The organism is Dorea sp. Marseille-P4042 (genome assembly GCF_900290215.1).
GTDB classification, from domain to species: Bacteria; Bacillota; Clostridia; order Lachnospirales; family Lachnospiraceae; genus Dorea; species Dorea formicigenerans.
Genome location: NZ_OLMI01000003.1, coordinates 805596 through 918143, shown reverse-complemented (window position 1 = coordinate 918143; position 112548 = coordinate 805596). Strand labels below are relative to the sequence as shown.

Below are 112548 nucleotides of genomic sequence, written 5' to 3'. Positions count from 1 at the left end.
GAAGGGAGCGGTCATGGAGGAAAAAATCACGGAGATTTTCATCAATGGTAAAAACACAGTGGCGATGAGCAACATTGACCAGTTTAAAAGACATATTGGCAGTGCGTTCCATGGCATATTTGTTACCGCAAGTGGGACAAAAGCGGCTGTGACAACGGAAAGGGACAAATTTGAGGGGAAGGGGAGCTGAATAGGCGAAGCCTATTTTTTACCGGTTTGTGTTAATTCGTTTGAATCAACTATTATATAGTTTCTATTGACAAAGAAGATTATGACTGCTATACTGATAACATCGTTATTAATAACAATGTTATCAGACGGATAGAAAGGAGGAACATTATGTCTTTGCCAGATCGTAGCATTGATCCGAAAATACTGGACTGCGCCAAAGCGGAATTTCTGGAAAAGGGATTTGCAGACGCTTCTTTACGTTCAATCTGTAGTAAAGCAGGTGTGACAACGGGAGCGTTATATAAGCGCTTTTCAGGAAAAGAGGCTTTATTTGAAGCACTAATATCCCCTACTTTACAAGCGGTTGAAACTTTAGTGTCGCAAACAGAGCAATATGATTATGAACAATTAGATAAAAATCAAATGTGTTCTGTATGGGATAGTTCCGAAAAAACATTAAAAGGTATTATGGGATTTCTATACGAGCATTATGATGGATTTCGATTGCTGTTATGCTATGCGGAAGGTTCTGTTTATTCTGACTTTCTAAATGATTTTGTAGCAGACCATGCTAAACGGACAATGGTGTTTGCAGAAACCGCATATCAAAAAAAGATTTCATCTATTCACCTTGAAGAAGATGAAATACATATGATCTTAACAGCTTACTGGTCCGTTATTTTTGAACCCATTAAACATGAATTACCAAAAGAGAAAGCGTTACAGTATTGTAATACAATCGCAAAACTTTTTAATTGGCAAGCAGTTTTTGGCTTTTAGTCTTGGTTTTAATACAGATCAAGTCTTTATATGACGCAAAAGGTTAGCTCTAACTAATTTAGGGAGGATAAAAAATGGAAGTAAAGAAAAGAAGAACAAAAAATAATGAGAAAATGAATGTGCGCGATTACATAACAGCAGCCATTATGTATGTGCTTATGTTTCTTGTTTATGCCGGCGTCGGAGCGCCCATAGGTATGACAGTGGCAGGTAGCTTATTTGTTTTTGCTGCTTGTGCTGTTGTGTGGGGAACAATATTCATTCTTTTATTTACAAAAGTAAATAAAAAAGGGGTTGTATTATTGTTCGGGCTTATTTGGGCAGCTATGCAGCTTATGAGTTTTTGGGGTGTTGCAATAGTAATTGCTATTGGTGCTGTAATTGCGGAACTATTGTGGGATAAACTGGATCGTCGTAAATTTTCTACTATGCTTTTATGCTTTACTGTTCAGGTGATTTTTCTTTATTTAGGTATGACATTACCACTCATTTTTATGAAAGATATGTATTTAGCTGCAGTATCAGCTTATGCAGACCTCTACTCTACCGTATTTGATATGCTCATTGGCCCTATGTTTTTTGTGGGGTTAGCTGCTACAGTCGTAGGGTGTATAGTTGGAGCATTCCTTGGGAAATTACTTTTAAAAAAGCATTTTGAAAAGGCAGGAATTGTATAAAAATGAATACTAAAATACATCATTTACCTGAATTAGATCCCCGCATGAAATTACTGTTAGTGGTAGTTTTTGCTTCTGTAACATTTAGCGCTCCTAACATATTAGCTTTAATTTGGATATATTTCCTTGTGATTACCCTTTACCTTGCTCGCGGCCTTTGGCAAGGGGCAAAAAAAGCAGGAATACTTTTTACGGTATTCTTGCTTTTAAATCTGCTTCTTTCTTTTGCACCTGAAAGCGGTGTTGCGGCTGGAATTGGAATGATACTTTTTATGCTTGAACGGATCGTTGTATTTTTTGTAATGGGAGCATGGATGGGAAGTCATTTGCGGGTTAGTGATTTTGTAACTGCAATGCAGAGCATGCACGTTCCAAAAGGTGGAACGATTGCGTTAGCTGTGGCATTCCGATATATTCCAACAGTACAAGATGAGTTTCGTTCTATTAAAAATACTATGAAACTGCGTGGAATCGGATTGAATGTAAAAAACGTGGTACTTCACCCAATAAAAACCTGTGAGTATGCGATTGTACCTTTGGTCATTCGTAGCATGACCATATCTGACGAATTGGCTGCTTCTGCTATGACAAGGGGATTAGACTTAGAATCAGAAAGGACTTCTTATAGAGAAGTTCGTTTACGCCTCACAGACTATTTAATTGCTGCTGGCGTTATATTAGCAATAGTTAGTGGTATTGTTATCAGTAAAATGGTATGTGGGAGGTAAATAAAATGATAGAAATTAGTCATGTTTCATTTAAATATGCAAACGCAAAAGAACCTGCTCTCCATGATATAAGCCTTTCTATTCAAAAAGGTGAATTTGTGGTACTCTTGGGAACTTCTGGCTGTGGCAAGACTACAATTACCCGCTTAATCAACCGCCTTGTTCCAGAATTTTTTGAGGGAGAAATGGAAGGGAATATTACTATTGATGGACAAAATACTGACGAATTACGAATTCAAGATTTAGCCGGGATTGTTGGTTCTGTATTTCAAGACCCACGATCTCAATTTTTTGCTACAGATACAACAGCAGAAATTGCTTTTTCTTGTGAAAATGTTGGCTTACCAAGAGAAGAATTGTGCTACCGCATAGAAAGGGCAGCAAATGATTTACAAATTACAAGGTTATTAGAAAGAAGCATTTTTGAACTTTCCAGCGGTGAAAAGCAATCTATCGCTATTGCTTCGGTTTATGCGTTATCTCCTAAAATCCTTGTTTTAGATGAACCGTCTGCGAATTTAGATTCAGCAGCAACTCAACATCTTATGAAAATATTAGATTCTTTAAAAAAGCAAGGATATACGATTGTGATTTCAGAACATCGTGTGCATTATCTTAAAGATATTGCTGATCGAGCGATACTGATCGAAAATGGGAAGATAAAAAAAGAAATTCGTGGAGAGGATTTTCGCAATCTTTCTAACAAAGAAGCAAATGCAATGGGATTACGCAGTATCAATTTGCTATCTGTTTCTCCACGAAGTGTTGACTATCACACGGGAGAAAACCAAATTGAACTGAAAAATATTTCGTATTATTACAGTAAAAGTGACAAGCCACTAAGAAATATAACTTTTTCAGCCGATAAAGGTGCTGTTATAGGTATTATTGGAAATAACGGAGTTGGAAAAAGTACCTTGCTGGAAATTATTTGTGGCTTAAAAAAAGAAATGTTGGGTAATTTTCTTATCAATGGAAAACCAGTTAATCCTAAAATAAGAAACCGCGATACTTTTCTTGTTATGCAAAACAGTGATTATCAGTTATTCACGGAAAGCGTTGAAAAAGAATTATATCTTGGAAACACCGAAAATGAGCTTCTTCGTAAAAAAGGAATATCCCTATTGAAGCGAATGGGACTTTCTGATTATTTACAACAACACCCCGCTTCTCTTTCGGGAGGTCAAAAGCAACGATTGTGTATTGCCGTTGCTTGTATGAAAAATACAGGTGTTATTTGTTTTGACGAACCTACCAGCGGTCTTGATTACATAAGCATGAAGAATGTATCTTCTCTGCTTCACGAACTATCACAGGAGGGAAAAACTCTTTTAGTAACTTCTCACGACTATGAATTTTTGATGTCAACCTGTACGCACATATGCTACCTGAATGCAGGGAAAGTAGAAGATTATTTTGCGGTAAGCCAAAAGACCGCACCCAAAATATATCAAATTTTGTTTCAGAAGGAGGAAAAGAGATGAAAGACAAAGGTATGCTTGGAAGTATCTTTTCTTATGCCAAACCGTGTAAAGGAAAATTAACCTTGTCCGTCATTTGTGCCTTAATCTCTGTGGCAGGCGGCATTATTCCCTTTGTGGCAGCTTATCGTATTATCATTATGTTTTTTGATAATTCCGTTACCGTAGAAGATATTTTCTTCTGGGGAAGTATTTGTATTACCGGATTTATAGTAAAAGCATTGTTTCATGCGATTTCAACGACTTTATCTCATATTTCAGCATATACCATTTTGGAACTTATGAGAAAACGTGTTGCTGAAAAGCTATTAAAAGCTCCTTTGGGAGTAACACAAAATATCAATGCTGGAAAAGTTAAAAACATTGTTGTAGATCAAATCGAGAATATTGAAATCCCGTTAGCCCATGTTATACCGGAAGGCTCTGCTGCTCTTGTGTTGCCTTTAGCAGTATTTGTCTATTTGTGTATGATAGATTTTCGTCTTGCTCTTGCTTCGCTGATTACCATTCCTCTCGCAATGATTCCTTATGGAATGATGTTGGGCGGTTACAATAAGACCTATCAAAAATACATGGAATCCAACGAACACATGAACAATGTGGTCATCGAATATGTAGAAGGAATTGAAGTTGTCAAGGCTTTTAATCAATCTACTTCATCATATGAAAAGTATCGTAAAGCCGTTGAATCCTTTAAAGAAACAACGCTTAACTGGTATAAATCTACATGGAAATTTACAACGTTGGGAGCAGTGATTCTTCCTACCACACTCTTGGGAGTGTTACCTATCGGAACTTTAATGTATCTTTCTGGAACAACTACACTGCCTAAGATTACAATGGCTATGCTTCTTTCTATGGGGCTTGTCAGCAGTTTAGGAAGATTTATTTTGTTTTTTAATCAGCTAAAATCTATTCAGTATTCAATCAATACGGTTAATAAAACCTTCGATATTGGTGAATTGCCTTTAGCGTCCAAAGAGAAAACTATATCCCAACACGATATATGCATGGAACATGTGTCATTCTCTTATACAGGGAAAGAAAATGTAATCCATGATGTTAGTATTAAAATTCCTGAAAATTCCTTTTATGCTCTCGTCGGACCTTCAGGGGGAGGAAAATCTACACTCGCTCGTTTAGTGGCGCGTTTTTGGGACACAACAGAAGGAAACATTTCAATCGGTGGCGTAAATATAAAAGATATTCCATTAACGCAGCTTGCAGATGAAGTGAGCTTTGTTACCCAGGATAACTTTTTATTCAATAGTTCGATTATGGAAAATATACGTTTAGGAAATCCAAAAGCTACTGATACAGAGGTATTAGAGACAGCACGAAAAGCTCAGTGTGACGAGTTTATCAATAAGCTGGAACATGGGTATCAATCTACCGCTGGTGAAGCTGGCGATAAACTGTCTGGTGGTGAACGCCAAAGAATTGCGATTGCAAGAGCAATTTTGAAAAATGCTCCTATCATTATTCTTGATGAAGCGACATCTTTTACAGACCCAGAGAACGAAGCTAAAATTCAGGAGGCTATTGCTGAATTAACAAAAGGAAAAACTTTGCTGGTAATCGCACATAGACTTTCCACAATAAAAAACGCAGACAAAATTGTACTTGTGAAAAACGGGGAAATCATACAAAGCGGAACACATGAAGAATTATTGAAAAACAGTAATCTTTATAAGGATATGTGGCAGGCCCATATCGGCGCTAAAAAATGGTCCGTAAATGTAAACGAGGAGGTGTTGGCATGATTCGCATTTTAAAACGACTTTTTCGTATGATGGCACAATATAAAAAGCGTTTATATCTTGGAATCGTATTATCCATGATAAATAACATTCTTGGAATTGTTCCTATCGTATGTGGGGTTTGGGTAATAAAAACAATTTTAGATGATATAAATGGCAGCACTGTTTTAAATCAAAATTTTGTTTTTATGCTTATAGGAATTATCGTTGGCACAATTCTTCTCCGTTGGTTACTTGCTTATATAAGAGCAACGAAGCAAGATAGTATCGCCCACGAAGTTACAAGTACCGAACGCCTAAAAATTGGAGATATTCTAAAACGTGTTTCTCTTGGCTTTTTACAGCGTAAAAATATGGGGGAACTGACAACTGCGATTACAACAGATTTAGCTTTTTTTGAAATGCAAGCTATGAATGTTATTAACAATATTGTAGATAGTTACATATTCTTGCTGATAACGATTGTTTTTCTGCTGTTCTTTTCGCCCGCACTTGGGATTTCAGCTTTAATCGCTGTAATTATATCTTCTATCGGCTTACAGCTTATTGAACATCAAAGCCGTAAAAATTCTCCTATTCGTCAGGAGAGTATTAACGAAATGGCCGATGAAATTGTCCAATATGTCAGAGGTATGGCAGTGGTAAAGTCTTTCAAACAGGAAGGCGTCGCTTCGGAAGGGCTTTATAAGGCTTACAAAAAATCAAAAGACATCAATATCCGTATGGAGAAAAATTTTGCTCCTTGTGACGCGCTTCATCGCTTTGGTCTTTATATGGGAACAAGTGCAATTACCATTTTAACCGCGTTAATGGCACTGCACGGAACGATGGAGCTTCCTATGGCGCTTATGTTGATTGTTTACAGCTACGTTATGTTTAACACAATCGAAGCAGCAAATAATTCTCTGCATATTTTAGAAATGTTGGACACTGTTGCCGAAAAGCTGCAAAGTATTGATAATGCTGAATTTATCGACAAAGATGGAAAAAATATTTTAATCAATCACTTTGACATTGAATTTAAGGACGTTTCTTTCGGTTATGACAGCCGTGAAGTATTAAGTCATGTTTCATTTACTATTCCGGAAAATACAACGACTGCAATCGTTGGACCGTCTGGCAGCGGTAAAACCACTATTTGTAACCTTTTAGCAAGATTTTATGATGTTAAAAAAGGTTATATAACCGTCGGTGGGCAAAATGTAAAAGATTTTACCTGTGATTCACTTTTAAAAAATATAAGCATGGTATTTCAGAATGTTTATCTTTTCCACGATACCATACGCAATAATATTCTTTTTGGCGCACCCAATGCAACAGAAGAAGAAATGATTGCAGCGGCAAAAGCTGCGAGATGTCACGATTTCATTATGGCACTTCCTGATGGATATGATACTTTGATTGGAGAAGGGGGCTCTACTCTTTCTGGCGGTGAAAAGCAAAGAATATCTATCGCCCGTGCGATCTTAAAAAATGCGCCTATTGTTATTTTAGACGAAGCCACGGCCAGTGTTGATCCTGAAAATGAACATCTTATTCAGCAAGCGATCAGTAATCTCACTCATGGGAAAACAATTATTGTCATTGCTCACCGTCTTGCCACTATCGAAAATGCCGATCAAATATTAGTTGTAGATGAAGGTAAGATTACTCAACGCGGCACGCATAAACAATTATCTGCACAGGAAGGCATTTATAGGCGATTTATCAATATCAGAGAAAAAGCCGAAGGGTGGTCTATTGGATAATTCGTAAAGAAAGGAGTTGTCGTTTTATGGAAACAAAATGGACAGGAAAAGGACTTGGAATCACAGTTGGATTTTCATTGATTTACTTTGTAATTACTATGCTTGTAATGATGTCCGGTTCTTTTACCCCACTTACATGGATTTTTATGACTGCATTGATCGGACTACTGGCCGGAGTTCCTTATATGTATATTACTGCAAGGGAACAAATTTTTGGTGTTTCCATTATAATGAACCTAATCGTTGGGCTTATTTACTTCATTGCAGGAGAATTATCAAATTTGGTTATTGTTACTTTGATTGCAAGTGCAATATTAGCTGAAATTATCAGAAAGTTAAGTGGATATAAAAGTTTAAAGGGCAATCTATGCAGCTATATTCTATTTGCATTTGGTATGTCTGGCTCACCTATCTATATTTGGGCTTTCCGTGATTATACCATTCAAAAGGCTGCGGAAGAAATGTCGGCTGAATATGCTGCGTCTATGGACGCTATGGCAACGCCTTTTATGTTGGCTGTTATGATTGTTGCTACAATCATCTTAGCTATAATAGGTGGGTTAATTGGTGAAGCTATATTAAAAAAGGAACTTTCTATTGTTGGAGTAAAGTAGTATATCATGTGACAATATCATTCTTTAAAAGGGGTATGCTATTTGTCCTTAACTTCATCAATGGAGGATTATTTGAAAGCAATCTTAGTCCTCCATCAACAACATGGTTATGTTCGCTGTGTAGATGTTGCGGACTATTTAGGGGTTAGCAAGCCCTCTGTAAGCAGAGCAGTAAAGGAACTCACAAAATCCGGCCATATTATCAAAAAGGACGGTACCCTTTATTTGACGCAGCAAGGCCGACAATATGCCGAACAAATATGTGAACGGTACCTGTTCTTTACCGCAAGACTTGTAGACGCTGGCGTAGATCGTAAAACTGCAGAGCATGACGCTTGTAATATTGAACACGCCATAAGTGCAGAGGCTTTTCAAAAATTAAAAAACTCTTTAACGAACAAATAGCGAAGGTGGTGATAGCATGGGAAATTAGCTGTACTTGATTTAGCGGAGAATGGCAGACAAATTGGTGAAAAGCTGTTCGTCTTTCTTACCGTAGATCAGAAAAAGGAATTGATGCAGTTTGTTCTTGAAGGTAAAACGGACGGTGCAATGGTCATCACACAGAATCCTACCCTTGCTCCGGCAGTGCAGAAATCAAAGTATGAACCGAAAGTACAGGAAGCCGATGTCAGTGTCAGTTCCGACACAGTTAAGGACGCTACCGCTTTCTTGGAAACATTCTTTAAGCTGTACCCGACAGCTACGGAAAAGGAACTTGCCTATTATGTCAAAGATGGCGTGCTTGCTCCTGTATCCGGCGATTATGTATTTTCGGAACTGCTAAACCCTGTCTTTACCAAAGACGGCGACAACCTCAAGGTCAGCGTGTCCGTAAAGTATCTGGATAACAAGTCGAAAATGACACAAATCTCACAATATGAGCTTGTACTTCATAAGGACGATAACTGGAAGATTGTAGAATAAATATTACAGCAGAATAGTATGGTAATTTATTGTTTTATCTATACTATTCTGCATTTTGTTGTGATATAGTATGAATTAAAATATAAAAATCGGGAGTTGTAAAGGAGGACTATGTATGCGTATTTGGAAAGCAATATTTACCGTTTTAACGATTATTTCTGCTTCTTTAGGACTGATGAATATAATCTCCTATGATGTTACAATGCCAATCATGTTTGTTTTTATGGGATTATCACTTTTGACAAATGCAAAGGATTGTTATGATAAAGGGGCAAAGAAAGATGCTATGATATTTGTAGGTGTAGCAATTTTTGTCTATGCAGTTACAGCGTATAATTTGATAAGCAGATTTATGTAAATTCCTGTTTTATTGCCTAAGAAATTGAGGAGAATTCATTGCAAAGGTGATGAAGTGGTACTTGAAGATATGCTTTTGTGTTTGAACAGCAACTGTTACGGTAAGTAACAGCATCGTCACAATGCGTATATGGTCGAGCAATGTGTGCGGTAATATACTATATTCAGAAAAAAGAATGGAGAGTGAATTGTATGACAATGGGAGAAAGAATAAAACAACTACGAAGTGCAAAAGGGTTTACACAAGAAATGCTTGCAGAAAAAATGAATGTGTCCCGTTCTGCGATTGCAAAATGGGAAGCAGACGGCGGTATTCCTGATGTTGATAACCTGATACAACTGTCATTTGTTTTTAACATTAGTGTAGATGAACTGGTCGGAAATTCTGCAACCACCGAACATAGTAAAAGAGCCGAAACGACAAATTATGAAGTACATGACTTTGGGAGTCAACTTCATGATATAGAACTTAGCGGCTGGAATGACGGCGTGTCTGGTGTCTATATCATTGCAGAAGATCAGAATTTCTTATACTATTATCAATCATCAGATAAATCATGCGGCGTATATGGAGTGATTGGGAAAAAACATATTATGTCTGTTTCACCAGTCAAAGGAAAGAAACCTACGATACTCTGTATTAAAAAAGTCAGTCGAGAGTATTTTTGCGACAAACCCGTGAAGATAGAACTGGCAAAAAGAGATGGATTGATAAAAGGTTTTTTTGATTTTCGAGACGATGCTTACCGTAATGTCGTGATCTGCTCATTTGGGGATGATACATTGCATTTGAAATTTGGTGGGACTCTGAATCTTGCTGATATAACCAAAATTGAAGAACTTATTGATTTGTGACAAATTGGAGCAACTGAATATCATATAAGCAGAAGAACGAAAAGACCAAGGGACAATTATAATGGAAAACAAGATAATATTGATTGAAGATGATGAAGAAATCAGAGAAATGATAAACGATTATTTATCAGGAGAATTTGAAGTGACATCTTTTAATGATGGTATGACGGCTATCCGGGGAATTACAAGTTATGATGAATATGCGCTTCGGTTCGTAGAATTAAGAAAATTGAAGATTCTGGAAGAACTACAAAGAATGCTTAAAAATCGAGTGCTCGGGAATTTATTTTCTATGTGTGTGTATTTTATGCTTCATTGCACCAAAACTTAGAAAAATAACAGGGCATGATAAAATTCCAGTATGTAGAACAGTTTAATAAATCAGTAATTATAATGGAGGGATTTGCATGAAAGGAATTAAGATCGAGTTATTGGGTATTGCAACAATACTTTTAGGAGTTGCTTTGACAACAAACAATTTCTTTGGATATGTTCTTGGTGTTCTTGGATTTGGAATAGCTGTGGCTGGCTGTTTTCTGAAAGATAAGGACAAATAACTTCCGGTTTGTAAAAAACTAATGAGTTATATACGAAAGTATTCATTATTTTTTATATTTTGTGGTATTATCGAATGGAAATAAATTTATTCAGAAAGGTTGTGGTTATATGTTGGGTATCAAAAAACGTGATACAAAACAAGTGTTTAAAGCGATTGCACATCAACAGGGTGTTTCCGTATCAGAAGTAAAAGAACGTATTCAGTCAACCATTGATGAAATGTATTACAGCGATGACCCAGATGTGCAAGCTGAATTTTCAAGTTATTTCGGAAAGAAACGACCTACACCAGAAGAATACGTTTATACGATAGCAACAAAAATTAAATACTGATTTATGAAAAATCATCACTTCTTTAACCTGTACATTAAATGTGCAGGTCTTTTTTGTCGTTTTTTATCGAATTGAACAATTTTTGCCTTTCTCGTCGGCTATATAGTGAGGGCAAATATAAATTTTATCTAAAATAGCGATTATTTTTTCAAATCACTTAGCAACTGCCCTGTTTTTTTCTTATATGGAGTGGAAAGAGGGATAGATACAAAACAGCACAGGGGGGAGGTGAGAACGTGAAACCATCTGACTTCCAGAAAACTGTAATGTGTCGTTTTGATAGTTGTTTAAAAAAACTGTTTTCGGAGTTGTAAAAGATTACTACAAAGAGTTGAAAAAGAATCAAGCAGAAGCTATCCCCTTTTGTGAGCTTCCCGACATTATCATAGATAAAGTTGCTATATGGGATACATATAAAACGGATTACACGACTTTCAATATATGTGGACATGACATTTATGTATATGACGATGAGCTGGCAAAAGTCATTAGAGGAGGAACATTAGTATTTGAAACAAAAACGTTCGTATAAGAAGCCATCATTTTATGTGATTTCATCGGCTATGGACGGCGACAAAATTTCCATTGATAAAATCTTAGATTTCTATGACCCGTATATATCAAAAAGCTGTATTCGCCCATTATATGATGAATACGGAAATGTATATATCGCTGTGGATATGGAGTTAAAAGGTCGTATCAGAGAAGCCATTATGAAAATGATATTGGAATTTGACATAAAAATCGAATAGGTAATATCTGCGGAACGCTTCATATAAGCACTTCCCTCTTTCCTGTTCCGCTTACTTCTTAGCTTGCCATTTTGTATCAGTCTATTTAACAAAACAGATTGATACAGGCTGACAAGAGCCTAATAGTTCTTTGACAACTGAATAATGCAGACAGATACGTTTGTGTTTGCAGTGAGCCATCAGAGATTGTACGCCGTGACTTTTCCAATCGGGAGATAGCGATTCATGCAATGATCTGGGAGCGACCGTTGGAAAAGTTGTTCTGCCATGACCTGCAACACAGGATAATGATACACCCGTATGACACGGTTCAGCCCACAGGAATGGGAATGGTTGAGATACCAGTGGAGCTTGCCAAAGTCATTTGTCTGCATATAAAAAGTATTAGCAAAAGTGTTAGCAACGGCAAAAAACATATCCGCAAGAGTTATTGATATGCTATAATGACCTTGTTAAACGTATGTATTTTGCTGTTATCACACGGAAAGGAGTTATTATTACTCGTGATAAGCAATGCTTTTGAAACAATCAGCTTCAAAGTAATTTTTCAAAAGTGTTAGCAAATCTTCAAAAATCTGCTGATATTTTTTCAAAATAAAAAAAGTGTTAGCAAACTCTTCTACTCAAACAGTCATAAAAATATCGAATTACAAATTCTGAAAATCAAAAGAAATTGCAAAATATAAATTGAATATGTTCTTATCCGACAGGTTATAAGCCAAAAACAAAAGAAGCTGAAAACCTCGATAAATCGAGGCTTTCAGCGTTGTTTGCTGGCGTCCCAGACAGGAATCGAACCTGCGACGTTTCGCTTAGGAGTATGGCTTACCACCTCATACACGGTAGCCTAACATAACTTCTGATACCGTATAACCCTTGTAAAATCAAGGTTTTTCAACGATTAGCTTGTTATATCGTGATACTCCATAACACCTTAAATTTGCTAAGATTAAACCGTCCAATTAGCAAACTCTTAGCAAGGCAAGGTCTATCGCTTTGGTTCCCCACCAACGATTATCAACTACTTATAGGTCTATATTACTGCATAGTATGCCTTATGTCAAACCTTGAAATATAACAGAATACAGTCCCTCAACGCCATAGGCTCTCAACTTCCTATGGCGTTTTTTTATACCCATTTTTCAGAAAGGAGCCTATCCCATGAATTTAACTGAAAATGAAAAGAGAATGGTTTACCAAGTAGAAAGCACCTGCCAGGCAGCCATTCTGAACGAGATCGCCATGAATAAGCGATATGCCCCAAACCCGGAAATCCGGCAGACCGCAGAAAGCCTTTTGTCAAAACTGCGTCTGCTCTCTGACAAGGAGTGTATGGCTCTGGTAAATGATGTTCAGAAGAATTACCGCCTGCCGGGGAAAGCCCGAACCATCGGGGAAATGCTTGCAGAGGCAAGGCAGAAGTCCGGGGCGGAGAAACTGGCCGGCCATGACATTATGGCTCTGGAGCGTTTTGACCCTGACACCCGCCACATGATCGTCTTCGATGTTCTCTCCCATGAGTCCCCTATGGGATACAAAGGTGAGCGTATGCGGCTGTTCCTCACCGAGCAGGGATACCAGAAAGCCAGGGAGAACCAGGACAGGGGATTTATCAAGATCAGAAACCACGCCAAAGTGACTGCGGGAAACCTCCGCTATGACACAAAAGACCGTGACCTCTGAAAAGTACCCTCTTTTGGGGCGAAAATCATCCCTTTTCCTCTCTGTATGCCTCCCGACCATAACGGACAGAGGAATTTATCCCCTTGCCCTAACGGAAACGGCACAGAGGAAAAATCATAAGAAAAACGACCTTTTTAGAAAACGGAAAGGAGGTGTCCGATTATGGCAGTTTTCCGCATAGAGAAAACCCGTGACTATACCGTGATGGCAAACCACCATCTGCGGAACACGAAACTCTCCCTCAAAGCAAAGGGGCTTCTCTCCCTCATGCTCTCCCTCCCGGAGGACTGGGACTACACCACCAAAGGGCTTGCGAAGATATGCAAGGACGGTGTGGACAGCATTTGCTCAACCGTCAATGAGCTGGAGGAACACGGCTATGTGATACGAGAGCGTATCCGAAACGCCAAAGGGCAGCTTACGGATATTCAGTACACCATTTTAGAGCAGCCTAAGCCGCCCCAGCCGGGACAGGGAAAACCTAAACAGGAAAATCCAGTTTTGGATAGTCCAGTCCTGGGAACTCCAAAGCAGGAAGAACCTGAACAGGGAAACCCCGCACAATTAAATACTAAGAAATCAAGTAACCAGGGATTAAATACTGATTTATCAAATACGGAGGTATCAAATCCTATCCAATCAAATCCGTATGAGGATGAGCTGCAGGCGGCGGATGGGATGGGAACGGATACGAGGTCTTCCAGAGAGATTTATCGGGAGATCATCCTGGAAAATATCGAGTACCGCCATCTGGTCCAAAATAACCAGATCGACAGAGAGCGGCTTGACGAACTGGTGGAGCTGATCGTGGACACGGTCTGTTCCGCAAGAAAGACCATCCGTATTGCCGGAGACGATTATCCGGCGGAGGTGGTAAAATCCCGCTTTATGAAACTGGACAGTTCCCATATCGAATATGTGCTTTCCAGTATGCAGGAGAATACCACCTATGTCCGCAACATCAAGAAATATCTGCTGGCAGCCCTGTATAATGCACCATCCACCATCAGCAGCTACTACACTTCCCTGGTGAACCATGACCTGTACGGCGGAGGGGAAAGGAGGTAACCCATGCAGGAAGAAGTAACCCAGAAAACAATGGCACTTGCCATCACCACTTCCAGAATGACCGCCTCCGTCCTTGCTAAGGCCATGCGGAAGTTTTTGGAGGCGCAGAAAAACAAAAGCCACCAGCTCCCCAAAGGGAAACAGACCCTAAAGGAGCTGATGAAACACAACACAGGAGTTTCTAACCTGGAGATCACCAACGACAACATCCGGGCATTTTCTGCCACCGCTAAGAAGTACGGCATTGATTTTGCCCTGAAAAAAGACAGCAGCACGCAGCCGCCCCGGTACCTGGTATTCTTCAAAGGCCGGGACGCCGATGTTATGACGGCGGCTTTTAAGGAGTTTTCCGCAAAGCAGCTCTCCCAGGAGAAAAAGCCCTCCATCCGAAAACTCTTATCCAGCATGAAAGAGCTGGCACAGAAAAAGGATAAGGTTTTGGACCGCACCAAACACAAGGACAGGGGGATGGAGCTATGAAACAGGTAAATGTGAAAAAGCTGCTGATCTTAAATCTCCCCTATCTGCTCTTTGTGTGGCTGTTCGATAAGGCAGCCCAGACGGTACGGCTCTCTCCCGGAGCTGACCTCTCCGGCAAACTGCTGAACCTGGGCAGCGGATTTTCTCAGGCTATGGAGAGCATTGCTCCCAGTTTCCATCCGGCAGACCTGCTTGTGGGGCTGATCGGTGCGGTGGTAATCCGGCTGATTATCTACACCAAAGGGAAAAACGCAAAGAAATACCGCAAAGGTATGGAGTACGGTTCTGCAAGATGGGGAACTGCCGAAGATATAAAGCCCTACATAGACCCCGTATTTGAGAATAACGTACTACTGACCCAGACGGAGCGGCTGATGATGTCGAACCGCCCAAAGAACCCAAAGTATGCCAGGAATAAAAATATCCTGGTAATCGGCGGCTCCGGCAGCGGCAAGACCAGGTTCTTTGTAAAGCCCAACCTCATGCAGCTCCATTCCTCGTATGTTGTTACGGACCCGAAAGGAACCCTCATTCTGGAAACAGGCTCTCTCCTGGTGCGGGCAGGCTACAAGGTCAAGGTGCTGAACACGATCAACTTTAAGAAGTCCATGCACTATAACCCATTCGCCTATCTGCGGAGTGAAAAGGATATTTTGAAACTTACCAACACCATCATAGCCAACACCAAAGGCGACGGTGAAAAATCTTCCGAGGATTTCTGGGTCAAGGCGGAACGCCTCCTGTACTGCGCCCTGATCGGCTACATCTGGTATGAGGCCCCGGAGGAAGAAAAGAACTTCATCACCCTATTGGAGATGATAAACGCAAGCGAGGCCAGGGAGGACGACGAGGAATTTCAAAGTCCTGTTGATCTGATGTTCTCCCGGCTGGAGGAAAAGGAGCCGGACCATTTCGCTGTCAAACAGTATAAGAAATACAAGCTGGCTGCAGGCAAAACGGCAAAGTCCATCCTGATTAGCTGCGGAGCCCGGCTTGCCCCATTCGATATTAAGGAACTGCGGGATTTGATGGAGTATGATGATTTGGAACTTGATACCCTGGGCGACCGAAAAACTGCTCTGTTCCTCATTATGAGCGACACGGACACCACCTTTAATTTCGTGATCGCCATGCTCCAGAGCCAGCTTTTCAATCTGCTCTGCGACAAGGCAGATGATGAATACGGCGGCAGGCTGCCGGTTCATGTACGGTGTATCCTGGATGAGTTCGCCAACATTGGACAGATACCAAACTTTGATAAACTGATCGCCACCATCCGAAGCCGGGAAATCTCGGCTTCTATTATTTTACAGTCACAGTCACAGCTAAAGACCATCTACAAGGACGCCGCAGATACCATTGTCGGCAACTGCGACACTACCTTGTTTTTGGGAGGCAAGGAGAAATCCACGCTCAAAGAGCTCTCGGAAATCCTGGGGAAAGAGACCATTGACAGTTTCAACACCTCAGAGAACCGGGGGACGCAGGTTTCCCACGGCCTCAATTATCAGAAATTAGGAAAGGAGTTGATGAGCCAGGACGAGATCGCGGTCATGGACGGAGGCAAGTGTATCCTGCAGGTGCGGGGTACTCGGCCGTTTTTATCGGACAAGTTCGATATTACAGCCCATAAGAATTACAAATACCTTGCCGACGCCGACAAGAAAAATGAGTTTGATGTGGAACGGTACATGAAACGGCGCCCTGCGGTGGTAAAGCCGGAGGAACCTTTTGAAATGTACGAACTGGAAATAGAACCTGACAGCGATAACGAAAAAAATTAGGAGGATTGAATTTATGGAATTTTTCAACAGCGCAGTAGACGTATTGCAGACCCTTGTTGTGGCTCTGGGAGCCGGTCTTGGTATCTGGGGAGGTATCAACCTCATGGAGGGATACGGAAATGATAACCCTGGGGCAAATGCTCATGTGCCATAAAGTAACACACTGATAAATGCAGACAGCCAACCTCTATTCCGTATAAAATGGCATATATGGCATTTCAAATATGTGGTTCAGAAGTAGAAGAAAACTGAAAACAGTATTCCACAATTTGAAAGGATAGAGGTAATTGAGCATGGAAAAAACAGTATATATCACAGAGGAAGAACGGGAAAAGTGTCGCAAAGTGATTGATGTGTTTGAGGAACTGTACGAAATAGAGGACGAAGATATTTTGTTGGTTGATGTTGGTAGGTATGGCTTTGTTAAACTGCAATGCTATACAGCGTCACATGGCTTTGAGGAGCTTGACACCTATACAGACAGTAACAGCTTATTTGAGGGGCTTTGGGAGGAATGGCTTAGTCTAAATGTATTTTTGCTTGCGAGAGAAATGCAGTTAGCTGATGTTCTTTATGATGATTTATTCAACAATCTTCCAAAGGAAAAACAGTCAGAGCTTACCGGGAGAAAAGACTACTTTGCAAAAAAGGCGGGTATCACTCTGTAAAATGAATTTTGCAGAAAGGAAACGCTCTATGTAGTGGATAAAAAAAGATTAGAATGGCTCTGTATATAATAACATACAGGGCTTTTCTTTTCCGAACCAACGACCAAAAGACAAACATTGTGGAAATGTGCATAACAGGCTATGGAATCATGGATAACTCTATTCACAGCACATGGAAAAGCTAAAGTGCAGCTTTCCCACGTCCTGCAAACAGAGTTACCCACAATTCCATGATACAGTCAGTTATACACATTACGCACAATGCCGACTACTACGGAATCCAACTCATTTTTTCACAGAACAAGATTTGCTTTTACAGAAAGAGATTATAGGTTGGAATGGAGATACGGGAGCCTGCATAGAGCACAGTGGAAAAGTTGAAGAAACTGATTGAGGAAGAATTTGTCGGGCTTGTGTTTCTGTCTGCTGAAGATATGGAGTAATAGCAAATTGGGACATAGTGGTATAACTGCTTTGTCCCAATTTTTTTATTGTTTTAATTACACGTCCGTATTAGAATTGATATGCTTGCAGAAATCAAATATCTAACATACTTCTTCCCACTGTAATAATACCATACAAATTTTATAAATACAAGACTGTTTATATAAGCTGACACATGCTAAACTAGCCTAGCAATGTTTCAGTAAAATTTTCTTTCATTTTTCAAGGAGGTCATAATCATTATGGGGAATAATCAGACAGAAAAAGCGTTTGAAGAAAAAAGATTAGCACAAACAATCTCTTTAGCCGAGGAACAATTAAAGCAGGCAAAAGAAGCGGCAGACAAAAAGAAATCAGAAATTATCGAAGCCAAAAAAGATGTGCGTGAAAATACAGAACACGGTATTACATCACTGTATACATCGGACGGTTTCGAGGCACTTGTTGAATTAAGCCAATATATCAATCCTGTAACAGACAAAATTATAGATTACGAAGAAGAAGAACATAAAATACTTCTGTTAGAAAAGATGATTAAATCGCCCTATTTTGCCCGAATTGATTTTAAATTTGATGATGAGGACGAATTTGAAAAAATATACATTGGACGTTCTTCTCTACGAAAAAACAGCTATCAAGAGATGTATGTTTATGATTGGAGATCGCCGATTGCCAGTATTTTCTATCGTTTTATGACCGGCGAAGCGTTTTATGACGCTCCATGTGGACGAGTAACAGGCGAACTCAATTTGAAACGCCAATATGAAATAAAAAACGGAAAACTGGAATATTTCTTTGATTCAGATGTTCAGATTGTTGATGAATTTTTAAGGCAATTACTGTCACAAAACACTACTGCTAAAATGAAAGCGATTGTTGAAACAATTCAGCATGAACAGGACGTGGTTATTAGAGATATGGAAAATGACCTGCTAATGGTACAGGGTGTAGCGGGAAGTGGAAAAACCTCTATTGCTCTCCACCGGGCTGCTTATCTTATGTATCAAGGTTTACAAACAAAGCTGTCCGCAAATAACATTATGATTATTTCCCCAAATTCTATATTCGAGCAATATATTTCAAATGTATTGCCCGAATTGGGAGAAGATAATGTTATTTCTTCCGTGTTTGAAGATATACTTAGTGCGTTATTAATTGGCAGGAAAATTCAGTCAAGAAATGATTTTTTAGAAAACCTGATTGTCAATTCAAAATACAAGGAAATTTCAAGAAATAGTATAGAATTTAAAACGTCAAGTTTTTTTAGGGAAATTTTAGACCAATTTCTCATTGATATACCCCGCCAGTGGATAGAATTTGAAGATGTTTATTATGAGGGAAAATGCGTTGTAAGCAGGCAAATTCTAAAAGATAAAATATTAGGAAGAACAGAAACACCATTAGGCATAAAATTAGAACAATTAGAAGATTATATTTTAGAACAAATATTTGGAACAGGAAAAGGGCGGGGGCATAAAGAAGAAAAAAATCTAATCAAGCAGGAAATACAGAAATTTATAAAAATTGACATTGTTGAATTATATAAAATATTATTTAGCAATGAAGCCTATTTTTATAGCCTGCTGCAAAATAGCAATCTGTCACAAGGCATAAAAAGTATATGGGAATATACTAGGGAAAATTTGGAAGCAGACAGATTGTATTATGATGACGCAATAGCAATCGCTTATTTGTATTTAAAAATATACGGAACAAATAAATATAAAAATATTAAGCAGGTAGTCATTGATGAAGCACAGGACTACTACCCTCTCCAATATGAAATATTTAATTTGCTATTTTCTAATGCCAAATTTACTATTTTAGGAGATATGAAACAGACTCTTGCCAAAAAAGAAGATATTTCTTTCTACGAACAAATTCAAAAAATATTGAACAAGAAAAAATCTTCTCTTATTATGTTGGATAAAAGTTTCCGTTGTACGAATGAAATTTTAAATTTTAGTTTAAAGTTCATTGAAAAAAGTTCACAGATAAAAAGTTTTAATCGGAATGGCGATAGCCCAAAAGTATATATTGCTGATAATTCCGAAATCTTCATTGATGAAATTGTTAAGGAAATAAATCTATGCCAGGAGAAAGGGTTTCAGTCGATATGCTTAATTTGTAAAACCGAAAAAAATTCAATCTATCTATTTAATAAAATTAAACACAAACTTGATATTCAGTTAATCAAAAATGGGAGCGTATCAGATTTACAAGGCGTGTTTATCTTACCAGTATATATGTCAAAGGGATTAGAATTTGATGCTGTCTTAATTTGTGATGCAGACAGCCAAAACTACCATGATGAAGATGATAAAAACCTCTTATATGTTGCCTGCACAAGAGCACTTCACAAACTTAGCTTATTTTGTGAAAATGAGGTTAGCCCGCTGATATAGATAAATTTACAATATATTGAATTGCCAAAATGCCAAACGCAGCGTAGGCGCAAATGAACAAAATGATAATAATTAGACAGACCACCTATTCTCTTAATGACATTAAATTGACATTACGCTCTCTATGATATATATTTGTTGCTTACTGTCAAAAAACACGACAGAAAAATATAGTTTAAATTCAACGGATAAAAGGGGTAATGAACATGGGAAAATTACTACTACTGACACTTAACGAACAAGAGGAAACAGCGATTGACAAAATCATATCGGCAATATCTAATTATATGCGACTTGAACCCATGCAGCTTACACCCGTTTCCGTGTTATCTTTTCCGGGATTGGAAATAAGGCAGAGCCAACGCCGGGTATTTCAAGACGGGGAGGAAGTCAATCTAACACGTCTTGAATATAATGCCCTTGTATTCCTTGCTTCCAATCCCGGCATTGTCCTCACAAGGACACAGATATTTGAAGCCGTTTGGAACATGGAAAGCGATACTTGCCATTCAAGTGTTGCCAACGTGATTTACAACCTGCGGAAAAAGATAGAGCCGGACAGCCGCAAGCCCACCTACATAAAGACCGTTTTAGGCATAGGCTACAAGTTTGCTTCCGGGGAATAACAACAGAACAACCGCCGCCCACCACAGCGACATACCATGACAGGAAATCAAGAAAAGGTTTCCTGTTTTTTTGCGCCAAAAAACGTGCTGATTTTCCAGCTTTGTCGAAAAGTTTTCTCAAAAAGTTTCCCAAAACTTTGCCATATCTTCATTTCTCTGCGTAGTAAGGAGTAGAAGGGGAAGTTTACGCCGTTTTCTTAGAGCAAGATTCTACCACAGTACCAAATTTCGCCTATCGGCTCATTTTGTCCTGCGGGAATCTTGTTGGGGTTGCCACCCCAAGCCCGCCTTTTGCGGCTTGTGCCGCTTGAAAAATCCCCCAAAAAATTTTTTCGGATTTTTCAAAAAACACTTCCGCTTATGCCCCTGTTTTTCTCCTATTAGTGAAAGGGCAAAGCATAAAAGAAAGGAGGTCTACGACCATGAAAAGATACAACACGCCCCACCGCCGCCGGGTAATCAAAACACGCTTGACCGAGGAAGAATACGCCGAGTTTTCCGAGCGTGTCACCCTCTGCCAAATGAGCCAGTCCGAATATATCCGGCAGGCACTAATTAAGTCACGCATACGCCCGGTCATTACCGTTTCCCCGGTCAATGATGAACTGCTCTCTGCCGTTGGGAAACTTACAGCAGAGTACGGGAAAATCGGCGGCAACTTGAATCAGATTGCCCGCTGTCTGAACGAGTACGGCGCACCCTATAACACACTCTCCAATGAGGTACGCGCCGCCATAGCGGAGCTTGCCGCCTTGAAGTTTGAAGTCTTGCAGAAAGTAGGTGAAACCGTTGGCAACGTTCAAACATATCAGCTCTAAAAATGCCGACTATGGGGCTGCCGAACAGTACCTAACCTTTGAGCATGACGAGTTTACCATGAAGCCCGCCCTTGATGAAAACGGGCGGCTTATCCCCCGTGATGATTACCGCATTTCTTCCCTTAATTGCGGCGGGGAGGATTTCGCCATAGCGTGTATGCGCTCCAATCTGAAATACGGCAAGAACCAAAGACGGGAGGACGTAAAGAGCCACCACTATATCATCAGCTTTGACCCCCGTGACGCACAGGACAATGGCTTGACCGTAGACCGGGCGCAGGAGTTGGGAGAAAAGTTTTGTAAAGAGCATTTCCCCGGACACCAAGCCCTTGTATGCACCCACCCGGACGGGCATAACCACAGCGGCAACATTCATGTGCATATCGTCATAAACAGCCTGCGGATTGCGGAAGTGCCGCTACTGCCCTACATGGAAAGACCAGCGGACACAAGGGAGGGCTGCAAGCACCGCTGCACGGACGCAGCTATGGAATATTTCAAAGCGGAAGTCATGGAGATGTGCCACCGGGAAAACCTCTATCAGATTGATTTGCTGAACGGGAGCAAGAACCGTGTTACCGAGCGTGAGTATTGGGCGAAACGGAAAGGACAAGCCGCACTGGATAAAGAGAACGCTTCCCTTGCCGCCACAGGAGAGCCGCCGAAACTTACGAAATTTGAAACCGACAAGGAGAAGTTACGGCGCACGATCCGCGCCGCCCTGTCCTCTGCCCTCTCTTTTGAGGACTTCTCCGGGAAGCTGCTACAACAGGGCGTGACCGTCAAGGAGAGCCGGGGAAGATTGTCGTACCTCACGCCGGACAGGACGAAGCCAATCACCGCCCGGAAGTTGGGTGATGATTTTGACCGTGCCGCCGTACTGGAAGCACTCACCATAAACGCACAGAACGCCGCAAGAGCAGCCGAAAAGCCCATACCCAAACAGGAATACCCCCACAGCATAAGGGAGCGTTTACAACGCAATAAAGCCGTCATAAACGCACCGAAGCAGGACAGCGTACAGCGCATGGTAGACCGGGAAGCGAAACGAGCCGAGGGCAAAGGCATAGGATATGACCGCTGGGCGGCTGTCCACAACCTAAAGCAGATGGCAGCGACCATGAGCATTTATGAGGAATCCGGCTTTTCTTCCCCGGAGGAACTGGAAGCCACCCTTGCCGCCGCCAGCGCGGAGCTAAACAACGTCCACGCCGGACTGAAAGCCGTAGAAAGCACTTTACGGGAGAAAAAAGACTTGCAGAAACAGTTATTAGCCTACATCAAGACCAAGCCCGCCCGTGACGGGCTGAAAGCACAGAAAACAGAGAAAGCCCGCAAAAACTACCGGGAGCAGCACGAAAGCGATTTTATGATAGCCGAAGCTGCCACCCGGTATTTTAAGGCAAACGGCATTGCCAAACTTCCAGCTTCCAAGACCTTACAAGCGGAGATTGAGCAGCTTATGAGGGAGAAAAACACGCTTTACAACGAGTACCGGGAAAAGCGGGAGAAAACAAAAGAATTGCAGACCGTTAAGGGCAACATTGAGCAGATTTTAAGGCGTGAGCCGGAGCGCGGAAAGGGGCGGGATAATGAACGGTAAACACCCATACATGGATTATTTGCAGCACCGGGCGGCTTGTCGGCTTGTACATGAGTGCTGCAACTACGATAACGGCAACTGTATTTTACTGGATAACGGCGAGCCTTGCGTATGTGTGCAGAGTATCAGCTATTCCCTCTTGTGCCGCTGGTTCATTGCCGCCGTGCTGCCGCTGGACGGGAAGCTGGAAGCCGCCCTACTCCACCGGGCAGACAGGAAACGCTGTACCAAGTGCGGCGGGTATTTTCTCCCCAAGTCCAACCGGGGGAAATACTGCCCGGACTGCGCCGTAAAAGTGCGCCGCCGGAAAGAATCGGAGCGTCAGCGGAAAAGATACCACCTTTCTACGCATTTAGGCTATGAAAGAAGCCCGTAAATCAAGGCTTTTTTGACCGCCCTCAACGGTCAGGCGATATTTATATCCTTTACCCCTCAAAACGGCGTTCTAAAGCGTAACAGAAGCCCAAAACAGACCATAAGGAGGAACGAATGGCAGACAACCGCAAATATTACTACCTAAAGCTGAAAGAGAGCTATTTTGACGAGGACGCTATCGTATTGCTGGAAAGTATGCAGGACGGCGTACTCTACTCAAACATTCTCTTGAAGCTGTACCTAAAATCGCTGAAGAACGGGGGAAAGCTCCAGCTTGACGAGAATATCCCCTACACCGCACAGATGATAGCCACAATCACCCGCCAGCAAGTCGGCACAGTGGAAAGAGCCTTGCAGATTTTTATGAAACTGGGGCTTGTAGAGCCGTTGCAGAACGGGGCTTTGTACATGAGCAACATAGAACTCTTAATCGGTCAGTCCTCTACCGAGGGGGAGCGCAAACGCCGCGCAAGGCGGGCTTTGCAGGGACAGGCGGCACTCCCGGAAGCCGTGGCGGACAAATGTCCACCATATGCCGCGGACATTTGTCCACCAGAGAGAGAGTTAGAGATAGAGAAAGAGATAGATATAGAGTTAGAGATAAAGAGAGAGGGAGGGATAAAACCCGGACAGACCGCCCGCGCCCCTTTTGGCAGATATAAAAACGTATTCCTGTCAGAAAAGGAGCTTGCAGAACTGCAAACGGAGCTTCCCGGCAAGTGGGAATATTACATTGACCGCTTATCCGGCTATATCGCTTCCAGTGGGAAGAAATACAAGAACCATGCCGCCACTATCCGGCGTTGGGCGGCTGATGATGAAGCAAAGAAAGCACCAAAGCAAAAGATACCCGATTATTCCTACCGTGAGGGCGAAAGCCTTTGACGGAAGAACGCCCCGTAAACAGGGCGTGCCAAAAGACCATTAACAGGAGGATTTTATTTTATGAGCGATTATGATTATGACAACGCCGTTTTCCGGCTTGCCACGGCACAGGAAGCCGAGCCGGAGGACTACACCGGGGAGGACGGGCTTTTATACTGCGGGAAATGCCGACAGCCCAAAGAAGCCTATTTTGCGGAGGGAAAGACGCTTTTCGGACGTGACCGACACCCCAAAGAATGTGACTGCAAACGGGCAGACCGGGAAAAGCGGGAAGCCGCCGACCGGGAACAGAAGCACCGAGAGGAAGTGGAACGGCTGAAAAGAATGGGCTTCACTAATCCGGCTATGCAGGAATGGACGTTTGAAAACGACAACGGCAAATGCCCCCAAATGGATAAAGCACACTTCTATGTGGCGCATTGGGAGGATATGGAAGCGGAGAATATCGGCTACCTTTTATGGGGGAAAGTCGGCGCGGGAAAAAGCTATTTTGCCGGGTGTATCGCCAATGCCCTTATGGAGCGTGAGATTTCCGTGTGCATGACAAACTTTGCCCTTATCCTCAACGACCTTGCCGCCAGCTATAAGGACAGGAACGAATACATAGACCGCCTTTGCCGCTTCCCCCTGCTTATCCTTGACGATTTCGGCATGGAGCGCGGCACGGAATACGGGCTTGAACAGGTTTATAACGTGGTTGACAGCCGATACCGCAGCAATAAGCCGCTGATCGTGACGACAAACCTCACGCTGGAAGAATTGCAGAACCCGGAGGACACGCCCCACGCCCGGATTTATGACCGCCTGCTTGAAATGTGTTCCCCCGTCTGCTTTACCGGGGAGAATTTCAGAAAAGCCACGGCGCAGGAGAAAATGGAACGGCTGAAAACGCTGATGAATGGAAAGGAGAGCCTATGACCGACACCCCAAACAGGAACACCGCCGCTACTGCCCGCCGCCCGGACTGCGTGACCGAGATACGCCGGGGGAACACCGTGCTTATCGTTTCCGGCTACTTCAAACAGGACGCTACCGCCACCGCCGCCGACAAAATGATGAAAGTGCTGGAAGCGGAAGCCGCCGCCGTGGGAACAGCCGCCCATGCCATATAATGCGATAAGCCTTAATAAAAAAATGTGACATTTTTCGACATAAAGTAGCAAAAAGGACTGTACAGATAGCCGCCCCATGTGGTATGATAGACCTACGGAATAGTGGGGCTGGCTGTCGGAAACGGAGGAATTTATGTCAAGACAGACTGCAACAACACTTATTACCGCCCTATATCCGAGATTATCCCATGAGGACGAGCTGCAAGGTGAGAGCAATTCCATAAGCAACCAAAAGCGGATTCTTGAAGCCTATGCCAAACAGAACGGCTTTACCAACCTCAAATGGTACACGGACGACGGATTTTCCGGGGCAAATTTCCAAAGACCCGGCTTCCAGTCCATGCTTGCCGACATTGAAGCGGGGCTTGTGGGGACGGTCATTGTAAAGGATATGTCAAGATTAGGGCGAAACTACTTACAAGTGGGAATGTACACGGAAATGATTTTCCCACAGAAAAACGTCCGTTTCATTGCAATCAATGACGGCGTTGACAGCGCACAGGGCGAGAATGACTTTGCCCCTCTGCGTAACATTTTTAACGAATGGCTGGTGAGGGATACGAGCAAGAAAATCAGAGCGGTCAAGAGGTCAAAAGGCATGAGCGGGAAGCCTGTCACAAGCAAGCCTGTTTACGGCTACCTCATGGACGAGGACGAAAATTTCATCATTGACGAGGAAGCCGCACCCGTGGTAAAGCAGATTTACAGCTTATGCCTTGCCGGGAACGGACCGACCAAGATAGCCCGTATGCTTACGGAGCAGGAAACCCCCACGCCGGGACCGCTGGAATACCGCCGGACAGGGAGAACCCGCCGCTACCACCCCGGCTATGAGTGCAAGTGGGCGGCAAATACCGTGGTGCATATCCTTGAAAACCGGGAATACACGGGCTGCCTTGTGAACTTCAAGACCACCACCCAATCCTACAAAAACAGCAAGATTATCTACAACAGCGAGGACAAGCAGGCAGTATTTGAGAACCACCACGAAATCATCATAGACCGTGACACATGGGAGCGTGTGCAGGAGCTACGCAAGCAGCGCAAACGCCCCAACCGCTATGATGAAGTGGGCTTGTTCTCCGGCATACTCTTTTGTGCCGATTGCGGCAGCGTCATGTACCAGCAGAGGTATCAGACGGACAAACGGCGGCAGGACTGCTATATCTGCGGCAGCTACAAGAAACGTACCGCCGACTGTACGGCGCACTTTATCCGCACCGACCTTTTGACCGAGGGAGTGACCGAGAATTTGCGGAAAGTCACACAGTACGCCGCCAAGCATGAAGCCCGGTTTATGAAGCTCTTGACCGAGCAGAACGAGGACGGGAGCAAACGCCGGAACGCAGCCAAGAAGAAAGAACTGGAAGCGGCAGAAAAAAGGATTGCGGAACTCTCCGCTATCTTCAAGCGGCTGTATGAGGACAGCGTGACCGGGCGCATATCGGACGAGCGTTTCACGGAGCTTTCGGCAGACTACGAAGCCGAGCAAAAGGAACTGAAAGAGCGTGCCGCCGTTCTGCAGAGCGAGCTTTCAAGGACGCTGGAAGCCACGGCAAACGCTGAAAAGTTTATGAAAGTAGTACGCAAGTACACCAGCTTTGAGGAACTTACCCCTACCCTGTTGCGGGAGTTTGTGGAGAAAATCGTAATCCACGAATCGGAAGCACTGGACGGGAAACGCCGGGGGAAGCTCCGCAGACAGGAAATCGAAATCTATTACTCTTTTGTCGGCAAGGTAGAGCTGCCCGACTAAAGCCCGACCCGTCCGGCAGTCAGCCGGACAGGGAACGGCAAAATTTTTTACACTTCTTTTACTTCTTTATCTCACATGAGCAAAAAGCCAGGGCATGAAACAGCTTATGGCGGGCGGCGGCGTTGCCCTGATCGGCATGACCCCTGTACCACTGCTTTTCGGCCTGTTCGGATAATGACGGAGGGATAACCTATGCAAAGCATACTCGACAAGCTGGCGGAGTGGCTCAAAGAGCTGCTCATCAGCGGGATACTCGGTAACCTGTCGGGGATGTTTGACACGGTAAATACCAAAGTGGGCGAGATCGCCGGGGAGGTTGGCATGACGCCGTCGGCATGGAACGGCGGCGTTTTCAACCTCATCCGGTCTCTGTCTGAAACAGTCATTATCCCCATAGCCGGTATCATTTTAACCTTTGTGATGTGCTACGAGCTCATTCAGCTTGTGATCGAGAAGAACAACCTGCATGATGTAGACACATGGATTTTCTTCAAGTGGATATTCAAAACCTTTGTGGCCGTGTTCTTAGTCACCAACACCTGGAATATCGTTATGGCGATCTTTGATGTGGCCCAGAACGTGGTAAGCCAGAGCGGCGGTATCATTAGCGGCTCTACCAGCATTGACCTCTCCACCGCCATCCCTGATATGGAGGCTCAGCTTGAGGCTATGGACTTAGGGCCTCTTTTAGGGCTGTGGTTCCAGAGCATGGTGGTGGGGCTCACCATGAATATCCTCTCCATCTGTATCTTCCTGGTGGTCTATGGCCGTATGATCGAGATTTATCTTGTAACCTCCGTGGGGCCTATCCCCTTTGCTACCATGAGCAACCGGGAATGGTCCAGCGTGGGGCAGAACTACTTAAAGTCTCTGATTGCTTTAGGTTTCCAGGCGTTTCTCATTATGATATGCGTTGGCATTTATGCGGTCCTCATCCAGGAGATTTCCACCGCCGACAACATATCCGCTGCCATCTGGGGCTGCATGGGATACACGGTCCTCTTATGCTTTACCCTCTTTAAGACCGGCAGCATGGCAAAGGGCATTTTCAGCGCCCATTAAAGGAGGTGTATGCTGATTGGCTTATGTGACCGTACCGAAAGACCTTTCCAAAATCAAAACAAAGGTATTTTTCGGCCTGACAAAAAGGCAGCTTATCTGCTTTACCCCGGCGGTGCTTTTAGGAGTGCCGCTTTTCTTTTTACTCAAAGAGTCTGCCGGGAACTCCACGGCGACCCTTTGCATGATGATGGTTATGCTGCCGTTCTTTCTGCTTGCCATGTATGAGAAAAACGGACAGCCTTTAGAGGTGATCTTAAAGCAGATGATCGAAACAAAATTCATCCGCCCAAAGAACCGCCCCTATCAGACCAACAACTTCTACGAGGCCCTGGCAAGGCAGCGTGATCTGGAAATGGAGGTGAAACGGATTGTCCAGAACAGAAAAAACGGCGGGAAAGGTAAAACTCACCGCCAGAGAGAAAAAGGCCGTGGATAAGGCCATCCGGCAGGCTAAGGGGGACGGAAAGCCCCATACTGCCCAGGACAGTATCCCTTTTGAGGTGATATACCCGGACGGTATCTGCAAGCTGCCGGGCAAATCCTATTCCAAAAGCCTTGCTTTTGACGATATAAATTACCAGCTCGCCCAGGCGGATGATAAGACAGCCACCTTTGAAAACCTGTGCGATCTGTATAACTACTTTGACGCTTCCGTGGGAGTGCAGCTCTCCCTTATCAGCCAGTATGTAGGCCGGGAGGAATTTGAACGCTCCATCGAGATCAGCGACCAGGGGGACAGCTTTGACAGTATCCGAAAGGAATATGCCCTCATGTTAAAGAACCAGCTCTCCCGTGGGAACAACGGTCTGGTGAAACGCAAATATCTGACACTCACCATCGAGGCGGAGGACTTAAAGGTAGCCAGGGCAAGGCTCTCCCGGATTGAGACGGATGTACTCAATCTCTTTAAGGTGATCGGTGCAGCCGCAAAACCTTTGAACGGCAAAGAACGCCTGCAGGTCCTCCACGGCCTCATGCACCCGGACGGGGAGCCGTTCTCTTTTGAATGGGACTGGCTTCCTAAGACCGGTCTCTCTGTCAAGGATTATATCGCCCCGTCCTCATTCCAGTTTGGAAACACAAGGATGTTCCGCATGGGGAAGAAACTGGGTGCGGTCTCTTTCCTGCAAATCCTGGCACCGGAACTCAATGACCGTATGCTGGCAGATTTCATGGAGGCACAGGACGGCCTCATGGTGACGCTGCATATTCGCAGTATCGACCACAACGAGGCCATCAAGACCATCAAGAGGAAGATCACCGATCTGGACGCCATGAAGATCGCAGAACAGAAAAAAGCGGTCCGGGCAGGTTATGACATGGATATAATCCCCTCCGACCTTGCCACTTATGGAGGTGAGGCAAAAAATCTCCTCCGTGATTTGCAGAGCAGAAATGAAAGGATGTTCCTGCTCACATTCCTGGTGGTGAACCTTGCGGATACCAGACAGAAACTTGAAAACAATGTGTTCCAGTCGGCAGGCGTGGCTCAGAAATATAACTGTGCCCTGACCCGCCTTGATTTCTGCCAGGAGCAGGGGCTTATGTCCTCTCTCCCTTTGGGACTGAACCAGGTAAATATCAAGCGGAGCCTCACCACTTCCAGCACCGCCATCTTCGTACCGTTCACCACCCAGGAACTTTTCCAGGGCGGCGAGGCGTTGTACTATGGGCTCAACGCTCTTTCCGGCAACATGATTATGGCGGACCGAAAGCAGCTTAAAAATCCCAACGGCCTTATCTTAGGTACACCGGGCAGCGGCAAGTCCTTCTCCGCTAAGAGGGAGATTACCAATGTATTCCTGGTGGCAAGTAAGAAAGATACTATCATCATCTGTGACCCGGAGGCAGAATACGCTCCCCTGGTGAACCGCCTGGGCGGGCAGGTGGTGAAGATTTCCCCTACCAGCAAAGACTATGTGAACCCTATGGATTTGAACCTGAACTACTCCGAGGATGAAAGCCCCCTGGCCTTAAAGAGTGACTTCATCCTTTCCCTCTGCGAACTGATCGTGGGAGGCAAGGATGGATTGCAGCCCATTGAAAAGACCATCATTGACCGGGCTGTTACCACCGTGTACCGTGGGTATCTGGCTGACCCCAGACCGGAAAATATGCCTGTCCTCGGCAATCTCTATGAGGAAATCCAGAGACAGCCGGAGCTGGAGGCTGCCCGTATCGCCGCCGCCCTGGAGCTCTATGTGACAGGCAGCCTTAACATTTTCAACCACCGCACCAATGTGGATATTCAGAACCGCCTTGTGTGCTTTGACATTAAGGAACTGGGGAAACAGCTTAAAAAGCTGGGTATGCTCATCATCCAGGACCAGGTCTGGGGCAGAGTCACCGAAAACCGGGAACTGCACGCCAACACCTGGTTCTACTGCGACGAGTTCCATCTGCTCTTAAAGGAGGAACAGACCGCCGCCTACTCCGTGGAGATCTGGAAACGCTTTCGTAAATGGGGCGGTATCCCCACGGGTATCACCCAGAACATTAAGGATTTGCTAGCAAGCCGTGAGATCGAGAACATTTTTGAGAACTCGGACTTTGTGTATATGTTAAACCAGGCAGCCGGCGACCGGGAAATCCTTGCAAAGAAACTGGGTATCTCCCCGCAGCAGCTCTCCTATGTGACCCATTCGGGACCCGGCGAGGGGCTGATCTTCTATGGAAACGTGATCTTACCTTTCGTGGACCGGTTCCCGCAGGATACGGAGCTGTACCGCATTATGACGACAAAGCCGGAGGAAGTAATTGACCCATAACTCATGCTATGATTTATAAATGAAAGGTGGTATAATATTTTATAAATTGGAGGTGGCAGAATGACTGTTGAAAATTGGATTGAATTATTAGTCCCTATAATAGGAATAGTGGTTGCGGCGGTATCCGCAGGATTGACATACTATTTTGCTAAGAAACAACAAATTGCAGCAGACGAAAGCCGCCTCAAAGAGAAATACTATTTGAATTACATTGAAGCTGTCAGCAATATTGTAGTTTCCGATAACTCGGAAAGTGCACGAGATCAGTTGGCAGACGCCCAAAACCAACTTCTTTTGATTGGAAGTGCCGAAGTAGTAAGTGATCTGATGATTTTTCATGACTATGTTAAGCCATCAAATTCTAAAAATTTTGTATCCGAAAAGCATGATAAGCTTTTGACAAATTTGTTAAAGAGCATGAGAAAAGATTTGTATAAGAGCAAAAAAGTCAATGAAGATTATCCCTTAATCCATTTAACAGGGAAATCACCTAAAAGATAATAATCTTTTGAGTAAGCGTTGCTGAAAATTCAGTAGCGCTTTTCTTATGCCCAAAATTAGGAGGTGAAACTATATCTACAAACAAATTAACCCATTTAAGCCTGTTCTCCGGTATCGGCGGCCTGGACCTAGCGGCGGAGGCTGCCGGCTTTGAAACCGTCTGCCAGTGTGAATGGGCGGATTATCCCTACGCCGTTTTAGAAAAGCACTGGCCGGACGTTCCAAAATTCAGGGATATAACGACTTTGACAAAGGAGGCATTTTTTGAAAAAACAGGACTTGAAACCGTCACGGTCATCTCCGGGGGCTTTCCCTGCCAGCCTTTCTCCACCGCAGGAAAACAGAAAGGCTTTGAGGATGAACGCTACTTATGGCCGGAGATGTGCCGGGTTATTACAGAACTTAAGCCCCGTTTCGTGCTTGGGGAAAATGTTGCTGGCTTCATCAATATGGGGCTCGACAAAACGATCTTTGACCTGGCAAAAGCGGGATACGCTGTTCTCCCATTCGTATTTCCGGCTTGCGGTGTCGGCGCATGGCATGAGCGCCAGCGAACTTTTATCATCGCGGCTGATGTTTCCTACGCCCCTTGCCTCCGACAAGGGAACCGTAAAGGACGCCCAAAGCCTGGATGTGTACCTGTCGGACAATGGGATTTTCCGCAAGAAGAACAAAAGCGGGGCAATCTGGAGCCTGCCCCTGTCGGCTGCGGTGTTCTACCTGACGCCGGTAGCCTCGGACGGGTTCCGCTCTACCCTGAAACCATCTGCCTACGACCCGAAAAAGAAGAACGGGAACCTGGCAGCCCAGGTGATCTTCCAGGAAAATCCCCTCTCGGACAAGGCGGCCTTAAACCCGGACTGGGTGGAATGGCTTATGGGCTTCCCGAAAGGATGGACGGAGCTGTCCTCTGGGACAGGGAGCCGGAGGGAGTGCCCCGCATAACGGAGCAGACCAAAGACCGGGCACTCCGCTTAAAGACCCTGGGGAATGCGGTCTGCCCTCCCCAGGCGTATCCGATCTTTCACTTTATGGCGGAGATACTGACCGGCAGGTGTAAAGAACATTGTATCTGGGAGGTGATGGAACATGAAACAGTATAAGCCCCGTGACAAGGTGACCCAGAAGATCACCCGTGAGGGTGCAGTCGAAGAAAACCAGACCACGGGCAAAAGCGAAAATATCAGCGGCAAAGAAAAGGAGGCGGATTTTTCCGGGAGGCTTCATTTTACCGAGGAAGATCGTGCCATGCCGGAACTGGACCGCTATATCCGCAAAGCGGAACAGGCGGCAGATAAAGCAGAGGCAGCCAGGGAGCGTATCCCAAAGAAGAAAAAGCTGACTCGTGAACGACTCTATGATGAGGCAAAAAGCAAAGGCAAAACGAAACTCCGGTTTAAGGAAGTGGAAAAGCCCATGTCGGAAGTCGAAAAGACAAACCCTGTTTCCCGTCCGGCTTCCCTGGCAGGCCGCATGATAACCGGCAAAGCCCACGGCAAAATCCATGAAGTGGAAAAAGAAAATTCCGGTGTGGAGGCTGGGCATAGTATCGAGCGGACCGGTGAGCGTGCTCTTTCCAAAAGTTCCGGCATGGCAAAGACCGCTCTCCGCAACCACCGTCTGAAACCCTACCGGGAGGCTGCCAAAGCGGAACGGGCACTCCATAAAGCCAATGTGAATTTCCAGTATCACAAGGCCCTGTCGGAGAACCCAAGCCTTTCCTCCAACCCGCTCTCCCGGTTCCTGCAGAAACAGAAGATCAAACATAATTACACTAAGGATGTGAAAAACGCTGGCAAAGCAGCCGGAAAAACCGGGCAGGCGGCAGACGCCGCTACAAAGAAAACCGCCCAGGCCGGAGAAAAAGGAGCCCGTTTTATTGCAAGGCATTGGAAAGGGGCGCTCCTGGTTCTGGCGATCGGGCTTCTTATCCTGGTCCTGGCCGGCGGCATTTCCTCCTGCACCAATATGGTGATCGGCGGCCTGGGTGCTGTCACCGCCACCTCTTACCCATCAGAAGAACAGGATATGAAAGAGGTGGAGGCGGCTTACACCGCTATGGAACAGGATTTACAGTATGAGCTTGATAACTATGAAAGCCTGAACCCAGGATATGACGAGTACCGTTTTGATCTGGACGGTATCCACCATGACCCTCACGAACTGGCGGCTTATCTTTCCGCTTACTTTGGCGGGGCCTACACCCCGGCGTCTGCACAAGGGCAACTCCAAACAGTTTTTGAACTGCAGTATGAGCTTACCGAAACGGAAACGGAGGAAATCCGCTACCGCACCGAAACAAGGATGGACACCTGGACGGATGAGGATGGAAATACCCATACCGATACTTACGAGGTGGAAGTCCCCTATACCTACTACATTATGACCGTGACCTTAAAAAACCACGGCCTTTTTCATGTAGCAGAGGAAACCCTCACCGCAGAGCAGCTTGAACTCTACCAGGCTTACCGGGACACCAGCGGAAATATGCCCCTGCTTTTTGGCGGCGGTTCTTTCGACACCAGCCCCTCCACCGATCTAAGCGGCGTGGAGTTTGTAAACGGCACCCGTCCGGGCAATCAGGAAATCATTGATCTGGCAAAAGCCCAGGTGGGAAATGTAGGCGGACAGCCTTACTGGTCCTGGTATGGATTTGACAGCCGTGTGGAATGGTGTGCCTGTTTTGTTTCCTGGTGTATCAACCAGGCAGGATACAGCGAGCCGAGGTTCGCTGCCTGTGCCTCCCAGGGCGTTCCCTGGTTCAAGGAACACGGGCAATGGGCGGCTGGAAACTACACGGATGTAGCCCCCGGTGATGTGATCTTCTTCGACTGGGATGGCGGCGGTTCCGACCATGTAGGTCTTGTGATCGGAACAGACGGGACCAATGTTTATACCGTGGAGGGCAACAGCGGCGACGCCTGCAAGATCAAGAGTTACCCTCTTAACAGCCAGTATATCCACGGCTACGGTCTGATGAACTGGTAACAAATTTCAGAAAGGATGATATTTTATGGCGACGATTGAGAAATACAGAAGTGAGATTGAAAAGGCGAAAGCCAAGATCGGCGAACTGCAGAAAAAGGTTCGTGACCTGGAGCAGAAGATCGCCGAGGAAGAAAACCTGGAGATTGTCCGCATGGTTAAGGCAGTCAAGATGGACCGTGGAGAGCTGTCTGCTTTCCTGAAAGCCTATGCAAGCGGTGAGATCACCCTGCCGGAGGGGGATTACTCCGGGGATACGGAGGAAACCGAAGATGAAGAATAAGAGATTTTTCAGGAAGTTCCTGGTACTGGCAGCCGTTATGTTCTCCATGACGGCTTTTTCTGTGACCGCCTACGCCGGAGGTGGAGAGGCGGTAGAACCCCCGCCTGCAGAAACCCCCCCGCCGCAAACGGAAACCACACCGGAGCCCGTCCCTCTCACCCCGGAGGGCAATCTGTCCCTGGTAGATGATATAGAGTCGGCTGGCAGTGAGGATAAACAGTTTATCACCGTTACCAGCAAAAGCGGCAATACCTTTTACATTATCATTGACCGGGCGGCGGATGGAAAAAATACGGTCCACTTTTTGAACCAGGTGGATGAGGCGGACCTGCTGGCTCTCACCGAGGGCAAAGAACCGCAGACACAACCGGCAGTCTGCACCTGTGCAGAAAAATGCGAGGCCAGCAGCGTGAAGATGGACTGTGAAGTCTGCAAGAATGACCGTTCCGGCTGTGTAGGCAAGGAACCGGCAGCCGAAGAACCTAAGGAGGAACCCAAAGAAAAAGGAGGGCTTAATCCTGCCCTCATCCTCCTGCCCCTGCTTCTGATCGGCGGAGGCGGTGCGTTCTATTACTTCAAGTTCATAAAGGATAAGTCCTCCACCAAAGGGAACGATGATCTGGGGGAATATGACTTTGAGGATGAATATGAGGATACCGAGGTTGAGTATCTGGACGACACACCAAAGGAGGATGAAAGCGTATGAAACTGATTATCGCTGAAAAACCCAGTGTAGCGGCGGCTTATGCCGCTGCCCTGGGTGCAAAGAATAAGAAAGACGGATACCTGGAGGGGAACGGTTGTCTGGTGACCTGGTGTATCGGGCACCTGGTATCCCTTGCAGAGGCCGGAGCCTATGAGGAACGCTATAAGAAATGGAACTATGAGGACCTGCCTATCCTGCCGGAAGTCTGGCAGCATGTGGTATCCCCCGGAAAGGAAAAGCAGTTTTCCATCGTAAAGTCCCTGATGGAGCGCCCGGACGTGACGGAGCTGGTGAACGGCTGTGACGCCGGGCGTGAGGGAGAACTGATCTTCCGTCTGGCGGTGGAAATGGCCGGCTGCACAAAACCTGTCTGGCGGCTCTGGATTTCCTCTATGGAGGATACGGCTATCCGGGAGGGCTTTTCCCACCTGGAGCCGGGCAGCCGCTATGAACCGCTGTACCATTCGGCCCTGTGCCGTTCTAAGGCGGACTGGCTGATCGGTATTAACGCCACCCGTCTTTTTTCGGTCCTCTACCATAAAACCCTGAATGTGGGACGGGTACAGACACCTACCCTGGCAATGCTGGCAGAGCGTGACGGAAAGATTATGCTCTTTCAGAAAAAGAAATACTACCATGTACGCCTTTCCCTTAATGGCCTGGAGGCAGTAAGCGACAGGGTGGACGAAAAAGAAAAAGCGGTATCCATGCAGACGGCTTGCCAGAACGGGCAGGCCGTTTGTGTTTCCCTGGAACGGGAGAAAAAGACGGTAAAACCGCCAAAACTTTATGACCTCACCACCTTACAGAGAGAGGCCAACCGCCTCTTTGGGTTTACCGCCAAAGAGACCCTGGACTACGCCCAGGCGCTCTATGAGAAAAAGCTGCTGACCTATCCGAGGACGGACAGCCGGTATCTCACCGGGGATATGGCGGAGACTGTTTCTGCGGTTGCCAGACTGGCTGCAGGGCTGCCCCTGTTTTCCGCCGTTGGTGGATTTACTCCTGATGTGGCGGCGGTGATCTCCGATAAGGATGTATCCGACCACCACGCCATCATCCCTACTTTGGAGCTGGCAAAGCAGGAGGTATCCTTACTCCCTGCCGGGGAGCGGAACCTGTTTATCCTGGTCTGCTGCAAACTTCTTTGTGCATTGGCAGCACCCCATGTATATGAGACCGTTTCGGCGGTGTTCACCTGTGGGGAGCATACCTTTACTGCCAAAGGCAAAGAAGTTGTTTCTCAGGGATGGAAAGAGATCGAACGGCTATTCCGTTCCTCTCTGAAAGAGAAACCAGAGGATGATCTGGAAGATGTGGCAACTCTCCCGGCACTCTCCCAGGGGCAGATATTCGACCATGTGGCCGCCACGATAACGGAGCATTTCACCACGCCGCCCAAACCTTATACGGAGGATACCCTGCTGTCTGCTATGGAGCACGCAGGAACAGAGGATATGCCGGATGATGTGGAGCGGAAAGGGCTTGGCACACCTGCCACCAGGGCCTCCATCATTGAAAAGCTGGTGTCCTCCGGTTTTGTGGAGCGTAAGGGCAAGAACCTTATCCCTACCAGGAACGGTATCAATCTGGTAACGGTCCTCCCGGAAGTCCTGACCTCGCCCCAACTCACCGCTGACTGGGAGAATAAGCTGTCCTTAGTGGCAAAGGGAGAACTTTCCCCGGAAACATTCATGGAGGGGATTGAAAGCATGGCAAAAGAACTGATCGCCCGCTACTCCCATATCTCCGAGGACAAGCAAAAGCTGTTTGCCCCGCAGAAAGAGTCTGTGGGTGTCTGTCTCCGCTGCGGCCAGCCAGTCTTTGAGGGAAAGAAGAATTTTTACTGCGGAGACCGGGGCTGCGGCTTTGTTCTGTGGAAGAATGACCGTTTCTGGACTTCCCGCAGAAAAGAGCTGACAAAGAAGATGGCCGCCGATCTGCTCTCTAAAGGGAAAACCAAAGTCAAGGGGCTCTATTCCGAAAAGAAAGATACCACCTATGACGCGGTTATCGTGATGGAGGATACAGGCGGGAAGTATATCAACTTTAAGACCGAGTTCACCAAAGGGAAAGGAGGCCGCTAATGCAGGATAATTCCTCTGATTATATTTTCAAGGCGTATATCACCAACACGGCTGCCTATGACAGCGGAGAACGTGACAATGCCGGAACCTGGCTCTATTTCCCGGCAAATGCAGAGGAAATCACCGCTGCCTTTACAGAGATTGGACTGCCGATCTCTGCCACGCCGGATATGTATTTCTTTGATGATTATGTCTCGAATGTACCAGGGCTTAGGCTGGCTCTCCCCATGTACGCCCATGTGGATGATCTGGCAATGCTGGCACAGGAACTTTCCGATCTGCCCGACCATGAATTTAACAAGCTGATGGCCGTCCAGGAAACACCCCTGCGGCTGACGGACTTTGAGCAGTTCAAAGAGTATCCCCACAACTTTGATTATTTCATCCTCATTCCGGGGATGAACAGTGATGAGGCTCTGGGACGCTACCAGCTCTATGAGAGCGGCATGGTAGAAATGCCGGAGGTGTGGAAAGCCGGCATTGACCCGGAGGCTTTCGGTCGCAAAGTCCGGGAACAGGACAACGGATATTTCACGGATAAGGGGTATGTCCTCTTATCCGGGGATGAATGGGAGCGGGAAAAACCTACGGTGAAACAGGACAAGGAGGTCAAACCCTCCGTCAAGGATTTTTTGAAACAGGCAAAGAAAGAATGTGCCGCCCGTGAGGTGCTGCCGCCAAAAGCAGACAAACACGGGCCGGAACTGTAAGGAGGTGCAATTATATGGGATACAGCCATGACAGCGAATTTCCGTTTGCAGCATTTATCACCAACTTGGGAAAATACAATGAGGGCGAGCTTGTGGGGGAATGGGTAAAGTTCCCTACTACCCCGGAAAAGCTGCAGGAAGTATTTGAGCGTATCGGTATTGGCTCTGCGGATGATTTCGGCAATCCCTATGAGGAATGGTTCATCACGGACTATGACTGTTATGTAGATGGACTCTATAACCTCTTAGGGGAATACGAGAACCTAGACGAACTCAACTACCTGGCTTCCAAACTGGAGGAACTGGGCGAGTCGGAATATGAACACTTCCAGGCAGCTATGGAGATCAGCGACTACACCGGCAGCTTAAAAGACCTTATCAACCTGACTGACAATCTGGATAAATATGATGTGTACCCCGGCATTGACGACTACGACGATCTGGGCCGGTATTACATTGACGAGCTGGGAACCATGCAGGTGCCGGAGTACCTGCAGAACTATATCGACTATGAGGCATACGGGCGTGATATTGCCCTGGGAGACACGGGAGCTTTCACCGATTACGGTTATGTGTATGACAATCAGAGCCGCTTTGAGGAATATTATGACGGAGACCGTGAGAATATCCCGGAGGAATACCGCGTGATGGTCTCCCCGGAGGAAGTGGAAGAACTGGAACCTGACCTTGACCGCCTGGATGTATCAACGGAACTTGCCCTCGATCTGGATTTACATTTCCGGGGATACAGTGCCGATTATGAACAGGCATTTCCAAAAGAGCAGGTACAGAGGGAGGCGATCGCTGACGCCCTCCTTGACGGGAACACTTCCCTTATCAAAACCGGACTTCTCAATATGAGCCGGGAAATGGACCTTAGAGAAGAAACCTCTCCGCTGATCGGACGGCTCACCGATTATGAAAAGGAATATGGTATCAACACCTACACCGTATATCAGCTAAAAGAGGTAGAGGAACTTCACCCATACCACTTTGAGGGCAGCGAGTATCTGGAGGCTGCCGGGCTTTCTATTGACCGGGCGAACTATGAGGCGGTCTACGCTGCCCCGTTCACCCCTAGAGAGAACCTGGAAAGCATTTATACCGATCTCAATATCCACCGCCCGGATAACTTCCGGGGACATAGTCTTTCTGTGTCGGACGTGGTAGTCTTGCAGGAATATGGGAAAGAGACCGCCCATTTCTGTGACCGTTTTGGATACAAGGAAGTTCCGGAGTTTTTGGAACAGCAGCCAGAAAAGGCAGAGCCGGATATGGGGCAGATCACCTTTTATACAGCGGAGTGTATGGAGTTTCCCTCTTTAGGAGAATACCATAACAACCTGACCCTGCAGGAGGCGGTCGCCGCATACCAGGCAATCCCGGCAAATCGGCTTCACGGCATAAAAGGTATCGGCTTCACCCTGGAGGATGGCAGCATATACAGCGGTATGGAGTATCCTCTGGTACGGGGAAACCGGATTGACTTGGACAACTTGTGCCTGGTGGAACACTTCAAAGAAAGTCCACTTGTGCAGGAGGCAGTAATTGATCTGGTGAGAGCCCTCCCTGATCTAACCGTGGATGATCGGGAGAATTTTCTGCTTATGCTGACAGACCCAAAGAACCATCTGAAAAATGCAGAGGTTCAGGTGGAGGACGATTACGGTATGATTGACGGTATCATTAACAACGGAGAACGGTCAAAGGATAAGGAGCCGGGAATGGATAAGCCCTCTGTCCTGGGGCAGCTCTCTCAGGCCAAAAAGGAATGTGCCGAGCGAAAGCCCCCGGAGCTCGGCAAGCCCGGAAAGGATGAGCCGGAACTATGAGCCGAAGTAAAAAGTGGAAACAGGAATGGAGCTTCTTTCTTGGGGAGAACGGCAGGCGGCAGTACAACAAGATCTGCAGAAAATGTATCCATAGCTGCAAGCAGAGTTTCCGGGCTGGAATTGTTGCCTGTCCTCTCTACCAGACAGATAGGGCAAAAAAGAGGCGGGAAAAAGGTTGAAAACAGAGGATTTTATCAGCTCTGCAAGGCTCAAAATACATAGGCAATAGGATTTGTCCTCTGCCTCCCTACGGGGCAAAATGATAGGAAAAAGTGTCGATTTTCGCCACTTTTCCAGACACAAAAATGGAGTACAGTTACCGCTTGTGTGGTGGTAGCTGTACTCCCCATTTTTTATGCTCTTATTCTCTTTTATCCAGGTAGGAAAGAATGGATGGATGTTCGCAGTCGTAGGCGCTGTGGGAATGTGTATAACTGGCTGTATCATGGAACTGTGGGAAACGGCGTTTGCAGGATGTGGGAAAGCCCCGGCTTTTCCATGTACTGTGAATGCGTTTTCCATCGGTGTAATGGTCTGTTATGCACATTTCCACGGTGCAGAATTATTCGTTATTATCGGTATCCTCACCATCTTCTTCCTCAATCAGAGCAGGGGCAGCCTCTATGATAGAAGTAAGGAGGTTATGGAAATCTGCGGCCTTCATGCTGGTAACAACCAGGGCACCTGTCTGTTCTTCCAGGGCCTTTCTCGCAATTCCGGCTACTTCACCGCCTCTGCGGGCAACTCTGCGGCTTTCTTCAAATCCCGCAGGATGAACAGCGGCAGAAATATCTTTTGTGGAAGTTTCCGCAAGCATATTTAAGACAAGCTCTGTGGTGCTCATGTTATCACGGAGATTTTCTTTTTTCAAACCTTTCAAGGCTTTATATTGACGGGTAGACATACCCGCCCAGGCTTTGGTAATCTCATCCGTCAGGATGGCAAATTCTTTTCCCTCCTGTACGCCACGCTTCTGCCATTCGTCTGTAAGCTCTTTGCGGACACGGATAGTCAGGAGTCTTTGATTGATCCAGTCTTCATCATATCCCTTTTTCAGATATGTAGCAAAAGCGCGGTCAATGGCCTTCTCCGGGTCAATGGTTTCCTCGATACGCTCGCTGCCGACTTTCGCAAGCCATGCTTTCAGCGGTTCAACCTTGGGAGAAGTAACAGACTGGATGATACGGAAAATCCCCTCCATTGTTGCGGCATTTGTCCGATATTTCTTTCCATCACTTGCTACCATTGAAGTTAGGGTACAAATTGTACCCCACCTTGCGTCAAGCTCAGAGTCACGGGAACGCATTTTTTTGATGTATTGTTTTGGGTCTGCACTATCGGTCAAGACAGCGATAACATCGGTAACAGAGAAATACCATTCCTCCTGCTCGGCATTCCAGGCAGTGCGGATTTGTCTATCTTCAAACATTTGGATTGAATTATTTTTTTCGCTCATTATTTTGCCCTCCCGTTTTAATGTCTATTCCATTTCAGGTAGGGTACAATTTGTACCCCACCTGAAAAAATTACTTTTGTAAATTATATCATGTATGCTTTTGTGTTTCAATGAACGCTTACCCTCGTTCCTTGTTCTTCTCCCGTTCTTCCTTTTGTGGTGCAGATAAGAACTGGTCCACATTCCGCTTGATGGTATCCAGTTCCTTTACCTGAACTTTGATTTTCTGATAAGTTCCATACTCCTGCTGTTTCTCTGCGGTGAGGGAGTCCATCTCTTTTTTCAAGGCAGTAATATCTGGCAACTTTTGAACGCCCATCTGTTTGAGGGCTTTGGCAGCACTCTCAAAGAGGATGATCTGGCTTTCCTGTCCTCTCAGAAATTTTTCCTTGTCGGAAGATTTCCTGTACTGCTCATAGACTGGCCTGTGTTCCCGGTAGGCGGAAACGTGCTTTATCAGCAGGCCGATCTCGCCTATCCGTTGTTCCTTTGCCTTGATGGAGGACAGGAGCCGGTCCTGTTCCGTCATCACTTCATCAACCTTACCCTGTAACTGCTCATAGTGGGTAATGCCGTGTTCCGTGAGGAAATTGAATGTACGGGCTGCCTCCTTTAGATTGTTGATCTTCGCCCAATGTGCAAAGCCACCACTTTCCTGGGCTTTGAGATTGTTCTGTATATCAATGAGCAGGCTGATCTTCTGACTGCCTAACTTCGGCTGCTTGGATGGGCGGAGGCCTCCGGCAATCCTGGAGGAAACGGCTTCCTCCGTGTAATCTACGCCCAGGGTTTTCAGACGGGTAAACCGTTCCTGTCCCGTGGCTTTGCAGGAAATGTACTTACCCCGCTTGATCTCGTATCCCTCTGCCTCCAGCCTTTTCAGCAGTTCCTCAAAATCAGATACCTGGGGAATGAGCCGGTCAATGACTGTTTTCAATTTCGCCTTATAGCTGGTTCCCGCTTTCTCTGTGGTATGTTCAATGTAGCGCTTCCCTTTGTCCTGTCCCGGCACGATCACGGACAGACCATATTCCTTGCATAGCCGGTCGCTGGTGCGGCGGATGAAATGATAGCTCTGCTTGTTGGAGTGGTACTTCCGATAATCCACAAAACTGACAGAGTTAAAAATGATGTGATTATGAATATGCCCCTTGTCTATGTGGGTCGTGAGGACAAATTCATACTTGCCGCCCAACACTTCATTTGCCAGCTTCATGCCGATTTCATGGGCCTGTTTCGGCGTGACCTCCCCAGGAGAAAATGCCTGTATCAGGTGGCGACCCAGGTTGGTGCCCTTGTCTATGGCATGGCGGCGTGTCCAGGAAAATTCTATGTCGGCGGTTTCTGCGGAACACCCAAAGGAGGACACCAGGAGGGTTTCATCCGTTTTCCCAGGATTGCAGATATAGGCTATGGCCTTATTCAGCGTTGTTTTGATAGGATGTGTCTTTGTAACTGCCATATCTCATCCTGCCTTTCCCTGATCTCCTGAATGTCCGCCGCATAGGCGGAACCTCCCGCATTGAGCCGCTTTGCGATCTGGTTGATGTTCCTGCTGATGGCTGACAGGATTTTATTCATCTCCTTTATGTCCGTGGTGTCAGTGTAGATGATATATCCGTCAATCGCCATCTTCCGCAGATAAGCCCCATACCGTTGTGTGGGGAGCAGTTTCATCTTTTCATCTATCAGCCCTTTTTCCTCGGCTGTCACCCAAAACTTCATCTGAATATTTCTCTTTCGGTTCGCCATCGGTTTCCTCCGTTCTTCTAAGGGTTTGGGATTATCCCAACAAGCATTTTTCATTTTCGGGCAAAGGACCTGAAAATTAGAAAAATCGCAAACGGGTACTCGTTTGCTGTGCTTGCTGTTCTTTAGTTCTTCGTACTTAGATAATCCCGAAAACCTCCGTTTGGCTACCGAAAATGCAAAGAAAAAGCGCTACAAACTTCATTCGTTCATAGCGTTTCTCATTCTCTGTCCAGTTGTGTCAGGAGCATGGTTACTCCCCTTTTTCTCTGGCATCCAACACGGCTTGTACGGTGGCAATGATAATTCCGATTTCCCGATCGGTCAATTCATCTGCCAGAGCGTCAAGCTGTCGGCGCAACGTAGTTTTCCCATATGTCGTATCCCCAAAAAGAAATTGATCCACGGAGATATGATAGCGGGACATGAGCTCAAAAAAGATTTGGAGGCTCGGATGTTGTCCCTTATTCTCAATATTGGCGAGATAGCGGGGAGAAAGATACATCTCATCACCTACTTTGTTACGAGACTCCTTCTGTCCTGTCCTCGCCGCCTTAATTGCTGACCCATAGGGGCCAAAGTCGATTTTTTCTACAGGTCTTTTTGCCATATTCATTCACCCGATTACATTTTACAGTTCCTTTTTCTCATTGAATATGTCTACACAATTCCCAACATAAGCCAAAATAATTCATGATTTCGGCTTGATATTCTTGACATGACAAGGTATAATCATATGAATGGCAAGAAAAAACCATTTGCTTATCAAATACAATAGCACAAACAAGAAAAATTATGAAATTACAAGGAGAGGATTACTACCATGTTAAGACCGAAAGAAGTTGTTCAGTTATGGGTAGATGCATTCAATAACCATGATGTGGAAGCAATTACAGCTCTTTATCATGAAAATGCGACAAATCACCAAGTAGCGAATGAGCCAGTAGTAGGCATTGAAGCAATCCGTACCATGTTTACAGCCGAATTTTCAACAGCGGATATGACAGCTATCGTAGAAAATATTTTTGAGGATGGGCAATGGGCAATCCTTGAATGGCGTGATCCATTGGGGTTACGGGGATGTGGCTTTTTTCAGGTGGTGAACGGAAAGATTTTATTCCAACGAGGCTATTGGGATAAACTCTCATTTTTGAAACAGCACAATCTTCCAATAGAGTAAATATGACATTTTAGTAGGAGAAAATATGGAATACCGGACATTGGAAAACATAGATTCCATTTGTATATACGAAGCGTTTACACAGGCATTTTCTGATTATCAGGTTTCAGTTGATATGTCTTTTAAATCCTTTGAGACAATGTTGAAAAGAAATGGATTTATGCCTGCGGTTTCAGTTGGAGCCTTTGTAGATAAAACGCTTGTCGCTTTTATCTTGAATGGAGTGAGAGAGTGGGATAATGAAAAAACAGTCTATGACCTCGGAACAGGAGTTATCCCTGATTTTCGCAGAACAGGAATCATGGGGGAATTATTGAATCTGGTCAGTGCTATATGTATAAAAAATAAAATCAGAGTGTATCAGCTGGAAGTGATTCAGGATAATGAGAAGGCGCTTACTTTATATAAAAAGCAGGGATTTCAAGTTGACAGAGTATTGAATTGTTACCAACTGACAGGTGGGATAAAAGAACCAGGCATATATAAAGCGTGGAAACTGGAACATCCAGAAAAAATACAAGAAGCTCAATGGACAATAGTCAAGGATTTTTGGACGTATCCACCTTCATGGCAAAACGCAAAAGATGCTGTATGCGCAATCGCCAGATCCTTTTCTTATACGATTGTTAAATTTGACGGAAACCTGATCGGCTATGGTATTGTGGACAAAATAAAAGGAGATATTGTGCAGTTAGCGGTACATCCTCAATATCGCAGAATGGGAGTTGCCACAGAGATTTTGTTGGATTTATCGAAACAAACAAAGAGTTTAGAGATGAAAGTAATAAACGTGGATGAGCGAGATCAGGCATTAAACATATTTTTGAAGAAAATGAAGTTTCGTGTATTTGTTAAACAATATGAAATGAGAAAATATTTTTCTGTTTAGGATATTGCATAGATGAAGAAGCTGACTTTAAGGGCGGTTGTCAGTGAAGGGGCAGGCATGAGATATAATAAAACAATAATGTTAAGTAATGGTGTGGAATGTTGTTTGAGGAATGGAACAGAAAGTGATGGTCAGCTTGTATTGGATAATTTCAATCTGACACATAGCGAAACCGATTATTTGCTTACATATCCAGATGAAAACAGTTTTAATGCCGAACAGGAAAGCCAGTTCCTGAAAGAAAAGGCTGAGAGTGAAAGGGAGATTGAACTGATTGCCATAGTTGACGGTGTCATTACAGGAACAGCAGGAATCGAGGCAATCGGTACAAAGTATAAGGTACGGCATCGGGCAGAATTTGGCATCAGCGTTGCGAAAAAATATTGGGGGCTTGGAATTGGTAAGGCTTTGCTGGCTTCATGTATCGAATGTGCTAAAGCAGCGGGCTATAGCCAGCTTGAACTTAATGTGGTTGCTGAAAACGAAAGAGCCGTTTCTATGTATGAACAGGCTGGATTTGTCGAGTTTGGAAGAAATCCCAAAGGATTTTGCTCCCGCATAGCCGGATTTCAGGAGGTCATTTCTATGAGATTAGAATTGTGATGATTGAAAGATTTATTTCATGCTTGCTTTTCGGGTGCGGATGTGTTATAATCATGATATTTCCAAAAAGGAGTTAAAAAATATGCGGCAGGGTATTCTTAAATAAAACTATAACCAAATAGTGGGAACAAAAAACTTTGGGATGTCCTTTGGAACAAGGGCTTGGTTTTTTGTGCCTATTTAAAAATACTTTTGCCTTATATATTGACATAGCAAGACAAGTGACAAGCGTCTGTTGGCGTATGTCTTTTATGTGTATGTCCAAAGATTAAATCCCCAGCGGTAAGAGTATTTTGCTGCTGGGGATTTTTATGCCTTTTTTTGGCTGTGAATGGAGGATGACACATGAAAATAATCAATATTGGCATTCTTGCACACGTTGATGCAGGAAAAACAACACTGACAGAAAGCCTGCTGTATACAAGCGGGGCAATCATAGAACCGGGCAGTGTAGATAAAGGCACAACAAGAACGGATTCTATGGCTTTGGAACGTCAAAGGGGAATTACCATTCAGGCTGCCGTTACGTCTTTTCACTGGAAAGAGTACAAAGTGAATCTTGTAGATACACCGGGACACATGGATTTTTTGACAGAAGTGTACCGTTCTTTATCAGTTCTGGACGGAGCGATTTTAGTAGTGTCTGCAAAAGATGGCGTACAGGCACAGACCAGAGTGCTGTTCCATGCGCTGAGGAAGATGAAGATACCAACCATTATTTTTATCAATAAAATCGATCAGGAAGGCTTTGTTCCTGCACAGACTTATCAAAATATCAGAGAAAAATTGACAGAAGATATGATGGTTATGCAGGAAGTTCATTTATTTTCAGAACTAACACTTTCCGACGTTGCGGATTTTGAAAAGTGGGATGCTGTGATTGCCGGGAATGATGATCTTTTAGAAAAATATCTTTCAGGAGCGCCTTTGACATTGCGGGAACTTCAGGAAGAAATAAAGCGAAGGGTACAGCAGGGAACTTTTTTTCCGGTATATCATGGAAGCGCAAAAGAGAATATCGGGACAAAAGAATTGCTTGATGTAATCACAGATATTTTTTCATCGAAAACGGATAACTGTCAATCGGAACTGTGCGGGTACGTTTTTAAAATTGAATATACCGAGCAGAAAAAACGACGGTGCTATGTAAGGCTGTATAGTGGTACGCTTTGCTTACGGGAAACGATTTTTTTGCAAAAAAAGGAAAAGATTAAGATTACAGAGATGTCAATTCCATTTAAGGGAGAAATTGTCCAGACAGATACTGCTGATTCCGGGGAGATTGTTATTTTGTCTGACAACACATTAAAGTTAAATGATATTCTGGGAGACGAAAAACTGTTGCCACGCAAGGCATGGACGGATAATCCCCTGCCGCTTCTTAGGACAACGATAGAGCCAGCCAAAGCAGAGCAAAGGGAAGTGTTGCTGGATGCCCTTACAGAGATTGCGGATACTGATCCGCTTCTGCGCTTTGTGATTGATCCTGTCACTCATGAAATCATTCTTTCCTTTTTGGGGAAAGTACAGTTAGAAGTTGTTTGTTCTTTATTGAATGAAAAATATTGCATCGAGGCAGAGGTAAAAGAGCCTACGGTCATTTATATGGAAAGACCACGAAAAGAGGAGCATTATACAATTCATATTGAAGTGCCGCCAAATCCCTTTTGGGCGTCGATTGGTCTGGCAGTCACTCCCCTTCCTGCTGGGAGCGGAACAGAATATGAAAGCAAGGTGTCACTTGGTTATTTAAACCAAAGTTTTCAAAACGCAGTTATGGAAGGGATTCAGTATGGATTGGAGCAGGGAGTGTATGGATGGGAGGTGACAGATTGCAGGATCTGTTTTGAATACGGAATTTATTACAGCCCAGTCAGTACTCCGTCAGATTTCCGCTTTCTTGCGCCCATTGTGCTGGAACTGGCATTAAAAAAAGCAGGAACACAGGTTTTAGAACCCTATCTTTCTTTTACCCTGTTTGCACCGCAGGAATATCTTTCACGGGCTTATCATGATGCTGTGAAATACGATGCGGTAATTGAAACAACTTCAATAAAAAATAATGAAGCGATCTTAACTGGAGAAATACCGGCAAGACGGATTGGGGAATACAAAAGCGATCTGAATTTCTACACAAATGGAAGAAGTGTTTGCCTGACGGAATTGAAAGGGTATCAGGAAACTTCAGGGGAACCTGCAGTACAGCCCCGCCGCCCCAATAGCCGGCTGGATAAGGTTCGTCATATGTTTCAGAAGATCATGTAAGGTCTTGCGCAATGCTAGCGTTCATTGCTGGCTATTGCGGAATATCATTGATAGAATCAGTAGCAGAGAGGAGGAACTATTTTGAACAAGGAACAGACAGATATTACAACAGGAAAGCAAATACGTCATCTGCGGACACAATCGGGAATGACACAAGAGGAATTAGCCGGGGAATTAAATGTTACCCGGCAGGCGCTATCGAATTGGGAGAGGGATGTCAATGAACCCGATATAAATACGTTGAAAAAAATCTGCTTTCTTTTTGGAGTCCACATGGATGATCTTGCGAAGGAGGTAATCATAAAAATGGAAACAAATATGGAAAAAACAAAACGACCGTTTAATAAGTATGATATAGCAATCGGATTATTTTACGCAGTTGGTATCTTTATCGGCATTGGTATTTTCTTTGTGGGTGGTCTGATGACAATGTCCGGTACAGGCTGGGGAGCGTCACTATTTGGAGGTTTTTGCTTTGCCCTTGTATTCGGTTTAATATGCCATGCTATTATTACATTAAAACGACATGATTAAAATGAAAAAAGCTGCTTGCGGTTAATAAAAAAACCGTTGTGTGGGCAGCAAAATTTTAATGCAATAAAGAAAAAGCCAAACGGCGGTTTTGACAAAATCAAAGCCGCTGTTTCTTTTTATCTTCTCAAGAAATGACGCGGTACCACTGGTAAAAGCGGCGGCTATAGGAGGAAGCCGCCATGAGCTATAAACCATATCAACAAATTCTTACATTCTTTGACTTATCAAAAAAAGCCCGACTACCACCGGGGATGTTTCTACCCCTGAATATGAACTTTTAAATCATCTAAATACTGCTGTTAATTCCTTTGCGTCTGTCTGCGTCTTGCAGTCAGGCGCTTTTTTCTGTTTATTCGGGACTTCGCAAAATAGCAGGGCCTTTTATAAAATTTTTCTCCGATCTTGGTTGCCAAATTGCGGTTTCCATGATTACCCCTGCGAAAGGGAGGAGAACTATCACCCGCCTTTGCGGCTGCGAAGGGAGGTGAGAAAATGAAAAACTCCTATGAGCAGCGTGTTCAAAATCAGTTTGGCGGTTTTTGTACCAGGGTTTTGAAGAACGAGGCCAACCGTATTCTGAATGAATACGCAAGGCAGCGTGACCGCGAGAAATCTCTGGATGAACTATCGCCGGACGAGCTGGCACAGGCCGCCTCCTATGACAAGTATTTTCAGGACGAATATGTCTTTGAAGTGCTTGGGCAGAAAGTGTTTGTGGTCGGTGATCTGCTGGCAGAGGCTCTGTCACAGTTGCCGGAGGACAAGCGGGATGTAATCCTGCTGTCCTACTTCCTGGGAATGACGGACCGTGAAATAAGCGAACAGCTTAATGTGGTTCGTCAGGCTATCAGTAAACGGCGCAGCGGTATCCTCAAAGAACTGCGTGAGTATTTGGAAAAGGAGGGATTTGAATGGCCCGAAACATAAGAGAGCCCATACCGCTGCCAGTGATCCTGGCAGCCTCAGAGGGTGACGAGAGAGCCTTAAATGCTGTACTCAATCATTACAAGTGCTATATTCGTTTCCTCGCCATGAGACCTATGAAAGATGAATATGGCAACGAACACCTCTATGTGGACGAAGATATGAGGCTTCGCCTGGAGGCTAAACTGCTGTATAGCATTGTAACAGGTTTCAAGGTTCTGCCGGTCTAAGGTACATATTACAGGCGTGTTTTGTCCTCTCTTTCCTCGCCTGGTATTTGAACCGGATCGGAGCCATAAATGCACCTTGACAAAGAAAGTCCGGACGATAACTCCGTGACAGCATAGGACAGGCAGATACATTCTCTTTCGGTGGAGCCATCTGGCAGGTGCGCCATGACCTTTTTAAGCGAGCGATCAATACCATGCCACAAAACAGCTTTGGCAGGCTGTGGGCCATGATACCCAAAGAGGACAATGATACTCCCTTACAGCCATCAGTTCGAGCGTTGATAGCGTCGCAAGCAATGGGTAGGGCCGGATGAGAACCATGCGGGGGTGAAATTCCCGTGGAGCCATGCTAATGGCCGTCTGTTTTGTCCTTTTTAATATGGATAAATCGAAAACTTTTTATTAGCAGCTGACAATTCATATAAAGCGCGGCATAATGATGATAGAAGTTATGTTTTGTATGATTGATCGGCTGCTGAAAGGAGGACATTATGAACCAGGCCGAAAATCGTACACCTGGCAATGTCCCCGAACAGAGAACTTACAAGGTTGAAGATATAGCCGTGATGTTAAATATCGGCCGTACTTCTGCATATAACCTTGTGAAAGAGGGACATTTCAAAACCGTTCGAGTTGGTAATGCCATACGAATTTCCAAAAAATCATTTGACGAATGGTTAGACGCTCAGGCGTTCTAACGGACAAAGAAAGGAAGATCGATCATGGCATCCATCATCAAACGAAAAAAAGCATATTCTGTTGTTTACAACTACATAGACGAAAATGGAGAAACGAAACAAAAGTGGGAAACCTGGCATACCCATAAAGAGGCTCTAAAACGGAAAGCGGAGGTTGAGAACCAGATCAACACCGGTACTTTTCTTCCTCCCAACAATCAGAAAGTATCTGATTTTCTGTATGATTTTGTTTCCACCTATGGGGCAAAACAATGGGGCGTGTCCATGTATGACAGTCAAACCGCCCTGATCGCCAACTACATCAATCCGATTATCGGTGATATGGAGGTTCAGGCAATTACTCCCCGTGTGGTAGATAAATACATTCAGACTCTCCAAAAGACCCCTCCTGTTTGTAAGAGGAACCGAAAACCGAAAACAGAGTTTATTTCCAATCAGAACATTGAGAAGATCATCAAACTTCTCCGCTGTGCCTTTAAGCAGGCTGTCCGCTGGGAGCTGATTGCAAAAAATCCCTTTGAGAATACCGTATTACCGAAAACAGAGTACAAGAAACGTGACATCTGGGACGCCGATACCATCCGTATCGCTCTGGACCAGTGTACTGACAGCAAATTGTATGTTGCTATGAACCTTGCATTTGCGTGTTCTTTGCGGATGGGAGAAATTCTTGGTCTGACCTGGAAGAATGTCCACATTGAGGATGAAAACATAGCGGCGGATAATGCCTATGTTTACATTGAGGCAGAGCTGATAAGGGCTTCCAAACAGGCGATTGAAATGATAGGAGAAAAAGATATTTTCCATATCTTCACTCCGCTTATGCCTAACACCAGCACACGGCTGATCTTGAAAAAACCGAAAACAAAATCAAGTGAGAGAAAAGTCTGGCTGCCGAAAACCGTTGCTTATATCCTCCGTGAATGGAAAAAAGCACAGGATGAGCTAAAGAGCTTCCTCGGTGAGGAATACCAAGATTATGATTTAGTGGTTGCCCTGCCTAATGGCAGGCCATGTGAGAACCGGATTATTGAGAAAGAATTTTCTCTGCTGAAAGAAAAAGCCGGATTGCCTAATGTGGTGTTCCACTCTCTCAGACATTCCAGCACTACTTATAAGCTGAAACTCAACCACGGCGATCTGAAAGCCACCCAGGGGGACACGGGCCACGCTGAAATTGATATGATTACAAAAGTGTACGCCCACATCCTCGACGAGGACCGTAAGATCAATGCCCAGAAGTTTGAGAGTGCCTTTTATGCTAATCCTGATCTGCGGAATGTAAAGCCTCCCCAGGAGCCGGAACAGCCTCAAGCACAAACCTTAGACCTGGCGGCATTGGTGGAACAGCTCCAAAAATCCCCGGAGCTTGCAAGCACCCTGGCAGCATTGCTTACCGCTCAAAAGGCTGGCTAAAATCTCAAATTAGCAAGAAGTCCATTTTTCTTAGCAAGCTCTCCATTTTAGTTCGTTTCCAATTAGCAAAAAATTCATTGTAACGCATAAACAAAAAAGTAACCCTCCAACCCTGGTAGATGGTTTTAACAAAAGGCTGCGGCTGAACAAAAAAAGCTGCAAACCCTTATGAATAAAGGCTTGCAGCGTTGTTCGCTGGCGTCCATGAGAGGATTTGAACCTCCGACCCCACGCTTAGGAGTTCTCTGTGAACTGTGGTAACTGGTAGTTCGATTATCCTTTTAGGAGCGTTTAATACCGTAAATCAAAGCAAAAGTCTTTGTTCATTTTAGAAGCTAATACTCGTAAGTGTACCGCCATACACCGCAGAGTGTTAGCAGGCTGTTAGCAAAATGAACCTGTCTACTGCTATGATTCACAAATAACTACATATAAATATAAATCATTTATCACTAGAAATCAAGATACTCGTATGACTTGGACGTTCAGAAATGAGCGTCCTTTTTATATTTCAAAATGAAAGGAGCATTTAATAATTATGAAAAAGATTATAAAACGATTGCTTACAGGTGTACTTACCCTTGCAACCGTATTTACCGCATTACCTGTCACACAGGTTCATGCTGCGGATTCCGTCTATACCACTACGGACGGTAAAGCAGGAACAATCGTCAAGGTTGACAATAGCGGTACAGAGATTAAGAGCTTTGAAGAAAGCATAATGACCGCTGACGGTCAGACTGCCTATTGTGTAGATATTAACACCAACTTTGAATCGGGATATAAAAACCGTGTTGACGCTAAAGACAGAATGAGTGACGACCAAATATCAGACGTGGCGTTGAATCTGGAATACGTCAAACAGTATTCCAAAACACACAGTCTTTCCAGCAAGCAAGTCTATCTGTTGGAACAATGCGTTGTCTGGCGTAGATTGAGCATTCATTTAGGTTGGGGTTACAACAATGTACGAGCTGCCTATGACGAAGTATCAGAAAAAATCCAGTCAGAAGTCTATGAGAACGCAAAGGCTTTCGCAAAAGCGAATAAAGACCGTTACGACTGTGGCGGTTATATTTATGTCGGTGAGGGGCAGGATTTAGGACAGTTCTGGGCGAAGCTGGCTGTCGGTGATGGCAAGATTCAGAAATCGTCCAGTAATACAGCGATTACAAAGTCTAATGACTGCTATTCCTTATCTGGTGCGACTTATACTGTCTATTCTGATAAAGGCTGCACGAAGTCTGTTGCCACACTTACGACAGATGGCAACGGGAATACTGACACTGTGGAACTCCGAGCTTCTACATACTATGTAAAAGAAACCGAAGCTCCAAAGGGATTCCAGTTAGATAAGAACGTCTACACCCTTACGGTCAAGGCTGGTGAAACTACTACATTGAAAGTCAGCGATACACCAAAAGTCACTGATACTTTGGTTGAGCTTTTCAAGATTGATATGGAAACGTCCAACTCTACCGCACAGGGTAACGCTTCTTTGGAGGGTGCGGAGTTCGTCTGGAAGTATTATGACGGATATTACACAAAAGATAATCTTCCAGCAGAAGCAACACGCACATGGACGACAAAGACAATCGCTGAAAAAGACAGTAATAACGAAGTCCACTACATCACACGTTTAGCTGACGCTTACAAAATATCGGGTGACAGTTTCTACACACAAAACGGTACTGTCTGCCTGCCGCTTGGTACTATCACTGTGGAAGAAAAAGCTGCTCCAAACGGGTACTTGTTAGAGGGTGCATATATGCAGGCTAACGGAAGTTCGGAACAGATAAAAGGTGTCTATGTGGCACAGATTACAGAAGATGGTGAGCTTGCAGCATTAAGCGGCAGCAACCAGTATTCCGTATCAGACAAGGTGATTCGTGGCGGTGTGAAAATCCAGAAGCGTGACCTTGAAACGAAAGATACAAAACCACAAGGCGGTGCAATATTGAAAGATACTGCCTTTGAAATCATTTCCCTAAATGATAACCCTGTCTTGGTAGATGGCAAGCTATATAACAAAAATGAAGTTGTCAAGACAATCCATACAGGCGTTGACGGTATCGCTGCGACTGCCGCAGACACACTTCCTTACGGTCACTATAAGATTTCGGAATCTAAAAGTCCGACAGGCTACTTGACCACTGGTGCGACAGACCGTGAGTTTGACATTGTGAATGATGGTGAAATCGTTGACTTAACAGACGAAGCACACTCTGTTTACAATCAGATTATTCGTGGTGATTTGGAGGGTGTGAAAATCGGTGATGGCACTCACAAGCGACTTGCGAATGTTCCGTTCAGGATCACCAGCAAGACGACTGGTGAAAGCCACATCATTGTGACGGACGCAAACGGTCAGTTCTCCACTTCTTCTGAATGGGTATCGCATAAACAGAATACCAACGCTGGTAAATCCAGTGAGGACGGTATCTGGTTCGGTACTTCCACACCAGACGACAGCAAAGGTGCATTGCTTTATGACACTTACACAATCGAAGAATTACGCTGTGATTCCAACAAAGGAATGACACTGATTCCTGCCTTTGATGTGGTGGTTTCCAGAAATAAGACAGTCATTGACTTAGGCACTTTGACAGATGATTACAAACCAGAAATCTCTATCCATACTACCGCTGCCGACAAGGTAACAGGTGAAAAATCAATTATTGCTGGTAAGAGTGTGACTATCGTTGATACGGTTACTTTGGACGGATTGAAAAAAGGCACAAAATATCAGCTCAAAGGCTGGCAGATGGTGAAATCTGAAAATGCACAACTTCTTATTGACGGAAAACCAGTGGAAAGTGATTACTCATTTACTGCAAAGGATTCCAAAATGGAAGTTGAGGTTTCCTATACATTCAACGCCAGTGCTTTAGGTGGCAAAGACCTTGTGACGTTTGAAGAATTATACGACCTTTCCAATCCAGACGAGCCTGTCAAGGTGGCTGAACATAAGGACATAGAGGACGACGGGCAGACCGTGAAAATCGAAGAACGAGTGATTACGGTTCATACCACAGCTATCGACAAGGCAACAGGTGAAAAGATGATTGTTGCTGGTAAAGATGTGACTATCATTGATACGGTCACTTTAGATGGTTTGGAAAAAGGCACAAAATATCAGCTCAAAGGCTGGGAAATGGTGAAATCTGAAAATGCAGAGCTTCTTGTAAATGGTGAGCGTGTAGAAAATGACCTTGCTTTTACCGCTACTGATACAAAGATGGAAGTTCAGATTGCGTTTACATTCAATGCCAGCGAGCTTGCAGGAAAAGAGCTTGTCACTTTTGAGGAATTATACGACGTGACAAATCCAGACGAGCCTACGAAAGTGGCTGAACATAAGGACATAGAGGACGACGGGCAGACCGTGACAATCACAGAGCGTATCATCACTATGCACACAACCGCTACCGACAAGGCAACAGGCAAAAAGACAATCGAAGCTGGTAAGAGTGTGACTATCGTTGATACGGTCACTTTAGACGGTCTGGAAAAAGGCACAAAGTACACCCTTAAAGGTTGGGAAATGGTGAAATCTGAAAATGCAGAGCTTATCGTAAATGGTAAGCGTGTGGAAAATGACCTTACTTTCACCGCTACTGACAGTAAGATGGAAGTTCAGATTGCATTTACATTCAATGCCAGCGAGTTAGGTGGTAAGGAGCTTGTGACGTTTGAAGAATTGTACGATACAACAAATCCAGACGAGCCTATCAAGGTGGCTGAACATAAGGACATCAAGGATAAAGGGCAGACTGTAACAATCACAGAAAAACCAGAATCCCCTACCACACCAGATGAGCCTAGCACACCAACAAGAACAGGCACATCACCAAAGACGGGTGACAATACACCATTTGTCGCATTATTCGCTATGATGGGGATTTCCGCTGCTGGTCTTATCTTTGCAGGATATAAGAGATTCCGCAGAGTAAAGAAGTCTAAATAATACGGGAGGTCACGGTACATGAAAACGCCCCGTTCACCGCCCATCATAAGAAAGTCAGTATGTGACTGACAGTAAATCGAAGTTCTGCTTGATGAACACTTATCTTTCTGAATGGGAATTGTCAAGGGTGCTTTAGCACAAAGCAACGCCCTTGATGATTCACAGGCAGACAGATATTATCCAAACAGCAGAATGACACTATCAATCATTAAAAATATAGAAAGAAAAGAGGTAAATACATTTATGGAATTAAAACACGTTATCCCGAACATGGAAAAAACATTCGGAAATTTGGAGTTTGCAGGTGAGAATAAGGTGGAACAGCGTAGGATCAACGGACGTATGACGGTAGTTTCTCGTAGTTTTAACCTTTATTCGGACGTACAGAGGGCAGATGATATTATCGTGGTACTGCCTGCGTCTGCTGGTGAGAAAAATTTTGAATCGGAGGAAAAGGTCAAACTTATCAATCCGAAAATCACCGCAGAGGGTTACAAAATCGGTACAAGAGGATTCACAAACTATATCCTGTCAGCAGACGATATGGTGAAAGCGTAAGGAGGTAGAAAGATTATGAGATTAGCAAACGGAATCATTATTGATAAGGAAAAGACATTCGGAGTATTGAAGTTCTCGGCGTTGCGTCGTGAGGTACATATGCAGAATGAGGACGGTACGGTTTCTGAAGAAATCAAGGAACGTACCTACGACTTGAAATGTAAAGAACAGGGACGCATGATACAGGTAAGTATTCCTGCCACTGTTCCGTTAAAGGAGTTTGACTACAACGCAGAGGTGGAAATCATCAACCCTGTGGCTGATACAGTGGCAACTGCTACGTTTCAAGGGGCAGACGTTGACTGGTACATCAAGGCAGACGATATTGTCTTGAAGAACAGACAGGCTGGAAATAACCATGCTCCAAACAATCCGCAGCAGCGAAAAGACAATCCTAACGGAAAATAAAAGTCATGGATAATATCATAGGGTATGATGATTACGAAAAGGACTTTCGACGTGTCGCTCTGCCAGAATACAGGTGGCTTGCAGAAGATATACTGTTACAGGCATTAGAAAACTGTGAGCCACAAGAATCTCTGGAAGTACATATGCCCGATTATATCAGTAATGATGGCTGTGGCTATACGTTTCAGTTCCAGACAAAGACTGGCGGCAGCGGTGAAAATGGAGGTGTACTCATATTTTACATGGATTTTTATTAAATAAGGGAAACCGTATTCGAGCCAGCGACAAATCGCTGGTTTTTCGTTTCTCGACTGGTTCGCTGCTCCTGCTCTTTCTTATGGTAGTAGTATTGCTGAACCTAAAGACAATCCTAACAACGGACTGGAAATCGGTTAGTTTTCTGAAAGATGGCAGCGTCCATTTAACAGTCACGCCATATATGATAGTGACGGTCATAGTGTCAGCTCTGGTCTGTGTGATTGCTGCCCTTTTGTATCAGCGATTCCAGTATGACAGGGTGAAACAGCTCTTTCACCGTCAAAAGCTGGCAAAGATGATACTTGAAAATGGCTGGTATGAATCAGAAACCACACAGGACAGCGGATTTTTTAAGGATTTACCAGCAGGTACAAAGAAAGAAAAAATCACCTATTTTCCAAAGCTGTATTACCGTATGGATAACGGACTATTGTATATTCGTACAGAAATCACGCTGGGGAAATATCAAGACCAGCTCCTACACTTGGAAAAGAAACTGGAAACAGGCTTGTACTGTGAGCTGGTATCAAAAGAGCTGCATGATTCTTATGTGGAGTATGTCTTACTCTATGATACGATTGCAAACCGTATCACCATTGACGAGGTACAGGCTGAAAATGGCAGCCTGCGTCTGATGAAGAATGTCTGGTGGGAGTATGACAAGCTCCCTCATATGCTGATTGCTGGCGGTACGGGTGGAGGTAAAACTTACTTTATCCTCACTATCATTGAAGCTCTGCTCCGCTGCAATGCGGTCATGTATGTGTTAGACCCAAAAAACGCCGACCTTGCGGATTTATCCGTTGTCATGCCAGAAGTCTATTACAAAAAGGAAGATATAACCGCCTGTATTGATAAATTCTATGACGGTATGATGGCACGAAGTGAAGCTATGAAGCTCATGGAAAATTATAAGACAGGTGAAAACTATGCCTATCTCGGTCTTGCTCCACATTTTCTCATATTTGATGAATATGTGGCGTTTATGGAAATGCTGACGACAAAGGAAAACGCTGCTGTGCTGAATAAGCTCAAACAGATAGTCATGCTCGGACGACAGGCAGGTTACTTTCTTATCCTTGCCTGTCAGCGTCCAGACGCAAAATATCTCGGTGACGGAATCCGTGACCAGTTCAACTTCCGTGTTGCATTGGGGCGTATGTCGGAGCTTGGCTATTCCATGATGTTTGGTGAGGTAGACAAGGATTTTTTCTTGAAGCAGATAAAAGGTCGTGGATATGTTGATACGGGAATGAGTGTCATATCAGAGTTTTACACGCCCCTTGTACCAAAAGGACACGATTTCCTAAAAGAGATAGGAAGATTGTCACAAAACAGGCAGGACGGACAGGCGGCGTGCGAAGCGGAAGCCGCAGGTACGGACTAGCCTGTGTTGGTGTGGCTTGCCACACCAACCATTCGCCCCCGTTATCTAACAGGGGGGCACAAATCAACTGGAAACAGTCAATTCAATATCGAAAAATCCTTAAAATATGAGGATTTTTCAAACATTCAAGGGAGTGTGACAAAATCGGAAAATGTCACATTCCTTTTTCGATTGGAGGGATTTTCACTGAATGATACCGACTGGATAAATGATTTTAAGGAAAAACGGACGCAGTACGGCGTTTCCCAGAATCAGCTTGCGGTCATGGCTGGTGTCAGCCGAGAATATGTCAGCAGGCTTGAATCTGGAAAAGTAGCCTTGACGGAAGAAATCAAGGTGAAATTCACGGACGCTCTGGAGCGATTGAATCCAGACAATCCGCTGGAAATGGTCTTGGATTACGTCAGAATCCGATTCCCCACACAGGACGTAAAACACGTTGTTGAGGATATTCTCAAATTAAGGTTTGATGTGATGATACATGAGGATTTCGGGTTCTACTCCTATGCGGAACATTATGTCTTGGGTGATGTGTTCGTGCTGACTTCACCCGATAAGGAAAAAGGCACATTGCTAGAGCTGAAAGGAAAAGGCTGCCGACAAATGGAAAGCTACCTGTTAGCACAGCATAGGAGTTGGTATGACTTTCTCATGGACGCTCTGATAGAGGGAGGTGTGATGAAACGTCTTGACCTTGCCATCAACGATATGGCAGGAATCTTGGATATTCCAGAGTTGACAGAGAAATGCAACCATGAAGAATGTATTTCCGTATTCCGCAGTTTCAAGTCTTACCGTTCTGGTGAACTTGTCAGAAGTCAGGAACAGGATAAATATGGTATGGGAAATACATTGTATATCGGTTCGCTCAAATCAGAAGTCTATTTCTGTATCTACGAAAAGGACTATGAACAGTATGTCAAATACGATATTCCTATTGAAGATACGAAAATCAAGAACCGTTTTGAAATTAGGCTAAAGAATGAGCGAGCCTATTATGCGGTGCGTGACCTGCTGACCTACCATGACGCAGAGCGTACCGCTTTTGATATTATCAACCGCTATATGCGATTCGCTGACAAGGAGGTGGAGAAACGACGCAGCGAATGGAAAACCAATGAGAAATGGGCGTACTTTATCGGTTCTGATCGTGGGCGTTTGAAACTGACGACCAAACCAGAACCGTACACGCTCACAAGGACGCTGAACTGGATAAGCAGACAGGTAGCTCCCACATGGAAAGTCTTACAGCAGATAGACAGTACCAACGGTACAAGCTATCTCAAAGATATTTTAGACCATGCGAAGCTCACCGAGCGTCATAAGAAGCTGATTGAACAGCAGACGACTTCCACAGAGGAAGTCATTACAGAAACGGAGGAATGACAACATGAAACATATCTTATTTGACTTCTTCCTGTTCTCACTTGGAGCAGGATTCGGAGTAGTTACTATGTGTCTTATGCAGGCAGCAAAAGCCGCAGACAGAGAAATTGAAATGATGGAAAGGAGAAAGAAATAATGAATTTCGGACAGAACTTATACAACTGGTTTTTATCTAACGCACAGAGCTTGGTGCTTATGGCAATCGCTGTTATCGGGGTGTATCTTGGTTTCAAGCGTGAGTTTTCCAAACTTATCGGCTTTCTGGTGATTGCCTTAATTGCTGTCGGCTTAGTATTCAACGCTTCTGGCGTAAAAGATGTACTGTTACAGTTATTCAATAAGATTATCGGGGCATAATGCTCCGATAGTCGGAAAATGGAGGACAACATGAAAACAGATATTTTTGAGGATATGAAAGACTGTATCGGCTGCCATGATGTTTCTGACCTGCCCTACCATAAACGTGAGGTGTGGGAGGAAATCAAACGACAGTTACCGCTTACATATCCGAAAGAACAGTTAGAAAAATTCTCTCATTATGTGTTCGGTGTAGATTATGCTGTTATAATGGGAATACTGGAAATGAGGAAAGGAAGTGATAAGCCTTGCAGGAAATGCGAATCTACCTTTTAAACAATACAAAACCTTACCATGACGAGGACGACGGTTACTCTGGTGACTGGTTCAACTGCCCTGTGGACTTTGAGGAAGTCAAAGAAAAACTCGGTGTGGAACATGAAGAACAGATTGAGATTGCAGACTATGAGCTGCCCTTTGACATACACAGCGATATGCCCCTTTGGGAAATCAACGCCAACTGCCGCATGGTTCTTGAAATGGAGGGTACGCCTATTGGTAATGAAATGAAAGCCATTCAGCAGAAATGGTTTGCCAGCTTTGATGAATTTATCGACCATAAGGACGAGATACGTTACTATGATGTGGGGGACGGTGCGGCACTGGCAGAATACCTTATCCGTGAGGAATCCGTTTTCGGTGAGATTCCCCACGAACTTTTAAAACATATCGACTACCATTCCTACGGAAGTGAGCTGGAAATGGACGACAGATACCTTTTTACAACAAGCGGCGTATTCCGTTATCAGTAAAGGGGGGATGTGGTATAGAAGAAATGCGAGTTTATATCGCCAATCTTGGGAAATACAACGAGGGTGAGCTTGTGGGTGCGTGGTTCACGCCGCCTGTGGATTATGACGAAATGGCAGAACGTATCGGATTGAATGACGAATACGAAGAATACGCAATACACGATTATGAGCTGCCCTTTGAGATTGACGAATATACACCGATTGAGGAAGTCAACCGCCTTTGTGAAATGGTGGAGGATTTACCAGAGGATATACAGGACGAACTTTCAGAGCTGCTCTGCTATTACAGCAGCTTGGAAGAATTGTGCGAACACGCAGACGATATTATCCATTATCCCGATTGTGACGATATGACAGACGTTGCCTATTACTTCATAGATGAATGTCAAAGTCTGGGTGAGATACCAGACAGGATAAGAAGCTACATAGACTATGAAGCCTACGGGCGTGACCTTGATTTAGAGGGACGTTTTGTCGTCACCAATCATGGCGTGTTTGAATGTCCGTACTGACAATTACAACTGAATATTTTATCATCAGCCAGTTATAAATGAACTGGTATTTTTTATGCAGCAGCCTTGAAATATAGGCTGCTGTTCTCATTTTAGAAAAGAAAGGAGCTGTGAAAATTGAAGAAAATCAAAAGCTATACAAGCATATGGAGCGTGGAGAAAGTCATTTATGCAATCAACGACTTTCAGCTCCCGTTCCCTCTCACGTTCAGTCAGATGGCTTGGTTTGTGGTGTCGCTGTTCGTGGTGATTCTCTTTGGGGAGCTGCCGCCCTTTAACATGATTGACGGGGCGTTCCTCAAATACTTTGGAATCCCTGTGGCGTTTACTTGGTTCGTATCGCAAAAGACCTTTGACGGAAAGAAGCCTTTCGGATTCTTGAAATCGGCTGTCACCTTTGCCCTGCGTCCAAAAGTGACCTATGCAGGAAAAGCCATCAAGCTGAAACATGAGAAATTCAATCCCGTTATTACAGCAGTTAGGAGTGTGATGTATGTTCCCGATTAAATATATAGAAAACAATCTGGTGTTCAACCATGACGGTGAATGTTTCGCCTACTATGAGCTGACACCCTACAATTATTCGTTCCTGTCACCAGAGGAAAAATATATGGTGCATGACAACTTCCGTCAGCTTATCGCACAGAACCGTGACGGAAAAATCCATGCCTTACAGATTGCCACAGAGGACAGTCTGCGTGCCATGCAGGAGCGTTCCAAAAAAGGAATCACAGGCAGGTTAAAAGAAATCGCCTGTAAAAAGGTAGACGAACAAACCGAAGCGTTGGTTGAGATGATTGGGGAAAATCAGATTGACTACCGCTTTTTTCTTGGATTCAAGCTGTTAGTCAATGAGGAAGAAATCAACCTAAAGAGCATGAAGAAATCAGCAGCTATGACCTTTACCGATTTTATCTATGAAGTCAATCACAAGCTCATGGGTGACTTTGTTTCCATGAGCAATGATGAGATTAACCGATTTATGAAGATGGAAAAGCTCTTGGAAAGTAAAATATCAAGACGTTTTCAGTTCCGCAGGCTGGATAAGAACGACTTCGGGTATCTCTTGGAACACATTTACGGGAATACGGGCGTTGCGTACAGTGATTACAGTTACGATTTACCCGTCAAGAAGCTAAAGCGTGAAACGCTGGTGAAGCGATATGACCTTATCCGTCCTACTCGCTGCATGATAGAAGAAAACCAGCGATACCTAAAGATGGAGCGTGAAGATCAGACAACATATGTTGCCTACTTCACGATTAACAATATCGTGGGTGAGCTGGACTTTCCATCTTCGGAAATCTTCTACTACCAACAGCAGCAATTCACATTCCCTGTTTCCACTTCCATGAATGTAGAGATTGTAACAAATAAGAAAGCCTTAACCACTGTCCGTAACAAGAAAAAGGAATTGAAAGACTTGGATAACCACGCTTGGGAATCCAACAACGAAACGGGAAATAACGTCATTGAAGCTCTGGATTCGGTGAATGAGCTGGAAATGAATCTCGACCAGTCAAAGGAATCCATGTACAAGCTGTCTTACGTTATCCGTGTGGCGGCTGATTCATTGGACGAATTGAAAAGACGCTGTGATGAAGTCAAGGATTTTTATGACGACTTGAATGTCAAACTGGTTCGTCCGTTTGGTGATATGTTGGGGTTGCATGGTGAATTTATCCCAGCAAGTAAAAGATACATCAATGACTATATCCAGTATGTCACTTCTGACTTTCTCGCTGGTCTTGGATTCGGTGCGACACAGCAGCTTGGGGAAACGGACGGTATCTATATCGGTTATAACCTTGACACTGGAAAAAATGTATATCTGAAACCCAGTCTTGCGGCACAGGGCGTTAAGGGTTCGGTAACTAATGCGTTGGCTGCCGCCTTTCTTGGTTCGCTCGGTGGCGGCAAGTCATTCTGTAACAACCTTATCATCTATTATGCGGTGCTGTTTGGAGGAAAAGCGGTCATTGTAGACCCGAAATCAGAGCGTGGCAACTGGCAGGAAACACTACCCGATATTGCACATGAAATCAAAATCGTGAATCTCACCAGTGAGGACAGGAACAAAGGACTTCTTGACCCGTATGTGATTATGAAGCGTACAAAGGACGCTGAAAGTCTGGCTATCGACATACTCACTTTTTTAACTGGTATCAGCAGTCGTGATGGTGAGAAGTTTCCTATCCTGCGTCGTGCAATCCGTTCTGTCACCCAGAGTAAGCAGCGTGGACTACTCCGTGTCATTGATGAATTAAGGAAAGACGGTTCATCAGTGGCAGAAAATATCGCAGACCATATCGAAAGCATGACGGACTATGACTTTGCACATCTACTGTTCTCGGACGGTGATGTGAAGCAATCCATCAGTTTAGACCGACAGCTTAATATCATACAGGTAGCAGACCTTGTACTGCCAGACAAGGACACAAAGTTTGAAGAATACACCACTATGGAATTATTGTCGGTGGCAATGCTTATCGTTATCAGTACTTTTGCCTTAGACTTTATCCATTCGGACAGAAGTATTTTCAAGATGGTGGATTTGGACGAAGCGTGGACGTTCTTACAGGTGGCACAGGGAAAAGCACTCTCAAATAAATTGATTCGTGCTGGTCGTTCCATGAACGCCGCTGTTTACTTTGTCACACAAAACTCTGGTGATGTGGACGACGAGAAAATGAAGAACAATATCGGTCTGAAATTTGCCTTTAGAAGCACAGATATAAAGGAAATCAAGAACACCCTTGAATTTTTCGGTGTGGATAAAGAGGACGAGGGCAACCAGAAACGACTTAGAGATTTGGAAAACGGGCAATGCCTGTTTCAAGATTTATACGGGCGTGTGGGCGTTATCCAGATTCACCCTGTATTCGCTGACCTGTTCCATGCCTTTGATACCAGACCGCCAGTGCAGACGGAAGAATCGAGGTGAAGCCTATGGATAAGAAAAAGATAGTCCGCTGTCTGCTTATCACGCTTTCAGTGATTTTGGGTGTGCTGGTATTCCTGTCCATCACAGGTACGGTAGCTCATGCGGCTGGTCTGGTAGATAATACGGTAAGCGACGCTAACGCCTATTCAAAATATCCATTGGAAAACTACCAGTTGGACTTCTATGTGGATTCAAGCTGGGACTGGTTGCCTTGGAACTGGCTGGACGGTATCGGCAAAAGTATTCAGTATGGCTTATACGCTATCACAAACTTTGTCTGGACGGTGAGCTTATACATTTCCAATGCAACGGGATATGTGGTACAGGAAGCCTACAAGCTGGACTTTATCTCTGATACCGCAAGCTCTATCGGAAAGAACATTCAGACGTTGGCTGGCGTGACTTCCAGCGGTTTTTCCAGTGAGGGATTTTATGTGGGATTTTTGCTTATCCTTATTCTGGTAATGGGTATCTATGTCGCTTATACAGGACTTATCAAAAGGGAAACCACAAAGGCGGTTCATGCGGTAATCAATTTCCTTGTGGTGTTTATCCTGTCAGCGTCCTTTATTGCCTACGCTCCAAACTATATCAGTAAAATCAATGACTTTTCCGCTGATATAAGCAGCTCGGCGTTATCGCTTGGCACAAAGATTGTGCTGCCCGATTCCAGCAGCAAGGGAAAAGACAGCGTGGATTTGATAAGGGACAGCCTGTTTTCCATACAGGTGAAACAACCGTGGCTGCTCTTACAGTACGGGGAATCCGATATAGAAACACTGGGTTCTGACCGTGTGGAAAGCCTGTTATCGGCAAGTCCAGATACGGACGACAGAGAGGACGTTGTGATTGAGGAAATCGAGGATAAGGACAATGACAATTTAAGTGTTACAAAGACAATGACACGTTTAGGTATGGTGGTATTTTTGTTTATTTTCAATATCGGCATATCGGCTTTCGTGTTCCTGCTTACAGGTTTGATGATTTTCTCACAGGTGCTATTTATCATTTACGCCATGTTTTTACCGATTAGCTTTATCTTATCCATGATACCGACTTATGAGGGCATGGCAAAAAAGGCACTTACGAAGCTGTTCAATACCATTATGATGAGGGCAGGAATCACGCTGATTATCACGACAGCTTTCAGCATATCCACTATGTTCTACTCGATTTCTTCTGGCTATCCGTTCTTTATGATTGCCTTTTTACAGATAGTCACCTTTGCAGGAATCTATTTTAAATTAGGTGATTTAATGGCAATGTTCAGTCTGCAATCTTCCGATACACAGCAGGTCAGCAGACGAATCATGCAACGACCTTATATGTTCCTTAACCGCAGGGCAAGACGCTTGGAGCGTAAAATCGGAAGAACGGTTGCGGCTGGTGCTGCTGGCGGTGTCGCTGGTGCTGCGGCTGCTTCTGCGTCTACGAAAAAGACGGATAATACAAAATCAGCAGGCAGCGGTCATACCAGACCGAATAATACGCCATCTTCCCATAGTGGAGGTAATGGAAAGCTGCCTGCTCTGCCCGATAAACAGAACAGCGATTCTTCACAGACCATACATAGCAGCTCTGCAAGCCAGACGCAGGAAACAAGTGCAACTTCTAAGCGTGGCATCGTGGATAAAAAAGCGGTATCGAAACAGCAGCCATCAAAGAAACAGAATAAACAAAGACCGCTGGTTGATAAGAAATCTGTGGAACAGGATAAGGAGCGACAGGACAATGGATCAGCGACAAAAGCTGGTACAGCGAAAGGAACTGCCCCATTGCATGAGCGACCAGTGACAACGCCTGTATCTGCGAAAGCAGCTCCACAGGCGGCAGGTTCTAAACAGGAATCTGCTGCAAAAGAACGTCCTGCAACTGTGACAAAGGAACAATCACAATCTGCCAGAGCAAAAGAACCAGCGACAAGAAAACAGGAGAATGTAAGGACACAGGTTATCAGAGAATCTACATCAACAGCGAATAAGCAATCTGCCCCTACTACCCGTCAGACCGTACAGAGTCAGAAGCAGACAAAGACCGTACAGAAAAAGACCACGAATAAAACGTCCAGCAGGAAAGGCGGCAAGAAATGAAGCTAAGACACTTCGCTGTGTTTGGTGGGATTTTCACGGTGATTATCTGTCTGCTTTTGTTTCTGTTTATCGTGACCGCAGATGATGAAGAAAACAGCACTTCCCACTATGATTTTTCTGGACTGAATCTGTCAGAGGAAGTGCTGAAACATCAGCCGACGGTAGAAAAGTATGCGAAAGAATACGGGATTGAGGACTATGTGAATTATCTGCTTGCGATTATGCAAGTGGAATCTGGCGGCACAGGTACGACAGACGTTATGCAAGCCAGTGAATCACTTGGTCTGCCGCTTAATTCCCTTTCAACAGAGGAATCCATCAAACAGGGGTGTAAATACTTTTCGGAGCTTTTGAAATCCGCAGAAGCAAAAGGCTGTGACATCAATACGGTGGTACAAGCCTATAACTATGGCGGCGGCTTTATTGATTATGTGGCGAATCACGGAAAAAAATATACTTTTGAACTGGCTGTCAGTTTCGCAAAGGATAAATCGGGCGGTGTGAAAGTCACCTATAAAAATGAGATTTCCATTAAGGAAAATGGCGGCTGGCGTTACAAGTACGGGAATATGTTCTATGTGCGTCTGGTAAATCAGTATTTAGCTGTTCCAAACTTTAGCGACGCTACGGTGCAGGCAATCTTCAATGAAGCCTTAAAGTATCAAGGCTGGAAGTACGTCTATGGCGGCAGCAATCCAAATACCAGCTTTGATTGTTCTGGTCTTACGTCTTGGTGCTATGGAAAAGCTGGTATCAGCTTACCCCGTACCGCACAGGCACAGTATGACGCTACACAGCACATACCATTATCACAGGCGAAAGCTGGTGATTTGGTATTCTTTCACTCGACTTATAATGCTGGAACGTATGTAACACACGTCGGTATCTATGCAGGAAACAACAGAATGTATCACGCTGGCGACCCTATCGGATATGCAGATTTAACAAGCTCGTACTGGCAGCAACATTTGATTGGTGCTGGACGGGTAAAAACGAAATAGAAAGGAAATGGTACTATGATATTCAAGAAAAAAGACAAGGAATCGAAACCAAAAAAAGAAAGACACGTGCCTGTGATGAAAATAGGCACGCATAAGAAAACAGTGATTGCCTTATGGCTGGTGCTGATTGCAAGTGTCAGCTTTGGGGTGTATAAGAATTTCACCGCCATTGATATGCACACGGTACATGAAAAGGAAGTCATTGAACAGCGTATTGTTGATACCAACAAGATAGAGAACTTTGTAAAAGCCTTTGCGAAGTCCTACTATTCTTGGAGCAACACGCAGGAATCCATTGACGCACGAACCGCAGCCATCAATAACTATCTGACAAAGAGCTTGCAGGATTTGAATGTTGATACGGTAAGACAGGATATACCTACAAGCTCTACGGTCACAGATGTAAAGATATGGGATATAGAACAGGCTGGAACGGACGCCTTTACCGTTGTCTACTCGGTTGATCAAACGGTAACGGAGGGTGAACAGTCAGTCGGCTACACTTCCGCTTACATGGTGGTGGTTCATGTAGATGGTAGCGGAAACATGGTTATCACACAGAATCCGACCATCAGCAGCACACCGACAAAATCCAGCTATGAACCAAAAGCAAAGGAATCTGACGGAACGGTGGACGCTGCCACAACAGAGGAAGTGACAGAGTTCTTGGAAACTTTCTTCAAGCTCTATCCGACTGCAACCGAAAAGGAACTTGCCTACTATGTATCTGGCAATGTGCTTGAACCTGTAAACTGTGATTATGTGTTTTCGGAGCTAGTAAATCCTATCTTTATCAAGGACGGGGAACAGGTCAAAGTATCAGTATCGGTGAAATACCTCGACCAAAGAACGAAGGCAACACAGATTTCACAGTTTGAATTGACACTGGAAAAAGATAATAACTGGAAGATTGTAGGATAATACTATAAAAGGCTTGCACTTCATACCTATATGATCTGCAAGCCTTTTTGCAGTTGAAATAACAATATTGTTTGCCTATTCCAAATGAACGCAATATAATTAAAAGTAATTGTGAAAATGGAGGTAAAGCAAAATGAAAATATTATTAGTTGAAGATGATATAGAAATTAGTACAATGCTAAAAAATTTTTTAATAACAGAAAATTTTGAAGTTATTACAGCGTTAGATGGGGAAAGTGCTTGTGAAAAATTCTTTTCAGATAGTTTTAGTTTGGTATTACTTGATTTAATGATACCAAAAATGAATGGTATAGAGGTTATGAGTAAAATCAGAGAACATAACACAGTACCTATCATTATTATTTCTGCAAAAGATACTGATTCTGATAAAACGCTAGGCTTGGGATTGGGAGCAGATGATTATATTACAAAGCCTTTTTCTGTCACAGAAGTATTGGCACGAATTAAGGCAAATATCAGAAGAAGTACACAATACGCTATGGGTACTTCTATGGAACAGCCAGTTATTACACAAGGCGTTCTTAGCATGAATCTTAATGATTACTCTGTAAAGAAAAATGGAAAAGAAATTGAGCTTACTGCAAAAGAATTTGAAATTTTAAAGTTATTATTACAGAATCCGAAAAAAGTATACACAAAGGAACAGATTTATTCCCTTGTATGGAATGACGCATATTTAGGTGATGAAAATGCTGTAAATGTTCATATCAGCAGATTAAGAACTAAAATCGAAGATAATCCCCGTGACCCACAATATATTATTACCGTTTGGGGAATCGGATATAAGTTAGGAGATTTTAAAGAATGAGCGATAAAACAATTATTTTCTTTTTGGTGCTTATAATTATTATGCTGCTTCTCATTATTTTGTATCAACGCTTCGTGTTCACCAGAGGAATACAGACGAAATTAAAACAAATAAGTGAGAAGTTAGAAGAAATTTTAGAAACTGGCAGCGACGAAAAAGTTATGGTATTCACAGATAATAAGGTTCTAATGGAATTGGGAGGACAAATCAACCGACTTCTGATTGACCGTCAAAAGATAAAAGCCGACTTTAAAAGAGAAGAAATTTCTTCAAAGAAAATGTTGGCAAATATCTCCCATGATATAAAAACGCCTTTAACTGTCATATTAGGGTATTTAGAAATATTGCGTCTTGGCAATGCAGATAATGAAATGTTGAAGAAAGTAGAATCAAAGGCAAAACAAGTAATGGACTTAATCAATCAGTTTTTTACTCTTGCAAAATTAGAAGCTGGCGACACAAATATAAATCTCTGTAAGATTAACATTAACGAACTATGCAGAGAAAACGTATTAAGTTTCTATGATATTTTATTGCAAAAAGATTTTACCGTTGATATATCAATACCAGAAACAACAATCTTCGTACAAGGTGACAAAGACGCACTTCAAAGAATCCTTTTCAATTTAATATCTAATGTAATACGCTATGGAAACGACGGTAAATATTTAGGAATATTTTTATATGAGGATAAGGCAAATGTTTTTATTGATGTAACCGATAAAGGAAAAGGAATAAAAAAGGAATTTGCTTCTAACGTATTTGACCGTCTATATACAATGGAGGATTCCAGAAACCGTGAAATACAAGGAAATGGTCTTGGTTTGACTATCGCTAAGAATCTTGCAGTACAATTAGGTGGAGATATTTTCTTAGACAGTATACCAAATATCAAAACTACTTTTACTGTAAAGCTGAAAAAAATAAGTTACTAATGTCACGAAAGAAATTCGTAAGAATTAGTCAAGAGTTTTGAAAATCTATAATATTACAATGATATTCAGAAAGGAGGCAATGAAATATGTCTTACATTTTGCAAACTAACCATCTAACAAAAATCATAGATGGCAAAGAATTAGTTACTGATGTGAATATCCATGTAAAAAAAGGAGAAATTTACGGATTCTTAGGTCCTAATGGAGCTGGAAAAACTACGGTTATGAAAATGATTACAAACCTTTGGAAACCAACCAAAGGAACCGTTGAGCTTTTCGGAAAAACGTTGGAAACAACTTCTTATGAAGTATTAAAGCGTATGGGAAGTATTATAGAATTTCCTACATTTTATGAACATATGAGTGGAAAAGATAATTTGCAGCTTCATTGTGAATACATGGGATATTATAACAAGGGGAGCATTGATGAAGTTTTGGAAATGCTTAATCTTGGAGAAGCAGCGAATAAACCAGTAAAAAGTTACTCTTTGGGAATGAAACAAAGATTAGGGATTGCCCGTGCAATTTTGTGTAAACCAGAGTTAGTTGTTCTTGATGAACCAACAAATGGATTAGACCCTGCTGGAATGAAACAACTTAGAGATTTATTCAAAATGCTATGCTCGGAATATGGTATTACACTAATTATATCTAGCCATCTTCTTTCAGAGATTGAAAGTATTGCAGATACAATCGGTGTTATCAATCATGGAAGAATGATGAAAGAAATTTCCATGAAAGAAATTTCTGAAATGAACACAGCTTATATTGAACTTGCTGTTACAGATACCCAAAAAGCGGCTTATGTGCTGGCTGAAAAGATGGAATTGAATAACTTCAAGATTATTAATGATTCAAAAATCCGTATATATGAGGTAAATGTTACTACACAAAAAATTTCAAAAGAGCTAATGCTGAATGGTGTAGAGATAACCTCTATCAATAAGCACACAGAAACATTGGAAGATTATTTCTTAAAAATGACAGCGGAGGTGGGAAAATAATGTTAAAGTTAATCAAACTTGAATGGAAGAAAAACAACATTGGAAAATACATCCGCAATGCAATTATTATGGCTGCTCTGCTTTGCTTATTTGTTTTTGCACTGGCATTTCTAGGTATTGCGAATGACCCAGATGGTACACTAGACGCTGCTCCGGGAACAAATACTATTTCCTCACCAATAGAATTGTTTACAAGCATGACATTTCTTATTTTTACTAGTGTGATGTTAGCGTCATTTATCGTAAGTGCCTACAAAAATAAGACTATGAATTTAATGTTTTCTTATCCTATTAAACGACAAAAAATATTAGCTTCTCAAATGCTGGCTGTATGGTCATTTAATTTTGTAGCCTTGATATTAACAAAGTTAGCTATTTATATGTGTGTATTTATCGGAGCTAAATTTATGCAATCATCTTTCGCTATTGATTTTGATATTGGTAGTTTATCATTCTATATTCAACTGATACTTAAATCAGTAGTAATAGTGAGTATGAGTTTTATCGCTTTGTTTGTGGGAATGGCAATGAAGTCTTCAAAGGCAACTATTATTACATCATTTTTGTTGATTTTCCTCACTCAAGCAAATGTTGGTGACTTCACATTAGCAGATAACGCAATATTCCCTATTATCTTAACTAGTATATCTTTAGGCTTTGCTGTTTTGTCGGTATATAATGCAGAAAGTAAAGATTTATTATAGTTATTATAGGGGGTGCGTATGAGTATAAAAAAATTATTGTTAATGATGGTCTTAGGACTAAGTTTCTGTATGACAGGTTGTGGAAATGGACAAAAAGTTGATTCTGAAAAAGAATTTTCTACAAATGATATTTCTGAAATAGTTATAAATAATTCTTCATGGAATTTAAAAATATTGGCTTCTAGCGATGATAAAATTCACGTTAGTTATGATGGAAAAATTGAAGATGGGGTTAGTAATATACAGATATTACAAAATGAAAGTCAATTAGTTATACAACAGGATACAACTTCCTCTAAAAATATTGCAACACAATTTTCCTTTGGAAAAGCTGGCAAAATTACTCTTTATATTCCGAAAGACACAGTGTTATCATTGGATATTAACAATGGTTCTGGCGATATGGAAATTGAAGCTATCAACCTTTCTGATTTTACTATGGAAAATGATTCTGGTTATGTGTCTATGTCAGATTTGGTTATAGAAAATGCTAAAATAGGTTCAAATTCGGGTGATATTAAAATTACAGGCGGTTCTTGCTCTGATTGTGATATTCAAACAGAATCTGCATATGTTACCATTAAAAAGATTTTTACCAACGAAACTGCAATTTTAACTGACGCTGGAGAAGTAAATATAAGCGGTATAAGTGATTATACTTCTCTATTTATAGAAACAGGTTCTGGCGATATAACAATATCGCATGGGACACAACCAGATAATTTATCTTATAACGTATCTAGCGGTTCAGATGATGTTACAATGCAGCTTCAAAATGCTAAAGCTACTACTGATACCGCAGGTTGTAAACAGGGAAGTATTGGTAAAGGAAAATGTTCTTTATCAGTTATGAGTGACAGTGGAACAATATCAATAAAGTAATGTTTGCTAAGAAAGTTGAGGAAAATCAATCCTCCACTTTCTTAGATTTTAGGATACCATCAGCAACGCTTTCCATGATAACTAAATCCTTATCGGAAAGATTATCAAGCTGTTTTCCAACTGTCGTCTTCTGGTGCTTTTATCCAGATCAGACGCAGGCAGGAAAAATTCATCAACGGAAATATTAAGTAATGATACAAGGTCATAAAAATACTTGACCTATATTTGATGGAGTATACTACAAGTTAAAATATTCTTTCATTGACTTAATCCATGTTTCGATTGCCTGTGTGAGAATATATTGTTGTTCCAAAACTGCTATACCTGTTTCTGGAATTTCGGGAACATCTTTTTTGAGATTCATGTTTTCCTCAAGATATGATTTTAGCGTTTGGACATTACTTTCAATATTAGCAAGACACAATTTTTGAGTATCTTTGGATAAACTGTCAATATTGACAATTACCGCATTGAAATCCAAAAAAATGTTAATCGGCTTACAGGAAATTTCCATCATCAACTTTTCGAACTGATGGTGTCCAGAATCAGTCAATGTATAGACTGCCTTTTCTGGCATTTTTCCCTCTTTGATGGTTGTGCTGGTAATATATCCTTTTTCTTCTAGCTGTATTACTTTTTTGTATATTGAAGGTGTGCTGATTTTTACCCATTTAGAGATATTACGGTATTCAACCAGTTTTTGAATATCGTATGCACTTAATGATTCTTTTTTCAGAATACCTAAAACAATTAAATCAATCGTTGCCATGAAATAGTCCTCCGTTTCTTCTTGACAACTACTATAAATTATAGTAGTATGAATATCGCAGCTGCGATTACTATAAATTATAGTATTATATTTTACACTTAATGTCAAGAGAAAGGAGATTTTAACATGAGCAGTAAAAACAATAAGATGGAGCTTTTAGGTAATGCTCCAATCCCCAAAGCTCTTATAGCAATGGGAATCCCTACCATGCTCGGTATGATGGTAAATGCCATCTACAACTTGGTAGACGCATATTTTGTTGGGGGATTAGGTACAAGTCAGATGGGAGCAATCTCTGTCGTATATCCTCTCGGTCAGGTTGTTGTCGGTCTTGGGTTGTTATTTGGAAATGGTGCAGCGTCTTATCTTTCCAGATTATTAGGAAAGGGTGATAAAGAAAAAGCAAATCAAGTTGCCAGTACAGCTCTGTATAGCAGTATTACAGTGGGTGCGATTATAATTATCTTTTCAATGATTTTTCTTCGCCCTATCTTGAAATTATTGGGAGCAACAGACAGTATCATGCCTTATGCTGTAACTTATGCCAGTATTTATATTGTTTCATGTATATTCAATGTATTTAATGTGACAATGAATAATATTGTGACAAGTGAGGGTGCTGCAAAGACAACTATGCTTGCTTTGATGGCTGGTGCAATATTGAATATTGGTTTAGACCCAGTTTTCATTTATGTATTAGATATGGGTGTTGCTGGTGCAGCAATCGCAACCGCAATTTCACAGATTATTTCAACTTTAGTTTATTTGACATTTGTTCTTAGAAAAAAGAGTATTTACCATTTTAGAATCAAGAACTGTACATTTACAAAAGAAATCATATCGGAGATATTTAAAATTGGTATTCCAACATTAGTATTCCAGATATTGACAAGTCTTTCTATTTCACTTGTCAATACACAGGCAAGACCTTATGGAGATTCCGTTATTGCTGGCATGGGTGCTGTTACAAGAGTTGTTTCTATGGGAAGTTTGATGGTATTTGGATTCATTAAAGGATTCCAACCGATTGCTGGATATAGCTATGGTGCAAAAAAGTTTGACCGATTACATGAAGCAATCAAGACTTCTATTATATGGTCTACTGCATTTTGTGTGATTTACGGATTGGTATTGACAATATTTTCAAATGGAATCATATCTCAATTTACAAAGGGTGATTTAGAAATGATTCGTGTAGGAACACAGTCATTACGAATAAACGGTATTTCATTCATGTTGTTTGGATTTTATACCGTATATTCCTCATTATTCCTTGCACTTGGAAAAGGATTGGCAGGATTTATTCTGGGAGCTTGCCGACAAGGTATCTGTTTTGTACCAGTAATCTTGATACTTCCTGCATTTTGGGGTATAAACGGTATTCTCTATGTACAACCGATTGCAGACTTACTTTCTGCAATTATCACAATATTTATGGCATTACACTTACACAAAGAATTAACATTAACAAAACAAAAATTTCTATCTGAAAAAACGGAATAAAATAAGGAGGTAATTATGATAAGTCAGCAATGGGTACTGTGTCCTGTTTGTGGAAATAAAACACGAACAAAGATAAGAAAAGATACAAAATTGATAAACTTTCCGTTATATTGTCCTAAATGCAGGAAAGAAAGTCTAATCAATGTAAAGAATCAAATAGTTACCATTGTAAAAGAGCCAGACGCTAAGACGCAGAGCCGATAATACCGAGAATGAATGAGATTTCTTGGATTATCGGCTTATTTTATTTAAAAGCTAAAAAGTGGAGGATTACTCGTCCTCCACTTCCTTAGATTTGATAATTCCATCAGCGACACTTTCCATTATAATTAAATCTTTATCGGAAAGGCTGTCAAGTTGTTTTTCCAACTGTCGTCTTCTGGTGCTTTTATCCAGATCAGACGCAGGCAGGAAAAATTCATCAACGGAAACATTAAGTAATGATACAAGGTCATAGAACACCTGTAAACTTGGGTGTTGCCCTTTGTTTTCGATATTTGTTAAATAGCGTGGGTCAATCTCAATCATTGCTCCCACTTGCTCACGAGTTAATTTTTGCTTTTTACGAGCTTCTTTGATTGCAAGACCAAAAGCTCTAAAATCATATTTATCTTCTTTTTTACGCATATGTAATCACCTCACTATATTTTACTGTTCCTGTTGATTTTCTAACAGGTATAGAAAAACGTATAGTATGGTTTGTGAGTTCCTATTATGCGTATAAAACCAAAAAAGGTACTGCCTAGCGGTAAATAAAAAAAACCGTTATTAACAGTACCATTTTTGCGTGTCAAAAAATATCATTACTTCAATGGCGGTTTGATAAGCCGCCTTTTTCTTTGTTTGCGCGCCATGGGCGCGCTCTAACGGGTGTAAGTCCCGAACATGCCCAGGTAGTGGGAAATGTATAGCCGAACAGCAAGGGTGTCTACCGTGAGGTGGAATCTGAAGGAAGCTGTAAGCAAATCTCTGGTCCGACGGACAGAAATCGCATATAAGGCTAGGCTTCGAGTGATAAGCTGGCAAAGAACAGCGAAGTCTAATAACTACCACGTTTGTAGAAGCAGAGTAAATGCGGCGGATATATGGAGAGAAAGAGCGTGCACCTTAAGCGTGGAGGTCTCACAGAGGTTTCATTAGCCTAGTAACAACGAACTGTGAGAAGTCAGCCGAGCCCATAGTAGTGAAGAAGTCTCTGTAATGGGGATGGAGCGAAGGGGCGAACAATCAATCAGTTTGAGTATGTCTCGTATTGCAGAAATGACAACATCTGCCGTAACCAATCGGGTAAAAGGTGGTCAAATCAAGCGAGACGGAAAGGAAAGAACGCATGGACACAAGTAATCTAATGGAGCAGATATTATCTAGTGATAATCTCAACAGAGCATATCTGCAAGTCGTACGAAACAAAGGTGCTGAGGGAGTGGACGGAATGAAGTACACAGAACTGAAGGAACACCTTGCAAAGAACGGCGAAACCATCAAGGGACAGTTGAGGACAAGAAAATATAAGCCTCAGCCAGTACGAAGAGTGGAGATACCAAAGCCTGATGGCGGTGTCAGAAACCTGGGAGTACCAACAGTAACAGACAGATTCATACAACAAGCCATCGCACAGGCGTTAACACCAATCTATGAGGAACAGTTCCATGACCACAGTTACGGATTCAGACCTAATAGATGTGCACAGCAGGCAATTCTAACGGCACTTGATATAATGAATGACGGAAATGACTGGATTGTAGACATCGACTTGGAAAAGTTCTTTGACACAGTAAACCATGATAAGCTAATGACTTTAATTGGAAGAACAATTAAGGACGGAGATGTCATCTCTATTGTAAGGAAGTATCTAGTGAGCGGAATTATGATAGACGATGAGTATGAGGATTCCATTGTGGGAACTCCACAAGGCGGAAACCTTTCTCCATTGCTGGCAAACATCATGCTCAATGAACTTGATAAGGAAATGGAAAAGAGAGGGCTTAACTTTGTACGATATGCAGATGACTGTATTATCATGGTCGGAAGTGAAATGTCTGCGAATAGAGTTATGAGAAATATCTCACGATTCATCGAAGAAAAGCTAGGGCTCAAGGTCAACATGACTAAGAGTAAAGTAGACAGACCAAGCGGACTTAAATACCTTGGATTTGGGTTCTACTTTGATTCAAGAGCGCATCAGTTTAAGGCAAAACCACATGCAAAATCAGTAGCGAAGTTTAAGAAGAGAATGAAAGAACTCACATGCCGTAGTTGGGGTGTTAGCAACAGCTGTAAAGTGGAGAAGCTCAATCAGCTCATAAGAGGTTGGATTAACTACTTCAAGATAGGCAGTATGAAAACACTATGCAAGGAATTAGATTCAAGAATCCGTTATCGGCTTCGCATGTGCATTTGGAAACAATGGAAAACACCACAGAATCGAGAGAAGAACCTTGTAAAACTTGGAATAGACAGAAACACAGCTAGACGAGTTGCATACACAGGTAAAAGAATAGCTTATGTATGTAACAAAGGCGCAGTAAATGTTGCTATAAGTAACAAAAGATTAGCCTCATTTGGACTAATCACAATGTTAGATTACTACACCGAAAAGTGTGTTACTTGTTAAGTTGATTGAACCGCCGTATACGGAACCGTACGTACGGTGGTGTGAGAGGTCGGAATTTCTCATTTAAGAGAAATTCCTCCTACTCGATTTCCATCAAAAAACAGCATATTGGTTTTGGTTTAGCGGCTTTGGGAGGTAGCCGTATTGAAAGACCTGTATAGCCGACATTTTTCGACATATCCGTTATTGTCAAAAAAATTCTAACTTTCACAGCGGTACAAAATACCCTTGAATGTGGTTTTTCACATTACATAACAGGAACAATCGTAAAAGCACAAGAACAGCATTTCTTTTATGCTCTTGTGCTTTTTTGCTGCTTAAAAATTTTTTTCAAATTCTTTTCTGAAAATGCAACAAATGGCTGCTGCGTGGGTAGCTACTGTGCGGAAAGGGGGATAGAGGGAAAACAACCCTCATTCACTCTCACGCAGAAAGGAGGTGAAAAACTATGAAGTCATCTTCTTTCGAGCAGGCTATTCAAGCACAGTTTGATTGCCTTACAAAGAAAGTCATTAAAAGAGCAGCAATGAAGTATAACCGTGATATTTCAAAACGCTTGAAGCATGAAGTTCCATTTTCGGAAATATCAGATTTGGAATTAAATAAGGCTGGCGTTTATGACAAGTATTCCAGTGATTATACAGCGTTCAATGTTCTTGGCATGGAAGTACAAATATCTGACGACCAGTTGAGCAAAGCACTCAAATGTTTACCAGAGAGAAAACGAAATATTATTTTGTTGTCATATTTTATGGATATGTCTGACGCAGAAATTGGAGAGCTTATGAACGTGGTTCGTTCCACCGTTTACCGTCACAGGACAAGCACTCTGGAAGAAATACGAAAAATAATGGAGGAGGAATAAACGTGGATAATAGCACAAAACACATACCGTTTGCTGTGATTGTGGCGGCTACCAATGGTGATGAAGCTGCAATACAGGAAATCTTGGATTTTTATGACGGTTACATATCAAAGTTGAGCTTACGCAAATTGTATGATGAATACGGAAATGTCTACATGGTAGTGGATTCTGAATTGAAAGGTAGAATACAGGCTGCGGTAATGGATATGATTGCAAACTTCGAGATTATCGTAATTTAACTATTTCGACAGGCGGAGCTTTTCTCCCTTTCCCTATGCTCCGCTTGTCAATCTATGAAAGTCTATTATTTCAGATAATGGATTTTCACAGACTGACAAATACAGTCGGGTGTTCTTTGACAACTGAATAAAGCAATCAGATACGTTTGATATGCAGCGAGCCAGCGGATATTGTACGCCATGACCTTTCAAAACAAAGTGAGCGATTCATGCAATGATCTGTGAGCGACTTTTGGAATGGTCGTTTAGCCATGACCTGTATATCTGGATAATGATACACCCGTATGACACGGTTCACCCATCAGAATGGGAAAGGTGAAAGTCCTGTGGAGCTTGCTAAAGCCATCTGATTGTTTAGAAGAAAAGGTATTATCAGCAGCAAAATATATGTTCTCATTTCATGGAGTTGTGATATAATAACTTCATTAAACGAGTGTGTTTTGCTGCTGTCACTACGAAAGGAGTCTTATTAGTGATAAGTGATACACAAAATGCACAACCCTTAAAAAAGGAAAAAAAGACTTATACAGTAGAGGAAATTGCTGAACAACTAGGAGTTAGCAAAAAGGTAGCTTATTCATTGGTAAAAAGCGGTCAATTTAGTTATGTTCGTGTTGGTCGAGCCATACGAGTATCAAAAGTTTCTTTCGATAAATGGTTAAATCAAATTTAACTGTTAAGGAGAGAAATTTATGGCTACAATCAAACAAAGAAAATCAAGTTTTTCCGTTATTTACTGGTACTTAAATGATACAGGAGAAAGAAAGCAAAAATGGGACACGCTGGAAACAAGAAAAGAAGCAAAACAGCGTAAAGCCTTTATAGAATACTATCAAGAAAAATATGGATATGTGTTGGTTCCTTTAGAAGAACAATTTGCACACCAGATTGAAAATTCTAAAAAGGATTTGGAAGTTGTTGACAAAGATATTACGTTGCGTGATTTCCTAAAGATTTTTGTCAATCTCTATGGTACATCTAAATGGTCGCCTAGTACATACAGTAGTAAGGTTAGCTCTATTGAGAATTATATCAATCCGATTATTGGTGATTGGAAACTCAATGACATTACAACTAAAAGCCTATCAAAATACTACAATGATTTATTAAGCGTTCCAGAAGTTCCACGTTCAAACAGAAAAGCGACTGGTCGCTGTGTACAACCTGCGAACATCAAAAAGATACATGACATTATCCGTTGTGCCTTGAATCAAGCTATCCGTTGGGAGTACATTGACACAAACAAAAGAAATCCTGCGTCATTAGCTACTTTACCAAAAGTACCTAAAGTTAGACGAAAAGTATGGAGCATACAGACATTCCGTGAAGCAATTAAGGCTACGGAAGATGATTTACTTTCAATCTGTATGCACTTAGCTTTTTCCTGTTCTATGCGTATTGGTGAGATTACAGGTCTTACATGGGAAGATGTGATTATTGACGAAGAATCCATTGCTACAAATAATGCAAAGGTAATCATCAATAAGGAGCTTTCAAGAATAAATGCAGAAGCCATGCAGAAATTGAAAGAAAAAGATATTATCAAGATTTTTCCAACACAGAAACCACACTGTACTACAAGACTTGTCTTGAAAACACCAAAAACAGAAACAAGTAATAGAACTGTCTGGCTACCGAAAACTGTTGCTGAATTATTAGTACAGTACAAAAAAGACCAGCAGGAGTTAAAAGAATTTCTCGGAAGTGCATATAACGATTATAACCTTGTTATTGCATTAGAAAATGGAAACCCTGTGGAAAGCCGCATTGTTAGAGATAGATTCCAAAAACTCTGCGAAGAAAACAACTATGAAACTGTTGTATTCCACAGCCTACGTCATTTGAGTACAGGGTACAAATTAAAAATGACGAATGGTGACGTGAAATCCGTACAGGGTGATACAGGTCATGCAGAAGCAGAAATGGTTACAGATGTTTATTCTGAAATCATTGACGAGGACAGACGTTTCAATGCACAGAAAATGGATAGAGAGTTTTATTCTACTCTCAATGACAATACGGACACACACCAGCAAAGTACAGGTTTGACAGACAGTGATATGGCATTGTTGGAATTGCTTAAATCCCTGTCGCCAGAGATGAAAGAACAGCTTTTGAAGCAAACACTTCAAAAGTGATTTTTCAAAAGTGTTAGCAAATTTTCAAAAATCCAGCGATTTTTCATCAAAAATAAAAAAGTGTTAGCAAGCCTACTTCCTCAAAAGTCTTAACAAATAATCGAATACAAAATATTGAAAATAAAAAAAGTCCTTTTTCAGCAGAGATAGCAAGCCATAAATAAAGAAAGCTGAAAACCTAGAAAAATCAAGGCTTTCAGCGTTGTTTGTGGCGTCCCCGACAGGAATCGAACCTGCGACGTTCCGCTTAGGAGGCGGACCCTCTATCCTGCTGAGGTACGAGGACATTGTAAAAAATCTATTTAATTTTATCTAGTTATCATATCAAAAGGCGTTTGTTCCAACTATCCCTTAGGAGGCGTGTGCTCTATCCAGCTGAGCTACATGGACATTTATCAAAATATTAAGTTTTATGCAAGATTTAGACTCGAACCATCTACCGCTTAGGAGGCGAACCCTCTATCCTACTGAGGTACTGAGACTTATTTAATTGTAATGGAGCAATTTTCAAATTTATTTCATAATGGTCCTATGTCAAGATTTAGTACAAGTTAAAATGAGGTTTTCCTCATCTTAACTTACTAAGGTTAATTCGTCCCGCTGGAACTTATAATACAGTTCTTCGTATTCATTCGGCGACATGTAATCGCAATGACTATGAATTCGCTTTGTATTATAAAATGCTTCCAAATATTCGAATACCAGTCGATATGCATGATCGTAATCACGAATTTTAAAACGATTCAACCATTCGCGCTTAATCAAAGAATGGAACGATTCAATACATGCATTATCCCATGGATAAGCCTTTTTAGAATAGCTGCATTGCATATCGGCGGTAACACGTCTGTATTCTTTGGATACATATTGGCTGCCACGGTCTGAATGCAAAATTAAAGGCTCTTCAATGTTGCGTCTTGCTTTTGCTTTATTTATAGTTTCAATCACGCAGGATACTTCCAAACTTTTTGAAAGTGTCCACGCAATGATTTTCCTGGAATATAAATCCATAATGCTGGTCAAATAGACAAATCCGTCTATTGTCCAAATATAGGTAATATCAGAACACCAAACGGCGTTCGGACGTTCTGGATTGAATTGCTCATCAAGGATATTTTGTAATTTACTACTGAAGTCAGAATCTTTTGTGGTGATTGTCCATGGTTTGATCCACTGGGCTTTAATACCCAGTTGTTTCATATATTTACCAACTGTTCGCTCAGAAATGATTTCTCCTGATTCACGTAACTTCCTGGTGATCTTCGGAGCACCATAATTCTGTTTGGATTCATCATAAATATCCTTAATGCGAGCTTTCACAGCTTCACGACGTTTGGCTGTGTTCGAAGGAACACGTTTCATCCACGCATGATAGCCAGAACGGGAAACGCCAAGATATTTCAACATTCCGGAGACAGAAACCTGGCGTCGAGCCTTGTGGGCGTTTTCTGCCTTCTCAGCAACTTCGAGATAAATGGCTTCTGTCATTTTCCCAGAATGTTGATGGCTTTTTTTAATATATCAAGTGCATCTTGTGCATCCCGTAATTCGCGTTTTAACCGTGCGATTTCTTTTGCCTCATCAGAAGCATAATTACCAGAGCCACGGCTTTCAATATCGCCTGTTTCTCGAAGTTCTTTCTGCCAACGAGACAGAGATTGGTGACTGATACCAAGATTTGAAGCACAACCTATCAATCCCAACTCCTTGTGGTCATGGTAATATTGAACCGCATCAATTTTAAATTGTTTATCATAGTGCTTTGCCATAATGAGATCCTCCTTCAGTGCATACATACATCATACCATGAAATACTGTATAAGGAATTCTCATTTTGACTTGTACTATTTATATTCTAGCACCATAAATCGCTTCCAAAAGGGGATTGCTCCACCTAACCCTTAGGAGACGCTTGTTATATCCATTTAACTAAGGAAACTCAGCTATTGTATTTTAGCATTTATAAGAGATAAAAGCAAGCGTATCCAGGCCAGACGCTTTGATTTTTTGCTTTATATGGAAAGTGGTTAAAAGACATTAGGCGCAAAAAATTCTATGTTTTCTGTTGCAATTCAAATACACGGGGAGGGTATAATATAAATATATTCAAGACTCTAAAGCAAGTCTTAGTGGGAAGTCAGGATTGCAGAACAGATACATTTTCAACTTTTGTATTTGTGCGAAAAAGTAATCCTGAAAAATACACAAATTGGAGGAAAAGAGATGAAGAGAAAAATTGTAATTGGAGTTCTGGTATTGGCAATGGTGATACCGATGTCTGCATGTTCTTCAAAGACGGAGGACAAGGCGCAGACAAATGTATCCCAGAGCGATGACAAGCAGAAAGAGGGGTCGGCAGATACCGCAGAAAAAGGGGAATCTTCAGATGAAATCAACGAATACGGTCTGACCGGCGAGCAGACAGAGACGCTTTGTAATCTGGTGAAAGAAAAGGTAACGGAACAGTACCTGAATAAATACAATATTAATCCGGCTGATTTTACATTTCCAGAATATGTACCGGCTAATTGTGAAGAGGTTATGCCTGGTAATATATGGGCATATGTGCAAGACAGCCTGAAACCGCGTTGGAATGGAACGGTGTATGACCTGCTATCAATTGTTATAACGGCAGATACGGCAGGATATAAAGAGACCGGAATCAAGGAGATAAGAAAGGCGATAAGCGAAGGACTGCTGGGATGCGGTTTACGATAATTGCGCATGTGTGTTCGTCCACATAACGCGGCGTGAGAAGTCCCATAGAGTCGTAGAGATTAAGAGTCGGAACCGTAGTCCGATTGATCTTTGCCATTTCGCCAATGCTAATATAGTTGGAATCCTTATTGTACATGTTGTGTATACAAAACCTCCTTTTTCCAGTTGGGGACGGGGTTTTTTCAAAAAAACCCCGTCCCCAACTGCACTTTAACCTGTCCCTTTTTGAATTGTGTTTTATTCTTCTACAATTCCGGTGAATTCGATATCCGGCAGTAATTCGAAGTAGAAATCTGGATATTTCTGTGCCAGTGCTTTGATGCATTGATCTTGCAGGTGTTTGAATTTTGCCAGTGATACGATATCTTTGTCGAATGTGATGTAGACGCTGATCCAGAGTTTTCTTCCGGTTCTTACAATATCGTAGTATAGATTTTTGTGGCCGTAGATACCGATGATTGGTTCTACGGTCTTTTTGATGTCTTCGATTGTTTCTTCCTCTGGTGGAATCAGCATGAGATCGCGGATTCCGGTGATGACTGTGCGGACTGGTGTCTGGATCATAATAACAGACAGAAGAATCGTAATGATTTGATCCAGATATGGTGTTACGCGGTCGAACCATGCGAATGGTATCATAAGTGGCAGTAAAAATGCGAATGCCATGCCGAGGGATATGACGGAGTCGATCTGCCAGCCTTGCAGCTCCATTGTAATGAGTGGAGAATGAAGGTTTTTATTCTTAATTCGCAGATAAATTGTGACAATCACGCTTAAAATACAGGCGAACATTTCAAATCCGGCAATTGTATGAAAGGATACAATGTGTCCTCCGTGCAACATCAGATGGATATTATTGAAAATCAGTCCAAATGTAACGGCTGTCATGGTGATGCCTTTTACTACAACAAATAGTGTTTCCAGCTGCATATATCCAAATGGATGCTGTTCATTTGACGGGCGGTATAAAAGTGGAATCAGGAACACGGACGGAAGCAGCATAAAAAACTCCACTCCATCGTAGACTGCGTCCAGGAGGACTGCCTGAGAGCCGGTTGCAATTGCCATGACCAGCTCGATTACAACAAAGACTACGTTACCATATAAAGAAACTGACATTACAGATTTTTCTCTTTTTTGTGATTTTTTTCCTACATGCATAAAAATGCTCCTATTCTTGATTTAAGCGCCTTATGTAACGTTACCTATTATCAGTGCAAGGTTATGAAATATTTTCATTATAAGCAATCCTTGTGGAAAATGCAAATACGTGTCATTATCTTGTCTTTTTATCTTGTCTTTTTATGGAGATAATTATAGAATCCAGCAGAAAAATGTGATAAAATAAAAAGACTAAGTAAGAAGAATACCTGGAGGAAATGCCAATGATATCAGGCAAACGAGTCATCGTGGCGATGCTTACGGCACTTATGGCAGTGACGTTTACAGCTAATACTGCGGTGAGTGTATATGCGACAGGGGTAACGGCTACGGAGAATGCACAGACCATAGACGCACAGAGTACAGATGCGCAGGCACTGACACCGGAAGAACAAAAGGCTCAGGAATTGCAGCAGGTCTATGATATGCCGGTGGAATCGAATGGATATAAGGACTGGCCGCAGGGACCTGGGACTTATGGAGAAGCCGGAATTGTTATGGAAGTCGGAACGGGAGCAATTCTGTATGCCAAGAATATAGATGCTCATGAATATCCGGCAAGTATTACGAAAGTATTGACGGCGCTTGTAGCACTGGAAAATGGACAACTGACGGATAATGTGACATTCAGCCACGACAGCGTAGCGTTTTTACAGAGAGGAGATTCTTCCGTCGGATTAAAAGAGGGAAATGTAATCACACTGGATCAGGCAATGCATGCGATGCTTCTGGCATCTGCTAATGAAGCAGCATATGCAATAGGTGAGAGTGTCGGAGTGAATGCCGGTCATGATTACAACTGGTTCATAGAGCAGATGAACAGCCGATGCAAGGAACTGGGCGGTGAGAATTCCCATTTTGCTAATACAAATGGACTGCATGATCCGAATCATTACACATGTGCAAGAGATATGGCGCTGATTGGACGGGAGTTGTTCAAACATCCGGAATTTTTCCAGATTGTACAGACTCTCAATTATACAATTCCAGCCAGCGAGACGACGGAAGAACACGTTTTCCATCAAAAGCATAAAATGCTTCAGCCGTCGAATTCCAATTATTATCCATATACAATAGGTGGAAAGACTGGTTATACATCAGATGCGTTGTCAACGCTGATTACGATGGCGGACAATGGGCAGACTCAGCTGGTGTGTGTGGTACTGAGGACTCACGGAAAGAACATATATCCGGATACCACGAATTTATTTGAATATGCATTTCATAATTTCACAAAAGTAGATGTGACAACCCAGGAGAAATCTGAGGATATTGAAACATTTCTGACAGAAGACGGGCAGAGTGAACCGAATTATGTGATGTTGCCAAATGGTGTGGATTTTACAGCTTTGGATCAGAAAATCACGCAGGATACAGAAGATAGCAGCACAGGAATTGTGACATACAGTTACGATGGTCATGAACTTGGAACTGCAAAGGTGAAGCTTAGCAAATCCTATTTGAAAGCGCATACAGACAGTACTCAGGACGAAAGCAAATCCAGTGGACATGACAACAGTAAAAAACAGACTAAATCCGGGAAACACCTGTCACTTGGAACAACAAAAGGAAAAGTTATTCTGGGGCTGAGCATTCTTTTAGTAATATTGATCATAACATTTATAGCTACGGTGTCCCGCATAAGAAAAAAGAGTAATAAGAGAAAGAAACAGTAAAACACAGTTGCGAACACATAGTAAGGTACAGTATTTGAATTGGGGGAAAGGTCAAAATGGAGTTAAAAGAAGTATACAAGAAAATCGGCGGTGATTATGATGATGTAGTAAGACGTCTGATGGGTGAGAAGCTTGTGAGAAAGTTTCTCCTGAAATTTCTGGATGATAAAAGCTACGCCGATCTTGAGAGAACATTAAGCGAGGGTGATTACAAAGAAGCATTCCGTGCAGCCCATACACTGAAGGGTGTCTGCCAGAACCTGTCACTGACAAGCCTTTATCAGGTGAGCAGCCAGCTTACAGAGGAATTGAGAAATGAAGACACTGCAGTTCCAGGTAATCCGAACATTTCAGATTATATGAGCAAGGTAACAGCAGAGTATCACAAGACAATTGAGGCAATCCAGGAACTTGAGTAAGAAATCCAGCCAACAAGAAATGTGAAGAAAAGGGACAGTAAAAACCAGAAAATAAAATAGCAGAAATAAAATAGCAGAAATAAAATAGAAAAATGAGGATATAAGTTTTGCGGTACAATCACTTATGCCCTCATTTTTTTGTTGCCAAGCATACGACAAAAAGGTCCGGTGGACCTTTTTTAGTGTGTCCGTGGTGAGCATAGTTCCCAAAGCCCGCCCGGACAGGTGATGATCGTGCACAACCTACATTTTTCTTTTCAGCAGCTCCGGATTAGTTGCGTATGCCAATGCAGTTTCTGCTGTAATCTGCCCTTCTTTATAAAGAGTTAAAAGACTGGAATCCATGGAAATGATTTCTCCGCTGGCGGAGGAGGAAATTATGCCTTCCAATTGCGGAATCTTATTATCACGGATCATATTGCGGATTGCCGGTGTCACAGTCATAATCTCGAAGACAGGAATCATTTTCTCATCAATAGATGGAACAAGCTGCTGTGAGATGACTGCCTGCAGTACCATGGATAACTGGACAGCTATCTGATGCTGCTGGTTTGGAGGAAATACATCGATAATGCATACGATCGTGCTGGCTGCACCGATCGTATGCAGGGTCGAGAAGATCAAATGTCCCGTCTCAGCGGCGGTCATAGCAACCTGCATAGTTTCGTAATCACGCATTTCCCCGAGGAGTATAACATCCGGGCTTTGGCGCAGGGAAGCACGAAGAGCCGTTACATAACTTTCTGTATCTACGTGAATCTCACGCTGGCTGACAATACTCTGGTCCATAGAAACTTTGCCTGTAAAAAGGGGCTTAACCCCTTGACGAATCTGTGATAAAACTCGTATAATAAAAAAGTATATAAGATATTTTAAAGACGTTGACGAAGACAGTAGGTTATATCCCAACGATACAGAGAACCGGCGATGGTGGGAATCCGGTACAAGTAAGATATAATTGAAGATCACTTCCGAGTTTCAGAGTTTGAACGATCTGTGATATGAGCCAGGGCATCTGCACAGGCATAAGGAACAGAATTCAGTAAGACCTGACGGAGTTCCACCGTTACAGGGAAAGCATATGTCAGTATGTTTAGGTGGTTTATAAACGTAAGTATAAGGCTTTCGTCCTAATCAGGACGGGAGCCTGTTTTATTGTATAAGAAAGTAATATCTTTACAATAAGTTATGTTTAATGGTAAAAAAGGGACACCGCAAAATGCAAAAAGGGACACCCTTAATCAATGATTGGGACGTAGTACTTTGGCAAAATGCTACGTCCCCAACAAGGAGGATATTATGTATAAGAAGGTTTCAACAGACATGAATTTTGTTGACCGGGAGAAGGAAACGGAGAAATTCTGGGAAGACAATCACATTTTTGAGAAGAGTATGGAGGACCGTGAGGGCTGTCCACAGTATATGTTTTATGATGGACCGCCGACTGCGAATGGTAAACCGCATATCGGCCATGTTTTGACACGTGTTATCAAGGATATGATTCCTCGTTACCGTACCATGAAGGGATATGAAGTTCCGAGAAAGGCCGGATGGGATACTCACGGACTGCCGGTCGAGCTGGAGGTCGAGAAGGCTCTTGGTCTTGACGGAAAGGATCAGATTGAAAAATATGGTGTTGAGCCATTTATCAAAAAGTGTAAAGAGAGTGTGTGGAAATACAAAGGTATGTGGGAGGATTTCTCTAATACTGTAGGTTTCTGGGCTGATATGGATGATCCGTATGTTACTTATCACAACACATTTATTGAGTCTGAGTGGTGGGCACTGAAGAAGATCTGGGATAAAGGACTTCTTTATAAAGGATTTAAGATCGTGCCTTACTGTCCGCGTTGTGGAACTCCGCTGTCTGCACAGGAAGTGGCTCAGGGATACAAAGACGTAAAAGAGCGTTCAGCGATCGTTCGTTTTAAAGTTAAAGACGAGGACGCATATATTCTTGCATGGACAACAACTCCATGGACTCTGCCATCTAACATTGCACTTTGTGTAAATCCGGAAGAGGATTATGCGAAGGTAAAAGCAGCTGACGGATATACTTACTACATGGCTGTTGCCCTTCTTGATACAGTTCTTGGTAAACTTGGCGATGAGGAGAATGGTGTAAAGGCTTATGAAGTTCTTGAGACATACAAAGGCCAGGATCTTGAGTACAAAGAGTATGAGCCGCTTTATCAGTGCGCTTATGACTGCGCCGCAAAGCAGAATAAAAAAGCATTTTATGTAACATGTGATACTTATGTAACATTGACAGATGGTACCGGAGTTGTTCATATCGCGCCTGCATTTGGTGAGGACGATGCGAAAGTCGGACGTAAATATGACATGCCATTTGTTCAGTTAGTAGATGAAAAAGGTGAGATGGGCAAGACAACTCCATTCGCCGGATTATTCGTGAAGAAGGCAGACCCGGAAGTGTTAAAGGACCTGGACGGACGAGGACTTCTTTTCGATGCACCGAAGTTCGAGCACAGCTATCCACACTGCTGGAGATGTGACACGCCGCTTATTTACTACGCTCGTGAGTCATGGTTCATTAAGATGACAGCAGTAAAGGATGATCTGATCGCGAATAATAATACAATCAACTGGATTCCGGAGAGTATCGGTAAAGGACGATTTGGTGACTGGCTTGAAAATGTTCAGGACTGGGGCATCAGCCGTAACCGTTACTGGGGAACTCCTCTGAATATCTGGGAGTGTGAGTGTGGATGCCAGCATTCGATCGGAAGTATTGAAGAGCTGAAATCTATGTCTGATAACTGCCCGGATGAGATCGAGCTTCACCGCCCATATATTGATAATGTGACGATCAAGTGTCCGAAATGTGGAAAAGAGATGCACCGTGTACCAGAAGTGATCGACTGCTGGTTCGACAGTGGATCCATGCCATTTGCACAGTATCACTATCCATTTGAGAATCAGGAACTGTTCGAGAAACATTTCCCGGCAGACTTCATCTCAGAGGCGGTAGACCAGACTCGTGGATGGTTCTATTCACTGCTTGCGATTTCAACTCTGATCTTCAACAAAGCTCCTTATAAGAACGTTATTGTTCTTGGACATGTTCAGGATGAGAATGGTCAGAAGATGAGTAAGTCCAAGGGAAATGCGGTCGATCCGTTCGATGCACTGGAGAAATATGGAGCAGATGCGATCCGCTGGTATTTCTACATTAACAGTGCGCCGTGGCTGCCGAACCGTTTCCACGGAAAAGCAGTGACAGAGGGACAGCGTAAGTTCATGGGAACTCTGTGGAATACTTATGCATTCTTTGTACTGTATGCGAATATTGATGGATTTGATGCAACAAAATATACATTAGAGTATGAGAAGCTGTCTGTCATGGACAAATGGCTTCTGTCAAAGCTCAACTCTGCGATTAAAGCCGTAGATGAGGATCTGGCAAACTACAAGATCCCGGAGGCTGCAAAGGCACTTCAGAGTTTTGTTGATGACATGAGTAACTGGTATGTAAGACGCAGCCGTGAGCGTTTCTGGGCAAAGGGCATGGAGCAGGATAAGATCAATGCTTACATGACACTTTACACAGCACTGGTAGAGATCTGCAAGACTGCAGCTCCGATGATTCCGTTCATGACAGAAGACATTTACCAGAACCTCGTAAGAAGTATTGATGCAAATGCTCCTGAGAGTATCCACCTGTGTGATTTCCCGAAGGTAAATGAAGCACACATCGACAAAGAGCTTGAGGAGAATATGGATCGTGTTCTGAAACTGGTTGTTATGGGACGTGCCTGCAGAAATACTGCAAATATCAAGAACCGTCAGCCAATCGGACAGATGTATGTCAAAGCTGATTTTGAGCTTTCCGAGTTCTTTGATGCCATCGTTGCCGATGAATTAAATGTGAAAAATGTAACATTTACACAAGAAGTACGTGACTTTACGTCCTATTCTTTTAAACCTCAGCTAAAGACAGTCGGACCAAAATATGGTAAACTGTTAGGGGGAATCAAAAATGTACTCAGCGGACTGGATGGAAATGCTGCTATGGATGAGCTGAATGCAAATGGTTGCCTGAGATTTGAGGTAAATGGTGAAGAAGTAGCCCTGAACCGTGAAGATCTTCTGATCGATACTGCACAGATGGAAGGATATGTATCTGAGGATGACAACGGAATCACAGTTGTTCTTGATACGAACTTATCCGAGGAACTTCTGGAGGAAGGATTCGTGCGTGAGATCATCAGCAAAGTACAGACAATGCGTAAGGAAGCTGATTTTGAGGTCATGGATAAGATTGTGATCACATATGAAGGAAGTGAGAAGGCAGAAACTGTATTTGCGAAAAATGCTGATGAGATCGGAGCTGAGACACTGGCTCTGGAGGTGAAAAAAGCAACACCTGCAGGCTATGTGAAAGAGTGGAAGATCAATGGTGAGGCAGTAACTCTTGGAGTAGAGAAGCAATAACAGATGTGAACAGGTCTGCTCCGGCAGATCTGTTCTTTTATTCATTTTCTAGCACAAGAGTAAGAAAGGATCAAAACAATATGATTAATCCGAGATTTGAAAAAGAAGCATTTAAGAAGGATGTAGAACAGAATGTTAAGCAGCTGTTCCGAAAAACTGTAGACGAAGCATCTCAGCAGGAGCTTTATCAGGCGGTTTCCTATGTCGTAAAAGATGCAATTATCGATGACTGGATCGCAACTCAGAAGCAGTACGAGAAAGATGATCCGAAAATCGTGTATTATATGTCTATGGAGTTCTTGCTTGGAAGAGCTCTTGGCAATAACCTGATCAATATGACGGCATATAAAGAGGTGAAAGAGGCTCTGGAAGAAATGGGTCTGAACCTGAATGAACTTGAGGATCAGGAGCCGGACCCGGCACTTGGAAATGGCGGACTTGGACGTCTCGCTGCATGTTTCCTGGATTCACTGGCATCTCTTGGCTATGCGGCTTACGGCTGTGGTATCCGCTACCGTTATGGTATGTTCAAGCAGAAGATCAAAGATGGCTATCAGGAAGAAAGACCGGATAACTGGCTGAAGAACGGCAATCCATTCGAACTTCGCAGACCGGAGTATGCAAAGGAAGTACGCTTCGGTGGAAATATCCGTGTAGAGTACGATGATAAGACCGGAGATATCCGTTTTAAACAGGAGAATTATGAGTCCGTTCTGGCAGTTCCGTATGATTATCCAATCGTAGGATATGATAATCATATTGTAAATACACTTCGTATCTGGGACGCAGAACCAATCGTAGATTTCCAGTTAGATTCATTTGACCGCGGTGATTATCACAAAGCGGTAGAGCAACAGAATCTGGCAAAAACGATCGTAGAGGTCCTGTACCCGAACGATAACCACTATGCAGGAAAGGAACTGAGACTGAAACAGCAGTATTTCTTCGTATCTGCCAGTCTTCAGGCTGCACTTACAAAATATAAAAAGCACCATGATGATATCCATAAACTGCCGGAGAAGATGACGATTCAGATGAATGATACACATCCGACGGTAGCAGTTGCCGAGCTTATGAGACTTCTTCTTGATGAGGAAGGACTTGGCTGGGATGAGGCATGGGAGATCACAACAAAGACCTGCGCTTACACGAACCACACCATCATGGCAGAGGCTCTGGAAAAATGGCCAATCGACCTGTTCTCCAGGCTGCTTCCTCGTGTATACCAGATCATCCAGGAGATTGATCGCCGCTTTGTGGCTAAGATCCGTGAGATGTATCCGGGAAATGAAGAGAAAGTAGCAAAGATGCAGATTTTAAGAGATGGTCAGGTAAAGATGGCTCATCTTGCAATCGTAGCCGGATACTCTGTCAATGGAGTTGCAAGACTTCATACAGAAATCCTGAAAAAACAGGAGCTTCGTGATTTCTACGAAATGATGCCGCAGAAATTCAATAATAAGACAAACGGAATTACGCAGAGACGTTTCCTGATGCATGGAAATCCGCTGCTGGCTGACTGGGTAACAGATAAGCTTGGAACAAAGGACTGGATCACAGATCTGTCTCTGATGTCAGGATTGAAAAAATGGGTGGACGATGAGGAAGCTCTGAAGGAATTTATGAGCATCAAGTATGAGAATAAAGTCCGCCTGGCAAAATACATTAAAGAGCACAATGGCATTGAAGTGGATCCAAGATCTATCTTCGATGTACAGGTCAAGAGACTGCATGAGTACAAGAGACAGCTTCTTAACATTTTACATGTGATGTATTTGTATAACGAGATCAAGGAACATCCGGAAATAAGCTTCTATCCGAGAACATTTATCTTCGGAGCAAAAGCTTCTGCAGGATATATCCGTGCAAAACAGATCATCAAACTGATCAATTCCGTTGCGGATGTAGTCAATAACGACCGCAGCATCAATGGCAAACTGAAAGTTGTATTCATCGAAGATTATCGTGTGTCAAATGCTGAGATCATCTTCGCAGCAGCTGACGTAAGCGAGCAGATTTCCACAGCTTCCAAAGAGGCATCAGGAACCGGTAATATGAAGTTCATGCTCAACGGCGCACCGACACTTGGAACGATGGATGGAGCAAATGTGGAGATTGTTGAAGAAGTTGGTGCAGAGAATGCATTTATCTTCGGACTCAGCTCTGACGAGGTCATCAATTACGAGAACAATGGCGGCTACAATCCGATGGATATCTACAATAGTGATGCCGATATCCGACGTGTTGTGAACCAGCTTGTTGATGGAACATATTCACAAGGTGATAAGGAAATGTACCGTGACCTGTATAATTCACTTCTGACAGCTCAAGGTGGAAGCAAAGCCGATACGTATTTCATTCTGAAGGATTTCCGTTCTTATGCGGATACACAGAAGAAGGTTGAAGAAGCTTACCGCGACAAAGACAGATGGGCTAAGATGGCACTTCTGAATACTGCAAGCTGTGGAAAATTCTCATCTGACAGAACGATTCAGGAGTATGTGGATGATATCTGGCATCTGGATAAAGTGACAGTAGAAGTTTAGTTCATGCAGAAACAATGCAAAGGCATTCTTGAAGAATAAAAAAGAACGTCTTCTCATATTTTATATGGGAGGGCGTTTTTTATATGAGATTTGCATATTTGAAATATAGATTAAAGAAACTGGGGTGCTATCTTCTGATCATTATATTGTTGCCTTATATTATCACCGTGTTCTTAAGCGGACCGGGAGCTTATGGAGCTTCCAGAGTGGACGAGACTATGGTAAATGTGAAGGCAGACGGGGAAAAGTCCGGCAGTGATGGTGGAAAACAGGAAGATTCTAATGCTGAAAATGTGGATAAAATTCAGATACCGCTCAGTGAATACTGTATTGGAATTATGGCCAGAGAAATCCCTGCGGTTTATGAGGAGGAAGCTTTAAAAACCCAGGCAGTTCTTGTGCGTACCCAGGTATGTCTGGCACTTGGCGCAGGGGCAGATACTATATTAGAAGAGAGATACTGGACAAAGAAAGATATGCAGGATTCCTGGGGAGCAGATCAATATTCCAAGTATTATAAGCGGCTTGAGCATGCATGGGAGGAGACCAACGGACAGGTGCTGACTTATGGAAATGCGCTGGCAAAGACACCATTTTGCAGACTCAGTAATGGAAGTACAAGGGATGGACGGGAGGCGCTGGGGAGCGAAGATTATCCGTATCTGAAGATTGTGGACTGTCCGCTAGATATTGAGTCGAAAGAACAAATTCAGACAATTACTATAGACGATATGGATGCGGAAGTGACTGGAGTAGACACTGCAGGATATGTACTTAGCGTCCGGGTTGGAAATGACACCGTGAGTGGAGAAGAATTCCGAACCAATTATCATCTCGCATCAAGCTGCTTTTCTTTTCAGAAATATGACGGAAAGCTGCGGATCACGACCCGGGGTATCGGGCATGGACTGGGCTTAAGCCAGTACACGGCAAATCAAATGGCAAAAGAAGGAAAAAGCATGGAAGAGATACTGGCACATTTCTTCGAAGGGACAGAACTGAAAGAAGGCGTGGAAATCGTGCAGGTGGAAGGCGGAGCAGGAGAGTAGCAAAATTTGTAAAGTCATAATCGTATTGTACAAAAAGCTGGGGCATTCTTGAAATTCCCATATAAGAAAGGCTAGAAAAAGGCAAAGACAATATTTTATATGTAGTTTGTATAGTACCACTACAATCTGGCAAGAATAGAGTCAGAGGTGGTGATGAAAATGAACGATAATAATAAGATGGATCGCGGCAAAGAACATGCCGGTCCGAAAAAAATGACGCCAAGGCAGAAGCAAAAGAGAAATCGTAAGGCGACACTGGCGGCAGTTCTGTGCTTTGTGGCAGCCATAGCAATTGTTGGAACATACACAATGCGGGATTACAAGACAGTGAAAAAAGAAGGGGAGCTCGCAAAAGCACAACTGGAGGAACAGAAGAAAGCACTGGAGGAAGCCAGTCAGGAAGCAAGTGGAAATGCACAGAAAGACAATGCTTCCGAGTCAGGCACGGATGGAGCCGGAACCGGTGGAAAAGCCGAAAAGAGTGGCTCTGGTGCAGGAACGGCAGGGACTGCAAGCAAAAATGCTGCAACAGCCGGAAACACAGATGGATCCGGAAATAATGGCAACCAGGACGGCAACAGTCAGACTAACGAAAATCAGCAGGCGGCAAGGACAGCTGGCAGTGCATCTTCCGCAAACTTTACAAGCGACAGCAAGATGATCTGGCCTGTAAGCGGCACGGTGCTTATGAATTACAGCATGGACAAAACAGTTTACTTCGCGACACTAGACCAATACAAGTATAATCCGGCATTGGTTATCAGCGGAGCAGAAGGAGACCAGGTTCTGTGCGGTGCACCGGGAATAATTAAATCCATTGATGTGACCGCACAGACAGGAACAACCGTGACCGTAGACCTTGGAAATGGTTACGAAGTCCTTTACGGACAGTTAAAAGAAGTGCCAGTAAAAGTCGGCGACCAGGTAGAGGCAAAAAGCATTCTCGGCTATATCGGACAGCCGACAAAGTATTACAGCGTGGAAGGATGCAACGTATATATGGAATTACGAAAAGATGGAACACCAGTAAACCCTGTAGATTATATGACAAAAAGATAAAGAATGTGTATAATTGGGGACGTAGTAAAATGAAGTTTTGCTACGTCCCCAATTAAAGGAGAAATCATGAATTATACATATATTGTGGAGTGTGGGGACGGTAGTCTCTACACTGGCTGGACGAACAATCTGGAAAAAAGAATACAGGCTCATAATGCGGGAAAAGGCGCGAAATATACGAAGAGCCGTCTGCCGGTGAAGCTGGTGTATTCGGAAACATTTGCCACGAAGGAAGAGGCAATGAGCCGGGAGTATGCGATTAAGCATATGAAAAGGAAAGAGAAGTTACAATTGATTGAGAATGGAGCGGAAATATTTAATATTTAAGGACTTGCTTTTTTGAAAATAACGGTTATAATATTGATATAAGAATAAGTAGTAATCAAAACTACGTATGAAAATACGAAAGAAGAATATAACATTATTTTCAGGAGGGGTAAGTTATGGCAAAAGTAATAGAAGAACATGTAAAAGATCCGGGAAGTGCGATCACACATTTTATTGGAATGCTGATGGCAATATTTGCAGCAATTCCGTTGCTTATCAAAGCAGCTCATGAGCCTGGCAGGATTTATCTTGTATCTATTGCAGTTTATGCGGCAAGTCTGATCCTGCTTTATGCAGCCAGCACGACATACCATACATTTAACATTTCCAAGAAGGTAAATACGATTCTGAAGAAAATTGACCATATGATGATCAGCGTATTGATTGCCGGAAGTTATACACCAATTTGTCTGTTAGTGCTCGGCGGACGTATGGGATGGATTCTACTGGCAATTGTATGGGGATTTGCAATTGCGGGAATTCTGATAAAGGCGTTTTGGGTATTTTGCCCGAAGTGGGTATCTTCCGTACTTTATATCGGAATGGGGTGGACTTGTGTACTTGCATTTACACAACTGCTCAATTCCCTGTCGCCGGCGGGATTTAGATGGCTTTTAGCAGGCGGAATCATTTATACAGTCGGCGGAGTGATCTATGCACTGAAATTTCCGATTTTTAACAGGAAGCATAAAAATTTTGGAAGCCATGAGATTTTTCATCTGTTCGTGATGGGAGGAAGCCTGTGCCACTTTGTAGTGATGTACGCATTTGTGCTGTAGCAGATGAAGATGAAGGAGCCGTGCAGCAGATATCATTTTCATGTCAAAACAGCGAGGAAAGCAAAAAATAGCAGAGAATAAGAAACAGTCTGAGAGGAAAACTTTCAGGCTGTTTTTCGTATACGTAGAAAAGGTAGTTTCCTGCGTATACGAAAGCTCTCTAGAGACTATAACGGAAGGAAGAAATACTTAAGGGACAGGATGATAGAATTAAAGATCAAATTAACAAACTTAAAGAACAGGACGATAGGCTCAAAGAGTAGGATCAAGTAATTAGAGAATTAATGAAGAAAATTGGACAATGGTTTTGCGCCGACCGAAACGGAGTGTAGACTTGCAGAGGTGCGCAGTAGAAGTAGGTCATGCAATTGCATGACGCGCACCTCGCAGCAAGAATGCCGAGGCATTCTTGAAAATGAAAACAGGTATCTCCGCTCATTGGCGGAGATGCCTGCTTGGGGATTTAATTTTCATTGAGTGAAGAAAAATCGGTAAGTTCTTCCATCAAATTATGTACGGTAGTCATTTGATGAATTCTGCCAACATTGCTTCCGCAGAAGATAAGCCCATTTTCAATATCACCTTTTACAGCATTGATCAGCGCCTGAGTAATGCAATAAGGAACAGTGCCAGGATTGCACTGGGCAAGGCAGTTATAGCATTTTTTTATTGGCTGACGCTCTCGCTCTATATTCTTGATGAACTCATTGCGAAGTGCTCTGCCCGGCATTCCGACAGGGCTTTGGATTATTTGAATATCCTCTTCTCTGGCATGTATGTAAGCTTGCTTATATGCATCTGATGCGTCACATTCTTCTGTTGCAACAAAACGGCTTGCAATTTGAACACCATCTGCGCCAAGTCCCAATGCGTGGGCAATGTCTGCTGAGTCAAAGATACCACCGGCAACAATGACTGGTATTTTTTTGTTGTATTGTTTTTCATACTCTTTTTTACATTCAATTATATTTTTGATTTCTTCATCATAATTAAGAGAATTAATATCAACAAGTTCTTCCGTAGAAAATCCAAGATGTCCACCTGCTTTTGGACCTTCAATTACAATAAAATCAGCGGTTCTGTCATATCTGTGTGCCCAGCGTTTTAAAATAATCTGTAATGCTCTTTTAGACGATACAATTGGTGCAATCTTTGTACGGCAAGTTTCACTGACAAGAGCCGGAAGTTTCATCGGTAGTCCGGCACCACTGATAATGACATCGGCACCAGCGGCAACGGCCTCTTTTACGTGTTCTTCATAATGCTTTAGAGCCACCATGATATTTACTCCGATAAGTCCGTTGCCACAGGCGATTTCTTTTGCTTTTTGAATATGTTTCCGTATAGCAAGACGATTACATCCTGCCTGATCTTTCTCGAAGCCTTTCTCGTCATAACCAATCTGGGCAGTGGAAATGATGCCGACTCCGCCTTCTTTTGCTACGGCTCCGGCAAGTTTACTCAGGCTGACACCGACGCCCATGCCACCTTGTATAATTGGGAGTCTGGCAGTCAGATTACCAATTTGAAGATGTTTTAATTTTGTATTCATAATATTTATCCTTTCCAGAATCATTTATGCTTGAAATTAAATAGTTTGAATTTCAAACTATTTAATTATAAAACAAAATGTTTTCGGTGTCAATATCTTGTAGTAATCTATTCTTTCATATATAGTATTAAATACTATATGCAAAAGGCGAGATGAAACAATAATAACTATGTTACAATAGAATAAAATGTTTCGAATGGATTGATGGAGAAGAAAATGAAAAAACATAAAGTTATATTTAGAATACTGTTAATTGTTATATGCTGCATGTGTTTTACGGTTACAGGATATGCACGGGCCGGTGGCGGAGGTTCCAGTGGAGGATGCGGGGGCGGATCTGGAAGCAGTTCGGGCAGTGGATCGCATAGTCATTATCACGGGCAAGGCGGAAGACGTGGAGGACCGGTTGAAATGATTATCTGGTGGGGCACATTTATTTGTATGGCCGGAGCCGGAACGATAGTGTTTCATTATGGAATTCAAAAAGCAAAGCGAAAGAGCCTGCGTTCTATTTCATGGACGGCTGTCGCCGTATAATAAAAAAGGAGATTACACTCCTTCGTGAGTAAACTCACACGAAGTGTAACCTCTTTTTTATTGCATGGCTTGTAGCTTAGCCAAAGTATCTCTTAAGCAGGCCTTCGAATGCTTTTCCGTGACGTGCCTCGTCTCTTGCCATCTCATGTACTGTGTCATGGATTGCGTCAAGGTTAGCTGCTTTTGCTCTTCTTGCGAGGTCGAATTTACCTTCTGTTGCACCGTGCTCAGCATCTACACGCATCTCAAGGTTTTTCTTTGTGCTGTCTGTGACAACTTCACCAAGTAATTCAGCGAATTTTGCAGCGTGCTCAGCTTCTTCATGAGCAGCTTTCTCCCAGTATAAACCAATCTCTGGGTATCCTTCTCTGTGTGCAACTCTTGCCATTGCCAGGTACATTCCTACTTCGGAACACTCTCCTGCGAAGTTTGCACGAAGATCCTCTAAGATATCCTCGCTTACGCCCTGTGCAACGCCTACTACATGCTCAGCAGCCCATGTTCTCTCGGCTGACTGCTCTTTGAACTTAGAAGCTGGTGCGTGACAGACTGGACATTCAGCTGGTGCAGCCTCTCCTTCGTAAACATATCCACATACTGTACATACAAATTTTTTCATAATGATGATCTCCTTTTCTTTTTATTAAAATTTTTTGTTGTTCAAGTTAGTTTTGTGATTCAGAGCTTCGTTTGCATTTTTTGTAAATGAATTTATTCTTAAAGCTCTAAAACAATATTAGTAATTGTTACTGGTATTAAGATAACATAATTACTTGTCATTGTCAATAATATTTTTTATTAAATTTATCTTTTTGATAAAATAGACTGACAAGTTTGTTATGACTTACGGGATGTTTTCTGTGTGATACAGTCTTGACAAGTTCCATAGAATAATGTTGCATGTGAATCAATCGTGCCATCAAAATGCTCCTCGGCCAGTTTATTCATGGTATTGATGTGAGCTTCGTCGATATGCAGATCAAATACCCGGTTGCAACAAGTGCATACAACGTGATAGTGTGGGCGAGTATTGCCATCAAATCGGTCCCCACCGTCAGGAGTGGTAATCTTAATTGCTTCGCCCATGTCAGCAAGCAGATTCAGATTCCGGTAAACAGTTCCAAGACTGATACGGGGGAATTCTTCTCTTACATGAAGATATACAGTATCAGCAGTTGGATGCTCAGTTGTATGATCGAGATATTCTTTAATGGATGCTCGCTGTCTGCTGTATTTCAATGTAGCCATGCGATAACCTCCTTGATAATGATAATTGTTATTATAATTAGAATAATAGAAAATGTTCCATTTGTCAACTTTTAATTTATAAATGTAATACTTTTGTAACAATTAATTGTAAAATTTTGTAAAAAAAGTGAAAAAATGGATGTAATATGATGAGGAAAAGTCGGGATAATAGCCTTGACATGGGATTGCTGCGTGATATAATAAACACGTAACATATGTAACAATTCTGTAATATTTACAAAAGATAAGAAAAGAAAACATAAGGAGGGAGTTTATGGATTCGATTCTTAGAAAAGGATTGTTCCTAGTTACCTTGACAGGAGCTATTGGAGTTTTCCCAGCCACGGCATATGCTTCTGATATCGAGGATAATCACACTATGCCAGGAGTGGGAATTGAGCAGGTGCTGAATGATTGTTATTCTTCACAGAAAGAGATTCAGGTGGAGGATTATCTGTCACCAGAAGATAAGGGCGAGTATTTAGATATGGCTTTTGCAGATGTTGAATCATTTTTATATATAAGAAGTGAACCGACAAAGCAGAGCGAATGGGTGGGTAAATTATATCCCGGTTATGCAGCAAAAATCGTAGGACCAGTTGGAGAATGGACGAAGATTGAATCTGGTTCGGTTACAGGGTATGTGTATTCGCAGTATATAATAATAGGAAGAAATGCTCAGCAGAAGGCAGAGGAAGTCGTAGAAGCTTCTGCAAGCGCAGATCCAAAAGAAGCTTTTTCTTATGCAGAATCTAAAGAGGAAGAGGAAGCGCGTTTGGCTGCGGAGGCAGAAGAAGCGGCCAGGAAAGCAGAGGAAGAGGCTCGGGCTGTGAGAGAGGCTGCCGGAAGTGGTCAGGCAGTGGTGGATTATGCATGTCAGTTTATCGGCAATCCATATGTCTGGGGAGGCACAAGCCTGACAAATGGAGCTGACTGCTCTGGTTTTGTGCAGTCTGTCTACGCACATTTTGGAGTGAATCTTCCAAGAACGTCTTCAGAAATGCGAAGTGCCGGCAGGGGAGTCAGTTATTCGGAAGCACTTCCTGGGGACATCATTTGCTATGATGGACATGTCGGTATTTACATGGGAGACGGACAAATTGTAAATGCAATTAATAGCCGAAAAGGAATCGGGATATTGCCTGCCACGTATAAAGGAATCCTGACAGTAAGAAGATTACTTTAAATTGGTGCATATTGAACAGAAGCATAAAAGAACAGATTAAGTAAGTGAAAAATTGCCGGATATACAAAATAGACAAAAATGTATAAAAAATTTGACTGTTGAAAAATAGTTAAAAATTTATCCACATTGAGTTATCCAAGTTTTCCACACTAAAAACGTGAAAAAAGGTGGAAAAATACATGATTTCTAAAAGTTTTCCACATTATCCACATAAAAAGGTGTGGAAACTGGGGATAATTCAAGGTAAATAAAAGAACGAATGTTTTGTGGAGTTATGATAAAAATAGTATTTTGTCGAAAAAAATCGGCAAACGTATTGACTTTTAAAAAATCAAATTTTAATGGAAAATTGTCATAAAATGTTTACACAATGGTGAAAAGCAATTATAATAAGAAAACGTAAAAGAAAAGGAGGTGCACACATGGCACGAGTTACAAAGGAAATGACTATGGGAGAACTGCTTCAGACATATTATGAGCAGTGCCCTGAAATTGTAGATGTTCTTACAGGATTAGGAATGCATTGCATCGGATGCCCAAGCTCTATCGGAGAATCACTTGCAGATGCTGCATATGTTCACGGAATTGATTCAGATCTTCTTGTTGAGAAACTGAATGCAACAATTAATGCAAAACTTGGTGAGTAATATTAGATTTGCAGAACAACAGAAAATAGAACAATAAAAAGCGGACTCCAATTGGAATCCGCTTTTTATTGTCAGGCATAAGCCTGAAAGATTTTTCTTAGTTTTGTTTAAACATTAGCCAGTTGCTGTACTGCATCATTTTCCAGTAGTACTTTGCAATGCTCTCCTAGGAAAGCAATTGTAGCGCCCGAGGTCTTCTCTAATGTACCGTATTCAGATAACATATTACAGAGTCGACTGAAATCCTTTCGTGTATGTTCTGACTGAGTCATCGCAAGGATATAAATATTTTCGGCAGTATCTTTATACAAAGTGTTCGCACCAAAGTACATATTTCCAAGTAATCGTGAGGCCGCAAGGACATTGTCCATAGAGGCAAATGAAATCAGACGGATTGCAGGTTTCTTAGGTGCAGCGTCTTTTGGTATTTCATTCTCCAAAGCTTCAGTTTCAGGATCATCTAGAGATTCTGATGAAGAGCTGACTGGATTTTCCGGTTTGGAAGAACTTTGTGCAGCATTAATCTTCTCTTTGACTTTGCCAAGCAGATCAAGAAGAGATTCAGCACCTTCCAGTTTGTCAGGGAGTCCCTGACGGGAAGAATCTCCATCCTGCCCCGGAAGAGGTGCGAATTTAGAAAAACGCGTGTCGAGTTCCTCTGGATCCTCGACTTTAGTAATGATCAGCACGATTGAATCTGAGGAAGAAGGGATTGCCTCGATCATCAATGGCATATTCTCTGCTTCAAAACCAAATTCCTGTGCTGCCTGTTGCATCATATCGTGGAAAAGTGATCTCGCTTTTTCTGTACCATAAGCCAGTTCGCTGAGTTGGAGCTGACGTTCGGCCAGATCTGCGCGTGTTAATGTACAGCGTATCTGATTGTCACTTAATTTTTCAATCTTCATATTTATCACTTCCTTTCACATAGTATAGCATAGAAAAAGTTTTTTGTTCAATAAAATAAATATAAAATCAAAAAAGTGCTTGCTTTTAAAAAGAGTATCCATTATAATGACCGTACTAGAAAATAGTTTTCCCTGGTAACTATATTTTTAGAACATATTTCTTAAAAAGTAATTCTTAACAGTATCTAGCCAATCAGAATAAGAATTCGAGAAATAGCGTGAATTCCGCGCAAAGATTCAAGAGTAATAACAATCAGATAAAAACAACAATCAGAAAAAATCAGATAACAATTAGAGTACAATCAAATAAAAATTAAATAACAACAGATCATGAAAAAATCAATCAGATAAGTAACAAAGCAACAGATAGTTGAATAGTAATGCACGGCTGTTTTCTAGCAGAAAAGTGGACGTGTCTGGATATGTGGGATAATGTATCACGGCATTTTATCCTTCTGGTTTGTCATATACAGATCTCGAAGACAATGCGACCGGGGAAGTGCATTATTGAGGAGGAGGTAAAGTCATGGGGGACCCCAGAGAAAGGAATTATCAAAGTCTTTTTTCAGAGTTGGCAGGTTATGAAAAAAAGGGAGTATATATGTTAATGAACGGGGTGCCGGCAAGTCCCATGCAGATTGTGCAGGCTCACATTGTGAGGGAGGATGCAGTCTATATGCGGGATTATGTGTTGAATGATAATGGAGATATAAAAGAATTGTGTTTTGATGATGTAGAGATGCAGGAACAAGATAGATGAAAATATATCAGCTGGGAGATGACTCCCACCTCTATAGGTGTTGAGAAATAAGCTGGTATCAGTGGTGGGAGTCAATCACCCAGCTGATATAGCCTCCGGCAGGGCGCACATTGTCCGGTGGACAATGGTTTTGCGCCGACCGAAACGGAGTGTAGACTTGCAGAGGTGCGCGGTAGAAGTGTGTCATGCAATTGCATGACGCGCACCTCGCAGCAAGAATGCCGAGGCATTCTTGAAAAAAAGTGTGTAAGTACCCTCATAAGCAAGGCCTGAATTTGTCGAAAAAGGATGACGCATGTCCACTCGTTTGTTATAATAGCGAGTAGGAGGTGCAGCATGGACGAAAAGGAAATCAAGAGAACCACAGATCCGCGAAAAAAAGCGGAGTGGGCAAAAAGCGCCAGCAATCTGCAGAATCAGCGACGCCAGGAGTCATCCGGCCGCACGGAGACTGAGGGCGGAGCGAGAGGACAAGCAAGTCGGGAGAATGCGGAAACTTTGTCAGGAAAGGCAGCCGTAGAAGATAGAGAACGCCGCAGAGCGAGAAATGCAGGATCGTCAGCGGGAAAATCTAAGGTGAGAAAAAGACCGGCGGTATCGGAAGACGGTCAGGAGAGACCGAAGAAGAGACGTCCGGTATCGGAAGACGGTCAGGAGAGACCGAGGAAGAGACGTCCGATATCAGAAGATGGTCAGGAGAGACCGAAGAAGAGACGTCCGGTATCGGAAGACGGTCAGGAGAGACCGAAGAAGAGACGTCCGATATCAGAAGATGGTCAGGAGAGACCGAAGAAGAGATGTCCGATATCAGAAGATGGTCAGGAGAGACCGAAGAAGAGACCGCAGAAGGCAGAAAAGGTCTCTAAGAATCAGAAAAAGCAGGCGGCACGGCCGGCGGCAAGAAAAGCGCAGACAAAACGCAAGCGAAAAAGACGTGTAGGATTGATGATCCTATTATTGATCATACTTGGGATAGCCGCAATTGCAGGAGCATTTCTGTGGAAGAAGTACAGTCCGTCAAAGGAACGGATGGATGTAAAAAAATATTATGGAATTGAAAACGATAGTCAGATGGCTATTACGGTAGATGATCAGATTGTGGAACCTCACGGAATGATATCGGATGGGAAAGCGTATGTGCAATATGAAGTTGTAAGAGATTATATCAACAGCCGTTTTTACTGGGATGCCAATGAGAACAAGCTTTTGTACACACTGCCGACAGATATTGTAACTGTGGAAATCGGAAGCAAAGATTACAGTGTTTCCAAAGAAAAGAAAAGTGAAGATTATGTTATCCTGAAGACAGAAGGAAACACAACTTATGTCGCATTAGATTTTATTCAGCAATATACGAATATAGATTATGAAGTATATGATAGTCCGAACCGGGTGATGATTACTTGTGACTGGGGAAAGAAACAGGTTGCAACAGTGAAGTCAGATACACAGGTTCGATATCGCGGCGGGGTTAAGAGCCCAATCGTGACAGATGTGAAGAAAAAAGATGAAGTGATCGTTCTGGAGAATGAACAGAACTGGAAAAAGATTCTTACAAAAGACGGGTATATCGGATATGTGAAGAAAAATGCATTGAAGAATGAAAAAACTAAGAATGTTACTCGCGATTTTACGGAACCGGAATACACCAGTATCAAGAAAGATTATACCATTAATATGGCATGGCATAATGTAACCAACAGTACCGCCAATAGCGGTTTGCAGCAGAGACTTGCAGATAGTAAAGGGTTAACGACAATTGTGCCGACATGGTTCCATGTGAAAGATACAGAAGGGAATCTTGAATCAATTGCTTCAACAGATTATGTAAATTATGCACATCAGGCAGGCCTGGAAGTGTGGGCCGCTATCAGGGATTTCGATGGGGGAATCGGATCCAATGATGAATCACTTCAATTACTCAGCTATAGCTCGAGAAGAGAGAATCTTATCAATCAATTGATAGGAGCGGTGATGCAGGTCGGAATAGACGGCATCAATGTAGATTTTGAAAAGATTTCAAAAGATTGTGGAGTTCATTATATACAATTTATCAGAGAACTGTCTGTAAAATGCAGACAAAATGGTATCGTACTTTCGGTGGATAATTATGTTCCTAAGGGATATAATCAACAGTACAATCGCAAAGAACAGGGCGTTATGGCAGACTATGTCATTATTATGGGATATGATGAGCATAATGGAAGTTCACTGGAAGCAGGTTCAGTATCTTCTTATGAATTTGTAAAAGAAGGAATTGAGGAGACGATCAAAGAAGTACCGGCAGAGAAAGTGATCAGTGGGATTCCGTTCTTTACAAGACTGTGGTCGGAAACGCCGAAAACACAGGAAGAACTGAATCAGGAGGCAGGAACAGAAGCAGCAGATTATCCGATGAAGGTGACAAGTGAAGCACTGGGAATGTCTACAGCCAGAGATAAGATCAGCCAGGCAGGTGCAGAAACAACATTAGATGAAACAACCGGGAATAATTATGCGACCTGGGAAGCTGACGGTGTAACATATGAAATCTGGCTGGAGGATGCAACCTCGATTGAGCCGAAGCTTCAACTCATGAAGGAGAATAAGCTTGCAGGTACTGCCGCATGGGCATTAGGACAGGAAAGTTCAGATATCTGGAATTTGATTTTGAAGTATGTAAATTAGAGTGATGAAAGATCAGAGAGTGAGATTACTTTCTGGTCTTTCTTTTTTTGAATGAACAGATGGGAAAATTCATATACTGAAACAAACAGGTGCTTTGGTGAAATATACGAAGTTTTGGAGGTTTCAGGAAGTGCGCAAGAAAATTGAATTGTTAGTATTACTTCTGGCGCTGGCAGGAATCTATACCGTCAGCCGAAATCTGGAAAAATATGTACAATCGGATCAGGTGAAAAGTGAACAAGAGCGGAAGATGGATCTTGTTGTTATAGATAGTGGTCACGGGGGAAGTGATCCGGGAAAGGTTGGTATCAATGAAGTCCTGGAAAAAGATATCAACCTTAAGATTTCAAAACAAGTGGAAAAAGAACTGAAGAATAAAGGTTATCAAGTTGTTATGACCAGGGAAAAAGATCAGATGCTCGCAGGAGAAACTTCCGGAAATTCCAAAATAAAGGATATGAAAGCGAGAGTTGATCTGATAAATGAAAAGGCTCCGGGGCTTGCGGTCAGCATTCATCAGAATAGTTATCACGAAGAGGAAATACATGGTGCACAGGTATTTTATTATTCCCATTCAGTAGAAGGGCATACAGCGGCAAAGCTGATGCAGCAGGCGCTTCTTGGCGCGGACAGTGAGAATACGAGGCAGGAAAAGGCCAATGATACATATTATCTGCTCAGGAGGACTCAGGTGCCGACAATCATCGTAGAGTGTGGTTTCCTGAGCAACCAACAAGAAGCAGAGCTTCTGGCGGGAAAAGATTATCAGAAAAAAATTGCCAAGGCAATCGCAACAGGAATTGACGAGTATCTGAAAAATGCTGCCGATGGTACATAGAACGATAAATCGCCAGACAGACGTGATTTGGTTCGAAAAAATATTTGGAAAGTGATAACAGGTGTAGTATAATAACAAACATGAAGACAATAGTAGAAAAAATTACAAAAGAACAACTTAATACAGAGGAAGGAAAGAAGATTATTGGTCAGGCCGGAGACTTTTTAAAAGAAGGTGGACTGGTAGCGTTTCCAACGGAAACAGTATATGGTCTCGGTGCTGATGCTTTGAATAAGACCGCTTCAACCAAGATTTATGCGGCAAAGGGCAGACCTTCGGATAATCCTCTGATCGTGCATATTACGAATATGGGAGCACTGGATAAGATTGCAGATATTATTCCGGAAGTTGCTTATAAAGTGGCTGATGCTTGCTGGCCGGGACCGCTTACAATGATTTTCCAGAAGACAGAGGAAGTGCCATATGAGACAACAGGAGGCCTGGATACAGTTGCAGTACGTATGCCAAGTGATGAGATCGCAAGAGCTTTGATCGATGCGGGCGGCGGGTATATTGCTGCGCCAAGCGCGAATACTTCAGGACGTCCGAGCCCGACGAAAGCTGAGCATGTAGAAGAAGATTTAAGCGGTAAGATCGAGATGATTTTAGATGGAGGAGCAGTAGATATCGGAGTTGAATCTACCATTCTGGATATGACTGTAACACCGCCTATGATTTTACGCCCTGGTGCGATTACAAAGGAGATGCTCACAGAACTTATCGGTGAAGTAGACATTGACAGAACATTGATCACGCCGGACAGCAAAGTGAAACCGAAAGCTCCGGGGATGAAGTATCGACATTATGCTCCGAAAGCGGATCTTAGTATTGTGGAGGGACCGATGGAACTTGTGATCGATGCGATCAACCAGATGTCTGCAGAGCGTATAGCTAAAGGACACAGAGTCGGTGTGATCGGAACACAAGAGACTGTAGGCCGATACAAGGCAGACGTAGTGAAAAGCATAGGAACAAGGGCAGACGAAGCAACTATCGCCAATCATTTGTATGCGGTATTGCGCGAGTTCGATGATGCTGAAGTAGAGTATATATATAGTGAATCATTTGCAGCCGGAGGAATCGGCAGTGCAATTATGAATCGATTGCTAAAGGCAGCAGGACATCATGTGATAGATGCCTGATGGCTCTTTATGTGGTGCAGATCAAATCAGATGTGTGCCGGATATTAAAAAAACTGATAAACATGTCATGAGATGGAGGAGAAAAACATGTCTAAAGTACAGATTATGGATCATCCGCTGATCCAGCACAAAGTGAATTATATCCGCAGAAAAGAAGTTGGTTCCAAGGAGTTCCGTGAGATTGTTGGGGAGATTGCGGCTCTTATGTGTTATGAGGCAACAAGAGATCTGAAATTACAGGATGTAGAGATCGAGACACCAATCTGTAAGATGGTTGGAAAAGAATTAAGTGGGAAGAAATTGGCAGTTGTACCGATCTTACGTGCAGGACTGGGAATGGTCGATGGAATGCTGAGCATGATTCCGGCTGCAAAAGTAGGTCATATCGGTCTTTACAGAGATCCGGAAACGTATGAACCAGTGGAATATTATTGTAAGCTTCCGGCAGACTGTGATGAGAGGGAAGTATTTGTTGTGGATCCTATGCTGGCAACAGGAGGTTCAAGCGTAGCAGCAATTCAGATGTTGAAGGAAAAAGGTGTGAAACATATTCGTTTCATGTGCATTATAGCAGCTCCGGAAGGCGTAGAACGTATGCAGAAAGAGCATCCGGATGTAGATATTTATATCGGTGCTCTGGATGAAAAACTCAACGAGCATAAGTATATTATTCCGGGACTTGGTGATGCTGGAGATCGTATTTTCGGAACGAAATAGGAGGAAGCAGCAGTGAGTGATAAACGTAAAGACTATATCAACTGGGATGAGTATTTTATGGGAGTAGCAAAGCTATCCGGACTTAGATCCAAAGACCCGAATACTCAGGTTGGGTGCTGTATTGTCAGTCAGGATAATAAGATTTTATCTATGGGATATAATGGACTGCCGAAGGGCTGCTCAGATGATGAGTTCCCGTGGGTGAGAGAAGGAGAAAATCCATTAAAGACAAAATATGTCTATACAGTACACAGTGAACTGAATGCGATTCTGAATTTCCGTGGAGGAAGTCTGGAAGGAGCAAAGCTCTATGTGTCTCTTTTCCCATGTAATGAGTGTGCAAAAGCAATCATTCAAAGTGGAATCAAAGAAGTTATCTACGACTGTAACAAATATGATGGAAGCACAGCTGTACAGGCATCTATGCGTATGTTCGATGCAGCAGGAGTGGCTTATCACCAATACAAGAGATCGGATCGCAAGATAGAGATTGAATTGTAAATTAGATATTCTTAAAAAATCGGCAGAATAGAGAAGCAGATGAGAGGATTTCCGGGAGGAGATCCTCTTTTTTAAATAGAAAAATATGTGGGATAAAAATAGTATGCTATATAAATAATACTGATTTTTAAGATTAAACCTATGAAATGAAACAGTATTTCTGAATAGAAATCAGACGGGGATATTTTAAAATATGTCATATGGTAAGCTTAACAAGGATATATATGAAAATAGAAGGAGGCTTGGATATGTCACAGAGATGTTCGAATTTTATGATAAATTTTCTGATCCGTATGGCAGTCGGGGTGATGTTGATTCTTGTGATAAATGGATTCTTCGTGTCAAAAGAGATTCCGGTAAGGGTGGGGCTGAATCCAATAACAATGGCCGCCTCCGGAACATTAGGAGTCCCGGGGGTTGCCCTGCTATATGGTGTGGCCTTTTATGAGAGCCGGTAAGCAACACTGCAGATAAACCCTTTGGGAGCAAGAATGGAAGTGATTCTCCAGGATGAATATTCGTCCTGGAGGTCTTTTTTATCCGGAGTGATGTAAAATGTACGTTCGGATTCCTTCGTAAGATAAAAAGAAGTGAAAGAAGTTGTCATACCCGTTCCAAGTCCCTTTACGAAGGATTCTTTCAAAGTCCAATAATGGATAAAATGTTTTACACGCTCTTCGTCAGAGTAATCAAGAAATTTTTTAATTTCCTCCGCGTGAAAAAAACGTCCCATCAGCGATTGAAGCCTGACATTTCTGTCAACTTTTTCAATATCAATACCTAGTGGTGTAGAGGTTGACATTGCAAATGCAAGGTAGCCTTCGGTATGAGAAATATTAAAATAAAGATTCCGTCCGATTGCCGGAGAGGCAAGATAGGGTTTGCCATGCCTGGATTCATGCAGGCATACCAGACCTTTGTCAATACACAGATAATAAGAAAGGATTTCTCTGATCATGGCACGCCCGGCACCTGCTTTGTGCAAGTTGCTGTCATCCGGTTCCGGCACATAGATAATGTGTACTTCGCCTGCAGCAGGAAATGAAGGAGTTTTACCTTGTAAATCGCGTAATTTTAAGAATTTGAACTCCATAATATGGACTCCTTTCCAGTGAGATAAAGTCGGTAAGTTTTAAAATTCTATGGATATATTATAACTGTTTCCAGATGATTTTCAATGATTGATAAAAACAAATCTATCTATGTTGCACAAAGTTTTACATTTTCTAAAAAAGGGATAGACAAAAGGGGAAAGCCTGTCTATAATCCAAGACATCTGATTGTTATATTCTAGTTGGCAAGACATAACCATTCAAGTTATTCAAAGTAATTCAATGTTATTCGACCATTTATTCCGGTCATGAATTCCTAAGAAGATAACGAGAGAACACACAAGAAGAGGAGGGATAATATGTGGAGAGCAAAAATCTGGTAATCTGTGATCCAGAGACAAAATTTGCTTCCGCGTTTGCACAGTATCTTACAAGACAGAAAGAATTGGCGGTCCGTGTCAGGACATGCAGTGATCTTTCTTATGTATTGGCTATACAGGAGAAAGAGAAGATCGATTTTCTGTTCATATCTTCGGAGTATCCGGAAGATTCCAGAAAACAGGTAAAAGCCGGTATGGTATTTGTAATCGCACCAGAAAGAGAGGTGGCGTTGGAAAACCGGGAGGTGCCGATCTACAAATACCAGCCGGGAGATCAGATCCTGGCGGAAATGATTCGTCAGTGCAGCATATCAGGAGACGAGAAGCAGATATTTTTAAAGATTACCGGTAAAAAGAACTGCAGAGTAATTGCGGTATATTCTCCGGTGAGAAGAATTGGAAAGACAACCTATGCAATCCGGCTTGGAAGAAAACTGGCAAAGGAGGCAAATGTATTGTATCTGGGAATGGAAACTTACGGTGGAGAAGGTGGACATTTTCCGGAAGGAACACAGACACTGGCAGATGTCCTGTACTATGCAAGGCAGGAACAGAGCAATATCGGAACGGTACTTACAACTATTGTGAGACACTCGGAAAATCTGGATTATATAGTACCGATGCCTGTATCCGAAGACATTAAGGAGATTGACTCGGAAGAGTGGATCAGGCTGATACAGAAAATTATAGAACAAAGTATTTATGAAATCGTGATTCTGGATATGGATGAAGGCGTTCGGGACATTTACCGGGTGCTTCGGATCTGTAATGAGATTCACATGCTTACGATTGATGAGCCGGTCGCAGAGGCGAAGGTGGAGCAGTTCGAGGCAGAACTGGAACTTCTGGGCTACGAGGATGTCAGACGTAAGATC

General features: G+C 42.8%; 113 protein-coding genes, 1 tRNA gene and 5 pseudogenes (1 of these 119 cut by a window edge). 101 read left to right on the top strand and 18 right to left on the bottom strand.

Going from position 1 to position 112548, the window contains the following annotated elements:
* A pseudogene (locus tag C7E02_RS20770) lies at nt 1-175 on the bottom strand (transposase zinc-binding domain-containing protein); the annotation flags it as partial.
* Between the two features lie 164 nt (nt 176-339).
* Between C7E02_RS20770 and C7E02_RS18050 the strand changes: the two are divergent.
* The 44 genes and pseudogenes from C7E02_RS18050 to C7E02_RS17815 all read left to right on the top strand — a co-directional run bounded on the left by C7E02_RS18050 (nt 340) and on the right by C7E02_RS17815 (nt 40604).
* A complete protein-coding gene (locus C7E02_RS18050; RefSeq protein WP_105310340.1) occupies nt 340-951 on the top strand; it encodes a TetR/AcrR family transcriptional regulator in 612 nt (203 codons plus the stop codon).
* 74 nt (nt 952-1025) lie between these two features.
* Nucleotides 1026-1628: an MptD family putative ECF transporter S component gene (locus C7E02_RS18045; RefSeq protein ID WP_005341978.1), complete on the top strand. Its 603-nt coding sequence runs from the start codon at nt 1026-1028 to the stop codon at nt 1626-1628.
* Between the two features lie 2 nt (nt 1629-1630).
* Nucleotides 1631-2356: an energy-coupling factor transporter transmembrane component T gene (locus C7E02_RS18040; protein WP_105310339.1), complete on the top strand. Its 726-nt coding sequence runs from the start codon at nt 1631-1633 to the stop codon at nt 2354-2356.
* A gap of 5 nt (nt 2357-2361) precedes the next feature.
* Nucleotides 2362-3840: an ABC transporter ATP-binding protein gene (locus C7E02_RS18035; protein ID WP_005341974.1), complete on the top strand. Its 1479-nt coding sequence runs from the start codon at nt 2362-2364 to the stop codon at nt 3838-3840.
* A complete protein-coding gene (locus C7E02_RS18030) occupies nt 3837-5600 on the top strand; it encodes an ABC transporter ATP-binding protein (RefSeq protein WP_105310338.1) in 1764 nt (587 codons plus the stop codon). Before C7E02_RS18035 ends, C7E02_RS18030 begins: the two co-directional genes overlap by 4 nt.
* Nucleotides 5597-7345: an ABC transporter ATP-binding protein gene (locus tag C7E02_RS18025; protein WP_029730629.1), complete on the top strand. Its 1749-nt coding sequence runs from the start codon at nt 5597-5599 to the stop codon at nt 7343-7345. Before C7E02_RS18030 ends, C7E02_RS18025 begins: the two co-directional genes overlap by 4 nt.
* Before the next feature lie 26 nt (nt 7346-7371).
* Complete coding sequence (locus tag C7E02_RS18020) at nt 7372-7959, top strand: MptD family putative ECF transporter S component (RefSeq protein ID WP_105310337.1); 588 nt, start codon at nt 7372-7374, stop codon at nt 7957-7959.
* Nucleotides 7960-8019: 60 nt separating this feature from the next.
* A complete protein-coding gene (locus tag C7E02_RS18015) occupies nt 8020-8364 on the top strand; it encodes a metal-dependent transcriptional regulator (protein WP_334293811.1) in 345 nt (114 codons plus the stop codon).
* Between the two features lie 138 nt (nt 8365-8502).
* A pseudogene (locus C7E02_RS18010) lies at nt 8503-8886 on the top strand (conjugal transfer protein); the annotation flags it as partial.
* 115 nt (nt 8887-9001) lie between these two features.
* On the top strand, nt 9002-9244 hold the full coding sequence (locus C7E02_RS18005) for a hypothetical protein (protein WP_005341963.1): 243 nt from the start codon (nt 9002-9004) through the stop codon (nt 9242-9244).
* A gap of 191 nt (nt 9245-9435) precedes the next feature.
* Nucleotides 9436-10098 (top strand): helix-turn-helix domain-containing protein, encoded by a 663-nt coding sequence (locus C7E02_RS18000; protein ID WP_005341961.1) that lies wholly within the window; start codon nt 9436-9438, stop codon nt 10096-10098.
* Nucleotides 10099-10159: 61 nt separating this feature from the next.
* On the top strand, nt 10160-10429 hold the full coding sequence (locus tag C7E02_RS19490) for a hypothetical protein (protein ID WP_029730626.1): 270 nt from the start codon (nt 10160-10162) through the stop codon (nt 10427-10429).
* Nucleotides 10430-10505: 76 nt separating this feature from the next.
* Nucleotides 10506-10655, top strand: a complete 150-nt coding sequence (locus C7E02_RS19485) for a hypothetical protein (protein WP_005341956.1) — start codon at nt 10506-10508, stop codon at nt 10653-10655.
* A 109-nt stretch (nt 10656-10764) separates the two neighbouring features.
* Nucleotides 10765-10989: a sporulation initiation factor Spo0A C-terminal domain-containing protein gene (locus tag C7E02_RS17990; RefSeq protein ID WP_029730625.1), complete on the top strand. Its 225-nt coding sequence runs from the start codon at nt 10765-10767 to the stop codon at nt 10987-10989.
* A gap of 283 nt (nt 10990-11272) precedes the next feature.
* Nucleotides 11273-11521, top strand: a complete 249-nt coding sequence (locus tag C7E02_RS17985; protein WP_438368335.1) for a hypothetical protein — start codon at nt 11273-11275, stop codon at nt 11519-11521.
* A 31-nt stretch (nt 11522-11552) separates the two neighbouring features.
* On the top strand, nt 11553-11741 hold the full coding sequence (locus tag C7E02_RS17980; protein ID WP_005334926.1) for a helix-turn-helix domain-containing protein: 189 nt from the start codon (nt 11553-11555) through the stop codon (nt 11739-11741).
* 1161 nt (nt 11742-12902) lie between these two features.
* Nucleotides 12903-13424 carry a DUF5720 family protein gene (locus tag C7E02_RS20600; RefSeq protein WP_105310335.1) on the top strand — a complete coding sequence of 174 codons (522 nt, stop codon included), beginning with the start codon at nt 12903-12905 and terminating at the stop codon, nt 13422-13424.
* A gap of 162 nt (nt 13425-13586) precedes the next feature.
* Nucleotides 13587-14492 carry a DUF6017 domain-containing protein gene (locus C7E02_RS17955; protein ID WP_105310334.1) on the top strand — a complete coding sequence of 302 codons (906 nt, stop codon included), beginning with the start codon at nt 13587-13589 and terminating at the stop codon, nt 14490-14492.
* A gap of 3 nt (nt 14493-14495) precedes the next feature.
* Nucleotides 14496-14972, top strand: coding sequence for a PcfB family protein (locus C7E02_RS17950; protein ID WP_105310333.1), 477 nt, complete (start codon nt 14496-14498; stop codon nt 14970-14972).
* A complete protein-coding gene (locus C7E02_RS17945; protein ID WP_105310332.1) occupies nt 14969-16756 on the top strand; it encodes a VirD4-like conjugal transfer protein, CD1115 family in 1788 nt (595 codons plus the stop codon). Before C7E02_RS17950 ends, C7E02_RS17945 begins: the two co-directional genes overlap by 4 nt.
* 13 nt (nt 16757-16769) lie before the next feature.
* Nucleotides 16770-16910: a Maff2 family mobile element protein gene (locus C7E02_RS17940; protein WP_105310331.1), complete on the top strand. Its 141-nt coding sequence runs from the start codon at nt 16770-16772 to the stop codon at nt 16908-16910.
* Nucleotides 16911-17049: 139 nt separating this feature from the next.
* The gene (locus C7E02_RS17935; protein WP_002591345.1) at nt 17050-17424 is read left to right on the top strand and encodes a hypothetical protein; all 375 of its coding nucleotides are present in this window, start codon (nt 17050-17052) and stop codon (nt 17422-17424) included.
* A 686-nt stretch (nt 17425-18110) separates the two neighbouring features.
* Complete coding sequence (locus C7E02_RS17930; RefSeq protein WP_002591344.1) at nt 18111-20273, top strand: HelD family protein; 2163 nt, start codon at nt 18111-18113, stop codon at nt 20271-20273.
* A gap of 206 nt (nt 20274-20479) precedes the next feature.
* A complete protein-coding gene (locus tag C7E02_RS17925; RefSeq protein WP_002591343.1) occupies nt 20480-20899 on the top strand; it encodes a winged helix-turn-helix domain-containing protein in 420 nt (139 codons plus the stop codon).
* Nucleotides 20900-21321: 422 nt separating this feature from the next.
* Nucleotides 21322-21717 carry a plasmid mobilization protein gene (locus tag C7E02_RS17920; RefSeq protein ID WP_105310330.1) on the top strand — a complete coding sequence of 132 codons (396 nt, stop codon included), beginning with the start codon at nt 21322-21324 and terminating at the stop codon, nt 21715-21717.
* Nucleotides 21689-23320: a relaxase/mobilization nuclease domain-containing protein gene (locus C7E02_RS17915; RefSeq protein WP_105310329.1), complete on the top strand. Its 1632-nt coding sequence runs from the start codon at nt 21689-21691 to the stop codon at nt 23318-23320. Before C7E02_RS17920 ends, C7E02_RS17915 begins: the two co-directional genes overlap by 29 nt.
* Nucleotides 23310-23696, top strand: coding sequence for a cysteine-rich VLP domain-containing protein (locus tag C7E02_RS17910; protein WP_105310328.1), 387 nt, complete (start codon nt 23310-23312; stop codon nt 23694-23696). Before C7E02_RS17915 ends, C7E02_RS17910 begins: the two co-directional genes overlap by 11 nt.
* 113 nt (nt 23697-23809) lie before the next feature.
* Entirely contained in the window at nt 23810-24580 is a 771-nt protein-coding gene (locus C7E02_RS17905; protein WP_105310327.1) for a phage replisome organizer N-terminal domain-containing protein, read from the top strand.
* A 60-nt stretch (nt 24581-24640) separates the two neighbouring features.
* Entirely contained in the window at nt 24641-25498 is an 858-nt protein-coding gene (locus C7E02_RS17900) for an ATP-binding protein (protein WP_105310326.1), read from the top strand.
* Entirely contained in the window at nt 25495-25692 is a 198-nt protein-coding gene (locus C7E02_RS17895; RefSeq protein WP_105310325.1) for a transposon-encoded TnpW family protein, read from the top strand. The genes C7E02_RS17900 and C7E02_RS17895 overlap by 4 nt, the downstream gene beginning before the upstream one ends.
* 133 nt (nt 25693-25825) lie before the next feature.
* Nucleotides 25826-27448 carry a recombinase family protein gene (locus tag C7E02_RS17890; RefSeq protein WP_105310324.1) on the top strand — a complete coding sequence of 541 codons (1623 nt, stop codon included), beginning with the start codon at nt 25826-25828 and terminating at the stop codon, nt 27446-27448.
* A gap of 79 nt (nt 27449-27527) precedes the next feature.
* Nucleotides 27528-27623: pseudogene (locus C7E02_RS17885) on the top strand (Maff2 family mobile element protein); the annotation flags it as partial.
* Nucleotides 27624-27640: 17 nt separating this feature from the next.
* Complete coding sequence (locus C7E02_RS17880; protein WP_105310323.1) at nt 27641-28510, top strand: VirB6/TrbL-like conjugal transfer protein, CD1112 family; 870 nt, start codon at nt 27641-27643, stop codon at nt 28508-28510.
* Between the two features lie 16 nt (nt 28511-28526).
* Nucleotides 28527-28946 carry a PrgI family protein gene (locus tag C7E02_RS17875; protein ID WP_105310322.1) on the top strand — a complete coding sequence of 140 codons (420 nt, stop codon included), beginning with the start codon at nt 28527-28529 and terminating at the stop codon, nt 28944-28946.
* Entirely contained in the window at nt 28879-31278 is a 2400-nt protein-coding gene (locus C7E02_RS17870) for a VirB4-like conjugal transfer ATPase, CD1110 family (RefSeq protein WP_105310321.1), read from the top strand. The genes C7E02_RS17875 and C7E02_RS17870 overlap by 68 nt, the downstream gene beginning before the upstream one ends.
* A 60-nt stretch (nt 31279-31338) precedes the next feature.
* Entirely contained in the window at nt 31339-31779 is a 441-nt protein-coding gene (locus C7E02_RS17865; protein ID WP_105310320.1) for a hypothetical protein, read from the top strand.
* A gap of 71 nt (nt 31780-31850) precedes the next feature.
* A complete protein-coding gene (locus C7E02_RS17860; protein ID WP_105310319.1) occupies nt 31851-32882 on the top strand; it encodes a DNA cytosine methyltransferase in 1032 nt (343 codons plus the stop codon).
* Nucleotides 32869-34767: a CHAP domain-containing protein gene (locus C7E02_RS17855; protein ID WP_153917615.1), complete on the top strand. Its 1899-nt coding sequence runs from the start codon at nt 32869-32871 to the stop codon at nt 34765-34767. The genes C7E02_RS17860 and C7E02_RS17855 overlap by 14 nt, the downstream gene beginning before the upstream one ends.
* A 25-nt stretch (nt 34768-34792) precedes the next feature.
* Nucleotides 34793-35047: a DUF4315 family protein gene (locus tag C7E02_RS17850; protein ID WP_105310318.1), complete on the top strand. Its 255-nt coding sequence runs from the start codon at nt 34793-34795 to the stop codon at nt 35045-35047.
* Entirely contained in the window at nt 35037-35753 is a 717-nt protein-coding gene (locus C7E02_RS17845; protein ID WP_105310317.1) for a DUF4366 domain-containing protein, read from the top strand. The genes C7E02_RS17850 and C7E02_RS17845 overlap by 11 nt, the downstream gene beginning before the upstream one ends.
* A complete protein-coding gene (locus C7E02_RS17840; protein ID WP_105310316.1) occupies nt 35750-37840 on the top strand; it encodes a type IA DNA topoisomerase in 2091 nt (696 codons plus the stop codon). The genes C7E02_RS17845 and C7E02_RS17840 overlap by 4 nt, the downstream gene beginning before the upstream one ends.
* Nucleotides 37840-38550 carry an antirestriction protein ArdA gene (locus tag C7E02_RS17835; RefSeq protein WP_105310315.1) on the top strand — a complete coding sequence of 237 codons (711 nt, stop codon included), beginning with the start codon at nt 37840-37842 and terminating at the stop codon, nt 38548-38550. The genes C7E02_RS17840 and C7E02_RS17835 overlap by 1 nt, the downstream gene beginning before the upstream one ends.
* Nucleotides 38551-38564: 14 nt before the next feature.
* Nucleotides 38565-40382, top strand: a complete 1818-nt coding sequence (locus C7E02_RS19995; RefSeq protein ID WP_226978925.1) for an antirestriction protein ArdA — start codon at nt 38565-38567, stop codon at nt 40380-40382.
* A gap of 39 nt (nt 40383-40421) precedes the next feature.
* Entirely contained in the window at nt 40422-40604 is a 183-nt protein-coding gene (locus tag C7E02_RS17815) for a hypothetical protein (protein WP_158683096.1), read from the top strand.
* A gap of 340 nt (nt 40605-40944) precedes the next feature.
* On the opposite strand, the gene C7E02_RS17810 is transcribed toward C7E02_RS17815, so the two are convergent.
* The 4 genes from C7E02_RS17810 to C7E02_RS17795 all read right to left on the bottom strand — a co-directional run bounded on the left by C7E02_RS17810 (nt 40945) and on the right by C7E02_RS17795 (nt 44197).
* Nucleotides 40945-41838, bottom strand: coding sequence for a BRO-N domain-containing protein (locus C7E02_RS17810; protein ID WP_105310313.1), 894 nt, complete (start codon nt 41836-41838; stop codon nt 40945-40947).
* 118 nt (nt 41839-41956) lie between these two features.
* Nucleotides 41957-43300, bottom strand: coding sequence for a relaxase/mobilization nuclease domain-containing protein (locus tag C7E02_RS17805; protein WP_105310312.1), 1344 nt, complete (start codon nt 43298-43300; stop codon nt 41957-41959).
* The gene (locus tag C7E02_RS17800) at nt 43261-43590 is read right to left on the bottom strand and encodes a plasmid mobilization protein (protein ID WP_105310311.1); all 330 of its coding nucleotides are present in this window, start codon (nt 43588-43590) and stop codon (nt 43261-43263) included. The genes C7E02_RS17805 and C7E02_RS17800 overlap by 40 nt, the downstream gene beginning before the upstream one ends.
* Before the next feature lie 250 nt (nt 43591-43840).
* On the bottom strand, nt 43841-44197 hold the full coding sequence (locus tag C7E02_RS17795) for a helix-turn-helix transcriptional regulator (RefSeq protein ID WP_158683094.1): 357 nt from the start codon (nt 44195-44197) through the stop codon (nt 43841-43843).
* A 213-nt stretch (nt 44198-44410) separates the two neighbouring features.
* On the opposite strand from C7E02_RS17795, the gene C7E02_RS17790 reads away from it, so the two are divergent.
* The 30 genes from C7E02_RS17790 to C7E02_RS17640 all read left to right on the top strand — a co-directional run bounded on the left by C7E02_RS17790 (nt 44411) and on the right by C7E02_RS17640 (nt 73221).
* Nucleotides 44411-44767, top strand: a complete 357-nt coding sequence (locus tag C7E02_RS17790) for a nuclear transport factor 2 family protein (protein WP_074924845.1) — start codon at nt 44411-44413, stop codon at nt 44765-44767.
* A 25-nt stretch (nt 44768-44792) separates the two neighbouring features.
* The gene (locus C7E02_RS17785) at nt 44793-45656 is read left to right on the top strand and encodes a GNAT family N-acetyltransferase (RefSeq protein ID WP_105310309.1); all 864 of its coding nucleotides are present in this window, start codon (nt 44793-44795) and stop codon (nt 45654-45656) included.
* A gap of 57 nt (nt 45657-45713) precedes the next feature.
* Nucleotides 45714-46259, top strand: a complete 546-nt coding sequence (locus C7E02_RS17780; protein WP_166462290.1) for a GNAT family N-acetyltransferase — start codon at nt 45714-45716, stop codon at nt 46257-46259.
* Between the two features lie 345 nt (nt 46260-46604).
* On the top strand, nt 46605-48524 hold the full coding sequence (gene tet / locus C7E02_RS17775; protein WP_105310307.1) for a TetM/TetW/TetO/TetS family tetracycline resistance ribosomal protection protein: 1920 nt from the start codon (nt 46605-46607) through the stop codon (nt 48522-48524).
* 81 nt (nt 48525-48605) lie between these two features.
* Nucleotides 48606-49058, top strand: coding sequence for a helix-turn-helix domain-containing protein (locus tag C7E02_RS17770; RefSeq protein WP_105310306.1), 453 nt, complete (start codon nt 48606-48608; stop codon nt 49056-49058).
* 492 nt (nt 49059-49550) lie between these two features.
* Entirely contained in the window at nt 49551-49985 is a 435-nt protein-coding gene (locus C7E02_RS17765) for an RNA polymerase sigma factor (RefSeq protein ID WP_105310305.1), read from the top strand.
* Nucleotides 49970-50212 (top strand): helix-turn-helix domain-containing protein, encoded by a 243-nt coding sequence (locus C7E02_RS17760; RefSeq protein WP_105310304.1) that lies wholly within the window; start codon nt 49970-49972, stop codon nt 50210-50212. The genes C7E02_RS17765 and C7E02_RS17760 overlap by 16 nt, the downstream gene beginning before the upstream one ends.
* Before the next feature lie 491 nt (nt 50213-50703).
* Nucleotides 50704-50910 (top strand): helix-turn-helix domain-containing protein, encoded by a 207-nt coding sequence (locus C7E02_RS17750; RefSeq protein ID WP_105310303.1) that lies wholly within the window; start codon nt 50704-50706, stop codon nt 50908-50910.
* Nucleotides 50911-50934: 24 nt separating this feature from the next.
* Complete coding sequence (locus tag C7E02_RS17745) at nt 50935-52326, top strand: site-specific integrase (protein WP_166462229.1); 1392 nt, start codon at nt 50935-50937, stop codon at nt 52324-52326.
* A 538-nt stretch (nt 52327-52864) separates the two neighbouring features.
* The gene (locus C7E02_RS17740) at nt 52865-56293 is read left to right on the top strand and encodes a VaFE repeat-containing surface-anchored protein (protein WP_105310302.1); all 3429 of its coding nucleotides are present in this window, start codon (nt 52865-52867) and stop codon (nt 56291-56293) included.
* A 243-nt stretch (nt 56294-56536) separates the two neighbouring features.
* On the top strand, nt 56537-56851 hold the full coding sequence (locus tag C7E02_RS17735; protein WP_005363246.1) for a YdcP family protein: 315 nt from the start codon (nt 56537-56539) through the stop codon (nt 56849-56851).
* 15 nt (nt 56852-56866) lie between these two features.
* Nucleotides 56867-57259 (top strand): YdcP family protein, encoded by a 393-nt coding sequence (locus C7E02_RS17730; RefSeq protein ID WP_105310301.1) that lies wholly within the window; start codon nt 56867-56869, stop codon nt 57257-57259.
* Nucleotides 57260-57264: 5 nt separating this feature from the next.
* On the top strand, nt 57265-57516 hold the full coding sequence (locus C7E02_RS17725) for a hypothetical protein (RefSeq protein WP_105310300.1): 252 nt from the start codon (nt 57265-57267) through the stop codon (nt 57514-57516).
* On the top strand, nt 57495-58904 hold the full coding sequence (locus tag C7E02_RS17720; protein ID WP_105310299.1) for an FtsK/SpoIIIE domain-containing protein: 1410 nt from the start codon (nt 57495-57497) through the stop codon (nt 58902-58904). Before C7E02_RS17725 ends, C7E02_RS17720 begins: the two co-directional genes overlap by 22 nt.
* 135 nt (nt 58905-59039) lie before the next feature.
* Entirely contained in the window at nt 59040-60290 is a 1251-nt protein-coding gene (mobT, locus tag C7E02_RS17715) for a MobT family relaxase (protein WP_105310298.1), read from the top strand.
* A 4-nt stretch (nt 60291-60294) separates the two neighbouring features.
* Nucleotides 60295-60426 (top strand): DUF3789 domain-containing protein, encoded by a 132-nt coding sequence (locus tag C7E02_RS17710; RefSeq protein WP_105310297.1) that lies wholly within the window; start codon nt 60295-60297, stop codon nt 60424-60426.
* Nucleotides 60426-60647, top strand: a complete 222-nt coding sequence (locus C7E02_RS17705) for a hypothetical protein (RefSeq protein ID WP_008393067.1) — start codon at nt 60426-60428, stop codon at nt 60645-60647. Before C7E02_RS17710 ends, C7E02_RS17705 begins: the two co-directional genes overlap by 1 nt.
* A gap of 30 nt (nt 60648-60677) precedes the next feature.
* Nucleotides 60678-60923, top strand: coding sequence for a hypothetical protein (locus C7E02_RS17700; protein WP_105310296.1), 246 nt, complete (start codon nt 60678-60680; stop codon nt 60921-60923).
* Nucleotides 60905-61399: an antirestriction protein ArdA gene (locus C7E02_RS17695; RefSeq protein ID WP_105310365.1), complete on the top strand. Its 495-nt coding sequence runs from the start codon at nt 60905-60907 to the stop codon at nt 61397-61399. Before C7E02_RS17700 ends, C7E02_RS17695 begins: the two co-directional genes overlap by 19 nt.
* A gap of 23 nt (nt 61400-61422) precedes the next feature.
* Complete coding sequence (locus C7E02_RS17690) at nt 61423-61911, top strand: antirestriction protein ArdA (RefSeq protein WP_105310295.1); 489 nt, start codon at nt 61423-61425, stop codon at nt 61909-61911.
* A gap of 117 nt (nt 61912-62028) precedes the next feature.
* Complete coding sequence (locus C7E02_RS17685; protein ID WP_087287245.1) at nt 62029-62418, top strand: conjugal transfer protein; 390 nt, start codon at nt 62029-62031, stop codon at nt 62416-62418.
* Nucleotides 62405-64855 carry an ATP-binding protein gene (locus C7E02_RS17680; RefSeq protein WP_105310294.1) on the top strand — a complete coding sequence of 817 codons (2451 nt, stop codon included), beginning with the start codon at nt 62405-62407 and terminating at the stop codon, nt 64853-64855. The genes C7E02_RS17685 and C7E02_RS17680 overlap by 14 nt, the downstream gene beginning before the upstream one ends.
* Before the next feature lie 5 nt (nt 64856-64860).
* A complete protein-coding gene (locus tag C7E02_RS17675) occupies nt 64861-66945 on the top strand; it encodes a CD3337/EF1877 family mobilome membrane protein (protein ID WP_105310293.1) in 2085 nt (694 codons plus the stop codon).
* Complete coding sequence (locus C7E02_RS17670) at nt 66942-67946, top strand: bifunctional lytic transglycosylase/C40 family peptidase (RefSeq protein ID WP_105310292.1); 1005 nt, start codon at nt 66942-66944, stop codon at nt 67944-67946. Before C7E02_RS17675 ends, C7E02_RS17670 begins: the two co-directional genes overlap by 4 nt.
* A gap of 18 nt (nt 67947-67964) precedes the next feature.
* The gene (locus C7E02_RS17665; protein ID WP_330406870.1) at nt 67965-68867 is read left to right on the top strand and encodes a conjugal transfer protein; all 903 of its coding nucleotides are present in this window, start codon (nt 67965-67967) and stop codon (nt 68865-68867) included.
* 133 nt (nt 68868-69000) lie between these two features.
* A complete protein-coding gene (locus tag C7E02_RS17660) occupies nt 69001-69696 on the top strand; it encodes a response regulator transcription factor (protein WP_105310290.1) in 696 nt (231 codons plus the stop codon).
* Nucleotides 69693-70631: a sensor histidine kinase gene (locus C7E02_RS17655; protein ID WP_105310289.1), complete on the top strand. Its 939-nt coding sequence runs from the start codon at nt 69693-69695 to the stop codon at nt 70629-70631. The genes C7E02_RS17660 and C7E02_RS17655 overlap by 4 nt, the downstream gene beginning before the upstream one ends.
* Before the next feature lie 86 nt (nt 70632-70717).
* Nucleotides 70718-71635 (top strand): ABC transporter ATP-binding protein, encoded by a 918-nt coding sequence (locus C7E02_RS17650; RefSeq protein WP_105310288.1) that lies wholly within the window; start codon nt 70718-70720, stop codon nt 71633-71635.
* The gene (locus C7E02_RS17645) at nt 71635-72339 is read left to right on the top strand and encodes an ABC transporter permease (RefSeq protein ID WP_105310287.1); all 705 of its coding nucleotides are present in this window, start codon (nt 71635-71637) and stop codon (nt 72337-72339) included. The genes C7E02_RS17650 and C7E02_RS17645 overlap by 1 nt, the downstream gene beginning before the upstream one ends.
* Before the next feature lie 18 nt (nt 72340-72357).
* Nucleotides 72358-73221, top strand: a complete 864-nt coding sequence (locus C7E02_RS17640; RefSeq protein WP_105310286.1) for a DUF4097 family beta strand repeat-containing protein — start codon at nt 72358-72360, stop codon at nt 73219-73221.
* A gap of 25 nt (nt 73222-73246) precedes the next feature.
* On the opposite strand, the pseudogene C7E02_RS20765 reads toward C7E02_RS17640, so the two are convergent.
* Nucleotides 73247-73303 (bottom strand): annotated as a pseudogene (locus C7E02_RS20765) (hypothetical protein); the annotation flags it as partial.
* Nucleotides 73304-73459: 156 nt separating this feature from the next.
* Nucleotides 73460-73990 (bottom strand): PadR family transcriptional regulator, encoded by a 531-nt coding sequence (locus C7E02_RS17630; RefSeq protein WP_105310285.1) that lies wholly within the window; start codon nt 73988-73990, stop codon nt 73460-73462.
* Between the two features lie 126 nt (nt 73991-74116).
* Between C7E02_RS17630 and C7E02_RS17625 the strand changes: the two genes are divergently transcribed.
* Both C7E02_RS17625 and C7E02_RS17620 read left to right on the top strand, forming a co-directional pair.
* Entirely contained in the window at nt 74117-75493 is a 1377-nt protein-coding gene (locus C7E02_RS17625; protein ID WP_105310284.1) for an MATE family efflux transporter, read from the top strand.
* Between the two features lie 15 nt (nt 75494-75508).
* Nucleotides 75509-75697: a cysteine-rich KTR domain-containing protein gene (locus tag C7E02_RS17620; RefSeq protein ID WP_105310283.1), complete on the top strand. Its 189-nt coding sequence runs from the start codon at nt 75509-75511 to the stop codon at nt 75695-75697.
* Nucleotides 75698-75763: 66 nt separating this feature from the next.
* On the opposite strand, the gene C7E02_RS17615 is transcribed toward C7E02_RS17620, so the two are convergent.
* Nucleotides 75764-76120 carry a helix-turn-helix domain-containing protein gene (locus C7E02_RS17615; protein WP_105310282.1) on the bottom strand — a complete coding sequence of 119 codons (357 nt, stop codon included), beginning with the start codon at nt 76118-76120 and terminating at the stop codon, nt 75764-75766.
* 703 nt (nt 76121-76823) lie between these two features.
* On the opposite strand from C7E02_RS17615, the gene ltrA reads away from it, so the two are divergent.
* The 5 genes from ltrA to C7E02_RS17585 all read left to right on the top strand — a co-directional run bounded on the left by ltrA (nt 76824) and on the right by C7E02_RS17585 (nt 81349).
* Nucleotides 76824-78107 carry a group II intron reverse transcriptase/maturase gene (gene ltrA, locus C7E02_RS17605; protein ID WP_029731837.1) on the top strand — a complete coding sequence of 428 codons (1284 nt, stop codon included), beginning with the start codon at nt 76824-76826 and terminating at the stop codon, nt 78105-78107.
* Nucleotides 78108-78555: 448 nt separating this feature from the next.
* A complete protein-coding gene (locus tag C7E02_RS17600) occupies nt 78556-78972 on the top strand; it encodes an RNA polymerase sigma factor (RefSeq protein ID WP_105310281.1) in 417 nt (138 codons plus the stop codon).
* A 2-nt stretch (nt 78973-78974) separates the two neighbouring features.
* The gene (locus C7E02_RS17595) at nt 78975-79211 is read left to right on the top strand and encodes a helix-turn-helix domain-containing protein (RefSeq protein ID WP_105310280.1); all 237 of its coding nucleotides are present in this window, start codon (nt 78975-78977) and stop codon (nt 79209-79211) included.
* Nucleotides 79212-79683: 472 nt separating this feature from the next.
* Nucleotides 79684-79884, top strand: coding sequence for a helix-turn-helix domain-containing protein (locus C7E02_RS17590; protein WP_105310279.1), 201 nt, complete (start codon nt 79684-79686; stop codon nt 79882-79884).
* 19 nt (nt 79885-79903) lie between these two features.
* Nucleotides 79904-81349, top strand: a complete 1446-nt coding sequence (locus C7E02_RS17585; RefSeq protein ID WP_105310278.1) for a site-specific integrase — start codon at nt 79904-79906, stop codon at nt 81347-81349.
* A 209-nt stretch (nt 81350-81558) separates the two neighbouring features.
* Here C7E02_RS17585 and C7E02_RS17580 read toward each other — a convergent pair.
* The 3 genes from C7E02_RS17580 to C7E02_RS17570 form a co-directional block, all read right to left on the bottom strand.
* Nucleotides 81559-81635: transfer RNA gene (locus C7E02_RS17580), tRNA-Arg, on the bottom strand.
* 287 nt (nt 81636-81922) lie between these two features.
* Nucleotides 81923-82837 (bottom strand): IS3 family transposase, encoded by a 915-nt coding sequence (locus C7E02_RS17575; RefSeq protein ID WP_105308891.1) that lies wholly within the window; start codon nt 82835-82837, stop codon nt 81923-81925.
* Nucleotides 82834-83118 (bottom strand): transposase, encoded by a 285-nt coding sequence (locus C7E02_RS17570; protein ID WP_181984745.1) that lies wholly within the window; start codon nt 83116-83118, stop codon nt 82834-82836. The genes C7E02_RS17575 and C7E02_RS17570 overlap by 4 nt, the downstream gene beginning before the upstream one ends.
* A gap of 454 nt (nt 83119-83572) precedes the next feature.
* Here C7E02_RS17570 and C7E02_RS17565 point away from each other — a divergent pair, with 454 nt between their 5' ends.
* On the top strand, nt 83573-84067 hold the full coding sequence (locus C7E02_RS17565) for a hypothetical protein (protein ID WP_105310277.1): 495 nt from the start codon (nt 83573-83575) through the stop codon (nt 84065-84067).
* 237 nt (nt 84068-84304) lie between these two features.
* On the opposite strand, the gene C7E02_RS17555 is transcribed toward C7E02_RS17565, so the two are convergent.
* Nucleotides 84305-85228 carry a cation diffusion facilitator family transporter gene (locus C7E02_RS17555; RefSeq protein WP_105310275.1) on the bottom strand — a complete coding sequence of 308 codons (924 nt, stop codon included), beginning with the start codon at nt 85226-85228 and terminating at the stop codon, nt 84305-84307.
* A gap of 224 nt (nt 85229-85452) precedes the next feature.
* Between C7E02_RS17555 and C7E02_RS17550 the strand changes: the two genes are divergently transcribed.
* Both C7E02_RS17550 and C7E02_RS17545 read left to right on the top strand, forming a co-directional pair.
* Complete coding sequence (locus C7E02_RS17550; protein ID WP_242978978.1) at nt 85453-86904, top strand: D-alanyl-D-alanine carboxypeptidase family protein; 1452 nt, start codon at nt 85453-85455, stop codon at nt 86902-86904.
* A 56-nt stretch (nt 86905-86960) separates the two neighbouring features.
* The gene (locus tag C7E02_RS17545; RefSeq protein ID WP_105310273.1) at nt 86961-87323 is read left to right on the top strand and encodes an Hpt domain-containing protein; all 363 of its coding nucleotides are present in this window, start codon (nt 86961-86963) and stop codon (nt 87321-87323) included.
* A 243-nt stretch (nt 87324-87566) separates the two neighbouring features.
* On the opposite strand, the pseudogene C7E02_RS17540 reads toward C7E02_RS17545, so the two are convergent.
* Nucleotides 87567-88109: pseudogene (locus tag C7E02_RS17540) on the bottom strand (type IV pilus twitching motility protein PilT); the annotation flags it as partial.
* A gap of 513 nt (nt 88110-88622) precedes the next feature.
* Here C7E02_RS17540 and ileS point away from each other — a divergent pair.
* The 6 genes from ileS to trhA all read left to right on the top strand — a co-directional run bounded on the left by ileS (nt 88623) and on the right by trhA (nt 97538).
* Nucleotides 88623-91778, top strand: coding sequence for an isoleucine--tRNA ligase (gene ileS, locus C7E02_RS17535; RefSeq protein ID WP_105310271.1), 3156 nt, complete (start codon nt 88623-88625; stop codon nt 91776-91778).
* An 80-nt stretch (nt 91779-91858) separates the two neighbouring features.
* Nucleotides 91859-94324 carry a glycogen/starch/alpha-glucan phosphorylase gene (locus tag C7E02_RS17530; RefSeq protein WP_105310364.1) on the top strand — a complete coding sequence of 822 codons (2466 nt, stop codon included), beginning with the start codon at nt 91859-91861 and terminating at the stop codon, nt 94322-94324.
* A gap of 83 nt (nt 94325-94407) precedes the next feature.
* Nucleotides 94408-95373 carry a SpoIID/LytB domain-containing protein gene (locus C7E02_RS17525; protein ID WP_105310270.1) on the top strand — a complete coding sequence of 322 codons (966 nt, stop codon included), beginning with the start codon at nt 94408-94410 and terminating at the stop codon, nt 95371-95373.
* Between the two features lie 159 nt (nt 95374-95532).
* Nucleotides 95533-96432, top strand: a complete 900-nt coding sequence (locus tag C7E02_RS17520; protein ID WP_242978977.1) for a murein hydrolase activator EnvC family protein — start codon at nt 95533-95535, stop codon at nt 96430-96432.
* Nucleotides 96433-96498: 66 nt separating this feature from the next.
* On the top strand, nt 96499-96759 hold the full coding sequence (locus C7E02_RS17515; RefSeq protein ID WP_022278704.1) for a GIY-YIG nuclease family protein: 261 nt from the start codon (nt 96499-96501) through the stop codon (nt 96757-96759).
* Nucleotides 96760-96875: 116 nt separating this feature from the next.
* Complete coding sequence (gene trhA / locus C7E02_RS17510; protein WP_005341910.1) at nt 96876-97538, top strand: PAQR family membrane homeostasis protein TrhA; 663 nt, start codon at nt 96876-96878, stop codon at nt 97536-97538.
* Between the two features lie 463 nt (nt 97539-98001).
* Here trhA and C7E02_RS17505 read toward each other — a convergent pair whose 3' ends face one another.
* The gene (locus C7E02_RS17505; protein WP_105310269.1) at nt 98002-99090 is read right to left on the bottom strand and encodes an NAD(P)H-dependent flavin oxidoreductase; all 1089 of its coding nucleotides are present in this window, start codon (nt 99088-99090) and stop codon (nt 98002-98004) included.
* A 216-nt stretch (nt 99091-99306) separates the two neighbouring features.
* On the opposite strand from C7E02_RS17505, the gene C7E02_RS17500 reads away from it, so the two are divergent.
* Nucleotides 99307-99627 (top strand): hypothetical protein, encoded by a 321-nt coding sequence (locus C7E02_RS17500; RefSeq protein WP_105310268.1) that lies wholly within the window; start codon nt 99307-99309, stop codon nt 99625-99627.
* Between the two features lie 76 nt (nt 99628-99703).
* Here the strand turns inward: C7E02_RS17500 and C7E02_RS17495 are convergent, their stop codons facing one another.
* Together C7E02_RS17495 and C7E02_RS17490 are read right to left on the bottom strand one after the other, a co-directional pair.
* Nucleotides 99704-100246: an NADH peroxidase gene (locus C7E02_RS17495; protein WP_005341890.1), complete on the bottom strand. Its 543-nt coding sequence runs from the start codon at nt 100244-100246 to the stop codon at nt 99704-99706.
* Between the two features lie 218 nt (nt 100247-100464).
* Complete coding sequence (locus C7E02_RS17490; protein WP_005341888.1) at nt 100465-100875, bottom strand: Fur family transcriptional regulator; 411 nt, start codon at nt 100873-100875, stop codon at nt 100465-100467.
* Nucleotides 100876-101149: 274 nt separating this feature from the next.
* On the opposite strand from C7E02_RS17490, the gene C7E02_RS17485 reads away from it, so the two are divergent.
* Nucleotides 101150-102061, top strand: coding sequence for a C40 family peptidase (locus C7E02_RS17485; protein ID WP_105310267.1), 912 nt, complete (start codon nt 101150-101152; stop codon nt 102059-102061).
* 422 nt (nt 102062-102483) lie between these two features.
* Nucleotides 102484-102708: a DUF1858 domain-containing protein gene (locus C7E02_RS17480; RefSeq protein ID WP_005334971.1), complete on the top strand. Its 225-nt coding sequence runs from the start codon at nt 102484-102486 to the stop codon at nt 102706-102708.
* A 107-nt stretch (nt 102709-102815) separates the two neighbouring features.
* On the opposite strand, the gene C7E02_RS17475 is transcribed toward C7E02_RS17480, so the two are convergent.
* A complete protein-coding gene (locus C7E02_RS17475; RefSeq protein WP_005341884.1) occupies nt 102816-103616 on the bottom strand; it encodes an adaptor protein MecA in 801 nt (266 codons plus the stop codon).
* 526 nt (nt 103617-104142) lie between these two features.
* Here C7E02_RS17475 and C7E02_RS17470 point away from each other — a divergent pair.
* From C7E02_RS17470 to C7E02_RS17440, 7 genes are all read left to right on the top strand, one after another.
* Complete coding sequence (locus tag C7E02_RS17470; protein WP_005334973.1) at nt 104143-104376, top strand: hypothetical protein; 234 nt, start codon at nt 104143-104145, stop codon at nt 104374-104376.
* Nucleotides 104377-104712: 336 nt separating this feature from the next.
* Nucleotides 104713-107043, top strand: coding sequence for a glycosyl hydrolase family 18 protein (locus tag C7E02_RS17465; protein WP_105310266.1), 2331 nt, complete (start codon nt 104713-104715; stop codon nt 107041-107043).
* Nucleotides 107044-107173: 130 nt separating this feature from the next.
* Nucleotides 107174-107881 (top strand): N-acetylmuramoyl-L-alanine amidase family protein, encoded by a 708-nt coding sequence (locus C7E02_RS17460; RefSeq protein WP_005341879.1) that lies wholly within the window; start codon nt 107174-107176, stop codon nt 107879-107881.
* A gap of 80 nt (nt 107882-107961) precedes the next feature.
* Nucleotides 107962-109023, top strand: a complete 1062-nt coding sequence (locus tag C7E02_RS17455) for an L-threonylcarbamoyladenylate synthase (RefSeq protein ID WP_105310265.1) — start codon at nt 107962-107964, stop codon at nt 109021-109023.
* An 87-nt stretch (nt 109024-109110) separates the two neighbouring features.
* Nucleotides 109111-109740, top strand: a complete 630-nt coding sequence (gene upp, locus C7E02_RS17450; protein ID WP_005341874.1) for a uracil phosphoribosyltransferase — start codon at nt 109111-109113, stop codon at nt 109738-109740.
* A gap of 12 nt (nt 109741-109752) precedes the next feature.
* The gene (locus C7E02_RS17445; protein ID WP_005341865.1) at nt 109753-110241 is read left to right on the top strand and encodes a deoxycytidylate deaminase; all 489 of its coding nucleotides are present in this window, start codon (nt 109753-109755) and stop codon (nt 110239-110241) included.
* A 248-nt stretch (nt 110242-110489) separates the two neighbouring features.
* Nucleotides 110490-110699: a pro-sigmaK processing inhibitor BofA family protein gene (locus C7E02_RS17440; protein ID WP_005341864.1), complete on the top strand. Its 210-nt coding sequence runs from the start codon at nt 110490-110492 to the stop codon at nt 110697-110699.
* Here C7E02_RS17440 and C7E02_RS17435 read toward each other — a convergent pair.
* Complete coding sequence (locus tag C7E02_RS17435; protein WP_005341863.1) at nt 110684-111334, bottom strand: 4'-phosphopantetheinyl transferase family protein; 651 nt, start codon at nt 111332-111334, stop codon at nt 110684-110686. The two genes, C7E02_RS17440 and C7E02_RS17435, sit on opposite strands and share 16 nt — an antisense overlap.
* A 320-nt stretch (nt 111335-111654) precedes the next feature.
* Here C7E02_RS17435 and C7E02_RS17430 point away from each other — a divergent pair, with 320 nt between their 5' ends.
* Nucleotides 111655-112548 carry the 5' portion of a hypothetical protein gene (locus C7E02_RS17430; RefSeq protein ID WP_029730610.1) on the top strand. Its footprint extends 24 nt past the window's final position, so the window shows 894 of its 918 coding nt (coding positions 1-894); the start codon lies at nt 111655-111657; its stop codon lies beyond the right edge, outside the window.

Coding starts and splice junctions, on each gene's coding strand:
- C7E02_RS18050 (WP_105310340.1), top strand. CDS start 340: ATGTCTTTGCCAGATCGTAGCATTGATCCGAAAATACTGGACTGCGCC.
- C7E02_RS18045 (WP_005341978.1), top strand. CDS start 1,026: ATGGAAGTAAAGAAAAGAAGAACAAAAAATAATGAGAAAATGAATGTG.
- C7E02_RS18040 (WP_105310339.1), top strand. CDS start 1,631: ATGAATACTAAAATACATCATTTACCTGAATTAGATCCCCGCATGAAA.
- C7E02_RS18035 (WP_005341974.1), top strand. CDS start 2,362: ATGATAGAAATTAGTCATGTTTCATTTAAATATGCAAACGCAAAAGAA.
- C7E02_RS18030 (WP_105310338.1), top strand. CDS start 3,837: ATGAAAGACAAAGGTATGCTTGGAAGTATCTTTTCTTATGCCAAACCG.
- C7E02_RS18025 (WP_029730629.1), top strand. CDS start 5,597: ATGATTCGCATTTTAAAACGACTTTTTCGTATGATGGCACAATATAAA.
- C7E02_RS18020 (WP_105310337.1), top strand. CDS start 7,372: ATGGAAACAAAATGGACAGGAAAAGGACTTGGAATCACAGTTGGATTT.
- C7E02_RS18015 (WP_334293811.1), top strand. CDS start 8,020: ATGGAGGATTATTTGAAAGCAATCTTAGTCCTCCATCAACAACATGGT.
- C7E02_RS18005 (WP_005341963.1), top strand. CDS start 9,002: ATGCGTATTTGGAAAGCAATATTTACCGTTTTAACGATTATTTCTGCT.
- C7E02_RS18000 (WP_005341961.1), top strand. CDS start 9,436: ATGACAATGGGAGAAAGAATAAAACAACTACGAAGTGCAAAAGGGTTT.
- C7E02_RS19490 (WP_029730626.1), top strand. CDS start 10,160: ATGGAAAACAAGATAATATTGATTGAAGATGATGAAGAAATCAGAGAA.
- C7E02_RS19485 (WP_005341956.1), top strand. CDS start 10,506: ATGAAAGGAATTAAGATCGAGTTATTGGGTATTGCAACAATACTTTTA.
- C7E02_RS17990 (WP_029730625.1), top strand. CDS start 10,765: ATGTTGGGTATCAAAAAACGTGATACAAAACAAGTGTTTAAAGCGATT.
- C7E02_RS17980 (WP_005334926.1), top strand. CDS start 11,553: ATGGACGGCGACAAAATTTCCATTGATAAAATCTTAGATTTCTATGAC.
- C7E02_RS20600 (WP_105310335.1), top strand. CDS start 12,903: ATGAATTTAACTGAAAATGAAAAGAGAATGGTTTACCAAGTAGAAAGC.
- C7E02_RS17955 (WP_105310334.1), top strand. CDS start 13,587: ATGGCAGTTTTCCGCATAGAGAAAACCCGTGACTATACCGTGATGGCA.
- C7E02_RS17950 (WP_105310333.1), top strand. CDS start 14,496: ATGCAGGAAGAAGTAACCCAGAAAACAATGGCACTTGCCATCACCACT.
- C7E02_RS17945 (WP_105310332.1), top strand. CDS start 14,969: ATGAAACAGGTAAATGTGAAAAAGCTGCTGATCTTAAATCTCCCCTAT.
- C7E02_RS17940 (WP_105310331.1), top strand. CDS start 16,770: ATGGAATTTTTCAACAGCGCAGTAGACGTATTGCAGACCCTTGTTGTG.
- C7E02_RS17935 (WP_002591345.1), top strand. CDS start 17,050: ATGGAAAAAACAGTATATATCACAGAGGAAGAACGGGAAAAGTGTCGC.
- C7E02_RS17930 (WP_002591344.1), top strand. CDS start 18,111: ATGGGGAATAATCAGACAGAAAAAGCGTTTGAAGAAAAAAGATTAGCA.
- C7E02_RS17925 (WP_002591343.1), top strand. CDS start 20,480: ATGGGAAAATTACTACTACTGACACTTAACGAACAAGAGGAAACAGCG.
- C7E02_RS17920 (WP_105310330.1), top strand. CDS start 21,322: ATGAAAAGATACAACACGCCCCACCGCCGCCGGGTAATCAAAACACGC.
- C7E02_RS17910 (WP_105310328.1), top strand. CDS start 23,310: ATGAACGGTAAACACCCATACATGGATTATTTGCAGCACCGGGCGGCT.
- C7E02_RS17905 (WP_105310327.1), top strand. CDS start 23,810: ATGGCAGACAACCGCAAATATTACTACCTAAAGCTGAAAGAGAGCTAT.
- C7E02_RS17900 (WP_105310326.1), top strand. CDS start 24,641: ATGAGCGATTATGATTATGACAACGCCGTTTTCCGGCTTGCCACGGCA.
- C7E02_RS17895 (WP_105310325.1), top strand. CDS start 25,495: ATGACCGACACCCCAAACAGGAACACCGCCGCTACTGCCCGCCGCCCG.
- C7E02_RS17890 (WP_105310324.1), top strand. CDS start 25,826: ATGTCAAGACAGACTGCAACAACACTTATTACCGCCCTATATCCGAGA.
- C7E02_RS17880 (WP_105310323.1), top strand. CDS start 27,641: ATGCAAAGCATACTCGACAAGCTGGCGGAGTGGCTCAAAGAGCTGCTC.
- C7E02_RS17865 (WP_105310320.1), top strand. CDS start 31,339: ATGACTGTTGAAAATTGGATTGAATTATTAGTCCCTATAATAGGAATA.
- C7E02_RS17855 (WP_153917615.1), top strand. CDS start 32,869: ATGAAACAGTATAAGCCCCGTGACAAGGTGACCCAGAAGATCACCCGT.
- C7E02_RS17850 (WP_105310318.1), top strand. CDS start 34,793: ATGGCGACGATTGAGAAATACAGAAGTGAGATTGAAAAGGCGAAAGCC.
- C7E02_RS17845 (WP_105310317.1), top strand. CDS start 35,037: ATGAAGAATAAGAGATTTTTCAGGAAGTTCCTGGTACTGGCAGCCGTT.
- C7E02_RS17840 (WP_105310316.1), top strand. CDS start 35,750: ATGAAACTGATTATCGCTGAAAAACCCAGTGTAGCGGCGGCTTATGCC.
- C7E02_RS17835 (WP_105310315.1), top strand. CDS start 37,840: ATGCAGGATAATTCCTCTGATTATATTTTCAAGGCGTATATCACCAAC.
- C7E02_RS19995 (WP_226978925.1), top strand. CDS start 38,565: ATGGGATACAGCCATGACAGCGAATTTCCGTTTGCAGCATTTATCACC.
- C7E02_RS17810 (WP_105310313.1), bottom strand. CDS start 41,838: ATGAGCGAAAAAAATAATTCAATCCAAATGTTTGAAGATAGACAAATC.
- C7E02_RS17805 (WP_105310312.1), bottom strand. CDS start 43,300: ATGGCAGTTACAAAGACACATCCTATCAAAACAACGCTGAATAAGGCC.
- C7E02_RS17800 (WP_105310311.1), bottom strand. CDS start 43,590: ATGGCGAACCGAAAGAGAAATATTCAGATGAAGTTTTGGGTGACAGCC.
- C7E02_RS17795 (WP_158683094.1), bottom strand. CDS start 44,197: ATGGCAAAAAGACCTGTAGAAAAAATCGACTTTGGCCCCTATGGGTCA.
- C7E02_RS17790 (WP_074924845.1), top strand. CDS start 44,411: ATGTTAAGACCGAAAGAAGTTGTTCAGTTATGGGTAGATGCATTCAAT.
- C7E02_RS17785 (WP_105310309.1), top strand. CDS start 44,793: ATGGAATACCGGACATTGGAAAACATAGATTCCATTTGTATATACGAA.
- C7E02_RS17780 (WP_166462290.1), top strand. CDS start 45,714: ATGAGATATAATAAAACAATAATGTTAAGTAATGGTGTGGAATGTTGT.
- tet (WP_105310307.1), top strand. CDS start 46,605: ATGAAAATAATCAATATTGGCATTCTTGCACACGTTGATGCAGGAAAA.
- C7E02_RS17765 (WP_105310305.1), top strand. CDS start 49,551: ATGAAAAACTCCTATGAGCAGCGTGTTCAAAATCAGTTTGGCGGTTTT.
- C7E02_RS17760 (WP_105310304.1), top strand. CDS start 49,970: ATGGCCCGAAACATAAGAGAGCCCATACCGCTGCCAGTGATCCTGGCA.
- C7E02_RS17750 (WP_105310303.1), top strand. CDS start 50,704: ATGAACCAGGCCGAAAATCGTACACCTGGCAATGTCCCCGAACAGAGA.
- C7E02_RS17745 (WP_166462229.1), top strand. CDS start 50,935: ATGGCATCCATCATCAAACGAAAAAAAGCATATTCTGTTGTTTACAAC.
- C7E02_RS17740 (WP_105310302.1), top strand. CDS start 52,865: ATGAAAAAGATTATAAAACGATTGCTTACAGGTGTACTTACCCTTGCA.
- C7E02_RS17735 (WP_005363246.1), top strand. CDS start 56,537: ATGGAATTAAAACACGTTATCCCGAACATGGAAAAAACATTCGGAAAT.
- C7E02_RS17730 (WP_105310301.1), top strand. CDS start 56,867: ATGAGATTAGCAAACGGAATCATTATTGATAAGGAAAAGACATTCGGA.
- C7E02_RS17725 (WP_105310300.1), top strand. CDS start 57,265: ATGGATAATATCATAGGGTATGATGATTACGAAAAGGACTTTCGACGT.
- C7E02_RS17710 (WP_105310297.1), top strand. CDS start 60,295: ATGAAACATATCTTATTTGACTTCTTCCTGTTCTCACTTGGAGCAGGA.
- C7E02_RS17705 (WP_008393067.1), top strand. CDS start 60,426: ATGAATTTCGGACAGAACTTATACAACTGGTTTTTATCTAACGCACAG.
- C7E02_RS17700 (WP_105310296.1), top strand. CDS start 60,678: ATGAAAACAGATATTTTTGAGGATATGAAAGACTGTATCGGCTGCCAT.
- C7E02_RS17695 (WP_105310365.1), top strand. CDS start 60,905: ATGCGAATCTACCTTTTAAACAATACAAAACCTTACCATGACGAGGAC.
- C7E02_RS17690 (WP_105310295.1), top strand. CDS start 61,423: ATGCGAGTTTATATCGCCAATCTTGGGAAATACAACGAGGGTGAGCTT.
- C7E02_RS17680 (WP_105310294.1), top strand. CDS start 62,405: ATGTTCCCGATTAAATATATAGAAAACAATCTGGTGTTCAACCATGAC.
- C7E02_RS17675 (WP_105310293.1), top strand. CDS start 64,861: ATGGATAAGAAAAAGATAGTCCGCTGTCTGCTTATCACGCTTTCAGTG.
- C7E02_RS17670 (WP_105310292.1), top strand. CDS start 66,942: ATGAAGCTAAGACACTTCGCTGTGTTTGGTGGGATTTTCACGGTGATT.
- C7E02_RS17660 (WP_105310290.1), top strand. CDS start 69,001: ATGAAAATATTATTAGTTGAAGATGATATAGAAATTAGTACAATGCTA.
- C7E02_RS17655 (WP_105310289.1), top strand. CDS start 69,693: ATGAGCGATAAAACAATTATTTTCTTTTTGGTGCTTATAATTATTATG.
- C7E02_RS17650 (WP_105310288.1), top strand. CDS start 70,718: ATGTCTTACATTTTGCAAACTAACCATCTAACAAAAATCATAGATGGC.
- C7E02_RS17645 (WP_105310287.1), top strand. CDS start 71,635: ATGTTAAAGTTAATCAAACTTGAATGGAAGAAAAACAACATTGGAAAA.
- C7E02_RS17640 (WP_105310286.1), top strand. CDS start 72,358: ATGAGTATAAAAAAATTATTGTTAATGATGGTCTTAGGACTAAGTTTC.
- C7E02_RS17630 (WP_105310285.1), bottom strand. CDS start 73,990: ATGGCAACGATTGATTTAATTGTTTTAGGTATTCTGAAAAAAGAATCA.
- C7E02_RS17625 (WP_105310284.1), top strand. CDS start 74,117: ATGAGCAGTAAAAACAATAAGATGGAGCTTTTAGGTAATGCTCCAATC.
- C7E02_RS17620 (WP_105310283.1), top strand. CDS start 75,509: ATGATAAGTCAGCAATGGGTACTGTGTCCTGTTTGTGGAAATAAAACA.
- C7E02_RS17615 (WP_105310282.1), bottom strand. CDS start 76,120: ATGCGTAAAAAAGAAGATAAATATGATTTTAGAGCTTTTGGTCTTGCA.
- ltrA (WP_029731837.1), top strand. CDS start 76,824: ATGGACACAAGTAATCTAATGGAGCAGATATTATCTAGTGATAATCTC.
- C7E02_RS17600 (WP_105310281.1), top strand. CDS start 78,556: ATGAAGTCATCTTCTTTCGAGCAGGCTATTCAAGCACAGTTTGATTGC.
- C7E02_RS17585 (WP_105310278.1), top strand. CDS start 79,904: ATGGCTACAATCAAACAAAGAAAATCAAGTTTTTCCGTTATTTACTGG.
- C7E02_RS17575 (WP_105308891.1), bottom strand. CDS start 82,837: ATGACAGAAGCCATTTATCTCGAAGTTGCTGAGAAGGCAGAAAACGCC.
- C7E02_RS17570 (WP_181984745.1), bottom strand. CDS start 83,118: ATGGCAAAGCACTATGATAAACAATTTAAAATTGATGCGGTTCAATAT.
- C7E02_RS17565 (WP_105310277.1), top strand. CDS start 83,573: ATGAAGAGAAAAATTGTAATTGGAGTTCTGGTATTGGCAATGGTGATA.
- C7E02_RS17555 (WP_105310275.1), bottom strand. CDS start 85,228: ATGCATGTAGGAAAAAAATCACAAAAAAGAGAAAAATCTGTAATGTCA.
- C7E02_RS17550 (WP_242978978.1), top strand. CDS start 85,453: ATGATATCAGGCAAACGAGTCATCGTGGCGATGCTTACGGCACTTATG.
- C7E02_RS17545 (WP_105310273.1), top strand. CDS start 86,961: ATGGAGTTAAAAGAAGTATACAAGAAAATCGGCGGTGATTATGATGAT.
- ileS (WP_105310271.1), top strand. CDS start 88,623: ATGTATAAGAAGGTTTCAACAGACATGAATTTTGTTGACCGGGAGAAG.
- C7E02_RS17530 (WP_105310364.1), top strand. CDS start 91,859: ATGATTAATCCGAGATTTGAAAAAGAAGCATTTAAGAAGGATGTAGAA.
- C7E02_RS17525 (WP_105310270.1), top strand. CDS start 94,408: ATGAGATTTGCATATTTGAAATATAGATTAAAGAAACTGGGGTGCTAT.
- C7E02_RS17520 (WP_242978977.1), top strand. CDS start 95,533: ATGAACGATAATAATAAGATGGATCGCGGCAAAGAACATGCCGGTCCG.
- C7E02_RS17515 (WP_022278704.1), top strand. CDS start 96,499: ATGAATTATACATATATTGTGGAGTGTGGGGACGGTAGTCTCTACACT.
- trhA (WP_005341910.1), top strand. CDS start 96,876: ATGGCAAAAGTAATAGAAGAACATGTAAAAGATCCGGGAAGTGCGATC.
- C7E02_RS17505 (WP_105310269.1), bottom strand. CDS start 99,090: ATGAATACAAAATTAAAACATCTTCAAATTGGTAATCTGACTGCCAGA.
- C7E02_RS17500 (WP_105310268.1), top strand. CDS start 99,307: ATGAAAAAACATAAAGTTATATTTAGAATACTGTTAATTGTTATATGC.
- C7E02_RS17495 (WP_005341890.1), bottom strand. CDS start 100,246: ATGAAAAAATTTGTATGTACAGTATGTGGATATGTTTACGAAGGAGAG.
- C7E02_RS17490 (WP_005341888.1), bottom strand. CDS start 100,875: ATGGCTACATTGAAATACAGCAGACAGCGAGCATCCATTAAAGAATAT.
- C7E02_RS17485 (WP_105310267.1), top strand. CDS start 101,150: ATGGATTCGATTCTTAGAAAAGGATTGTTCCTAGTTACCTTGACAGGA.
- C7E02_RS17480 (WP_005334971.1), top strand. CDS start 102,484: ATGGCACGAGTTACAAAGGAAATGACTATGGGAGAACTGCTTCAGACA.
- C7E02_RS17475 (WP_005341884.1), bottom strand. CDS start 103,616: ATGAAGATTGAAAAATTAAGTGACAATCAGATACGCTGTACATTAACA.
- C7E02_RS17470 (WP_005334973.1), top strand. CDS start 104,143: ATGGGGGACCCCAGAGAAAGGAATTATCAAAGTCTTTTTTCAGAGTTG.
- C7E02_RS17465 (WP_105310266.1), top strand. CDS start 104,713: ATGGACGAAAAGGAAATCAAGAGAACCACAGATCCGCGAAAAAAAGCG.
- C7E02_RS17455 (WP_105310265.1), top strand. CDS start 107,962: ATGAAGACAATAGTAGAAAAAATTACAAAAGAACAACTTAATACAGAG.
- upp (WP_005341874.1), top strand. CDS start 109,111: ATGTCTAAAGTACAGATTATGGATCATCCGCTGATCCAGCACAAAGTG.
- C7E02_RS17440 (WP_005341864.1), top strand. CDS start 110,490: ATGTCACAGAGATGTTCGAATTTTATGATAAATTTTCTGATCCGTATG.
- C7E02_RS17435 (WP_005341863.1), bottom strand. CDS start 111,334: ATGGAGTTCAAATTCTTAAAATTACGCGATTTACAAGGTAAAACTCCT.